Genomic DNA, 115,343 nt, shown 5'->3' with positions numbered 1-115,343 from the left:
GTTCATCGAGGCCGAGTAGACGATCAGTGTCGTCTGCAGCGGCGAGTCGTGCACGGCCGTCTGGATGTTCGACGCGGGTGCGACCGGAGACGGATCTGCCGCGGCGACGCCGCTTGTCGTTGCGGAACCGATGATCACAGCCGCCAACGCGGTCAGAGCCGACGCACACCGAACTCGACGAAGTCGCACCATCAGCCCCTTTAGTCACATAAACACCAACAGCCTCACATGCTAGTGCCGCCTCACGCACAGCACCAAATGCTGCGCGAGGCCGTTAGACAGTTGTGACCACGGGATTTGCAGTGGGGCCGGCAGATCCGCGTCAGGATGGTGACATCTCGCCGCAAACTCTATAGACTATTTTTCATAGACCACATAGAGGAGTTCTCATGACCACACTGAGCGTCGAAGAAGAAGCCATCATCAAAACCGTTCGCGACTTCGTCGACAAGCAGGTCCGCCCGGTCGTGCGCGAGTTGGAGCACACGAACACCTATCCCGAAGACCTCATCGAGCAGATGAAGGAGATGGGCATCTACGGACTCGCAATTCCCGAGCCCTACGGTGTCGCGCAGGTGTCGATGCCCTGCTATGCGCGCGTCACCGAAGAACTCGCTCGCGGCTGGATGAGTCTTGCCGGTGCCATGGGTGGCCACACCGTCGTCGCCAAACTGCTCCTGGCATTCGGCACCGACGAGCAGAAGGAGAAGTATCTCCCGCGCATGGCGACGGGCGAACTCCGCGCGACGATGGCGCTGACCGAGCCCGGTGGCGGTTCGGATCTACAGGCGATGCGCACCGTCGCCACGCGCGAGGGCGACGAATACGTGATCAACGGATCGAAGACGTGGATCTCCAACGCGCGCAAATCCGATCTCGTCGCACTTCTGTGCAAGACCGACCCCAAGGCGCAACCCGCCCACACCGGTGTGTCGATCCTGCTGGTCGAGAAGGTACCCGGGTTCGAGGTGTCCAAGGACCTGCCCAAGCTCGGCTATAAGGGGGTCGAGAGTTGCGAACTGAACTTCGTCGACGCCCATGTGCCAGCCGATGCGGTGCTCGGCGGCGTCGAGGGCAAGGGATTCGCCCAGATGATGAAGGGGCTCGAAACCGGTCGTATCCAGGTCGCTGCGCGCGCAACCGGCGTCGCACGAGCAGCATTCGACGACGCGCTGGCCTACGCACAGGACCGCGAGAGCTTCGGCGTCCCGATCTGGAAGCACCAGGCCGTCGGCAACATGCTCGCCACGATGGGCACCAAGCTCGCGGCAGCGCGCAGCCTGTTGCTCGACGCCGCCGATCGCGTCGGCACCGGACAACGCGCCGACATGGAAGCAGGGATGGCCAAGCTCTTCTGCTCCGAGACCGCGATGGAAATCGCACTCGACGCCGTCCGTATCCACGGAGGGTACGGATACTCCACCGAGTACGACGTCGAGCGGTACTTCCGCGACGCACCACTGATGATCGTCGGTGAAGGCACCAACGAGATTCAGCAGAACGTGATCGCCAAGCAGTTGGTGAAGCGCGGCGGACTCGACATCTGATCACCCGCCCGACACCACTGGAGGTGAGCCCGTGCTTCCCCTGTCCGGAGTGACCGTGCTGTCACTCGAACACGCCGTCGCCGCGCCTTTTGCGACCCGGCAACTCGCCGATCTCGGCGCCCGCGTCATCAAGGTCGAACGTCCGGACACCGGCGATTTCGCGCGCGGCTACGACGAATCCGTTGACGGCCTGGCCAGCTACTTCGTGTGGCTCAACCGCTCCAAGGAGTCGATCGCTCTCGACGTCAAGTCGGAATGCGGCGCAAAGCTGTTGCACCAGTTGGCCGATCGCGCGGACGTGATCGTGCAGAACCTCGGCCCCGGTGCCGCTGAACGACTCGGGCTCGGTGCGCACGACGTCCGCCGCCGCGATCCGAAAAAGATAGTGCTGTCGATCACCGGCTGGGGCAGCACGGGCCCGTGGGCCGACCGCAAGGCGTATGACCTTCTGGTTCAGTGTGAGACGGGCCTTGTGTCGATGACCGGAACGCCGGACGACGTCGCCAAGGTCGGTATCTCCATCGCCGACATCGCCGCCGGGATGTACGGATTCTCCGGGGTGCTTGCCGCGCTCTACCAACGGCAGGTCACCGGCGAGGGCGCAACCCTCGAGGTCTCGCTCTTCGAGGCACTCAGCGAATGGATGGGCCAGCCGGCGCATTTCACCGCTGGAGCGGGCCGGCAACCGGGACGCTTCGGTGCGGCACACGCCACCATTTCCCCCTACGGCCCCTATTCGGCTTCCGACGGACACACCCTCCTCCTCGCCATACAGAACGAGCCGGAGTGGCAGCGTCTCTGCGAGATCGTCTTCGACGACGCCGCACTCGCGGCCGACCCGCGGTTCGCATCGAACACCCTGCGCGTCGCCAACAGGGATGCCGTCGACGCGGCGGTGACTGAGCACTTCGGTCGCAGGACCACCGACCAGCTCACCGAACTGCTGAAACGCGCGAAGATCGCGTTCGGCGGCGTCAACACGGTCTCGGAGTTCCTGGATCATCCGGTTCTCGCCGAACGCGATCGCTGGCGCAGCGTCGAGACCGAACGCGGACCGATCCGAGCGCTGTTGCCGCCCATAGGATTCGGCGACGAACCACGCATGGACCGGGTACCAGCACTCGGCGCCGACAGTGCGGCGATCGCCCGCGAGTTGGGAGTCTCCGACGCCGAGATCGACGACCTCGTCGCGTCGGGAGTTCTCGGCACCCTCGATTCGGAACAGGCGCGAAGCGCGGACGCACACACCACCAGCACAGCCCAGGGAGGCAACCGGTGACCGATACGACGACCACCCCATTGAGCAGCTTCGTCGAGGACTGGACGCCGCAACCGGTCCTAGAGCACGACGAGCTCGATCCGGCGCAGGCGACACGACTGGCGGCGACACTCGATCTGACCGAGACCTTCTCCGCAGGTTCACAGTTGCCTACGACATGGCAGTGGGTGTACTTCTCCGAGTGGCCACGCAGCAGCGAACTCGGTGCAGACGGACACCCCACCGACGGGCACTTCCTCCCGCCGATCCCCCATCGCAGGCGCATGTTCGCGGGATCGTCGATGGTGATGACACAACCGTTACGACTCGGTGTGCCGGCTCAGAAGCGGTCGAGTCTCGAGTCGATCGCCGAAAAGCACGGCCGCAGCGGAGACATGCTCTTCGTGACGGTCCGCAGCGAGTACTCGCAAGGCGGCGAGGTCGTTCTCGTCGAAGATCACGACCTCGTGTATCGCAGCGACGCCGGCTCGTCGCGTCCGTTCGCACGGGAGGTTGATGAGCTCGGACCGACCGATGCGCCGTGGACCGCTGAGCCGACGCCGACGGCTCCACTGCTCTTTCGCTATTCGGCGCTGACGTCCAACGCGCATCGAATCCACTACGACCATCCCTACGTGACCGAGGTCGAGGGTTACCCCGACCTCGTGGTGCACGGCCCGCTGCTGGCCACCTATCTCGCCGAGCTCGCCCGTGCACACAGTGGTGGACGGTCGTTGCGCACCTTCGACTTCCGGCTGCGCAAGCCGCTGTTCCGCGGGGACAGGTTCCGCGCCGAGGGGCGTCCGGACGGCGATGCCGTCGACCTCCGGATCGTCAGCGGCACCGACACCGTGCATGTCAGCGGCCGGGGTGAACTCTCGTGAACGCCGACGTGCTGCGCACCGCTCGCACCCTGCTGTTCGTGCCGGGTAACCGACCGGATCGATTCGCCAAGGCAGACGCCGCCGGTGCCGACATCGTGGTGATCGATCTCGAAGACGCGGTGGCGCCCGCTGACAAGGACTCCGCGCGCGATGCCGTCGCGCAGTGGCTCTCCGACGGCCATGATGCGCTGGTCCGAATCAACAGCGCGGACACGCAGTGGTTCGACGCCGACGTCGCCATGCTCGGCGCGTCCGGCGCACCCGCGATGCTCGCCAAAGCTGAAGAACCCGCGATGGTTTCGACCCTCGCTGCGACGGCGTCGTCTGTCATACCGCTGGTCGAGACTGCCGTCGGCATTGTGCGATCGGCTGAGCTCGCCGCGGTGCCCGGTGTCGCACGCCTGGCGTTCGGCGCCATCGACTTCGCGGCAGAACTCGGCGTCGACCCCGATGATCGCGAGGCACTCCTGCTCGCGCGCTCCACACTCGTCCTGGCGTCCGCCGCTGCACACCTCGGCTCCCCCGTGGATGGGGTCACCACCGCGCTGCGCGACGTCGACAAACTCTCCGATGACGTCGGGTACGCCGCGCGAATCGGACTGCGCGGCAAGCTCTGTATTCATCCGAGTCAGGTATCGACCGTGCACGGGTGCCTCGCGCCGTCCGACGAGGAGGTGGCGTGGGCGCAACGGATCGTCGACGCCGCGCGTGCGGACGGTTCTGCGGTCGCCGTCGACGGCCACATGGTCGATCCGCCGGTGGTCGCCCGTGCGCACCAGATCCTCGCCGCGGCACGCCCGTGACCGCGTCACTCACCGACGGACGGCTCACTGGAAGACTGGTGCCCGTGCAGGAGTACCACGAGATCTCACGAACGTCCGATGGCACGCGCCTGGCCGTGCAGGTCCGCGGCAGCGGCCCGGTACTGTTACTCCTGCCCGGACAGGCCAACAACCATCACTGGTGGGATCGCACCCGCAACGACTTCGCCCGCACCCACACCACCGTCACCTTTGACTACCGCGGCACCGGTGACAGCGACTCCCCCGACGGTGACTACAGCACGCAACTGTTCGCGAGAGATGCTCTCTCTATTCTGGATTCGTTGTCGATCGGTCGATTCGACGTCTACGGAACGTCGATGGGCGGTCGCACGGCGCAATGGATTGCCATAGCCGCACCCCGTCGCGTTCGTCGACTGGTACTCGGCTGCACCACCCCCGGCGGAAGTCATGCGCGCGAACGCGATCCGAGTATCCGCCGCGCACTTGCAGGCCCCGATTCCACGCAGGTCATGACAGATCTGATGTACACGCCCGCATGGCAGGCCGCACACCCGGGCCCGTACACCGTGCTCGGCGATCCGACGATGTCCACGCGGGCACGTCGACAACATCTGCGCGCCAGTGACTCCCACGACGCGTGGGCACGACTACACGAGATCACCGCACCGACACTGATCCTGCACGGCTCCGACGACCGGTTCGCCCCCGTGATCAACGCACAGATTCTCGCCGACGCCATTCCCGATGCGACGACACACGTGTTCGACGGCGCGCGGCATGCCTACTTCGACGAGTGCCGCGCGCAGGCGAGCCCACTCGTTCTCGACTTCCTCGACACCACGCCCGGGGTTCACACGACGGGCTAGGTGTCGCCGAGCCGGTGCGCGAGCGCAGCCACGGCATCTGCGGCCGAGGTCAATTCGGATCTCAGCGCCGGTGGGAGGTCGTCGATTCCCGCCACGAGTTGCGCGATGTGCGCCTCCCTGCGTGCCTCGATGTAGGCCTTCCCCGACTCGGTGAGAGCGACGAGCGATGCGCGTCTGTCGTCGGGATCGACGCGTCGCTCGACAAGCCCGTCGCGCTCGAGAGAGGTGATCAATGCCGTCATCGTCGGCGGGGTGACGCCTTCGATCGCTGCGAGGGTGGTTGCTCGCCGGGGACCACCGCGCCACAGCGTGAACAGCGTGGCCGTACCGCCGATACTCAGCTCACGTGTTCTGCGTTCCAGAGTGTGGGTCAACAGATCGAACAGCGCAGCAGCGAGTTCGACGGTCGGGCGAGCTGCTGACATGAGTCGCATCCTATGCGGATTGCACAGAGTCCGTAAATGGCCGGCGGAGTGCAGCCTGGGTTTCGCGGCTCAGCGCTGCGCGGCGAGGAGGTGCCCGGCGTTCCTGATGTGGGCGACCATTGCCGCACGTGCTTTCTCGGCATCACGCGCGCGCAGCCCGGCGATGATGGCCCGGTGATCGGCGGCCGACGCCTGCGGCCAGCCCTCGACCGAGGCGAAGAATCGCCGCGGCGCGTAGTTGAGTGACCCCTTGATCATCCACGACAACTTCGGCGAGTCCGCTGCGGAATAGATCATTCGATGAAAGACATGGTTGAGCCGCTCGACCTCGTCGTAATCGGCTGTGTCCGCCGCCTTTTCGAGATCGGTCTGGATCCTCACCAGAGCGTCGAGGTCGTCGGAACCCATGCGCGAGGTAGCCCGCGCGGCCAACTCGCCCGCGAGCAACGACTGGCCGGTGAACACGTCTTCGATATCGGCGGCACTCAACGGCGCGACCACAAAACCCCGACGGGGCTCGACGCGCAGCAACCCCTCGCTCTGCAACGTCAACAGTCCCTCACGCATCGGTGTCGCGGAGATGTCGAGTTCGGCGGCCATGATCTCCGGTCGGATGAACTGCCCCGGTTCGAGCTGACCGGACACGATCAGTTCACGCACATGCTCGGCCGCCTCGTCGGACAACCGGGGGCGTCGTCTGCGGGAACGTGCGGGAACCTCGGCACTCATGCCGACAATATAGTCTATTGAGTTCAACGTTCCCGCGACTCAGCGCCGCGCTCTAACGGTTCGCCACCGTATGTGCGAATGATTCGACGCGCACGGTCGAGCAGCGCGTCCCTGATCTTTGCAGGCTCGAGCACCTCGACGTCGAACTCTGCAGACCACAGCACATTGATGGCATGTCGTTCACCGACGAATGTCGCCGTTGCGAGAACCGTACCGTCGCCAGCGACCTCGTGGACGACCGTGCTGTACGCCTTCGCCCGCACCGCGCTCAACGACCTGCCGTCGGCACACATCACCCGGACCGACACCTGCTCGAATGCAGCACGGAAATCGGTGCGTCGACGCTCCCAGATCGCGTCGAGATCGACGTCGTCCTCACGCTCGGCCCGTTCGTCGAGAACCTCGACGTCCGACATTCGGGAAACGCGATACATCCGTTCCGCCCCTGCGGAATTGGCGACCAGATACCAGACATCACCCGCGACGACGAGACCTACCGGGTCGACGGTCCGCTCGGATGCGGCGTCGGCTCCCGGTTTCCGGTAGCGCATGCGGATCCGACGACCGTCGAAGACGGCCTGCTGCACCGGTCCGAGAGCGTCGAGCGATTCGGGCGCGCGCACAAACCCCTCGGGTCGCACGAGCACTCGCGTGGCCGCGCGCATGGCGTCGGGCCGATAGGCGTCGGGGATCGCCGCGGCCACCTTGCGCATCGCACTGGCGAGTTCCGGCGAATGCAATCGACTGCCGCCGGCGAGCAACGACGCCGCCTCGGTGGGAGTCAGCCCGGTCAGATCGGTTCGATAGCCGGGGACGAGTGCGAAACCCCCGTGCCGCCCGCGCTCGGCGTAGACCGGAATACCCGACACCGACAGCGCGTCGATGTCGCGCAACACCGTCCGCTCGGACACGTCGAGTTCGGCAGCGAGTTGCGCCGCGGTCATCCTGCCATGCGTTTTGAGCAGCATCACCACCGCGAGAAGTCGTTCGGCGCGCATGAATACAGATTCTCTACGAAATCATGACAGAAGGTGTCGGGTATTGCCCGTGTACTCGAGATACGACGTCGCGCACGGCGACGATCTCCGAACCGAGAGGCACGACATGAACTCCACCACCGACACCGAGAACACCGGCACCGAGAACACAAGCCCCGCTTCCACGTCGACACCGGCCGACCCCCGGCCCGCCTACGCCGTTGCGACGTCGTGGCTCACCGAGATCCTGCGCGGCATCCACCCCGATCAACTCGACGCCCCGACTCCCTGCACCGAGTTCGACGTGCGCACCCTGTCCGCGCACGTCGTGGGGACCGGGCGTCGAGCCGTCGCTCTCGCAAGCGGCGTCGACGTGACGACGATCCCGAGTGTCGCCGACACCCATGATCCGCAGGCGTATGCCGACGCCGTCGCGCAGGCGGTTGAGCTCTGGCGCGATGATGCGAAACTGGCTGCGCAGGTGAAGGTTCCGTGGGGCGAGGTGCCCGGCGCCGGCGCATTGTGGGGATATGTGAACGAAACCATGGTGCACGCATGGGATCTCGCGGTGGCGACGGGCCAGCCTGCCGAGGGCGATCCGGATGTCGCCGCCGCGGCACTCGTCATCGCCCGGCAATTCATTCCCGCCCAGATCCGCGAACTGTCCGACGTCCCCTTCGGCCCGGTCGTCGAGCCGCGTCCGGACGCGGGCCCCACCGAACAGCTCGCCAACTGGTCGGGCCGCCCTGCGTGGCAGCGGTAACGTCGACGGTGTGCGTCTGACAACACTCCTCACCACCGGCCTGGGCACCGCAGCAGCAGCGACCGTCGGCAGCCTCGCATCGAAGTCGGCACTGCAATCGTGGTACCCGAAGCTGACCAAGCCGTCGTATGTGCCGCCGGATCTCGCGTTCCCGATCGTGTGGACGACGATCTATGCCGACATCGCGGTCACATCGGCGATCAGCATCGACGAACTCCGCGAGAACGATGCCGCCGAGGCGAAGAAGTACGTTGCGGCGCTGGGCGCCAACCTCGCACTCAATGCTGGTTGGAGTTGGCTGTTCTTCGGCGCACACCGCCTCGGCGCCTCGGCGATCACCGCGCTTGCCCTGACATTGAGCAGTGCCGACCTAGCGCGCCGAACCGCGAACGTCAACACCGCTGCGGGTACCGCGCTCGTCCCGTACCCGCTCTGGTGCGCCTTCGCGACCAAGCTGTCGACCGACGTGTGGCGCCTCAACCGCTGACCACACAGGCGACGCTCCTAGACTGATCGTCGATGAGAGACGACGACGCGCCACCGCATAAAAGTACGGGCGCGACGTCGAGCACCGTCACCACGCCGCAGCCGGTGCAATCGACCGGGACGTTCGCGTCGCTGTCCGTGCACAACTACCGCCTGTACTTCGGCGGTCAGGCCGTCTCACTGATCGGGACGTGGATGCAGGCCACGGCCCAGGCCTGGTTGGTGCTCACGCTGAGTGGCTCGTCGTCGATTCTCGGCGTGATCGTCGCGCTGCAGGCGTTGCCGATCCTCATCATCGGCCCCTACGCGGGTGTGGTGGCCGACCGCGTCGACCGCCGCCTGCTGATGATCTTCCTGCAGTCGATCATGGGCGTGCTCGCACTGGTGCTGGCGATCCTCACACTCGGCGGCTGGATACAGGTGTGGCACATCGCCATCCTCGCGCTGCTCCTCGGCCTCAACAACGCCTTCGAGAACCCGGCGCGGCAGGCGTTCATCCACCAGATCGTCGGCGAATCGCTCATCCGGAACGCAGTCACCCTCAACTCGGTCATGGTGAATGCCGCACGGGCGATCGGACCCGCTGTGGCGGGTGTGCTCCTCGCAGCCGTGGGTGCTGGCTGGTGTTTCGTCATCAACGCGACGAGCTTCGTGGCGGTCGTGGTCTCACTGCTGGCGATGCGGACCAGCGAGATCGCGCACGAGATCCCCGTCCCGCGCGCGAAGGGACAACTCCGCGAAGGACTGCGTTACGTCCGCAGCAAGCCGATTCTGTGGGTGCCGCTGGCCATGATGGCGCTCGTCGGCACGCTCGCCTACGAGTTCCAGGTGTCACTACCCGTCGCGGCGCGTGATGTGTTCGACGGCGGTCCACAGGCATTCGGCTTCATGACGTCGTCGATGGGCGTCGGTGCTGTCGTCGGCGGGCTCATCGTGGCCGCACGTGGCACCACGGGACTGCGCACACTGATCCTCACCGCAACGGGCTTCGGCGTCACGATCGCGGTCACCGCGGCGGCCCCCACCCTGTGGCTGGCGATCGTCGCTCTGTTCTTCGTCGGCTGGCTCAGCGTGTCGTTCATGTCGACCGGCAACGCGACGCTCCAACTCAACTCGCGACCCCAGATGCGAGGCCGGGTGATGGCGCTGTGGTCGGTGGCATTCATGGGGTCGACACCGATCGGTGGTCCGCTGATCGGTGCGATCACCGAGGCTGCCGGAGCCAGGACCGGACTGGCCGTGGGCGCTGCGTCGTGCTTCGTGGCGGCAGCGATCGGGCTGGTGGTGTGGCGTCGGACGCGGTGAGCGACAATCGCCGGATACTGCGCAAAACGGGCATCGACGAGCCGGTACAGCGGTCTCACAGGAACAATCACAGGATCAGGGAGTACCGTTCCTGGGTGCAGCACACCTTTTAGGGCGACTCACGAGCTGTGAGCGTCGGGTTAACGGAGGGTTAGCAATCGTAAGCCAGCAGACGACACCTCGACTGCCAGATCCCGACGGCGCTCCCGAAACCGGCAATTCGGACGTCGATGCCGACGCCTCCGTCGAGACGCACTCGCTCCGACCGCACACATCCGAAGCGGCGAGCTCCACCCCGGCGCAGACGACCGCTGCTCCCGACAAGCCACGACGCGACCGCCACCTCTATCAGATCGACCTCGTCAGACTTGTGACGTTCGGCGGCGTGATCCTCGACCACGTCATGATCGGGGTGACCGCAGCCACGAGTGTGGCCGCAGGCTCCGTCGAGGTCTTCCTGCGCTACACCCGCTACGGATTCTTCGCACTGACCGGCTTCGTGCTGACCTATCAGTACCGCAATCGCTCGCTCGAACCGATCGGTTTCTGGCGACGGCGTTTCAAGCTCATCGGGCTGCCGTTTGTGACGTGGACGCTGTTCTACTGGGTCTACGGGCGGTATCGCATCGGCGGCCTTGACACGCTGAAAGCAGTTGTCGCCGATCAGCACTCGATAGTGACCGCGGTGAAGAGCATCGGTTACGACCTCATCACCGGCAACGCCATGTATCACCTGTACTTCTTGTCGGTGAGCATGCAGATCTACCTGTTCTTCCCGCTGATCCTCGCAATCCTCAAGCGCACGTGGGGTTTTCACCGCTACCAGCTAATCGCGAGCTTCGCGATCCAGGTGGGATTGATGTACCTCATGGTCCGTCCGCCGCTCGACTTCTTCGCCCACGGAGCCGCAGGCGTCGTCTGGACGCACCTGGTCATCACGATCTTCCCGTACCAGTTCTTCATCCTCGCCGGTTGTGTGGCCGCCATGCACTACGAGGCGTTCCAGGCGTTCGTGATTCGTTGGCGCTGGCCGCTTCTCGCGGCGTGCATCGCGACCATCGCGGCCACCCTCGTGTACTTCCTGCACATCACGTCGACCGGGACCACGGTGGTGCGTGCCACCAACGTCTTCCTGCCGCACAACGTCTACGCGTTCATCGCGATCATCATGATGCTGTACTGCTTCGGCACGATCTGGCAGCAACGGCGCACACCCGGTTCGATCCCCGACAAGGTGCTCCGCACGGCGTCGGACCGCTCGTTCGGCATCTACCTCGCACATCCCCTGGCACTGAGCGCGCTGCTACCGACCATCGCCCCCGCGTCGTGGCCGGGCTTTCCGCGGGTGGTGTTCGCCTATGCGATGACGGTCGCCGGCACCGTGTTCGTGGTCGAGGTACTGCGCCGCAGCCCGATCAGCCTGATCACCACGGGCCGCAATCGCATCGACTGGCGCTCCCAGAACGCGGGCAGGTCAGTTGTCGTGGCAGTGGTCGCGATGATCGGCGGCACGATCACCTCGGAGGTGTTCGACGTCTGGGGCGGCTATCTGTTCACCGCGACGGGCGCTCTGCTCGCGATCTCCGCGCTGCTCGTCGCTTGGCATCAGTGGCGCAACCGCGACCACGAGTTCACCGAGCAGCCTGTCTGACCCCGCCGCACTCCGCAACACGAAAAGGCCCCGACGATGTCGTCGGGGCCTTTCTACCGTTGTCTGAAAAATCAGAGAGCGGTCACGTTTGTCGCCTGGAGTCCCTTGGCGCCCTGCTCGACGTCGAACTCGACGCGCTGCTGCTCCTCGAGGCTGCGGAAGCCGCTGCCCGTGATGGCGGAGTAGTGGACGAACACATCCTGTCCCTGGTCATCGGGAGCAATGAAGCCGAAGCCCTTCTCGCCGTTGAACCATTTGACGGTGCCCTGTGTCATGCAATTTCTTCTTCCTATTGAAAAGCCGTCAGTTCGACGACCCGCTGTCCAGTGTGTCACACATCGGGCCCGACCACGATCCCGATGTCCACAACGGTGCGGACACGTCTTGGTGAACGGCACTGGCCGCACGTGGCGCCGGTGGAGGACACCCAGAGATGGTGTCTGCGGTCAGGCGACCGGGCCACCCACGGAGTCGACGACGAGGTCGGCGACTCCTGCCTTGCCGAGCGTCGTCGGGTGGTACGGAATCGGAGGCGCGAATCCACGTAACCACGGCTGCGCCGAGCACACGGTGTGGTCGGCGCCTGCGATCGACGCCTGCACCAGGTCGGCTCCGGTCTCGTGCGCCGCCAGCGCTGTGACATCGGCCAGCCTGTCGAAGATGCGCACCGTCTGCGCAGCCTCGTCCGGCGTGAGTGGCAGCACGTCGCAGGGCTGCTCTCCAGCGACCGTCAGCGGCGGATAGTCGACGAGGACCACCTTCGCGCGAGGAGCACGAAGCCTGATCTCGAGGACGGTCTGGATCAACGTCTGCTGCACCTTGGCGTAGTCGGCGTCGGAGGGCTCGGCGGCGACGTGACGTCCTGCATGGCAGCTCCGAGCTGCTGGACCGAGTGCCTTGGCGATGCCGCCTGCGACGTTGTTACAGCTCATCGCGAGCAGCCTGCCGATGTAGTCGATGTCGTTTCCGCCGCTGGTGATCGTCACCAGCGCGGTACTCGGGGTTACGGCGTCGATCTGCCGGTGCTTGAGGAACCGCTGCGGCCTGTCGACGATGTTCTCTGTCGTCGCGCCCGAACACGTCGCATCGACCAATCGCATGCGCAGCGCCGCAGCGACCCGATGAGGATAGTTGTCCGGGCTGCGGAAACAGACGTTCAGGCGTGTGGGTACCGCATCCGGACCTGCGGCGTAGGAGCTGCCGAGCGCCACATAGGTCGACGGCGTTTCCGCGGAGGCGCGTACCGCAGGCCTCATCGTCGGCCCCGAGGCACCACCGTCGACGCCCACACCCGGCACCACCACTGCCGCAGCAGCAATCAGCGCACCTGCGGCTATACCCGCGCGGCGAAGGAGACGTCGAGACACGCCTGTGATCTTCCCACAACCGGCCAGGGCGCCGTCGTCACCACATGCGTGGCCGCGGTGACAGCCGTCACTTCTCGCAGACTGTGTCCACGTCAGCGGTGTCGGAAAACCGGTTTGCGCTTGTCCACGAAGGCCGCCATGCCCTCGGTCTGGTCGTCGGTGGCGAACGTCGAATAGAACAATCCACGTTCTGCGCGCACGCCCTCGGTGAGAGTGGTCTCGAACGCACGGTTGACCGCCTCCTTGGCGAGCCCGGCCGCGATCGACGACGAGGCCGCGATCGTGGCGGCCACCTCGGTGGCGGTCGCGAGGCAGTCCGCAGCGGGTACAACGCGCGATACGAGGCCCGCGCGTTCGGCTTCATCGACGTTCATCTGACGACCGGTGAGGATCAGGTCCATCGCCTTCGCCTTGCCGATCGCGCGCGTGAGTCGCTGCGAGCCACCGATCCCCGGGATCACTCCGAGAGTGATCTCCGGTTGGCCGAAGACCGCGTTGTCGCCCGCGATGAGAATGTCGCAGAGCATCGCGAGCTCACAACCGCCACCGAGCGCGTAACCGGTCACCGCGGCGACGGTCGGCGTGCGCAGTCGCGAGAGTTCGTCCCAGGCACCGAAGAACGATTGGCTGACGACGTCACTGAAGGTCTTGTCGGCCATCTCCTTGATGTCGGCACCCGCGGCGAAAGCCCGCTCGGAACCGGTGATGACGATGGCGCCGATATCGGGGTCGGCGTCGAATTGTTTTGCTGCAGCGACGACCTCGTTCATGAGAACGGTGTTCAGGGCATTGAGCGCCTTGGGCCGATTCAGCGTGATGATCCCGACGCGCCCAGAGCTCTCGACGATGATGGTCTCGTGGTCAGACATTCGAATCCTCCTTGGTGTCGAGCATGAGTTCGGTGTCGGCCGGCAGCGCCGCGAATACGGTGTCGAGCGACGCGAGCGCCGACTCGTGGTCCGAGGTCCACGCCGGGCTGCGATCCTTGTCGATGACCTGCGCACGGATCCCTTCGGCCATGTCGGGGTGTTGCAGGAAGCGCAGTGAGACCCGGAACTCCCGGCGCAGGGCATCGGCGAGGTCAGATGTCTTGTGGCGCAGCGAGTAGAGGGCTGCGGCGAGCGCGAGCGGACTCTTCAACGAGATCCTGTCGGCCGTGCGTTGCGCCGACTCGGTGCCGACAGCGTGACACCTATCGATGATCTCGGTCACCGTGTCCACAGCGAAAGCCTCACGTATCCACTGCCTTTCGGCGTCGAGCTCCGAGCGCGGCGGTTCGACACGATGAGCCTGCAGGGCTGCCTCCACGCCGTCGGAGACGATGGCGTCGACAAACGCGTCGAGCGCATCGGCGCGGACGTAGTGATCAGCGAGGCCCATGGCGATGGCGTCGGCACCCGAGAGCGTTCCGCCGGTCAGCGCGGCGTAGGTACCGAGTTCGTCCGGCACCCGGGCGAGCAGATACGAGCCACCGACGTCCGGCACGAACCCGATACCGACCTCGGGCATGGCCAGACGCGTGCGATCGGTCACCACACGCGTGTTGCCGTGGCCAGAGATGCCGACGCCGCCGCCCATCACGATCCCGTCCATGATCGCGACGTAGGGCTTGGGATAGTTCGAGATGTCCAGATTGAGTCGGTACTCGTCGGCCCAGAACCGGCCGGACGGGGAATCGGCCGCGGCTTCGTCGCTCGCACGTCCCCCTGCAGAGAGCGCCGACGCATCGCGGTGGATGGCCGCGATGTCGCCGCCCGCACAGAGCCCGCGCTCTCCCGCTCCGGAGACGACGACGGCGTCGATCGCGTCATCATCGGCCCACGTCCGCAGGGCGTCGTGCATCACGCGGACCATCTCGTGGTCGAGTGCGTTGATCGCTGTCGGGCGGTTGAGCGTCAGGTGCCCGACCCGCCCCTTCACCTCGCTGAGAACCGTCGGCTCATCCGCCATGAGTGTCACTCCTCCGCTGTCGTCCGCGTTGCATTCCCCAGATACTTGCACATCCTAGTATTGGGTTCCAGTGGCACCCGGGTCAGGGCACCACATGCCCGGCCGCGCGGAACAGTTCGTACCACTCGGGCCGTGTGAGCGGGATGTCGGAGCCTGCCGCGGCAGCCTCGACGCGCGCGGGCGTCGTGGTTCCGAGAACCACCTGCATGCGCGCGGGATGTCGTGTGATCCATGCCGTGGCGATCGCGATCGGCTCCACGTCGTATCTGCGGGCGAGCACATCGATCGCGGCATTGAGTTCCGGATAGTGAACGGAGCCGAGGAAGACGCCGTCGACGAAGCCAGCCTGAAAGGGCGACCACGCCTGGACGGTGATGCCATTGAGTCGGCAGTAGTCGAGGACACCACCGCCATCGAGTGTGTGCGCCTGCGCCTGTGCCGCCATGTTCGACGCAGCGCCCTGCGCGATGATCGGCGCATGCGTCAGTGACAGTTGGAGCTGATTGACGACGATCGGTCGCGTCAGGGACGCGGCGAGCAGTTCGATCTGGCGCGGGGTGTGGTTCGAGACGCCGAAGTGGCGCACCTTGCCCGCCCGCCACAGGTCGTCGAAGGCGCGAGCCACCTCGTCGGGTTCGACGAGTGCGTCTGGCCGGTGGAGCAACAGGATGTCGAGGTAGTCGGTGTCGAGAGCCTGCAGGGAGCCATCCACGGCCTCGACGAGGTGGTCGTAGGAGAAGTCGTAGTACGGGCCGTCTTTCACGATGCCGGCCTTCGACTGGAGGATCACCTGCTCACGCTCCGACGAGGAGAACCGCAGCGCGTCGGCGAACCGCTGCTCACACCCGTGGGCGGGTCCGTCCCCATAGATGTCGGCGTGGTCGAAGAAGTCGATACCCGCATCGCGCGCGCTCCGCACCAGTTCGCGGATCTCGTCATCGGAGCGGCGCTCGATTCGCATCATGCCGAGAACGACAGCGGGCACGGAGACGTCGGTTTCGCCGAGGGGAATTCGTTTCACCCCGCCGATCGTAAGCCCGCTACGAGGTCGCCGATCCGGCTATGCGTGATAGTCCGACTATGCGTGATAGCTGGTGTCGGCGTATCCGTCGCCGTTGGTGTCGGTGTACTGGACATCCACGTAGCCGTCGCCGTCGGTGTCGTAGTTCTCGACGTCGGCGTATCCGTCACCGGTGGTGTCGGCGTACTGCACGTCCACGTAGCCGTCGCCGTTGGTGTCGTTCTCCTGCACGTCGGCGTATCCGTCGCCGTCGGTATCGGTGAGCTGCACATCCGCATAACCGTCGCCGTCGGTGTCCTGCAGCTCGACGTCGGCGTATCCGTCGCCGTCGGTGTCGGTCAGTTGAACGTCCACGTAGCCGTCGCCGTTGGTGTCGTAGCTTGCTGTCGCCATGATCTGGGTCCTTTCGAGGGGGTGAATCTGTGGTTGTCGTCAACGCATTCTGCGTTGTCATTACATTGGATGCACCCGAGCCACCGCAATGTTCCCCGGGATCCAATTTTTTCCTCCCGAGCGGAACACCACCGCCACCGGCGGCGCGATCACTACGCGCGGTCGCCGCTGACACGGTCCATACGAAGAAACCCGGCACCTCGAGGTGCCGGGTTTCTTCGTATTCAGTTCTTCGGTCGGCCTGCGATCAGCTCGCGTCGCCCTGGCCTTCGCCCGCCTTGGTCAGTTCGACCGGAGCGTCGGGCAGTTCGCGGGGCTTGTCGGAGCCGGTGAAGGTGAACTTGGCGTCCTCGCCATCGCCTTCGCCGTCCCAACCTTCGACGTCAACCAGCACGATCTGGCCCGCGGTCAGCTCGTTGAACAGGATCTTCTCGGAGAGCTGATCCTCGATCTCGCGCTGGATGGTGCGACGCAGCGGACGTGCACCGAGGACCGGGTCGAACCCGCGCCTGGCCAGCAACGACTTCGCCCTGTCGGTGAGCTCGATCGCCATGTCCTTGTTCTTCAGCTGCGTCTCGACGCGGGCGATCATCAGATCGACCATCTGGATGATCTCGTCCTGCGTGAGCTGGTGGAACACGATCACGTCGTCGATACGGTTGAGGAACTCGGGCCGGAAGTGCTTCTTGAGCTCGTCGTTGACCTTCAGCTTCATGCGTTCGTAGTTCGACGTCGAGTCGTCGCCCTTCGTGAAGCCGAGTCCCACGGCCTTCGAGATATCGGAGGTACCGAGGTTCGAGGTGAAGATCAGGACGGTGTTCTTGAAGTCGACCGTGCGACCCTGGCCGTCGGTGAGACGTCCGTCCTCGAGAACCTGCAACAGGGTGTTGTAGATCTCCGAGTGGGCCTTCTCGATCTCGTCGAACAAGACCACCGAGAACGGCTTACGACGCACCTTCTCGGTGAGCTGGCCGCCCTCTTCGTATCCGACGTATCCGGGAGGTGCACCGAACAGACGCGACGCGGTGAAGCGGTCGTGGAACTCGCCCATGTCGATCTGGATGAGCGCGTCGTCCTCACCGAACAGGAAGTTCGCGAGCGCCTTGGACAGCTCGGTCTTACCGACACCCGACGGTCCGGCGAAGATGAACGAGCCCGAGGGACGCTTCGGGTCCTTCAACCCGGCACGCGTACGGCGGATCGCCTTGGAGACGGCCTTGACAGCATCCTCCTGGCCGATGATCCGCTTGTGCAGCTCGTCCTCCATGCGGAGCAGACGGGTGGTCTCCTCCTCGGTGAGCTTGAACACGGGGATACCGGTCCAGTTACCGAGTACCTCGGCGATCTGCTCGTCGTCGACCTCGGCCACGACGTCCATGTCGCCACTGCGCCACTGCTTTTCACGCTCGGCACGCTCGTTGACGAGCTGCTTCTCCTTGTCGCGCAGGCTCGCGGCCTTCTCGAAGTCCTGCGCGTCGATCGCGCTCTCCTTCTCCTTGCGCGCGTCGGCGATGCGCTCATCGAACTCGCGCAGGTCCGGCGGAGCGGTCATCCGACGGATGCGCATGCGTGCGCCCGCCTCGTCGATGAGGTCGATCGCCTTGTCGGGCAGGAAGCGGTCGTTGATGTAGCGATCGGCCAGCGTCGCCGCGGCGACGAGTGCGCCGTCGGTGATGGAGACGCGGTGGTGCGTCTCGTACCGATCGCGCAGACCCTTGAGGATCTCGATCGTGTGCTCGACCGACGGCTCGCCGACCTGGACCGGCTGGAACCGACGCTCGAGCGCGGCATCCTTCTCGATGTACTTGCGGTACTCGTCGAGCGTGGTGGCACCGATGGTCTGCAGCTCACCGCGGGCCAGCTTCGGCTTCAGGATGCTGGCGGCATCGATCGCGCCCTCGGCGGCACCTGCGCCGACGAGTGTGTGCAGCTCGTCGATGAACAGGATGATGTCGCCGCGGGTGTTGATCTCCTTGAGCACCTTCTTGAGGCGTTCCTCGAAGTCGCCGCGGTAGCGGCTGCCCGCGACCAGCGAACCGAGGTCGAGGGTGTAGAGCTGCTTGTCCTTGAGCGTCTCGGGCACCTGACCGTTGACGATCGCCTGGGCAAGCCCCTCGACGACGGCGGTCTTACCGACGCCCGGCTCGCCGATCAGAACCGGGTTGTTCTTGGTGCGGCGGCTGAGCACCTGCATGACGCGCTCGATCTCTTTCTCGCGCCCGATGACGGGATCGAGTTTGCCCTCGGCGGCGGCAGCGGTCAGATTTCTGCCGAACTGGTCGAGCACGAGCGAGGTCGACGGGGTGCCGGACTCGCTGGACCGACCTCCTGTGCCGGCCTCCTGCGGCTCCTTGCCCTGGTAGCCGCTCAGCAGCTGGATCACCTGCTGGCGGACCCGGTTGAGGTCGGCGCCGAGCTTGACGAGCACCTGCGCGGCAACACCCTCACCCTCACGGATGAGGCCGAGCAGGATGTGCTCGGTACCGATGTAGTTGTGGCCGAGCTGCAGCGCTTCACGCAGCGACAGCTCGAGGACCTTCTTGGCGCGCGGCGTGAACGGGATGTGTCCCGACGGCGCCTGCTGGCCCTGGCCGATGATCTCCTCGACCTGGCTACGCACGCCCTCGAGAGAAATCCCGAGGGACTCCAGCGCCTTGGCTGCGACGCCCTCACCCTCGTGGATCAGACCCAGGAGGATGTGCTCGGTGCCGATGTAGTTGTGGTTGAGCATCCGCGCCTCTTCTTGGGCCAGAACCACAACCCGGCGTGCGCGGTCGGTGAACCGTTCGAACATTGTTCTCCCTCACATTGCTAGCGCCCCGGCCGTCGATGTCTTCAAGCCTCTTGGCGACAACTGCGGTGGTGCCGATAATCCAACTGGATATGCCAACCGGATATACGACGACCAGCCTGGCTTCCACTGTAGTGGTCAACAGGAGTGCACCTGCACTTAACGTCTGCACAGCGTGCAACGAAAACGGATGTCGGCGGGGATCTGACAGCTACAACTCCGCAGGACACGGGCATGTTCCTGGCAGGGGTGACGTGGGCTACGCCGAGAGCGAACGAGATCCTGCCGACGGGCGTACCGGCTCGTAACGCAGCACGACGATGTCGACGTCGAGTTCGGAACGTTCGACGAGGCGCAGGTCGACGTGGTCCGAAAGCCCCTCGAAGATCCTCGGCCCGTGGCCGACGATCCGCGGATGCACGATGAACTCGTAGGAGTCGATGAGGTCGAGTTCGGCGAGGGCCAGAGGCAGCGTCACTCCTCCGGTGACGATCCCGTTGCCCGGCTGCGCCTTGAGCTCGCGCACCGTCGACTCCAATTCGTCACGACGTATCAGTTCTGCGTTCCAGTCGACACTGGTGAGCGAGTCGGAGACAACGAACTTCGGCGCGCGGTCGATGGTGTGGGCGAAGGGAAGCATCCACTCGGGTCGGCCGTCGAGCAGCTCGTCGTTTCGCGCGACCTCACGCCAGCCGGCCTCCATCATCTCGTAGATCACCCGCCCGAAGAGCAGCGCGTCGGCAGCGGCAAGGAGGTCGGCCGAATGGCGATGCATCGCCTCTGTCGGTGTGACGGCCGTGTGGTCGACGCAGCCGTCGACGGTGATATTGATCGAGTAGCGCAGGGGCCGCACGGCGCGAGGATACGACGAACCCGGCGTCGGGTTCGGGGTTGTCACCGGTCTTGCTCCATGAGTGCGATGACGTTTCCTGAGGGATCGGCGAACCAGGCGATGTCGGGCCCGACGCCGTGACCGTGCGCAATTCCACGCTCGTCCTGATCGAATCCGTCGTAGCGCAGGAATTCGACGCCGCGCGCGGTCAGCTCGTCGATGCGCGTGGGGAGGTCGGGGACCGGGATGTTGAGGATCGTGTACGACGCAGGCTGGTGATCGGGCTTCGGGTAGGCCAGGACCGTCGTGCCACGGTTGATACGGATACCGAGTATGTCGCTGTCACCCATGGGGAAACGCAGGACACGCATGCCGAGGACGCCGCGGTAGAAGTCCTCCGTCGCCGCCGTGTCGCGGACGGCGAAACCCGAGTACGCCGATGTCGGCCGGCTCATCTGCGCCTCGTGCTCATCGGAGAGTCGTACGAGCTGGAGCCAGTTGCCGTCGGGATCCTCGACGGCCGCGAACTGATTGCCGTCGCGTTCCTCGAGCGGGCTGATCCAGGTGGCGCCCAGCGAGTCGAGCCGCGCAGCGGTTGCGGCCGGATCGTCGACCTCGACATTGAGCAGCATCCGCGCGCCCTGCGGGCTGCGTCCGGAGATGTCGTCACGCTTGTCGAACATGAGGTAGAAGCCGTCCAGTTCGACAATGGTGTAGCCGGGACTTCCCGGTGTGGTCATCGGCTCGGCCTCGAACGCCGTCGCGTACCAGTGCGCGAGCCGCTGCGGGTCGCCGGTGGACAGGAGCATGGAGGAAATGGTTGCGGTTGCCATGCAGATATCGACCGTCCGGGAGCGACAAAATCATCGGACGTTACACGTCCCACCGATGAATGACCCATGCTAACGACCTGTCCCGCCTCCTCCGATCACACCTTTAGCGGGCCGATCGCACGGTCTGCGACCAGCATCGACTGGTTCCTCGATCGGAAGGCACCACCATGCACTCTCTCGCCACCCGAATTACCCACCGAACCCGACGTCTCGTGGTCCTCGCCCTAACCCTCACCGGTCTGCTGGCGGGGACACTCGGCGCAACCGCACTTGGAACCGGCGAGGCGTCGGCCGCCCCGCCCTACGGCAGCGGTCACGGCCTCTGCTTCGACATCAATTCCAGGCTGGCGCAGTCGTCGCTGTCCAAGATCGGTCGCGACGCCAACGGCGGCGATTGGACTCCGATCTCCGCGAGCAACAATCCACTCAAGAAGGGGTGCAACCTCGACTGGATGTTGGTCAACGGCAACGGAATCGGCGACGCCACCTATCAGTCACGCGTCCTGCTGTTCAAGCACGGTCGATTCATCGGCACGGTTGACCCCAAGCCGTACTCGTACACCAGTGTCGCGAAGTACACCAAGAACTCGGTGACGGTTCGGTATCGCTGGCTCAAGCCGTCCGACCCGTTCTGCTGCGCAAGTGGCGGCCCGACCTATGTCACGGCGTCCACGGTGGGCACTCACATCGTGCGGGTGGGTCACTTCCCGCCGCACCACTGATCCCCTGACCACCCGGCCCGAGCACCGCCCCGCTGCGTTCGCGCTGCGGGGCGGTGTGCTGTGCGGAGAAAGTTCTCCCAACGGCCGTCGGGTTTCGTCCAGCGCCGACGATGATGACTGTGTGAGCGGCGAACACACCGGCCCCGAGGGCATTCTCGAGGTCTACGACGAGGCGCTACCCGCTGTCTACGGGTACGTCTTTCGACGCTGCTCGGATCGGCGGGTTGCCGAGGATGTCACCTCGGAGACGTTCCTGGCCGCGATGGACACGATGCGCCGCGACCACACCACCTCCCCGAATGTCGGCTGGTTGATCGGCGTCGCCCGGCACAAACTCGCCGACCACTGGCGGCGCGCCCAGCGCACACCCGAACCCGTCGACGAACTCCCCGAGCACGCCGACGACGAGTGGGATGCACATCTCGACCGCATGGTCGCACACGCGACGCTGGCGCAACTGGCACCGATCAACCGCGCGGTGTTGACATTGCGCTACGTCGACGATCTCCCCGTCGCCGACTGTGCGCGCATCCTCGACCGCACGGTCGGCGCCACCGAAGCGTTGCTCACCAGGGCCAAGCGCGCGTTCCGCGAGGCCTATCCGCTCAACCAGTCCGCGAAGGGGTGATCACATGAACGCCGACGACGCGAGCACGCCATCGCATGACCCACTCAGCGTTCTGCGCGCCTCCACGACGCCGGGCTGGAACGAGCCAGTTTCTCCTGCAACCGATTTCGCCGACGCACTGCGAAGTCGACTCGAACATGGGGTGTCTCTACCCGAAGGAGTTGACATGAACACCATCGAACTCGAACACGAACTGACTCAGCAGGACTCGACCGATTCGGGCGGTCCGAGCGCGACGCCATTGCCCGTCGAACGTCCGGGAGCGCTGCCGTATCTCACGGTGCGCGACGCACGGTCGGCGATCGACTGGTATGTCGAGCATCTCGGAGCGACGCTGCGCGGCGACCCGATCCTGATGGACGACAACACCATCGGACACGCCGAGCTCGAGATCGGCGACGGAGCGATCTACCTTGCCGAGGAGTTCCCGAATATGGGACTGCGTGCGCCGGCAGCTGGTGCGGTCTCGGTCAGCTTGATGCTGGCAGTCGCAGACACCGACGAGGCGTTACACCGCGCACAACGAGGCGGTGCAGCCGTCACGCGCGAACCATACGAGGCCTACGGTACGCGCACCGCCACCGTCGTCGATCCCTTCGGACATCGGTGGATGCTGACGGGACCGGTGCCGGCGACTGCGGCACCCCACAGTCGAATCCGACACGGCGACATCGGTTTCATCTCGGTCAATACTCACGACGCCGCCCGCGCCCGTGCGTTCTACAGCGCGGTCCTCGGTTGGGAGTTCGACACCGACGAGCGGCATGTGACCACCGTCGACCGCCCGCTGATCGTCTTCGAGACCGACGGACCCCAGACACTGTTCTGCGGCTACGCCGTCGACGACATCGGCGAGGCGCGAGACCGGATCGTCGCAGCGGGTGGACGGATCACCCGCGACCCCTACGACCACAACGGTCGGATGACCCTCGATGCCGTGGACGATGCGGGCGTCGAGTTCTGTGCGTATGAACCGGCACCGGAAGAGACACGTCCCGACCAACATCCGACCGGCGTCGGCGACATGTCCTACCTGACGATCCACACGCCGAGCAGCCAACGCTTCCGCCGGTTCTACGGCGAAGCCCTCGGCTGGACTTTCACGCCCGGGCGCATCGACGACGGCTGGGAGGTCGACAACGCCCACCCGCAGATCGGTATCGCGGGCGGGTCGGATTCCGCTGTGGCCGTGCCGATGTGGAACGTCGACGACATCGGCACCGCCGTCGGACGCGTACGCGACGCAGGCGGTCGCGTGATCACCGGACCCGATCGGCAGGCGTACGGCAACGTGGCACTGTGTGCCGACGACCAGGGAGCACAGTTCTACCTCGGACAGCTGTTCTGACCGTCCGAACGGAAGATCCGTGGGACCCACGGGGGCAGCATGCTCCTTTGGTCCCACGCATCTTTTCCCTCAGCGGCTGTCGTAGCGCTCGCGAGCCTGCTCGACGTCTGACAGGCGCCCCTCGACCAGTTCGATGACCGCCACCAGGCTCTGGGCCACCTCCCGCCCCAGATCCGTCAGGGAGTACTCAACCTTCGGCGGGATCGATTGCAGCACAGCACGGTTGACGAAGCCGTCGCGCTCCAGTGTCTGCAGTGTCACCGACAGCATTCGCTCGCTGACACCCTGCACCCGACGCCGCAGAGCACTGAACCGCAGGTCACCGTCGTAAAGAGCTCCGAGCGCGAGCAGGCCCCAGCGACTCGTCACGTCTTGCAGCACTTCGCGGGATCCGCAATCCCGCGCGAACACGTCGGCTTCGAGCGCCGGGTCCTCTAATGCGGCATCTATGTCGGAGTCGCGCGTCGAGCGGTCTTCTGCCCTGGTCATGACACCAGTGTACTGCACATTGCAGCCAGCACTTCCGCAATTAGTTGCACCATACGAAAAGTAAGTGCACCATGTGGTGGACAGCTTGGTTCACGCGAACGGCAGGAGATCTGATGACCACCTATGCAATCACCGGAGCAACGGGACAACTCGGCGGACTCGCCGCCGGTAGCCTTCGAGCCGCGGGCGTCGACGCCGCCGACATCGTGGCGATCGTGCGCGACGAGAAGAAGGCGAGCACTCTGTCGAATATGGGCGTGACAGTCCGCGTCGCCGACTACGAATCGCCCGAGACGTTGCGCACGGCGCTCGCAGGCGTCGACCGCCTGCTACTGGTGTCCGGCAGCGAGGTAGGACGTCGAATCCCGCAGCACCGCAACGTGATCGACGCAGCCAAGGATGCCGGGGTCTCGCTGATCGCCTACACCTCCATGCTGCGTGCCGACACCAGCACCCTTGCTCTCGCTCAAGAACATCAGGCAACCGAGAAGCTGCTCGCCGACAGTGGAATCCCCACCGTCCTCCTGCGCAACGGCTGGTACTGGGAGAACTACCTTGCGGGCGCTTCGGCCGCGATCGACTCAGGAAATCTGTACGGTAGCGCGGGTGATGGCAAGGTGGCAGGCGCGTCGCGTTCGGACTACGCAGACGCAGCGGCGTCGGCCCTGATCAACGCCAAGGGCGGCGAAATCTACGAGCTCGCAGGTTCGGAGCATCTGACACTCGCCGACATCGCTGACACGCTGGCGAAGGTGAGCGGTCGACACGTGCACTACCAGGATCTCGCTGAGGCAGATTTCGCGGCAGCCCTGACCAGCACCGGCGTCCCCGAGACTTTTGCGAAGATCCTCGCCGACTCTGACGCGGGCATTGCGCGCGGCGAGCTCGACTCCGACTCCACCGACCTCGAGAGCCTCGCAGGCCATCCGTCGACGCCGCTTGCCGACGTCCTCGGCGGCGCGCTCTCTGCGACTGGTTCCTGACGCGACTGGTTCCTGACCAGACCGGGCGCGACCTCACGCGGAGCCGGTCGGGCGCGTGGCGCAGAACGCGGCCGTGATTGACTGTTGGCCATGTCTGCCCGCTCCGCTGTGAGGCGCGTTGCGCAACGCATGCCGTTTGGTATCGGCACAGTCAGCCTGGTGCTGAGTGCACTGCTCGTCGCGGCCGTCGGGATCGTGCTATCCATCGACACGCCGACAGTGGCACGGACCTACGAGAACGCTCAACTGCGCGGCTATGACCGCGAACCCGAGGTCGCCTGGACGGCGTCGAGCGACACGTTGCCCGGCTATAACCAGACCGGGCACATCGAGATCGCCGATACCCACGACGATCAGTGGTTGCTCTCATATCCGCGCGGTATCGGACATGCGTACCAGCTCGTCGACCGGCACAGCGGCGGTGCGCTGTGGTCGCAACCTGTTGTCGCAGGCCTGGGATCGTGCGCCTTCGACGCCACGGGCAACGTCGGGTGCGCCGTCAAGCTCGGCGATCGACCCGACGGCTTCTATCTCGTCGACGACTCCGGCAACCTGGACTCACCCTCGGCGCTCGACGACACCGCACAGGTCGTCGGGGTCGGAGCGAACTTCGTGCGCATCGATCAGGCGGGCTACGGGGTCTCGATGCACACCGCGACGGGCAAGCGGGTCTGGGGCCGCACGTTCGCAGCGGCGGCGCACGCCACCTATGAACATCAGCTGCTCATCATCTCGACCGCTGACGGCAGCAGATTCGTCGTCGACTCGCAGGGCAGGGACACTCTGCACTGCCGACAGTGCGACATCCTGACGTACTCGACGGGACTTGCCGTCATCCACCGTGACGGCGATCAGGAGTCTGTCGACACCTATGCGGTGGTCGGCGGCGCACCCACCGAGCACTCGACGTCGAGGTCGGCCCAGGCACAGGTCGTCGACGGACCCTCGACCCTTCCGGTGCTGACCACGGTCGGCGACGCCGCGATGCAGGCGACGCAGGGCTTCTACCAGGTCCGCGACCCTGCACGCGCCGACGCGCTGTGGCAGATCTCCGATCCGAACCTCTCGAAATCGAACACCCGCCCCTGCGGCTCGATGGTCGCCTTCGCGCGAATGGACCGCTCCCGCGTCATCTATCGCCTCGACGACGGCGAGCGCGTAGGAACCCTGCCCGTACCGAGTATCGACGATCCGGACACCAACCTCGACCTGGTGGGCTGCGTCGGATCATCCGGCGAGAACCTGGTGTTCGCCAGCAGCGGCCAACTCACTGCATTCGACGTCCCCCGGGGAACAGTGGCCTGGACACGCCCCATCCTCGGTCGCGCCACCGACGTCGACGGCTACATCGTGCTCACCGAGGGCACCTCGCTGTCGGTATTGCGGCCGAGCTGAATCCTTGCATCGACAAGGGCCTAAGGACCCCCTGTGCCCGAGATCACAGTGCACGAAACATTCCCGTAACGACCAGCGATATCGCAGCGCGGGTTCAGCGATCACACAGTTTTCGATAACGCTCAGATAACGGTATGGACACGCCCACATGTACGGTCTTTCTCGGTACATCCACCGAGGTACGTGTGAGGATCAGTTTTGGGCAAGCATTCGAAGCCGCGGCAGACCATTCTGCCGCATGCGTTCACCAGGTCGCGGGGGCCGCTGATCGGGGCAGGCCTGATACCCATCGTCGGAGCCATGACGGTGGCAGCGGGCGCCAACGCAGACGAGGGCGCTCTCGGAGCCGCACAGCCGACGCCGACCCACACCCAGGCCGCCGCCGCCGGTCCAAGCACGGCCACGCAGGCGCCTGCGGACCACACCGCCACCCACGCAGAGCCGGTCGTCGCGACCCACAAGGTCACCTCGACACCCCCTCCGCCTCCGCCCCTGCCGGCGAGCGTCACCGACGGTGCCGTCCCGCAGGTTGCCTTCGAGGCCTACCGGCACGCCGCGGACACCATGGCGCACGATCAGCCGCAGTGCGGCATTCCGTGGACGCTCATCGCGGGCATCGGCAAGGTGGAGTCGCATCACGCCAACGAGGGTGACGCCACACCTGACGGCACACTGAAGTCGCCGATCTACGGGCCTGTCCTCGACGGCTCGCTCGCAGGCAATCAGGTCATCACCGATACCGACGGCGGTCGACTCGACGGCGACTCCGTCCACGACCGCGCCGTCGGACCGATGCAGTTCATCCCCGCGACCTGGGAGAAGTACGGCGCCGACGGCAACGGCGACGGCAAGATCGACCCGCAGAACCTGTTCGACGCCGCACTGACCACCGCCCGCTACCTCTGCGACGGCCACCTCGATCTGCGCAACCAGGCATCGGAAGCGACAGCCGTGCTGCGCTACAACAACTCGATGGACTACGTGAACAACGTCCTCGGCTTCGCGCGCAGCTACTGACAGCTCAGCTCGACGCGGTCACTACCCGCTCAGGAACGCCTGCAGCGCAGCCGAATACATCGACACATCGGCTGCTCCCATGAGTTCGCGTGCGCTGTGCATGGCGAGTTGCGGTGCCCCGACGTCGATGGTGAGCAATCCGGTCCGCGTCGCCGTGATCGGTCCGATGGTCGAGCCGCACGGCAGATCCGCGCGATGGATGTAGCGCTGCATCGGCACCCCGGCGGAGTCGCAGGCGAGCGCAAAGACCGCCTCCCCCACAGCATCCGATGCGTATCGCAGATTCTGGTTGACCTTGAGCACCGGACCACCGTTGATCTCGATCCGATGCGTCGGCTCGTGCCGTTCGGGGTAGTTCGGGTGCGTTGCGTGCGCCATGTCGCCGGACACGCACACGCTCGCCGCCATCGATTGCAGGAAGCCGGCGCGAGAGCCGCCCTGCGACAGAACGATTCGTTCGAGTGTCGTCGCCAGGAAGTCCGACGCCGCGCCGCGCTCGGACCCGCTACCCACCTCTTCGTGGTCGAACAGCGCGAGCACCCTGGTGTGCAGTGTCGGCTCACCGTCGAGTAGTGCGTGCATCCCCGCATAGCAGGTGCCCTGGTTGTCAAGCCTTGGGGCACTGAGTAGTTCGTCGTTCGCACCGATGACCCTCGACGGGGTCACGTCGTGCGTCATCAGTTCCCAGCCGAGCACCGCTTCCGGATCGATACCCGCATACTCGGCCACCCACTGCAGGAGCGGCACCGACGACTCGACTCCCCAGATGGCGTCGACGTGCCGCTGCGGATTGAGCGTCACACCCTTGCGGTCCTCGGAGAGGTGAATTGCCAACTGCGGCACTCGGAGAATCGGCTCGGTGATGTTGACCAGCACACTACTGACGCCACTGTCGGCACGATAGGCGAGTCGACCGGAGAGCCCCAGGTCGCGATCGAGCCACGAGTTGAGCCACGCTCCCCCGTACGGTTCGAGCGCCACCGTGGCCAGCCCTGCCGACTCGCGGTCGGGGTTCTGTTTGACACGGAGGTTGGGACTGTCGGTGTGACCACCGATGATCCGGAAGTCCTCGCCGTCGCCGAGATCCCAGGCGATGATCGACCCGCCTCGGATGACGTAGAAGCGTCGACCGGCGTCGTCGGACAACCCCTCGAACGCCATGTCCTGCTCCGACGACCAGTCCTGGTCCTCGAAAAGCCGTTGAAAACCGGCGGATTCGAGTTCTGCGGCTACCGTCGCACACACGTGAAAAGGCGACGGCGAGGCGTCGATGAACGCACCGAGCCCCTCTGCTGTGGCGGACGTTGCCAGCGACGGGGTTGTCATCGGTCTCAGGCGCTGGCGAGTACGGCGTCGATGGCTGAGTAGAACAGCCCGAGACCGTCGTCACTGGGTCCGGTCAACGCTTCGGTCGCATGCTCGGGGTGCGGCATCAATCCGACGACACGTCCGTTTGGGCTGGAGATGCCCGCGATGTCGAGGACGGACCCGTTGGGATTGCTTCCGGCATAGGTGAATACGACGAGCCCCTCGCCCTCGAGCTCTTCGAGTTTGCGTTCGGGTGCGACGTAGCGGCCTTCGCCGGATTTCAGCGGGATGAGGATCTCGGCACCGGCCTCAAAACGCGACGTCCATGCAGTCGTGTTGTTCTCGACCTTCAGCCACTGGTCCTGGCAGATGAAGTGGAGCCCCTCGTTCCGGGTGAGCGCCCCGGGGAGCAGTCCCGCTTCGCAGAGGATCTGAAATCCGTTGCAGATTCCCAGAACCGGCATACCGCGCTGTGCTGCCTCGATCACCGACCCCATCACGGGCGCGAACCTGGCGATCGCTCCGGCGCGCAGATAATCGCCATAGGAAAAGCCGCCGGGCACGATCACCGCGTCGACACCCTTGAGGTCGGCGTCGCCGTGCCAGAGTTCGACGGCCTCTGCGCCGGCGATGCGCACCGCGCGCGACGCGTCGACGTCGTCGAGAGTGCCGGGAAAGGTGATGACACCGATACGTGCAGTCATGTGGTCCTACTCGACTCGATCTCGGGCCGTCAGTCGGCGACGCGGGAGACGGTGAAGTTCTCGATCACCGTGTTGGTCAGCAGTTCTTCTGCAATGCGGCCGAGCGCCACGTCGTCGACCGAATCGTCGACCTCGAGCTCGAACCGTTTACCCTGCCGAACCTGCGAGACGCCGTCGAAGCCGAGCCGACCGAGGGCTCCGACGATGGCCTGACCCTGCGGATCGAGGATTTCGGCCTTGGGCATCACGTCGACCACCACTCGTGCCATCGGCTAGTGCTCCTCTTCTCACGTGACATCCGCGGGTCGCGCGGACCAGCGGATTTTCGACGGCTCTCAGCTTACCGGTCAATCTGCACCGTGCCGCCACAGGCCGCAGATTGCATCAGAGGACGGCTTCGACGGCCTCGATGACGACAGGGTCGGTCGGCTCGGTGCGCGGTCGGATGCGCGCGGTCACATGGCCATCGGCATCGACGACGAACTTCTCGAAGTTCCACTGGACGTCGCCCGCTTCACCGTCGGCGTCTGCCGTCTTGGTGAGTTCGGCATAGAGCGGATGCCGGTCGTCGCCGTTGACGTCTGTCTTCTCCAACAGCGGGAACGTCACGCCGTAGGTCGTCGAACAGAAGGTCGCGATCTCCTCGGCGGTGCCGGGTTCCTGTCCCATGAACTGGTTGCAGGGGACCCCGACGACGGTGAGACCGCGGTCGGCGTACTTCTCGGCGAGTTCTTCCAGACCCGCGTACTGCGGTGTGAGTCCGCACTTGCTGGCGACGTTCACCACCAGCATCGGTCCGGAGAAATCGGCCAGGCTCAGCGGTGAGCCGTCGAGCGCGTTCACAGGGATGTTCTTGATGTTTGTTTCCGCCATGACCTCGACCCTAGTCACCCCGCGATTCGCGGTCGCAGTGGTGTAGATCACGCACATGCGCGCGGTGTTGCATCTCACAGACAGTTGCATTGGCGAGAAGGTTGCATGGTCGTTAGCATTTCACGGTGTCCGCAGTTGCTCCTGTCCAGAATGAGGTCGCGTACGACGCGCTCAGTTCTTTCCTGGAACGCCTCTCCTGCATCGGGACCGCCGAGGCGATGGACACCCTCGCAGCCTCGGAACTGACATTCACGCAGTTCCGTGCCCTGTTCGTCGTCGCCATGCACGACGCTCCCATACCCGTGCACGAGATCGCTCACCGTGTTGACCTGTCGATCGCCACGGCCGGGCGGACCGTCGACCGACTGGTCCAGGCGGGTCTTGTCGACCGTCGTGAGGATCCCGGCGACCGCCGGGTCAAACTGGTCACGATGACCGACGCGGGCCGCGTGGCCGTCGAAAAACAGTTGGACATCAAGCGCGAACTCGTCGGACGATTCATCGACGGGTTGCCCGATGAGTTCCGGGCCGCGTTGACGTCTGCATTACGGGACATCGTCGACGCCGACGTCGACTATTTCGATCTCGGCCGCAGAACAACCTCTGCGGCACCGTCCACCACCGATCTGAAAGCGAAAGCATCCTCATGACGAGTTCTTCCGCAGGGGCGCCACCACACGCACCGGATACCAAGCTCGATCGCCATGTGCTGGTCATCGCCGGCGTGGTCGTGCTCGGCGCCATCATGTCGATCCTCGACGTCACCGTGGTGTCGGTCGCGCAGAACACCTTCCAGAACGAGTTCAACACCGATGCCGCAGGCGCCGCATGGACCATGACCGGGTACACGCTGGCGCTGGCCGCGGTGATCCCGTTGTCGAGTTGGGCTGCAGCACGTTTCGGTACCAAGAACGTCTACATGATGTCGCTGATCCTGTTCACCATCGGATCCGCACTCTGCGCGCTGGCGTGGAACATCGGTTCACTCGTGGCGTTCCGCGTCGTCCAGGGCCTCGGCGGTGGTCTGCTCATGCCGATCGGCATGATGATCCTGACCAAGGCTGCCGGACCTGAGCGTGTCGGCTCGGTGATGGCCGTTCTCGGTATTCCGATGCTGCTCGGCCCCATCGCAGGCCCGATCCTCGGTGGGCTGCTCATCGAGAAGGCCAGCTGGCACTGGGTGTTCCTCATCAACGTGCCGATCGGCATTGTCGCGCTGGTCTATTCGTGGTTCGCGCTGGGCAACGACGACGAAAAGTCCAAGCCGAAGATCGACATCGTGGGCCTGCTGCTGTTGTCCCCGGGCCTCGCACTGTTCCTCTACGGGATCTCGTCGAGTACCGAGGCGGGCACGTTCATCGATACCAAGGTGTTGACGACGTCGATCATCGGCCTGATCCTGATCATCGGATTCGTCTGGCACGCACTGCACACCAACCATCCGTTGCTCGACCTGCGTCTGTTCAAGAACAAGACACTCGCGATCGCGGTCATCACGATGACGTTCTTCATGATCGCCTTCTTCGGAGCCGCGCTGCTCTACCCGCAGTACTTCATCGGCATTCGCGGTGAAAGCACCCTCGCGGCCGGATTGCTGTTGGCTCCGCAGGGAATCGGCGCCATGATCACCATGCCCGTGGCGGGCAAGATGACCGACAAGATCGGCCCCGGCAAGTTCGTGCTCGTCGGCATCGTGCTGATGGCACTCGGTATGGGAACGTTCATGTTCCTCGGCTCCGACACGCCCTACTGGCTGCTCTGCGGCGCCCTGTTCGTCCAGGGACTCGGTATGGGCATGACGATGATGCCGATCATGTCGGCCGCGCTGGCAACCCTGAGCAACAAGCAGGTTCCCGACGGTTCGACGCTGATGAACGTCGTCCAGCAGACCGCGTCGTCGATCGGTACCGCGGTGATCTCGGTGATCCTCGCGACCAACCTCAAGGCGCACGCGGAATCGCAACTGGCGATCGCGTCGAATGCCGCTCCCGAGAAGTACGACCTCCTGGTCAAGGCCGGGCAGGCCCCGCAGAACCCGCCGGGCCAGTGGTTCAGCTGGGCCGCCGAGGCTTTCGGCGCCACATTCATCGTGGCGGTCGCGCTGATCGTGGTGACGATCATCCCGGCATTCTTCCTGCCGCGGAAGAAGATCGCCTCGACGCTCGTCGAAGAGGACGTCGACCGCGCCCCGATCGTCATGCACTGATCGGACGCTCCGCCACACGCCGGTGCCCCTGGCCGCGACGACTGCGGCCGGGGGCACCGGCGTCTCACGACCGAGTACAGCGACCGCGTTTCCCAGGTGTCACCCGATCGAACGAACTTCACTCCGGCGCCCCGACGGTACAGCTCGTCAGCGAGCACTCCAGATGCCGACGATGCTATGAATCTCGCCATGACATCTGCTCCATCCCCTATCCGAGGCCAGCGCTCGACTCGAATGCGATGCGTACTCCCTGCGATGGCCATCGTGGCGCTCGCGGGTGCAGCGGCATGTTCGACACACGGGTCGTCGTCCTCGTCGCCCGCGGCCCCCGCAGGATCCGGCTACGCGGCCGCCAATGGAACCGACAGCTACACATCAACATCCAGCAGCGCTGCATCGACCCCGACGATCCCACTGTCGAGCCTCAAGCCGATCGGCACGACACAACCACCAGAGGTCGGCACCGCGCAGATCGACGGTACGTCCGAACCCGATGCGATCTACCTGGGCTGCGTGGAGGGCTCAGACTCCGAGAAGATCTACACATACAACGTTCCGACTTCGGCAGGGTCCTTCACTGCGGATGTGGCGGTCGGCGACCGCAGTAGCGCCAAGCAGAAGAGTCACGTGGAGTTTGAGGTCGACTCGGCACGCGTGGTTGTGGCGAATCCTGAATTAGGTAAACCCGTTTCAGTGAAAGTGGATGCAACCGGAGTCAAGCAGATTACGATTCGTGAACTCGGTACCGACGTCACGGGTTGCTCCGACAGCAACGGGATCGTTTTGCGCGACGCCGAATTCACCGGGTCGAACGCCCAAGCGTCCCGGCCCACCGACGGACGAAGCAAGTACTTGACCGATCTCGACCCGGTGTCAGAGAAATGCGACACCTTCTACAACCACGATGGCGCCGGCGTTGCAGCACTCGACGGTACGAACGTCTTTCACTCGGTGTATGCCGGGCGAGACGACTTCATCAAGGACCATCAAGACACGTGCACCTTTGAATACGACCTCGGCCGGTCGGCCGTCGCATTGAAGGCCATCGGCGGTGTGGCTGACAACAGCGCGTCGTCATTCACGTGCACCGCGCAGATTGAGGCGGATGGCAAACGGGTCTACAACGGACCCTTTGCATTCGGCAGGACCAACCCGCTAGATGTTCCGCTCACCAATGCACTCCGACTCAAGATAATCCTGTCCTGGGGTGGTCCTGGTGAGGGGGACTGTGTCATCGGCGACGCACGGCTGATCCAGAAGAGTTAGGTGGCCGGCGCACCGGTCTGCTGCAGGATCCAGGCCAGCTCGAAAGCCACTTCTTCCCACTGCTTGTAGCGCCCGCTGACGCCACCGTGGCCTGCCGACATCTCCGTCTTGAGCAGGATCGGAGCGTCGGAGGTGCTCAGCGCCTGAAGTTTGGCAACCCATTTCGCCGCCTCGGTGTACATCACGCGGGTGTCGTTGAGCGACGTCTCGGCCAGGATCGACGGATACGGCTGCGCGGTGACGTTCTCGTAGGGTGAGTACGACTTCATGTACTCGTAGACCTCGGGATCGTGCAGCGGATCTCCCCACTCGTCCCACTCGATCACCGTCAGTGGCAACGACGGGTCCAGGATCGAGTTCAGTGCATCGACGAACGGCACCGACGCCAGGATGCCGTTGAACAACTCAGGCGCGAGATTCGCCACCGCACCCATCAGCAGACCGCCGGCCGAACCACCTTCTGCCACCATCTGTTGCGGCGTCGTCCAGCCACGCTCGACCAGGTATCGCGCCGAGTCGACGAAGTCGGTGAAGGTGTTCTTCTTGGTGAGCGTCTTGCCGTTCTCGTACCAGTGGCGGCCCATTTCGCCGCCACCACGCACGTGCGCGAGAACGAAGACGACGCCGCGGTCGAGCATCGACAACCGCGATACCGAGAAGCCCGGATCGAAACTCGCCTCGTACGAGCCGTATCCGTAGATCAGCAGCGGTGCAGGAGTGGGCTGACCGTCGTCTGTGACCCCGACCCCTTTACGTCGCACGATCGACAGCGGAATCCGCGTTCCGTCTGCTGCCGTTGCCCACTCGCGGGACTGCTCGTACTCGTCGGGGTCGTATCCGCCGAGCACCGGCTGACGCTTGAGCAGGGTGCGTTCACCGGTGTCGACGTCGAGTTCGAACAACTCGGCGGGCTCGATGAAGCTGCCGTAACCGAAGCGCAGGCGCGGCGTCGTCCATTCGCGGTTACCCGCGAGCCCGAGGGAGAACAGCTCCTGCGCGACAGCGACTTCGATGAAGTCTTCGGCCACCGGCACTCCGTCGATCCGACGCAGGTCTGCGATCGAGACCCGCGGAAGCGCATCGGCACGGTAGGACAGGACGAGATAGTCGCGGAAGGCGTCGATGTCCTCGATGCGTACACCGCGTCGATGGCCGATGAACTCGGTTCGGGCAGAGGGATCGTCGACGGGGGCGATGTCGATCGCGAAGTCCTCCGCCTTCTCCCCGTCGCGAATGTCGTTGTGCACGATCAGGAAGTAATCGCGGCCGGAGATCTCGGCGTGCTCCACCGAATATTCGACGCCCTCGACGCGCGGTGCGACGCTGCGGAACTCACCCGTCGGGTCGTCGGCGGCGAGCACGAAGCACTCGGAGGTGATCTTCGAGCCGGTGACGATCATCAGGTACTTGTCGCTGCGCGTGGAGCCCATGCCGACCCAGTAGCGCTCATCGGGCTCGTGGAAGACCTTGACGTCCTCGGTTCCGGCGCCGATGTCGTGGCGCCACACCGTATCCGGGCGCCATGCGGCGTCGACCGTCTGGTAGAACACGTGCTTGGCGTCGAGCGACCATGACGCCCCTCCCGCTGTGTCGGTGATGACATCGGGAAGCAGCTCGCCGGTCTCGAGGTTCTTGAAGCGCAACGTGTATCGCTCGTCTCCGACGACGTCGGTGCTGTACGCGAGCCACTTGCCGTCATGGCTGACAGCCAACGTTCCGAGGCTGAAGAACTCATGCCCCTGCGCTTCGACGTTGGCGTCGAGCAGGATCTCTTCACCAGGCAGCGGGGCGTCGTCGGACACCTCCGGCGGTGTCCAGTCGTCGATATCGCCGATGGGGCAACGACATTGGATGCCGTACTGCTTGCCCTCCTGCGTCCGGCCGTAGTACCAGTAGCCGCCACGCCTACTCGGCACCGACATGTCGGTTTCCTTGGTGCGCGACTTGATCTCCCCGAAGATCGTGGCCCGCAGGCCCGCCAGGTGCGCAGTATGCGCCTCTGTGTACGCGTTCTCGGCTTCGAGGAAGGCGATCACCTCGGCGTCGTCCTTGTCGCGCAACCACTCGTACTCGTCGACGAAGGTGTCACCGTGGTGCGTGCGCTCGGTGCGAACCTTCTTGGCGGCGGGCGCGGTGGGGGCGGCGGCGTTGCCGGGGGTGGTGTCGGTCACGGGTCTCCTATGCGTGGTCGGGCCAGTCGGCGAACGACTTCTGCGAAATCAGTTCGTAGGCTTCGATGTAACGGGCACGTGTGCGTTCGACGACGTCAGCGGGCAGACCCGGCGGCGGGGTATCCGACGAGCGGTCCCAACCCGATGCCGGTGACGTCAGCCAATTGCGGACGATCTGTTTGTCGAAACTCGGCTGCACGTGTCCCGGTGTGTATGAGTCGGCATCCCAGTACCGCGACGAGTCGGGGGTCAGCACCTCGTCGGCGAGCACAAGCGAACCGTCGGGTGTCTGGCCGAACTCGAACTTGGTGTCGGCGAGGATGATTCCACGCCCGGCAGCGAGGTCGGCGCCCCTGCTGTAGATGTCGAGGGTCGCGGTGCGCAGAGCGTCGGCGAGGTCGGTGCCGACGAGGTCCGCGGCCTGCTCGAAGGTGATGTTCTCGTCGTGGTCGCCCTGCTCGGCCTTGGTCGCGGGCGTGAAAATCGGCTGCGGCAGTTTGTCGGCCTCGTGCAGTCCCGACGGCAGCACCACCCCGCAGACCGCGCCGGTCGTGTTGTAGTCGATGAGTCCCGACCCTGTCAGGTATCCGCGTGCGACACATTCGACGGGCACCATCGGCAGCTTGTGCACGACCATCGACCGCCCGACGAGTTCGGCCGGGATGCGCTCATCGTCGGGGCCACCCGCGAGGTGGTTGGGCACACCCAGCGCGTCGAACCAGAAGAAGCTCATCGCGGTCAGGATGCGACCCTTGTCGGGAATCTCGGGCGACAACACGAAGTCATACGCCGAGATCCGGTCGCTGGCGACCATGAGCAGGGTGTCGGAGTCGATCTGGTAGATCTCGCGCACCTTGCCCGAGGCCACGAAGGTGTACGAGTCGAGAGCTGGACGCATGGTTCGACCTTAGATGCTCCGGTGTGGCGACGGCGCATGTGGGACCGTAGAGCGATGGCCCCTCCCGCGATCACCATCACGTACTGCACGCAATGCAACTGGCTGCTCCGTGCCGGCTGGATGGCCTCGGAAGTCCTCAACACCTTCGGCACCGACCTCGGGTCGGTCACCCTGGTTCCGGGGACGGGCGGAGTCTTCCGGATCGACGTCGACGGAACGCAGCTCTGGGAACGCAAGGCCGACGGCGGTTTCCCCGACGCCGCAGAACTCAAGCGACGCCTGCGCGACACCGCACTGCCCGACTGGCAGCTCGGACACTCCGAGAAGAAGTGAAGGGTGTCAGGCGAACCCGACGGCCGAACTGTCTGTTCCGGACGCGGGGCTACAGGATCGGGGCGGGCACGTAGTTCGCGGCCTCCGGGTTGGCGGCGATGAGTTTCTCGGCAGCCGCGATGACGTCGGCGACCTGACGGCCCGCGGCACCGACAAACACCTCTTTGTCGTCGAGCAGCGCATTGAGCTGCTCGCGGTCGAGGGGGATGCGCTCGTCAGCGGCGAGGCGATCGATCAGGTCGGGCTCGCGTCCCTCCTCACGCATCGCGAGCGCGACGGCCACGGCGTTCTCCTTGATGGCCTCGTGCGCGGTCTCGCGCCCAACACCCGCCTGCACCGACGCCATCAACACCTTGGTCGTGGCCAGGAACGGCAGATACCGGTCGAGTTCGTTCGCGATCACGGCAGGGTACGCACCGAACTCGGCCAGCACGGTCAGGAAGGTCTCCAGCATGCCGTCGATCGCGAAGAATGCGTCGGGCAGTGCGACGCGTCGAACGACCGAGCAGAAGACGTCGCCCTCGTTCCACTGCGCGCCCGCGAGTTCAGCCGCCATCGATCCGTAGCCGCGCAACACCACCTGCAGGCCGTTGACCCGCTCGCAACTGCGGGTGTTCATCTTGTGCGGCATCGCCGACGACCCGACCTGGCCGGGCTGGAAACCCTCGGTGACCAGCTCGTGGCCGGCCATCAGTCGGATCGTGTGCGCCAGCGACGACGGTCCGGCACCCACCTGGACCAACGCGGACACCACATCGTGGTCGAGTGAGCGCGGGTAGATCTGGCCGACCGAGGTCAGCGACCGGGCGAAGCCCAGGTGACCGGCGACGCGGGTCTCGAGTTCGGCGAGCTTCGACGCGTCGCCGCCCAACAGATCGAGCATGTCCTGACTTGTGCCCATCGGCCCCTTGATGCCGCGGAGCGGATACCGGTCGATCAGTTCGTCGACGCGCTGCAGCGCGATCATCAGTTCGTCGGCCGCGGAGGCGAATCTCTTGCCGAGGGTGGTCGCCTGCGCGGCGACGTTGTGGCTGCGTCCGGCCATCACCGTCGAGCTGTACTGCGCGGCATGCTCGACGAGACGGGCGAGCACCGCGATCCCATGTGCGTATACGTGACGCAGCGACTGCAGGATCTGCAACTGCTCGACGTTCTCCGTGAGATCGCGGCTCGTCATGCCCTTGTGGATCTGCTCGTGTCCGGCGAGCGCGTTGAACTCCTCGATGCGTGCCTTCACATCGTGGCGGGTGACACGCTCACGCTCGGCGATCGAGGCGAGGTCGATCTGATCGATCACGGCCTCGTAATCGGCGACCGCACCGTCGGGAACGTCGATCCCCAGATCCTGCTGTGCCTTCAGAACAGCCAGCCACAGGCGGCGTTCGAGTGCGATCTTGTTGGTCGCCGACCAGATCTCTGCGAGGTCGGCAGACGCATATCGGCTGGCCAGAACATTGGTGATGGCAGGTTTCGACACGTCGACAGTCTAGTCGTGCAGTAGACAGTGGACAGTTACGGGACCTCGAGCCCCCGCCGGTGTCGACTCAGAGCGCGATGCACATCCCGCCGGAGCCGTAACCCTGATGCACTCGTGCCACCGTCATCGCCGACCGCACGCCGTTCTGCTTGGTGTAGAGGTATCTGTCGCCGATCCGCCGTGGAATCCACCTGATCGTGGCCTGTCCGCCCGAGGGCTCCGCGCTACCGATGAGCCGCGGCGTATAGCCCTTCCTGCCCTCCCAGAACGTCACAGTCCCGCGTGAGTTCACCAAACCCGTCAGCCAATACGTGCATCCGGTCCCGTAGACGACCGACGAGAACGGCACTCCCGGATCCGGGGCCTGCACTGGTTCGGCCGACGCCGCGCCCTGCGCGGACAATGCGCCGAGGAGCACGCCGACTGCAACGACGACGGTCGCGACCGTCCGGCCCGGGAAGCGTTCCACGACGATCCTCCGCTTCGTCAGCGCTTCAGGCACATCGACTCCCTCCCGTGTGTACTGGCATTCCCGTGTGGTCCGACACCGACGCGCCTGTGCCATCCGGTTGGTCATTGCGCATCATCCGCGCGCGGAGCCAGAACGTCGACGACCTCCTCGAGCGCCTCGCGCACAGCGGCGATCGGCGGCGATCCGCGGCCGAGCGCCCCGAGAACGGCGCCGTCCTCGACCGCGATCAGATTCGCGATGTGTTCGGGCCGTGCAGCTCTCCCCGACCTGTCGAGCACCACGAGATGCGTGGCGGCGAGAGTCGCCTGCCGCGCAGCCACGACGTCGTAGAGCCGCGGATATCTCGGGGTGAGCGCGATCATCTCGTATCGAGCAGCCAGTTCGTCCCTCGGCGTGCCCTCGCCGACGAAGACCTCGGCGAGGATCTCGGCGGTCGCATGCCCTGCTCGACGACGTCGCGCAACGGCTTCGCCACGATCGACGATGGCCTGCTCATCGGCCCGAGAGACGAACCCCGCAGCCTCGGCCATGAGATCTTCGAGTGAGCCGAAGTAGTAGGTCGTCGACGCCAGTGGCAATTGGGCGCGGTCGGCGACCGCTCGGTGACGCACGGCGTCGAAGCCACCTTCCAGCAACAACTCTCCGGCAGCCGCAATCAGACGCGACCGCCGACGCTCTCCCTTGGGAGTGGTCGCCGCCGTCATGGCCCCCATGCTGCCAAGCGACACCGATACGCGGTTGGCTTTCGCAAATCTCGGCCTCGCGATCCGCACTCGGGCGCCGTCACCGCAACCCCGAGCTCCTATACCCCCTGGGGTATAGTCGAGTGCGCACCTTCCATCAGCCCGAGGAGAGTCACATGGTCGGCGACGACGAGGCCATCACCGTCGTACTGAACAGATTGCGCCGCGCCCACGGTCAGCTCGCGGGCGTGATCTCGATGATCGAGCAGGGTCGCGACTGCAAGGACGTGGTCACCCAACTGGCCGCGGTCTCGCGTGCACTCGACCGCGCCGGCTTCAAGATCGTCGCCACGGGCCTGCGCGAATGCCTCTCCGGCGACGAGCCGACCACCGAACCGATGACCGAGGAACAACTCGAGAAGCTGTTTCTCGCGTTGGCCTGACGCCACGGCGCCTGCACACCGACCCGCCAGAGACAGGAACCATCATGCAACTCGGCTATTCCACCACCCTCACCACCGACTTCGACGACGCCGTCGCGCGCACCCGCGCGGCTCTGTCCGAGCAGGGGTTCGGAGTCCTCACCGAGATCGACGTGGCCGCGACCTTGAAGAAGAAGCTCGACGAGGACATCGAGCCGTACCTGATTCTCGGCGCATGTAATCCGACGCTCGCCCACCGAGCGCTCGGCGTCGACCGCCAGATCGGCCTGCTGCTGCCGTGCAACGTGGTCGTCCGCGCGAACCGCGAGGTCAGCGGTGAGGTGGTCGTCGAAGCGATGAACCCCGACATCATGGTCGCCGTGACCGACGCACCGGGACTCCCCGACGTCGCAGCCGAGGCGTCGACCAGGCTGAAGGCCGCGATCGCTGCGATCTGACCGGTGCCCACTATCCTGTGAACTCGATGAGCACCGATCACCCCCTCTCCGACGCAACCGCACAGGCTGACACGGACTCCGACGCATCGGCGGCGCAGCCGACCCGTCGGACCCTTCTGGCGTCCGCACTCGGTGTCGGGTCGATAGGCGCCCTGTCCGCATTCTCGCTGTCGGCATGTTCACGATCGGATGCGGTAGCCGTGGAGGAGCGCCGGGCAGCTCCCCGGTCCGCCGACGACGAGCTGCCCGTCGAGACATCCCCTGCCCCGATCCCCGAGGGACCGAAACTTCTGACGGGGAGCTTCGTGTCGGCCAAAATGGGCGGCCGGCCGACACGGTGGGCGGTTGCGCGTCCGTCGGGCGTGACGGGCACGCTCCCCGTCGTGGTGGTCCTCCACGCCCTGAACACCAACGAGCAGTCGATCTTCACCAGCAAGCTCAGCATCCAGACCGTGTTGCAGGATCACGTCGACGCGGGTAACGCGCCTTTCGCCATCGCGGCGGTCGACGGAGCCCGCAACTATTGGCATGCACGTGCTGATGGAACAGACGGCGGCGCAATGGTTCTCGACGAGTTCATCCCGATGCTGGCGAGCAATCGTGAGCTCGATCTGTCCACCGAACGGCTCGGCCTGTTCGGGTGGTCGATGGGCGGGTACGGCGCGCTGCGCCTCGGGGCACTGCTCGGAGCACCACGCGTGGCCGCAATCGCCGTGAGTTCGCCCGCACTGTGGGCGGATCCGCGCAATTACCCGGCTCGCGCCTTCGACAGTTTCGAGGACTACCAACGCAATTCGCTGTTCGGGCAGCAGCGCGCCTTCGACAAGATCCCGCTGCTGATCACCATCGGGTCGAGCGATCAGTTCTACACCTACACCCGCCAGTGGGCGGCGGGACTACATCCGCCCGCGGCGTTCGGTACGGCTGCGGGCGGGCACACCAACCGCTACTGGCGCAGCGTACTTCCCGACCAGGTCGCGTTCCTCGGTCGCGAACTGGCACGCTGAGTCCTCCCCCAGTGGTCAGATGCTGATCTCTCCGTCGAGAGCGGCCTTGCCGATGTCGGAGCGGTGATGTGAGCCGGGCAGTTTGATCGCATCGATCCGCTCGTATGCCTGCACTCGCGCCTCGGCGAGGTCGGCACCGACACCGAGAACCCCGAGCACACGACCACCCGACGACACGACCTGACCGTCTGAGCCAAGGGCCGTTCCCGCGTGCAGCACGCCCTCGCCGCCCGCACCGGTGATGACATCGCCCGTGCGAGGCTTGCCCGGGTAGTTCTCCGCCGCGATCACCACGACGACAGCGGCGCCGTCGGCCCATTCCAGCGGAGGGAGGTCGGCGAGGGTTCCGGTTGCCGTCGCGTTGAGTGCTTGCCCGAGCGGCGATCTCAACAGTGCGAGTACCGCCTGCGTCTCCGGATCGCCGAAGCGACAATTGAATTCGACGACGGCAGGCCCGTCCTTGCCGATCGCGAGTCCGGCGTAGAGCAGTCCGGAAAAGGGGGTACCGCGTCGAACCAGCTCGGCGGCAACAGGTTTCACCACATCGTCGACGATCTGCCGCGTGACGTCGTCTGGCAGCCACGGCAGCGGGGCGTACGCGCCCATGCCGCCGGTGTTGGGGCCGGCGTCGTTGTCGCCCACACGCTTGTGATCCTGGGCTGGGATGAGCGGTACGACGGTCTCGCCATCGACAAGACAGAACAGCGACACCTCTGGGCCGTCGAGAAAACTCTCGAGCAGCACGGGATGGCCCATCTCGAGACACTCGGCGGCGTGACTGCGCGCGGCAGCACGATCGGTGGTGACCACAACGCCCTTGCCCGCGGCCAGGCCGTCGTCCTTGACGACCCAGGTCGGCCCGAAGCGATCGAGCGCGGCGTCGAGTCTGGCCGGGTTGTCGACGACCTCGCTGCGCGCGGTGCGCACGCCCGCTGCGGCCATGACGTCTTTGGCGAAGGCTTTCGATCCCTCGATCTGCGCGGCCTGCGCACCCGGGCCGAACGTCGCGAATCCCGCCTCACGTAGCGCATCGGCGACGCCGAGGACCAGGGGCACCTCGGGACCGATGACCACGAGATCGGCAGCGATCTCCCTCGCCAACGCGACAACAGCGTCGGCCGATGCGACGTCGACCGCGTGAGTGGTGGCGATCGCCGCTGTGCCCGCGTTACCAGGCGCGACATGCAGATCGGTGACCGACGGGTCGCGGGACAAGCCGAGGAGAAGGGCGTGTTCACGGCCGCCCGAGCCGATGACTAGTACGCGCACGCCCATGACTCTAGTGGGTGGATACCGCGGCGAGCAGCACAGGTTGCGCAGGTCCTAGACCGCGGCGTCGACCCCCATCTCCAGCAGCACGCGCGCCCGCCGCGGCACGCGGAACACCTCGTCGACGATCACGACGAACACCGGCGCCAGCGTGACCACCACGATGGCCGCGGTCAGCGACACCCCGCGAAAGCCATCCACACCCCGGCGACGAGAAGGACGACGGCTCCCACCGCGCACAACATCGAGGTCGGGTCAAACTTGACGAGATAGTCGTACATGCCGATCACGGACAGGCAGTAGATTCCCAGCGGTACCGCGACACAGGCGACGACCGCCCCGGCGCTGATGGTCGCCTCGTGTTCGGTCCACAACGCAGCAACCTCGAGTCCTGCCCCGGTCGCCGCGGCCGCCATGAAGATGACCGTGTGTCCGTATCCCCACTGGAAGCACTTGGCCTTGTTGGTGTGCAGGGCGTCGCCGACGGGAACCGTGAAGTAGATCCACCACATCGCAAAGGTCATGACCATGGCAGAGAGACCGAACACCGCCGACGACGTCGTCCAGCCCTCTTCCTCGACGACGGCTTGCAGGACGGCCACGGTTCCGACCACGCCTTCGCCGAGGGTGACGATCGTCAGCAGCGAATACCGCTCGGCGATGTGGTGCGGATGCCACGGCGTGGGTTCCATCTTGTTCTCGGCGATCCACGGACCGAGCATCTCGACGAACGCACACACCAGGATCGCGACGATGGTCGGCCACAGCGCAAGGTCGACAATCGCGACGATCACCCACATGACCTGGGCGATGAAGATCATCAACGCATAGGTCAGACACGTCCTGCGGTACTTTCTGCTCTGCGAAGCGGCTCGCAGCCACTGGGTCAGCAACCCCAGTCGCATCACCACGTATCCGGTCACCAGCACGCGGATGTCGACGTGCTCGTTGTGCTCGATCGACGAGAACACAGGCGCGACGCCCAACGCCAGGATCGCAACGCCGACCATCTGTACCAACACCATGACGCGGAAGAACCAGTCATCGGTGTCGAATGCCGACGAGAACCAGCTGAAGTTGATCCACGCCCAGATCGCCGCGAAGGTACACAGCACATATCCGAAGACGGCTGTACGCCAATGCCCTTCAGCCAGGTAGTGGGCGACCTGGGTCCCGGAGACCGAGAAGTCCACCACGAAGACGAGGTCGAAGAACAATTCCAGGTTGGTCGCCGCGCGTTGCTCCTCGTGCGGGTCGCGGCCCGTCATCCGGCTCAACCGATGTCCGATCGTCACTGCCACGGTGAAGAACCTTAACGTCACCGGACGCCGATGGCAGTTCGCACAACTGACACTGGACCGATCCCAATCTGCGGTTGTCGATCGACGTCTGTGTTACCGCTGAGCTGTCAGGTCGTACACGGAGACTCCGTCAACCGTCGTCGCGGTGAAGTTCTGCTCAACCCACTGTGTGATCTGACTCGACGGCCTGGTGCTGTCAGAACCTCCGCCAGGGAAACCACCACCGCCGATGAAGTAGTGGATCTTCTTGTCCTCCACGAGTTTCTGGAACTGCGCAAGCGTCGGCGACGGATCCGTTCCGTTGAATCCGCCGATCGGCATCACCGAGTGCCCGGATTCGAGTTGGTAGCCCGAGGCCGTGTTCGACCCGACCGCCGCGGCCACCCAGGTGAAGTTCTCGGCATCGGCGTTCACCATCGCCAACATCTGCGCGCTGGGCTTGGAACCGTTGAGTAGTCCGCCCCCGGGGCCTCCTATCCCGCCACGCGCAGATCGCGAGCCCGTACCGTTCTGGGATTGCCCGGGCTGCCACATCTGCCCCTGCTGGCCCGGCTGCCCGGGTTGTTGGCCCACCTGACCCGGCTGACCGGGTTGCTGGGCCGCCTGACCAGGCTGGCCGGGACCGCCCGCCATGGGAGACATACCGCGAGCCCCGCCGAAGCCTGCGCGACCCATGCGCATTCCGCCGCCCGGGCCGAACCCGCCCTCGACGCGGGGTCCCGCACTGATGATCGATCCCTGCTTGGCCGTCGAGATCGTGTCGACGGTGTAGGCGAACGGACCTGCCAGCGCCGCGATCACCGACATCGTGATGGCGAGCGCACCGATGTAGGCGCGCTGCGCGAACAGCATGGCGGCCCCGCCCACGATCCCGAGGAACAACACCACATAGCGCAGCCACGGCACGAAGTCCGACGACCTCGCGAGCAGTGCGAACCCCCAGATCGCGGCGATCCACACAGCTGCGGCCAGCGCACACCGCACCCAGACGTTCTCTCGCGCACGCCAGGCGACTGCGGCCCCGCCCGCGAGGACTGCTGCGACGGCCGGGGCGAGCGCCGCCGTGTAGTAACTGTGGAAGATCCCAGCCATGAAGCTGAAAACACCCATCGTGACCAGCAGCCACAGTCCCCATACCACGAGGTATGCACGACGGGTGTCGGTACGCCTTGCGCGACCGATGATGATCAGCGCGGCGATGCCGAGCAGCAGTGCGGATGGGATGAGCCAGGCGATCTGGCCGCCCTGCTCGGGTTGGAACATACGCAGCACACCGGGTTGTCCCCACATGCCGCCGCGCCCACCCGGGCCACCGGGGCCACCGCCGCCTGCCATCTCGGCTCCCATACCACCCGGCCCGAATGCACCGCCGCCGTAGCTGCTGCCGCGTCCCATTCCTGGTCCGACACTTCCGGTCTCGTTGCCGCTGAGGCGTCCGAAGCCGTTGTAGCCCAGCGTCAATTCCATCACGGAGTTGTGCTGTGAGCCGCCGATCCAGGGACGGGATGACACCGGCCAGAGCGCGACGGCAAGCAGCCACCACCCCGCGCTGATGATCATCGCGCCGAGCGCGGCGAAGCAGTATGCGAGGCGTCGACCCCAGCCACCCGGCCCGAACGCGAAGTAGGTGATCGCGAGGCCGGGCACGATCAGCATCACCTGCAACTGCTTGGTGAGGAAGCCGAAGCCGACAAACACTCCGACGAGGATCATCCACCGAAGCCGTCCTGTCTCAACGGCTTTGAGGCAAGCCCAGACCGCGGCGATCATCAACAGGATGAGCAGTGCCTCCGGGTTGTTGAACCGGAACATCATCGCCGCGACGGGGGTCAGCGCCAGCGTCGCGCCTGCGAGGATTCCCGCCCAATGTCCGAAGTACTTGCGTGTCATCGAGTAGAGGAGCGCCACCGCCGCAACGCCCATCAGCGCGTTGGGTACGAGGATCGCCCACGAGTTGAGCCCGAAGAGCCGCACCGAGAGCGCCGGAATCCACAGCGACGCAGGCGGTTTGTCGACGGTGATCGAGTTCGCCATGTCCGACGACCCGAAGAACCATGCCTTCCACGATTGCGAGCCGGCCTGGATGGCGGCGGAGTAGAACGAATTGGCCCAGCCGTTGGCCGAGAGATTCACGAGGTTGATGATCGTCGTCACGATCAGCAGCGCGCCCAGCGACAGTCGCTGCCACAGGCGGGCGCGGGCCGGTGTCGACGCCTGGTCGTCGACGCGGGTTCGGCCCCGGGAATCCGGGGCCGTCGCCGATGCAGTTGTGGTGGTTGTCATCGTCTCGATTCTGGTTCGGTCGTACTCGTGGGTGTGGGCTGATCTGTCGTGTGTTGCGGTGTCACTCCGGGGCCTGCGCTGTGCGCCGGAGATGCGCGCGGAACACCCAGCGCAGACCGACGAACCGGGTTGTCGTGGCCACGAGGTTTGCGATGATCAACACCAGCAACTCGATGTGCTTGGACGCCCCTGGGGCCAGCGAGTGCAATCCCGCCAACGCGCCCGCGGTGACCGCCCAACCGAACAGGAAGACGCCGAACCCGAACAGTTGGTGTTTGAGTGCGTCCTCACGGCCCTGCACCCCGAAGCTGAACTTGCGGTTGGCCGCGGTGTTGAGGACCGCGGTCACCGCCAGGGCGACAAAGTTGGACACCTGCGAGCCGAGCATCGAATGCAGGAGCAGATAAAGCACCGCGTACGCGGCGGTCGACGCGACGCCGACGACGCAGAACCGGACGAGCTGGCCGACCATACCGTGCGGCACACCCGCGATGTCGGGACCTGCGGCCCGCGCACGACCGACCGTCGAGCGCAGTTCTGTGATCGGTACGCGGCCACGGGCAAGCGCGTAGCCGACGCGTGCGCACCCCTTGAGATCGTCGACGGCCGTGGAGACGATGTCGACGGTGCTGTTCGGGTCGTCGACCCAGTCGACCGGGACCTCGGCGATGCGCAGGCCGATGCGCTCACCGAGTACCAGCAATTCGGTGTCGAAGAACCATCCGGTGTCCTCGACGTACGGCAGGACCTGACGCGCGATGTCGGTGCGCATGGCCTTGAACCCGCACTGAGCGTCGGAGAACTTGGCGCGCATCGTCGTACGGAGGATGAGATTGTATGAGCGCGAGATGAATTCACGTTTCGGTCCGCGCACCACCCGTGAGCCGCGGGAGAGTCGTGAACCGATCGCGATGTCGGAGTGACCTGATTCGAGCGGCGCGATGAGCGGCATCAGTGCGTTGAGATCGGTGGACAGGTCGACGTCGCAGTAGGCGACGATGCGCGCGTCGCTGCGCGTCCACACCGCCTTGAGTGCCCGACCACGCCCCTTCTGGTCGAGATGTGCGACACGGATGCCGCCGAGTTCGCCTGCGAGTTCTGCGGCGATGGCGACGGTGTTGTCGACACTGGCGTTGTCGGCGACGGTGATGCGAGCGGAGAACGGGACGTGCGCGCGAAGGTGGTCGTGCAACCGCCGCAAGCACCGTGCGATGTCGGCCTCTTCGTTGTAGACCGGCACCACGATGTCGAGTACCGGAGCGTCGGGTGAGGTGTCGGCGACGATCGTCACGGGTGCCGCGGCCTGCGGGAGGGCTTCTGTCGTCATGGGTACTAGATTCGGCGGGCAAACTTCATCCACTCTGCGTCAACCCTGCCAGCTTGCTGTGAACGTCTGGCCTGGTGAAAGGCTGTCGTCGGTATGCGCCACTAGATTGGCGGACATGACGAGTACATCCGTAGCACTCTCCGACGACGACCAGGCGGTCGCCGACGCGGTGATCACGAGCATCGCGGGCGATGGCGCCCGCCTGCGTGAGGACCAGCTCCGTGCGGTGGCGGGTTTGCTGGGACCGGCGGCCAGGGTGCCCGGCGCCGGGAGCGGAGCGAGCGGGCCGAATCAACCCGGCGCCGGGAGCGGAGCGAGCGGGCCTCGCGTTCTGGTGGTGCAGGCGACGGGGTGGGGAAAGTCGGCGGTGTATTGGACGGCGACGGCGATCCTGCGGTCGCATCGACGCGGTCCGACGCTGATCGTGTCGCCACTGTTGTCCCTCATGCGTGATCAGGTGTCCGCAGCTCAGCGGGCGGGCTTGCGCGCAGCGACGCTCAACTCGTCGAACGTCGATGACTGGTCGGAGATCGAGGCATCATTGCGGTCGGGCGACCTCGACGTTCTGCTCGTCTCGCCGGAACGTCTCGCCAATCCGGGATTTGGCAGGCGAGTACTCGACGCGTTGTCGGGCGAGTTGGGACTGCTCGTCATCGACGAGGCTCACGCGATCTCCGACTGGGGCCATGACTTCCGCCCCGACTACCGTCGAGTGTCCGACGTCCTGCAGTCACTCAATCCCCAGACGCCTGTTCTGGCGACCACCGCCACGGCCAACAGTCGGGTCACCGACGACGTCGCGGCGCAGCTGAGCGGGGGCGGCCAGCAATCGGAGACGCTGGTACTGCGCGGTCCGCTTGCACGAAGGTCGTTGCACCTGAACGTCATCGATGGGTTGTCACCGATCGACCGATACGGGTGGGTCGCACAGCACCTTCCCGAGCTTCCCGGCTCGGGGATCGTGTACGTGCTCACCGTCGCCGACGCCGAGCGGCTCGTCGACGCCATCCGTGCGGTCCACGGTGACTCGATCGCTGTCGAGGCGTACACCGGGCAGCTCGACGCCGATCGTCGTCACCACCTCGAAGACGCGCTGCTACGCAACGAGGTCAAAGCTCTCGTCGCCACCTCGGCGCTCGGAATGGGTTACGACAAACCAGATCTCGGGTTCGTGGTGCACGTCGGATCGCCGCCGTCACCGGTGTCGTACTACCAGCAGGTCGGGCGTGCCGGGCGCGCGCTCGACGACGCCGTCGTGATGTTGCTGGCGTCGGCCACCGACAGTTCGGTGTGGGAGTACTTCGCGACCGCCACCATCCCCGATCCCGCGAAGATGGACTCGGTACTCTCCGCGCTGCGCACCGCCGGCGAACCGATGTCGGTGCCATCCCTGGAGGCCGCGACCGGTCAGCGGCGCGGACGGATCGAGCTGATGCTCAAACAGCTTGCGGTCGACGGTGCCACTGAACGCGGCCCCGACGGCTGGTCGGCGACGGGTGTGCCGTGGACGTTCGACGCCGCACACTACGACGGGGTGGTCGGGGTCCGGCGCCGGGAGGCCGACATCATGCGCAGCTACATCGCGGGCCGCCGGTGTCTCATGCAGTTGCTCACCGAATCGCTCGACGATCCGCAGGCTGCGCCGTGCGGGCGCTGCTCGGTGTGCACCGGTGCTCTGACCCCGCCGCTGACCGCCGACGTCGATCCCGCGATCGTGCGGACGATCACCGGCAACCTTCGACGCTCCGCCCAGATTCTCGAACCACGCAAGATGTGGCCCGGCGGCGAGTTCGGACGTCGCGGACGCATCGCCGCCGATCTCGCGGCCGAACCCGGCAGGGTTCTGGCGCATGCGGATGCTCCCGAGTGGGCTGAGCTGCTGACGGCAGCCCGCAACAACGACCGGCAGGCGCTCGCCGACCTGGGCGATGCTGCGGTGGCAACGCTGTCGGCGTGGGTACGGCAGTCGGGGCTGCGGCCCGACATCATCATGTCGCTGCGGCTGACCGGCAGCACCCTTGCCGACCAGCTGGCTGAACATCTGCGGGTCGTCGGAAAACGGCCAGGCGGCCATCTGCCTGTGCGGCAAGGTGATCCGCCCGACCGGGACGCGCCGGGCGGCGTCGAGGCCGCATACTGGCGCGATCATCTGGGTGAGCCGCCTGCCGAAGCAGCAGGGCAGAATGTGTTGCTCGTCGTCGACGAGTCGCGGTCAGGATGGGCGATCACCCTGGCCGCCGCGACACTGCGCGAGGCAGGGGCCACCGCCGTCATGCCGCTGCTGATCCACCGGAGCGTCTGATCCGCCCATAACGCGAAGTATGTGGGCGAGTGTGCCGACAGCTACTGCTGTGGCGCGCAAATACACGTGTTCCTGACAGATGCGCGGAGAACTTCACTCGCGCCTGTCGACGACACGTGTATCTGCAATGCACAGGGTCGATGCCGCTTGTGGATAACCGAATTCGACGCTCCGAAAGTGTCGTAGGAGATCGCTACAATTGGCTGCAGGGCACCTGTGTGTGATCGAATCATGTTGCCGGGCAGTGTGTTTCGCTGACATTTCTTACTCCGATCCCTTGACTCGAACACCCGTTCTGCACATAATGGACATATGCCCCCGCTCCCCGCCCTCCTTGAGCAACTCCGCGAGATTCGCCTCGACGAAGACGCCTCCGGCCGCGAGATCTACGATGCGACAAAGACATTGATGACGATGCGCAATGTCATCGACTTCCTGATATCGACGCATGCTGCAGCGATGGACAGACTCAAGGTCGCGGGCCCAGGTGGCAAGACGCGCGTTCTGCTCATGGAGATGGGCGCGGCGCCTGCAACCGCCACCCGCTGGTTGCAAATCGGCATGGCGATGGCAACGTTGGAGCGACTGCCCGGTTACGTTGAAGACGGCGTGTTCTCCAGCGAGCACACGTCGGCGATGGTGTCCGGACTCGCCCACATCGAGAAGCGCTCTGCGGAACGGCTTTCGAATGACGAGCGACTCGACCACGAACGCGCACTCATCGCACAGGGTTTGTCGGGAGCCACACCTCGAGAGATCGCGGTGGTCGCACGCGGTCGAGCGAACGAGCACGTGCGAGAGAATGGTGGCATCCCGGCAGCCGAAGACCGCACCATCAACACTCTCTCGATCACACAGAACAGTGAGGGGCGCACCGAGATTCGTGGCGACGTGGATGTGGTGATCGCCGAAAAGCTGAACACCGCACTCGATTCACTCTCAGCCGAACGCACCGAACCCGACGGCTCACCCGACAGACGTTCGGTCGGACAGCGACGCACCGAAGCCCTCGAGCAGATCCTCGACCTCGCCGCAGCGATCGACACACCCTTCGTCACCGCACCCCGAACCAACCTCGCACTGCTCGTCCACGCCGACACCCCAGAACCGGCCCGCCTGCCCTGGGTAGGACCGATCACCGAACTGACCGCTCGAGCACTCGGATGCGACGCCTCACTCACCGAGGTCGTCATCAACGGCGAGACAGTGCCGCTCGAGATGGGCCACACCAAACGACTGTTCCCACACCACCTACGCAAGGCCATCGTCATCCGTGACGAATGCTGCGTGAAGTGCGGAGGCCCCGCCTCGTGGTCTCACGTGCACCACATCCACCATTGGATCGACGGCGGCGCAACCGATCTCGACAACGGCTGCCTACTCTGCCCCTCCTGCCACGCACACATCCACGCCAGCGACTGGGACGTCGTGATGGGCCACGACCGCCACCCTTGGCTCATCCCACCCGCCAGCGTCGACCCCCACCGCACACCACTACCCGCCTACAACCGACGAACCATGCGACTCGACGACGTCGCCGCCTGAACCCGCCGCCGGGCAGCACACAGCGACCTCCGCCGCCTCACCTCATCGACCCTCACCCACTTGTCCGGCGTGCACGTCGGAGCCGGACACACGACCCTTGAGAACTCCATACATCGCCTCGGATGCAGCGACACGACGGCACGCCTCAGCACGAGCGAGACCTTCAGGTCGACCCGCACTGACACGTGTGCGCTGTCACGCATCCACCGGCCTCGAGTCCACGACCCTGCAAACTTGCAGAGCATCACGTGACGAGCGTCGTCGAGGAGATGCGTGCTGGGTCAGCCAGGGCGACTCGTGTTCTATCACGGGCCGATCGGTGCAGTTGTGGGCGGATCAGTCGGCGACGTACTCCCCGTACCCGGTCGCTCGCAATGCGGCGCGGATCTTCTCGGCGTCGGCGTCGAGTTCCTCGGGGGTGATGTCTTTGCGGGCATTGCTGAGGTCGAACGTCTCCATGCTCTTGGCCGGGAAGACGTGGAGGTGCACGTGCGGGATCTCGAGGCCCGCGATGAGCAGACCCATCCGCGGTGCGTCGAATGCCGCCTTGACGGCCCTGCCCACCTGCTGCGCGACGTCGGCGAGATGGGTGAACGACGCCGTGTCCATCTGCTCCCAGTGATCGACCTCTTTACGCGGTACGACCAGAACATGGCCTTCGGTCACCGGTTCGATGGTGAGGAATGCGACGGCCTGCCCGTCTTTCCACACGAAACGACCGGGTAGTTCTCCGTTGATGATCTTGGTGAATACCGATGCCATGGAGACAGTCTAGGTCTGATCGACGCCGGCCCCGACGTGTTGGCTGCGATCTTGTCGGTGCGGCGTGACATTCTTTTCCTGTGAGTCGTCGAGAGTTCACCGACGCCGCGCCCGCGACGCAGTCTGCACCCTCGGCTGCAGAGTCGTTCGGGGCCCGGCCGATCGGTTCCGCAGAGGTGGTGGCACGCGCCCAACGCTTCCCCCGGTTGCGGTACATGGGCTCCAAGTACCGGCTGCTGCCCCATCTCGAGCGCACATTCGCCGAGATCGGCGGGACCACCGCCGTCGACGCGTTCTCGGGCTCCGGAGTGGTCTCGTATCTCCTCAAGGCGCAAGGGTTTTCCGTCGCGAGCAACGACTTTCTGAACTTCCCGCACATCATCGCCCGTGCGACGGTGGCCAACTCCTCGGTGCGCCTCGAGTCCGATCTGATCGACGAGATCTGCGGCCCCCCTGCCGACGACCGCGATTTCATCCGTTCCACCTTCGACGGCCTCTACTTCGACGCCGCCGACCGCGCCTTCCTCGACTCGGCGTGGTCGCACATCGCCCGGCTGCGCGGATACCGACGCGACCTCGCCATCTCGGCACTCGTGCTGTCTGCTGCCCGCAAACAGCCGCGTGGTGTCTTCACGTTCACCGACGCCACCCGCTATGCCGACGGCAGGCGCGACCTACGCATGTCGCTGCGCGACCACTTCAGACTGCGCGCGGCGTCTGAATACAACTCGACGGTCTTCAGTAACGGGTCCAAGCATCGCAGCACGTGTGGCGACATCTTCGACCTCGACGTCACACCACTGTTCGACGCCGCGCCCGACCTCGTCTACCTCGACCCCCCGTACGCACCGCCCACCGACGACAACGACTACATCAAGCGCTACCACTTCCTCGAGGGCCTGTCGGTCTACTGGGAGGGTATGACCATCATGGAGAACACCAAGACCAAGAAGCTACCGAAGCGGTTCACGCCGTTCGCCTACAAGCGGACCATCGACGACGCACTGGTGCGCACGTTCGAGCACTTCGAGGATGCGGGCGCGATCGTACTGTCGTACTCGTCGAACGCACTACCCGGCGCCGACCGCATCGTCGATCTCCTGGGCAAGGTGAAACCATCGGTGGAGGTCATCGCCATCGACCACAAGTACAGCTTCGGCACGCACGCTGCCGCCACCCGGCGCGACGTGAGCGAGTACCTCTTCATCGGACGAGATTGAGCGACGACCTCTCGATGAGCGACGCACCCGACTTCGACGAGTACCTTGACTCGCTGGGCCAACTGACCCCTCACGTCGATCCCACTGTGGCCACCGAGGAATCGGCCCGGATCGTCGACGCCGTTGCGTCGCTCGGCGAGATGCTCGACACCGACCTCACCGGCTTGGCCGTGTGGGCACGGGAACACCCCGACGAGGACAGCATCCTGCGGCTCTCGGTCGGGCTGTCACAGGAGAAGTTGAACAACCTCCTGCGCCATCGGTTCGGCACGTCGTCGTGGCGCAAACTCGCGCGAACGCAGCCAGTCGCGCTGGTCACGTGGATGGACGAGGAGTTCGACGTCGTTCGGGCATTGCACGCGCAGCTGAACCGCACCTACACGTTCGCCGACATCCTCGTTGCCCGCTCGGGTACCCGGCAGACCGCCACGCGAGCGGGGGCATCTGGTCGTCGAATCGAAGACGAGATCGAGGCCATTGCCGAGCAGCTCGGCTTGACCTACACGGTTCGGGGACGCTTCGTGGGCCGTAACGGTCGCGATGCACCCGCCGACCTCATCGTCGGCGATCCTCACGCCCCCGATATCGTCGTCGCCGCAAAGGGTTTCGACTCCACCGGATCCAAACTGACCGACGCGGTGCGGGAGATCGAGGAGATGGCGGAGGTGCGTCTGCCGAGACAGCTGGTGCTCGCAGTGATCGACGGGATCGGGTGGAAGTCACGTCAGGCAGATCTGCGCCGAATCCATCAGCTGTGGGTCAATCGTCAGATCGACGGCATGTACACGCTGGGTACCCTCGACCACTTCCGCGACGACGTCACCGAGTTCGCTCGGCTGCGTCGACTCGTATGACGCCCAGTCGACGCCCGACAGCGCACGGTCGACCTCTGCAGCGCCCCGCAGTTTCGGCTCAGGACGCGAGTCGGGGTAGCCGCACCCAGAAGCGCGCGCCCTCGCCGGGCGTCGACTCGACGCCGACCGTCCCACCGTGCGCGTCGACGAGCGCCGACACGATCGACAAACCGAGTCCGCTCCCGCCGCCCTCGCCTCGATAGCGCGAGCTGTCGCCGCGGTAGAACCGCTCGAAGACGTGATCGAGGTCGGCGGGTTCGAGGCCCTTCCCCGTGTCGGCGACGGTGATCACCACGTCGTCGTGGCTGCCGACGGCGTCACCGCTGTCGACGTCGACACCGACAGTGATCGACGCATCATCGGGGGTGTGCACCACCGCGTTGTTCACCAGATTGCGGATGACCTGCATCAGTCGTGCGGAATCGCCCAGTACGATCGGCGGCTCGTCGGAATCGCCGTACTGTAGCCGAATACTCCGCTCCGGGGCCGCGACACGGGCGGCCTGCACGGCGTCGGCGGCCAGCGACAGGACATCGACCGGCTCGGAGTTGAGGGGACGGTGGGCGTCGAGGCGCGCGAGAGTCAGCAGATCCTCGACGAGCAGCGCCATTCGGCCTGCCTCGTCGTCGATACGTCGGAGGGCATCCCCGGTGTCGGGTAGCGCTCCGCTGCGCGACAGTTCGGCGAATCCCTTGATCGACGTCAGCGGGGTGCGCAGTTCGTGCGACGCGTCGGCGATGAAGCGTCGCATCTTCTCTTCCGACGCCCTCGCCTGCTGTTCGGAGGCCGCAGTGGTGGCGAACGCATGCTGGATCTGCCCCAGCATGGTGTTCAGCGACGACGAGAGACTGCCGACCTCGGTGTTGGGCGCGGCTGCCGGCACCCGCATGTTGAGATTCCCGGCGGCGATCGCGTGCGCCGTCTCCTCGACTCGGCGCAGCGGCCGCAATGACGAGCGAACGAGCAGGTAGCTGAGCACACCGATCACCAGAACGATAGCGGCGCCGATACCGAACTCCAGCCACTGCAGACGCGAGATGGTCTTGTTCACGTCGGTCAGCGGAATCGCGACCACGGCCTGCCCCTCTGGGCTCGATCGTTTGATCACACGCCACTGCGGGCCGTCGCCGTCCGCCGAGTTCACGGTGAGCGGACCGTAGTCACCCGATGGCAGAGCGGAGATCGCGGGCTGGTCGTCGAAGTCATTGCTGGAGATCACCGTCCCGTCGAACAACGTGCTCTGCACGAAGTACGGCGACGGCGGCCTGCGCGGTCCAGGCGGAGGGCCCGGCGACTCGCTGATCCGCATCTTGGGCTTCGCCCAGGTGTCGACGGCGGTGACCAGGCCGGCATCTGTGCGCGACATCAGATCACTCTTCATCGCCGACGTCACCGCGACCCCGGACACCAACAGCCCGACGGCCACGAGGAGAACCGTCAGCGCCACCAACGAAACGCGTAGCGGCACTCCGCGCTTGGCCCTGGCAACCGCAGAACCCGCCACCGGTTCGGACTTCTGGGCAGTGACGGCTCCGGCGGCGCCGGACTGCGCCCCGACGGCAACCATCAGGTGCGTGGCTCTCGCATCACGTATCCGACGCCGCGAAGGGTGTGGATGAGCGGCTTCTCGCCGAAGTCGAGCTTGCGACGCAAATACGACACATACGATTCGACGACGTTGACCTCTCCCCCGAAGTCGTAGTTCCAGACGTGATCGAGGATGCGGGGTTTGGACAACACAGTGCCCGCATTCACCATGAAATACCGGAGCAGGGTGAACTCGGTCGGCGACAGCGAGACGAGCTTGCCCGCCTTCCACACCTCGTGGGTCTCGTCGTCGAGTTCGATGTCGGCGAAGGTGACCCGCGACGCCTCTTTTGCCTGTGCGTCGAATCCGCTGCGACGCAACAACACCTGTAGGCGGGCGACGACCTCTTCGAGGCTGAACGGTTTGGTGACGTAGTCGTCGCCGCCGATGGTCAAGCCGTTGATCTTGTCCTCGACGGTGTCGCGGGCCGACAGGAACAATGCGGGCGCATCGATGCCGTCGGCACGCAGCCGACGCAGCAGCCCGAATCCGTCCATCCCCGGCATCATCACGTCGAGGATCAGGACGTCGGGTTTGTATGTGCGGCACCTGTCGATGGCCTCGGGGCCGCCCGCCGCCACCTCGACGTCGTAACCCTGGAATTTCAACGACACCGAGAGCAACTCACGGATGTTGGTCTCGTCGTCGACGACGAGTACCCGCGGCCCGGCTCCGGCACCCTTGCTGATCAACTGACTTGTTCCCTGACCCATCTCGTTCACAGATACACTTTCTCCCCCCAGCCTGCCACCAGACTGGAGAACAGCTGGCAGCTCCCTGTGAGCGATGACCTGCACGTTCGGTGTGCGGTCGGCAGCTTTCAGCGAGGCGCACCACGCATGAACGGCGCAGGAAAGGCCGGCCGCGGAGTCACGTCGCCCAGCCAGGCGGCGAGTTCGTCTGCACGTGACGAGAGAGCTTTCGTCGCGGCGCGCGGAAGTCGCTCGAAGGGATGGATCTGCACCGATCCGTCGTCGCAACGCGACCAGCCCCCGACGATCCGGCCGTCCCACCACGCGGTTTGCCCGCCGTTGCCGTTCGAATCGAAGACGTGCGCGCCGTGCTCACGGAGATAGAAGCCGCGCTGCTTGTGACCCATCGTCGTCGGGTCGAGTTCGGGAAGCAGGACCGCCTGGGGTTCGACGTCACCGTCCTGCTCGACGTCATCGGCGTGTACGTAGCCCACCGACCCGTCAGCCAGGTCCACCTCGACGACGTCGAGGTGAGTAAGTGCCGTTCGTACAGCGGTTTTGGTACTTCCGAGCCACCAGACGAGGTCGGTCTCGGTACCCGGCCCGAAGGCGCGCAGCCACCTGCCGATCATGTGCGCGTGCCCGGTCTCGACGTCCGGTGGATCGAGCGGTTCGCCGAGCCACCGCTGCATCGCCACCCAGAGCGGCTTGGACCGGTGCCACGCCGCAGCATTGGGGCCCCGCACGATCTCACCCGCTGCGCTCATCATGCTGAGCAGTCGGGGTGCCATGGAAATGGTTCCGCCCCAAGACCTCCCGACACCGACCGTGACCTTGCCCGCCAGTTCGGGCACCTCGTCGCGCAATTGCGTCGTACTGCGCGGGGTCCCATCGGACAGGAGAGCGGCAACCGCCTGCGCGGCCGCGTCGATCCACCCGTCCGGATCAGGAAACTCTTTGCTACGTCGTAGGTCCCGGAGCATGTTGGTCCGCTCGGAGGCTGCGACGCGCGGCCCGACTGCACCGACGGCGTCGCGCAACGTCGGCCGCGGCATCACGAACATGGTGCGCCGCATGGCAAGTTGGCGGACCAGACTGCGGTCGTCGTAGAGCGCGCGGTCCATGTCAACGGGCACAAAGCCGGGCACGCGTGCCCAGGTCGACAGATACACCGTCGAGGGGGTGGTCGCGTGCAGTCCCACCATGGCGTCGGCCGCGTCGAGCGGTGATCCCGCGTGCGCCCCGTCGATCAGCCGATGGCGCATCATCAGTCGCGCGCGGCGCTGATCGTCGGTGATGCGCGGTCGCGCCGAAGCGTTCATCTGACGGACATCACGTCGCCGGTGCGGCAATCGCCTCGATCTCGACAACTTGCTGGTCGTAGGGCAACACCGTCACCCCAGCCATCATCGCCGGCGGAACGGATTCGCCGAGTTCTGCCACGATGGCCTCCCACGCCACCGCGAGATCTGCCTGCAGGTGCTCGGCCACGTACACGGTCAGCTTGACCAGGTCGGACACGGTTGCGCCCTGCTCGGCGAGAAGTGCTCTCAGGTTCTCGAGGCAACGTCGGGTCTGGCCGACCACGTCGTCGGCGGCGACGATCGCTCCCTGTGTGTCGAGTGGCGCGATGCCCGCGGTGAACAGCAGCGGCCCCGCCGTGACGGTCGCGCTGTAGGGAAACCCGCCGTCGTGCAGCACCGACGAGCCGTTGAGCGTGATTCGGGTCATGAACCGATCGTATGCGTCGCCGCACACGCGCAGCTACCTCATCTGTGTGTAGCCACCTTCGGCACTGCCGTCGGGTAGTCGGGATCGACGATCAGCTCCGCAGCCGCGCGTCGAGCCAGTCGATCGTCTGCATGCCGAACAGGTCGGTGCCCCAGCCGTACATGTTGGTCAGGAAGCGCACCATGCTGCAGTCCGTCGGCTGGTAGTCGACGCGGGTGCCGCCTGCGCGGTACGTGGCGGCCAGCTTGCGTGAGTCGGCGGCGGGCACCAGCGACATCGGCGAGTCGTCTTTGGCGCAGGAGGCGATCAGCACCGGCGCCGACGGCGACCGCGTCCCGAGTTCGTTGTCGCGGTAGACGTGCTGGAACTCGGGGATGTCTGCGGGGCTCTTGCCGCCCTTGAACAGCGTGTTCAACGGCACGAACGGCGTACCGAAGTACGCGGGCGTCTGGCACTGCGTGCGGAACACGTCGGCCAGCGCCTTACCCGCGGGGGTCAGCTTGTCGTCGATCTTCATCTCCGGGTAGCGCGGTTCGAGTCCGAGCAGCGTCGCGAACGCGAAGCCCGACCCCACCGAGCCGTCCGAGGTACGGATGAAGTTGCGCTGGTTGACCACCATGCCCTCGAGCACAGTGCCCTTGATGTGCAGTTCGGGTGCATAGGCAGCGGCCTTCTCGGCACCGAATGCCGCTCCGACGCCGCCGCCTGCGATACCGAAGATCGCCTTCGGCGCGTCCTTCGACAGCTTCGCCGGACGATGCGCGAGTGCAGCGCGCATTCCGTCGAGCAGGGCGTTGCCCCCGAACTTGCCCGCAAAGACACCGTGCGGGTTGGGGTCTCCGTCATTGCCGACGTCGCTGATCATCACCGCGTAGCCCTTGCCGAACATCTGCGCGAGCGGACCGAGCGCCGACCACGACGCACCGTCGAGCGGATCACCACCGGTCCACATCGTCGACGGGTGGCAATACGCTCCGACGCTGTCATTGGCGAACTGATAGCCGACGAGCGGCCGGGTGGCGTTGTCGCGGCCGTCGACCGGCACCATCAGGATCCCGGTGCTGATCTCGGGCTCGTCGTGCAGGCCGCGCGTGACGTACATCAGCTTGTAGGCGTCGAGGTTGCCTGGTCGGAAGCCGGTGAACTGGACGTCGACCTTCTTGGCCTTGAGTACCGTGCCGGGCTTCTCGTCGCCGCGCAGGCGTGGTTCGGCGTAGAACGGGTCCCCGGAGGTGAGGGGCTTGATCACCTCGTCGGGGCTCGCGAGCCTGCCGTTGGTGAACGTGCCGACGACATACCCGTTGAAGACCTCGTTCAGTCCCGGCGTGCGGTTGGGCGGTGCGGCGTGCGCGGCGGGCGCGGACACCAGGGCGGCCCCCAGCGCAGCGACGGCGAGCACCGCTGCGAGCACACCGCGGCGTCGGTTGTGGCGCAGCGTCTTTCGTACGGATATCTGCGAACTCACTGGTATGTCACCTTCGTCGTCTCCAGGGCTGACTGCAGCATGGGCGCGATGTTCCACATCGGCCGGTGGCTTTCGAGTTGCTGATCGTAGGGCTTGCGCAGCGTCGCTTCGAGCTCCGGCCAGTGGTTGTTCACCTGGTCCTTGTACTTGGGCAACAGCTGATCGGTGATGTAGGCCCAGCGCTCGGGGTACACCGACCAGTTCCAATCCGGAAGCGGCACAGTCAGTGTCGCGCGCCGTCCATCCGGGGCAGTGCCGTGGACTTCGATGGAACGAAACGATCGAGGCGGAATGACCCCGGCCACCGATGGCGAGCCCGCGACCGTGCTCGCATACGTCATCGCCTCGCCGACATCGCCCTTGTAGGCGCGGGTCGCGTCCCACTGGTCCTTGATGACCTCACCCTGTTCACGCCGCAGCAGACGCGCGTTGCCTGCCGCGATCGCGTCGGGCTGCTTGGAAGCGATTTGCGTCCAGGCGTTCATGATCTCACCGTTGAACAGGCCTGCGCGGTTCATCTCCTCGAGTGCGGGCAGTCCACCGACCACATAGGCACGGTGCATGGGCATCAGGTCGGAGAAGATGTTCTTCTGCATCACCAGGATGTCACCCTGGATCGTGCGGAGATCGGCTGCCGAGATGGTCGCTCCGACTCGGGCCAGTGCGCGCAGGCCACGCGGAAGCTTGTCGACGAAGACCGGACCGAGAGCCTTGTTGGTCTGTCCGACAATGGCATTCGCGATCGGCTGCAGTCTGGCGAAATCGTAGACGTTGGTCGCGAGCTCGAAATCGAGCAGGCCACCACCGAAGTCGGCTCCGACGAGTCCACCCATACCCGCCCACTGCAGTTCGCGATGCGAGAGTTGCAGGTTCTCATAGAAGCGGTACGAGCGAACCAGATTCTGACGGTTGGCACTTACTCCCGCTCGCGGGTTCCACGAGGCGAGGTCGATACCCGCGGCCTTGGTGGTGTCGGCCAGCCAGTACTGGAAGAGCAACGCCTGATACGACGAGGGGTCGAGTGAGCGTTGACGCGCCTCGTCGAGCAATGTGCGCAGCACAGTCGGATCGGTGGGCAGAGCGGGATTCACGCCACCCGGCCCCTTCGAGGCGTCGCGATTGACGAGCGGCAGGTTGAGGTAGCGGTCGAGACGATCGCTTGCCGACGCCTGCGGCGTCGTCACGAGCATTCCGACAAGGCCGAGTGTGATGACCACTGCGGCGAGCAGCGAGGTCCCCCAGAATCTACGCATTGTTCCCCTCCACGACACGGTCCCCTTACCTGCGAGTAAGAAGTGTCTGAGACGGGAGGTTAATGCCGTCTCAGGCAGGTATGCAAATCCGTTACATGCCCGTTAACGATCGTTGACCTACTGCGGCGGTGGACTCTGTCAGCGGAATCCGAGGACCTCGTCGCCCCAGGCCGCGCGCAGGTCAGCGTCGAGATCGTCGACCACCCGGTCCTTCGCATCGATCACGAGCGTTGCTCGACGGTCCGCGGTGAACGCGGGCCAGACCGGCGCCGCGGCGTCGAGACCGGAGTTCGGGTCACCGTCGCGGATGAACGCTCCCCATCGCGCCTGCATGTCGGCAGACACCCGTTCGCCGGTGCGTCGGCCCCCGAGCCAGAACTGGAAGCCGGCTTTACCGCTCGGGAAATAGCCGAACAGATACGCCAGTTCGGTGGCGTGCGAGGCGCCGAGTCCGATGACCTTCAGAAGCCTTGTCGCCCAGTCGAATCGATACAGGTGCACCGGGGCAACTGTGGCGTGCCCCTCGGCCGCCCACACCGTCGGCATCCGGAATGCCACGTCGCGTGCAACGTCGAGTCCTATGGATTTGGGCTTGCTGCCGGGATACGCGGCGGCGACACGCTCAGGGGTCGGTAGCGAGACCTCGGGGTATTCGGCCGCTATCGCCGTGAACATCTGCAAGATCGCGGGTTCGGTGATCGGCATGAGCGGCGACTTCATGAACTTGAAGAGTGCGGCTTCGTCGCGATTGGTCCCGATGAGCAGCGGCACCTGCAACGATTCACCGTAGCGGAACACGTCGATCGGATGCCGCGGCACCAGGTCGCCGTCGACGACCGGCGCGAACGCGATGGTGCCGGGGCGCGAGTCGGGGATACCCGCGAACGCCTTCATCGTCGCTGCGACGACCTTCTGCGTACTCGATCCCGCGAACGACTCGATGTCGCCGCGGGTGCCGCCGATTGCTGCGGGCAGGCGCTCGGCGACGAACGCCGCGCGCGCTCTGTTGTAGACCGAGGTCACCGGCGAGCTCTGCGCGATGGCCCGGTGGAACAGGCCTCGGGCCGCAGGCGTCGCGAGCAACGTCGTGACGATCCCGCCGCCCGCGGACTCACCTGCCACCGTGACGTTGGCCGGATCGCCGCCGAACGCGTCGATGGTGTCGGCGACCCAGCGCAGCGCGACGAGTACGTCGCTGAGCGCGGCGTTCGACTCGTAGGGTCCGCCGACCACCGCCCCCGTCCGGCGCTCCGAGGTCGGCGAATCCGAGCGCGCCGAGTCGGTAGTTCACGGTCACCACCACGATGTCCTCGGCGACTGCGAGTTGCGTGCCGTCGTAGATGGGCTGGCTGCCGGCGCCGAACACGTACGCGCCGCCGTGGATCCACACCATCACCGGAAGCGCACGGCCCTCGCCCGCCGCGCCCGCTGGAGCCCAGATGTTGAGGAACAGGCAGTCCTCACTCCTGTCGACGTCGCGCGGCATCGGGACACCCGGATTCGGCTCCTGCGGCGACACCGCGCCGAAGCGCACCGCCGAGACCCGTCCCGGCTGGGGCGTGAGGGGCTGTGCACGCCGCCACCGCAGCCCTCCCGTCGGTGACTGCGCGTAGCGGATACCGCGCCACACATCGACGCGATCTGCTGTGTGACCCTGATAGATCGTGTGTCCCGCCACGGCGTCTACGGCACTGTTCACGCGGCAATCATAGGAGCCGACGACGGCTCCGCCTGCCGGTTTGTGCCAGAGGATGATCCGACCCCACACTTACGCGGGAAGTCGGACACGGGGGCCCGGCGCCGAGGAATCGGCCGGGCGTCAGAGCCCCCTGTCGGGATTGAACCGACGACCGCTCGCTTACAAGGCGAGTGCTCTACCACTGAGCTAAGGAGGCATGCGTGCGTGAGTATATCGGGCGCGCTGTCCGCCGCCTCACCGGGACGAGGCAGGCGACGATCGACACGATCGAACCGGGCAGCATCATGGTGGCACCGCGCCGCCCGATCGACCGGTTCGACGTGGGCGCGATCACCGAGGTGCTCGACCTCGCGACGAAGATCGGTGCGGTACTGCTCGACTCGGGGACCGGCGCGATAGACACCTCGTCCCAGATCCGCTTCGTGGCGAGTATCTACGGCGTCGAGGATGTCGACGTCGACGTCACGTACAACACCATCGTCGTCGTCGCACGACGCGGTGCAACACTCCCACCGATCACGACGATGCAGACGGTCCATTACCGGTCCCTGGACTTCACCCGCCTGGCGGCGGTCGACCGGTTGGTGCGCCGCATCCGCGATTCGGCCATCACACCGTCGACGGCCCACCGGATCGTCGACCAGATCATCGCGGCCAAGCACCCCTACCCCTATTCGGTGTCGACGTTCGCGTGGGGCCTGATGGCCTCGGGCATCTCCGTGCTCCTCGGCGGTGACGTCGTCGTGGCGCTCCTCGCCTGGGTGACCACGGTGGTCACGGTCACGTTCAACCGACGCCTCAACAGAATCGGCACGCCGATCTTCTTTCAGCAGGTGGCAGGCGGATTCATCGCCGTTGTCCCCGCAGCCCTGGTCTACGAGCTCGGTCAGAAAACCGGCCTGGAGGCACTGTCGATCACCCCGTCCCAGGTCATCGCGGCGGGGATCGTCGTGCTGTTGTCCGGATTGTCGCTGGTCGGCTCGGTCCAGGACGCGATCACCGGTGCCCCGATCACCGGGGTCGCGCGCTTCTTCGAGTTGCTGCTCATGACCGGCGGCATCATCGCGGGCGTCGGCATCGGGTTGCGCCTGATGAGCTCGGTGGGCATCTATCTACCGACAATCACCACCTCGACGGAGTTCGCTCCGGTCGACGTCCCCATCCGCGTCGCGGCTGGTGCCGTCGCCGCTTTCGCGTTCGCGTTGGCGAGCTACGCCGAGCGTCGAGCCCTGCCGATCGCGTTCCTCGGTGGCCTGATCGGTGCGGGCGTCGCCTCTATCACGGTCTTCCTGCCGGTCGGCGACGTGATCGCCGGCGGTCTCGCCGCCACCTGTGTCGGCCTGGTCGGCGGCCTGCTCGCCCGACGCGCACTGGTCCCGCCTCTGGTCGTCGCGATCGCGGGTATCACCCCGCTGCTACCCGGTCTGGCGGTCTACCGCGCGCTCTACGGCGTGCTCAACGACCAGACGCTCACCGGCCTGACCTGGATGGCTGCAGCACTCGGCGTCGGCTGTGCCCTCGCCGCAGGTGTCACGCTCGGCGAGTTCGTGGCACGCACCCTGCGGCGGCCCCGACTGCCCGTGGCGCCCGACTGGGCGCGGCGTCGTCGTGAGGCGCGGGCAGCTCGACGACGCTGGTGAGGTGTCGGGGTGCGACCCGCTGTGAGCGGGTAAGATCGGGTGTCGCGCAAGACACAACCTCGCGCCACCCCCAGACGAGAGGACGAGATGCCCCCCAAGACCACTGACATCGCCGACGAAGAGCTGGAGCCGGTGGCCGACGAGACCGCCAACTCCGCACGACGCGTTGTCGCCGCATACGCCACCGACGCCGACGAGTGCCGGATGCTGCTGTCCATGCTGGGGATCGCTCCGGGCGAGAACGCCTGAGTCGTGAACCCGGGATCCGACGAGGTATCCGACCGCCCTGGCACCGACGCATCCACCACCGACGCATCTGCCACCGGCGTGCACAACTCGGAGGCCACCTTCGGTGCACGCCACCCCGAGGCGCCAGGCAGGTCCGACCCCGCTGACGGCTCCGACTTCGTCGTCGTCGCCAACCGACTGCCCGTCGACAAGGTCACCGACGCCGACGGCAACGTTTCCTGGAAGCGCAGTCCCGGCGGACTGGTCACCGCGCTTGAGCCCATCCTGCGCAAGCACAAGGGCGCATGGGTCGGATGGTCCGGCTCGGCCGAATCCGACTCCGAAGAAGCCGAGGTCGACGGCATCAGCATCCGGTCGGTTCCCCTGTCCGCCGAGGAGATCGCCGAGTACTACGAGGGTTTCTCCAACGCGACACTGTGGCCGCTGTATCACGATGTGATCGTCAAGCCCGAGTACCACCGCGAGTGGTGGAACGCCTACGTCGAGATCAACCGACGATTCGCCGAAGCGGCGTCGAAGGTCGCCGCGCGCGGCGCCATCGTGTGGGTCCAGGACTATCAACTGCAGCTCGTCCCGAAGATGCTGCGCATGCTGCGTCCGGACCTGCGCATCGGATTCTTTCTCCACATCCCTTTCCCGCCGGTCGAGCTGTTCATGCAGTTGCCGTGGCGGACCGAGATCATCGAGGGCCTCCTCGGCGCCGACCTCATCGGGTTCCATCTACCGGGCGGCGCGCAGAACTTCCTCTATCTCGCCCGACGTCTTGCCGGGCAGGCCACCAGCAAGGGCACCGTCGGTGTGCGGTCCCGCTTCGGCGTGGTGCAGGTCGGATTCCGGACGGTGCGCGTCGGGGCGTTCCCGATCTCGATCGACTCCGGCGACCTCGACACCCAGTCCAAGTCCAAGGACATCCGCACCAGGGCCCGTGAGATCCGCAAAGAACTCGGCAACCCGAAAACCATCCTGCTCGGCGTCGACCGCCTCGATTACACCAAGGGCATCGATGTGCGCCTGCGCGCGCTGTCGGAGCTGCTCGACGAGGGGCGTATCGACCCGCATGAGACGGTGATGATCCAGCTCGCGACGCCGAGCCGTGAACGCGTGGAGAGCTACGTCCGCATGCGCGCGGGCATCGAGCAGCTCGTCGGAAACATTAACGGGCAGTACGGCGAGGTCGGCCACCCGGTGGTGGAGTACCTGAACCGGTCGGTGCCACGCAACGACCTGCTCGCCTACTACGTCGTGGCCGACGTGATGCTGGTGACACCGTTGCGCGATGGAATGAACCTCGTCGCCAAGGAGTACGTCGCCTGCCGCAGCGATCTCGGCGGCTCCCTGGTGTTGAGCGAGTTCACCGGGGCGGCAGCGGAACTGCGCACCGCCTATCAGGCCAACCCGTACGACCTCGACGGCGTCAAGGACGCCATCGTCGCAGCTGTCGAACAGGGACAGTCCGAGGGCAAACGCCGGATGCGCGCACTACGCAGACAGGTGCTCACACACGACGTCGAGAAGTGGGCGAAAAGCTTCCTCGATACCTTGTCGTCGACGACCGAGACCACGTCGTCGGCGAACCGCGGAGTGCGGCTCGTGTCCGGCGGTGCCGCCGAGGACACCGACATCGGAGACGAGAACTCGTGAGCGACACGGGGATTCCCGACAATCTGCGTGCGGCAGTCGCCCGCACAGCATCCGTGCAACGGCTGCTGGTGTCCAGCGACTACGACGGCTGTCTCGCACCCATCGTGTCGCGTCCGGAGGATGCCAAGCCCAATGGCACGTCGATCTCGGCGATCCGTGCCGCAGGCTCACTGCGCGACACCGAGGCGGCAGTCATCTCGGGTCGCTCGCTCCACGACCTGCGCGCGCTGTCCGGACTCGACGACGACTCTGTCACCATGGTCGGCAGCCACGGCAGTGAGTTCACCAGCGGATTCGGCGAGCAGGTCACCGACGACGAGCGCGCACTGCTCGATCGAATCGTCAAGGCGTTCACTCACATCGCCGATACCCACCCCGGGACGACGGTCGAGGTGAAGCCGATCAGCGCCGCACTGCACGTCCGCAACGCCGCCCCCGATGTCGCCGACGATGCTCTGGCCCAGGCGCGGTCGGGGCCTGCGTCGTGGCCGGGAGTGCAGATCACCGAGGGCAAGAAAGTCATCGAGCTCGCCGTGATCGAGACGAGCAAGGGTCACGCACTCGAGGTACTCGAGACCGAGTTCGGTTCGGACGCAACGGTCTACATCGGTGATGATGTCACGGACGAAAAGGCGTTCGCTCATCTCACCGGCGAGTACGACGTGAGCGTCAAGGTCGGCGACGGCCACACCGGCGCTCGCTACCGGATTGCTGACACCGACGACGTCGCAACACTTCTCGAACTCGTCGTCGACTTGCGGCGCAAGGCTCTCTGACGCCGTCTCACGCAGGCGCGGCGACCTGATCGACCAGCGGGTCGTCGTGCGCGGAGCGCTTGTCGGTCTCGCGGATCACCTTGTGGATGAAACCGAGTTTGCCGACGACGGGCTGCGGGATGACGAATGGGTAGAGCGGTCGCGCGCCCATCGACTGATTGACGCGATTGAACATGGTGCCCAACCACTTCCAGTCGTAGAGCAGGCGTTCGATCGGCTGGTCGGCGTAGGACTCCAGCGGGATGATGTCGCGGTCCATCGCGAAGCGCACCTGGTCGTTGACCAGCCGGACGCCGGATTCACGTGCGGTGTCGATGGTTCCGGTGATGTGCAGGTAGTGCGCGAAGCACTCCGCGAAATCCTCCCACGGGTGCATCGTCGCGTACTCGGAGATGTACGAGTCCGCCCAGTCCGCGGGCGCCCCGAATTTGTAGTGACGATCGATGGCGTCGCTGTAGCTCGCGCGTTCGTCTCCGAAGAGCTGTCGGCACCTGTCGAGATAGCGGTCGACGCCGTCGCCGTTCTCCACGAGAATGCTCTCGTAGTAGTGCCCCACCTCGTGCCGGAAGTGCCCGAGCATCGTCCGATACGCCTCACCCAGATCGACGCGCAGTCGTTCACGGTAGGCGTCCATCGTCTCCGAGATGTCGATGGTGACGACCCCGTTGGCATGTCCGATCGTGACCGGCCTGCCCAGTGTCTGGCTCGAGAGCAGATCGAATGCCAGACCACCGTCGCTGCGCCAGAAGGGCTCAACGGGCAGACCGAGGTCGACGAGCTGGTAGATGAGCATTCGTAGGTCCGACAGTGCCGATGGCAGCTTTCCACGTCCGATCGGATCATCGGCGTCGGGCAACTGCCGCAGCAACGAATCAGGGAAGCACCGACCGCGCATGCCCGCGTTCTCCTCCGAGAACTCGGCCGGGGTCATCCAGTTGCAGCCGGAGTCCCAGTTGATGCAGCGCACCCACCTGGTGCCGTCGATCTCGACGCCGTCCTCAGACGCGACGACGAGCGACCTGCTCGGCAGGTGGATGCCGACCGTCGTACCGCAGTTGGGGCATTGCTGTCCGAGAAAACCTGACAGCGCATTGCAGATGGGACATGTCAGCGCATGCATGCGTTCATCGTATGCTGATGCGCTCCTTGCCATCGTCGATGGGCAGATCGCCGCGCACCGTCGCCAACACCTGGTAGTTGTCCAGCGAGATCGAGCCACCGTGATTGTCGAGGAATGCGGTGTCGGCGGCATCACGACCGGTCGCGATGCGGACAAGGCTCTGCCGCGGCGAGAGTCTCGTCGCATCGACGACGACCCACTCTCCTTCGATGAGTGCCTCGGCAACCGCGTGGAAGTCCATCGGGTCGCATCCGGGCGCGTACACGGCCACCAGGCGCGCGGGAATGTTCAACGCGCGCAACAACGCGACGACGAGGTGCGCGTAGTCGCGACAGACTCCTGCACCGGCGAGCAGTGTGTCGACGGCACCGTCGATCGGATCACTGGCGCCGGGGATGTAGTCGAGGCGGTCTTCGACGAAGGCCGTGACCTGATCGAGGAGTTCACCCGCAGGCAACGAGGCGTCGAACTGCCCGGCGGCGAACCCGAAGAACTTGTCGCACTCGGCATATCGACTGGGGCGCAGGTACATCGAGCGGTCGGTGGACTCCACTGCCACGGGATTCGCCGGTGCGGTGACGGCGGCGGAGTAATTGACCGCGACCACGCCGGATTCCACCTTCATCCGATGGATGCGGCCGCCGTGCGGATCAATGATCTCCTCCGGCGTGATCTCGTCGCCGTTGACTGCGACCACGAGTTTCTCGTCGAGTTCGAGTCCCGGCATCCGGGCGACAGCTATCTGCATCTCGAGTTCTGTGGGTGCCGAGACGGAGATCGTCATGGCGGCGGAGACGTCACGCGGAAGAGTCAAGGGGGAAGTCGACATATCGCTCACTGTAAGGGGGATTTGCCTTCGGCGCGCAATCGGCGGTCAGGTGGAGGCCGACGTCTTGCGCGCGGCCCGCCGTCGACGGGTGGTACGCAACCGGAACTGCCAGGTGCTCAGACCCGTCAGGAAGAGCAGTAGTGGCGCCATTCCGAGAACGAACCAGAACAACCGCCACCACGCGTTCACCGACACCCCGTAGTGCAGGGTGGGTTGAGCCCAGTCATCGATGATGGTGTTGGACAACGTTCGCGACTCACCGTTGAACACCGCGATCTTCGTCGGATCGTGGCTGTCGACGCCGACCTCACGATTGGCGTGATAGGTGGCACTGTGCGCCCAGAGGTCGGGGCCGTCGGCCAACACGTCGACCGAGTAGAAGCCGGTGGCATCCGACGGCATGCCCACCCACGTGGCCTTCGACCCCGGGTAGCGCGCGGTCGCCGCGTCGATCGCCTGGTCCACCGACATCATCGGACCGGTACCCGTCGACGGCGGCATCGAGTAGTTGTCCTCCGGCGGCGCAATCCCTCCCGTCGCGCTGTACCAGGTCTTCGCGAGGCCAGGCGTCTCGAAGTTCATGCCGGTGAGTCCCCAGATCAGCAGGGGAATCGCGGCGACGATGCCGATGATGTTGTGCAGGTCGTAGTCCCGAGCGAAGCGCCCCTTGCCGATTCGCACCCGAAAGCGGCTGCGCAGCCGACGCAGTCCGGGCCACCAGATGATCACCCCGGAGATCGCGAGGAACACCAAGAGCAGACCCGAGAGCGCCAGAATGACTGCACCCCAGGTCATTCCGGAGACATACCAGCCCCAGTCGGCGATCGGCGACGGGCTCGCGAGCCACGCGATGTAGCCCGGATAGTCCTCGCAGGTGAGTCCGCAATCATGCAGGTTGACGAGAAAACCGAGCACACCGCCATTGAGGTCGCCGTGTGCGTTGACCTTGCCGCTACCCGCGTCGACGAACCAGGTGCCTGCCCCCGGCTGCGCCGAGGACACGAAGTACACGCCATCCTTGAGGGAGATGTATGCGGCATCGAAGTCGGGATCGGCTTTCTTGACACTCGCAATCGCAGTACCGAAGGTCACCGGGTTGTCGGTCGGTGTCGATGTGAGTTTGTCCGCGTTGGTCATTCTCGTCAGCTCCGGCGCGTAGACGAGTATGGCCCCCGAGGTGCAGACCACGACCAAGACCGCCCCCAACACGATCGACAGCCACCGGTGGGTGACGATGAGAGAGGTGGTGATCGGCTTGCGCCGCCGCTTCCGCCTGGCCGTCTTCCTGCGTACCGCCGGTCTCGTCGTCGGGACATCGGGATCGGCATCGACACGCGGTGAACTGTCCGTTTCGGGCGTTTCTGTTGCTGGACTGTCGGATTCGCGGATTTCCGTAGTAGGCGATTCGTCGGCCGCATCCGTCGTGAGCGGGGTGCCACTGTCCATCAGCGAAGGCTAGCATGGCCTAACTTCGCGCCGGGGCTGGTTGGGTCCGCTACGCGAGCGAGGCCACCGGGTCCGCGTAGATCACGCTGAGCGCCACCACGATTGCCGCACCCTCGGGCACGGTGACGCCGAAGAGCGACGGCATCAGTTCCATCGGCCAGCGGGTCTTCGACGCCGCATCGAACGCCGCCTGCACGGGAGCCAGACCGCGCGGGTGTGCGGCGAAAGCGTCTCCCGCGACGACCACCGAATCCGGGTTCAGCGCATCGCGGAACGTCGCGACGACCTCGCCGAGGATACGAGCGCGCTCGTCGACGATGGGCGACGCGTCCAGCGGTATCCCGAGTCGCCTGGCCGCACGCAACGTCGGTTCGCTGCCGATCACGTCGGAGAGTGTGGCGCCTCTGCCCGGACACAGCACCGGGGCGTCGACCCTCACGTGCGCGATGCTGCCCGCACCCCGGGCCGGTATGTGGACACGGCCATTGAGCGTCATGGCCATGCCGGTGGTCTCGCGCGCGTAGAAGAACAGCCCCGACGCAGCGTCGACGATCGTCTGGCCGAGGAGCAGTTCTGCGGCGGCCATGGCCTCGACGTGCTCGCAGACCGAAACCGGCACTCCGAGGGCATCGGCCAACATCGGCCCGAGCGGCGCGCGGTGCCAACCGAGAATCGGATGGTCGACAGAGCCGGATACGGCATCGACCGACCCGCCGATCGCCGCGCCACCCCAGAGCAGACGACGTCCGGAGAAGCGGCCGGCCAATTCGCTCAGCTGTCCGCAGAGTTCTGCGAGCGCAACGTCGGCGTCGCCCTGCGGGGTCAGGACCGCGTGGCTGTAGAGAGGCCGACCTCCCAGGTCCACGATGGTCAGCAGTGTGCGACGCGCACCGATGTGCATACCCGCCGCACACAGTGCGTCGCGGTCAAGGGTGAGCGGGTTCTTCGGGCGGCCGATGCTGCCGGGACTCACGAGGTCTGGTCTCTCGGTGATCAGCCCCTGGCCAGTGAGCGCCGTGACCTGGCGATTGATGGTTGCCGGAGACAGGCCCGTGACGTCTGCCAGGCGATCACGGGTGATGGGTGCGCCGACCCGAATCGCGTGCAGCACGGCTGCAGCGGGCGTCGAGCCGATCTGCAATGTCGCCGGGACGACTCCATGCAGCATGCGCTGAATGTAGCAGCGCGGCTGTGATCCACCCCAGCCTCCCGACCAGCGACATCTTCCGAGGTGGTCGAACTCGTTAAGGTGAAGACCATGACCACGACTCCCAGCGACCCGACATCCACACGGAATCCCGACGCCGCGTTCAACACCGACGCGAAGATCGCCGTGGTGACCGGGGCGAGTTCAGGTATCGGCGAAGCGATCGCGCGCACACTCGCGGCCCAGGGTTACCACGTTGTCGTCGGCGCGCGTCGGATCGACCGCATCACCGAACTCGCGACCGAAATCGGTGGCACCGGAAGGCAACTCGACATCACCGACGACGAGTCGGTAACCCGATTCGTCGAGGGCCTCGACCGCGTCGACCTGCTGGTGAACAACGCGGGCGGCGCGAAAGGGCTCGACCCGGTGGCCACCGCCGACCTCGACGACTGGCGGTGGATGTGGGAGACCAACGTGCTCGGTACGTTGCGGGTCACCAAGGCGCTGCTGCCCGCGCTGGAAGCCTCCGGCGACGGCCTGATCGTCACGATCACCTCGACCGCCGCGCTCGAGGTCTACGACAACGGTTCGGGGTACACGTCGGCCAAGCACGCCGAGGGGGTTCTGCACCGCACCCTGCGCTTCGAGCTGCTGGGAAAGCCGATCCGACTCACCGAGATCTGCCCCGGAATGGTCGAAACCGACTTCTCACTGGTGCGCTTCGACGGCGACAAGGAACGCGCGGACGCCGTCTACGCCGGGCTGACACCGCTGACCGCCGACGACATCGCCGAGGTCGTCGGATTCGTCGCCTCGCGGCCCGCGCACGTCGATCTCGACCAGATCGTGATCCGGCCCCGCGACCAGGCGTCCGCGCGCCGTAACGTCAAGACCGGCTAGACCTGCAAGGCGGGAGGTGGCGTCAGTTCGGCGCGCCGACCGACGTCGGGGCGCCCTTCGGTGTCGCGGGAGCCGACGCGGTCCTCGGCTCGCCCTTGACGGCCGACATCGACTTCCACGTCGGCCAGTCGTAGGTCCAGTCGAAGATGTCGCCGTCGGCCTCCGACAGGTCGATCCTGGTGCCCGTCACTTCCACCGGGTCGCCGTAGATCGCGGTGTTGAAGTACTGCTGCGCGTTGTCGAGCGAGAGGTTGATGCACCCGTTGGTGACATTCGACGCGCCCTGCACGCCGACGGTTTCCGGATTGGCGTGGATGAACTCGCCGTTGTTGGAGATACGCACAGCCCAGCGCTCGTGGATGTTGAAGTATCCCGCGGCGGGGTTGCTCATGTAGAAGTCTTCGTGCTTCTCGCTCACCACATGAATGCCCGATCGCGTGACGTTACGGTCGACGTCGCCCTGTCCGTAGCTGCACGGCAGCGTCATCAGCGTCGCGCCGTCGCGGACCACGACGATCTGGTGGCTTCCCGCGTCGGCCTTCACTATCTGCGACCGTCCGACGACGTAGTCACTCGTGACGTCTGCGGCCCCATAGGCGCCGTCGCCGTGATCGAGCCCGTAGAGCTTCGCCGACATGTGGATCTTGGTGCCCGGAGCCATGTACTCCTTGGACCGCCAGTGCACCCGCGAACCGTTGTCCTCACCGAGCCACGCCCAGGCGCCCTCGGTCGGCGGCTCGGTGGTCAGCGTCAACGCTCGTTCGACGGCCTCCTTGTCGTCGACGGTGCCGTCGAACTTGAGGATCAACGGTGCGGCGATACCGACTTCCTGACCGTCGGCGATGTTGACGACGACGTTGAGCTGGGTCTTCGGATCGAGCGTGGTGAACTTGCCCTCGACCGGGGTGCTGACTCGGTCATAGCCGGTCGCGCTGCCCTGCCAGGTGTACGTGGTGCCGTATCCGAGTGCTTCGGTGATGGTGAAGGTCGTCCGGTCGTCCGAGATCTTGCCCGCAACAGCCTTGCCTGCCGGGTTGAGAAGCTTCACGTCCGGGTTGAGCACACCGTTGGTCACCTTGACCTCGACCTTCTCGGTCGGATTCGGCGCCTTCTCGTCGGTCAGCGACGGCGTGTACTCGACGCCCACCGTCGGCTTCTTGGGGCCGTCGGCCATCGGGGTGTCGTTCGACCGGCCGCAAGCGGCGACGACGAGTCCCGCAACCGTGGCGAGACCGCCGGTGACGAGCACCGTGCGACGAGTGGGCATTGTGTTCTCGGACATCGAGTACACAATAGCGATTGCATATGTGGCCTCGCCGTCGAAGACCTGTGATCTGCCTCAGAGACGAGCCGGATACCTGGACCTAACGACCGCGACGAGTCAACCGGGCCGGGCCGAGGTGGGCGCGCTCGCCGTCGTGGTCGAAGATCGAGACGATCTCGGCGGGTCCTCCCCGAGCACCGATCGCGTGCGGGATCATCGTCGCGAACTCGGCAGCCTGGCCTGCGGGGATCAGGATCACCCGGTCGCCCAACCAGAGTTCGACCGTGCCCGACAAGACCGTGAACCACTCCCGGCCGGGATGCACACCGAGCGCCTTCGGATCGATGGCGCGGCCGGGATCGATGCGCATCTTCGCGACCGACACGCCGCCGGGAGTATCCGACCCCGACAGCGGCCACACGATCACGCCGTCCGCCGCCGAGTGGGGTTCGGGGCGGATCACGACATCCTCGTCGGCCGCCGGTTCCACCAGCTGGTCGACGGTGGTCCCGAGTGCGCGGGAGATCGCGACGATCTGATCGAGCGCCACACGTCGACCACCAGTCTCGATCCTGCTCAGCGTCGACGGGCTCATGTCGCAGCGCGACGCCAGCGAGTCCAGGGTCCACCCCTTCGCCAGTCGCAGGCCGCGAATGCGCTGCCGGACGACGTCGTCGAGGTCTTGCTCCATACGCAAGAGTGTATGCCGCTACAGCACCGACGCTCCTCGGTCGGCCGGGGATCCCACCGCGGCGGCGTGTGCCCGGCGGCGCGAACGCATCGCCGTCAGCAACCTCGGCAACCTCATGATGGGTAGGCGACGCGGCCAGTCGTCGCGGAGCAACGCCTCCGTCCCGCCGTCGACGGTCAGAACGGCTCCGGCGATGAAGTCGGCGTGTGGCGACAGCAGGAACTCGACCAGCGCTGCGAACTGCTCGGGATCGCCGAAGCCACCGACGGGTACCGGAAAGGCGCGGACTCGTTGCCCTTCCGGGCCATCGAGTTGAGCACGAAGCATGGGCGTCAGCACCGGCCCCGGGGCCACTACGTTGATGCGGACTCCGCACCCGGCCCATGCAGCACTCGCCGCTTGCTTCCGCGCCCAGCGCGTCACCGCCAGTTTCGACGCCGCATACGCGATGGCCGCCGAGAGCCCCTTGCGTCTGCGGATCTGTGCCACCGCGGCGTCGATCTCCCCACGCATGAGCCGTCGCACGGCGCGTTCGGGAACCAATGGCGTCGTCGTCGACGAATTCGAGCCGAAGACAACGACCTTGCCTCCTCCGTCGGCACACAGTTCGGTGCGCCAGCCACCCAACAACTCGGTGACACCGAGGACGTTGACCGTCGCGATCACATCCTCGGCACCCGGCCGCGGTCCGACACCGGCCACCATCACGGCGCCGTCGAGGTGGCCGCCACACAGCGCCAGAACGCCGTCGATCGCAGCTCTGCGTCCCGACTGCGTCGCGAGGTCGGCGACGACGTCGGCATCGTGGAGGTCAACGCCGATCACACGGTGGCCGCGGCCACGCAATCGCGCCGCGACAGCCGCCCCGATTCCCGACGCGGAGCCCGTCACGACGAATGTCGCACCCGGATTCACCAATCAGCCTCGGTGTAGCGGATGACACCACGGATGTTGCGGCCGTCCAACATGTCGTCGAAAGCGTCGTTGATCTGTTCGAGCGCGTACGTCCTGGTGACCATGCCCTCCAGGTCGAGTTGTTGGTTTTGGTAGAGCGACAACAGCATGGGGATGTCGACCTGGGGGTTGGCTCCCCCGAAAATCGATCCGCGAAGACTCTTCTGCATGAGCGTGAGCATCGACAACGTCAGTGTCACATCCGAATCGAGTAGATTTCCGACGCCGGTGAGCACGCAGTCGCCTGCCTTGGCGGTGATCGACATCCACGAATCGAGTTCTGCACCCTTCACGTCACCCGCGGTGACGATGACCTTGCGCAGCATCCTGCCGTGGGTCAGCTCGACGACGGGTCCCATCGCCTCGGCCACGGAAGCGAAGGTGTGGGTTGCGCCGAACTTCTTGGCCTGCTCCAACTTCCAGGGCACAGGATCGATCGCGACGATGTTGCGTGCGCCCGCTCGAACCGCACCCTGGATTGCGGCGGCACCGACACCTCCGATACCGACGACGCCGACATCGTGGCCGGGCTGGATGTCGGCGGTGTGCACCGCGGAGCCGAAACCCGTTGTGACGCCGCATCCGACGAGACAGGCATACTCGAAGGGGATGGTCGGGTCGATCTTGACCACCGAATCCTGGTGCACCACCGCGTACGGCGAGAAGGTTCCCAGCAGCGACATCGGGTAGGCGTCTGCGCCGCGAGCCCGGATACGGAAGGAGCCGTCGGAGATCGACGCTCCCATGAGTAGCCCGGCGCCGAGATCACAGAGGTTGCGGTATCCCTCCTGACACGCCGGGCAGTGTCCACATGCCGGGATGAACGAGAACACGATGTGGTCTCCGGGCACATAGCGGTCGACTCCCTCACCGACCTCGGTGACCACGCCTGCACCCTCGTGTCCACCGAGAATCGGGAACGCGGGCATCGGTGACGCACCGGTCACCAGGTGGTGATCGGAGTGGCAGATGCCGGCGGCTTCCACGCGTACCTTGACCTCACCCTTGCGCGGGTCGCCGATCTCGATCTCCTCGATCGACCACGGTTCGTTCAGGCCCCACAGGAGGGCGCCTTTGGTCTTCACTTGTCGTGCCTTTCTTCGTCTTTCGTCATACCCCGGTGAGTTCTCGAGGCGTGGTGTCGCGTCGGTGCCGCCTCAGCGGGTCGGAGCGAGATTGACTCCCGTCAGGAGCAGATGTCCCGCCTCGACCGGAATGGTCACCCCGGTCACCGAGGCGGCGAGATCCGAATTGAGATAGAGGGCGGTATCGGCGATGGCCTCCGGAGGCAGGAAGGTGGTCGCCTTCAACGCGCCGTAGTGGTGACCGCCCTCCATCATCTGTTCGTGGGTTCCGCCCGATCCGCCCGCGAAGATGTTCCAGGTGTCGGGCTGGTCGACCATCGGTGTCAGCACGGCACCGGGACACACCGCGTTGCACCGCACTCCGTGCGGAGCCAACTCGAGCGCGATGTTCTTCATCAGCCCCAGGACACCGTGCTTCGCCGACGTGTAGTGCGCATAGGTCGGCCCCGGCTCGATTCCGTTGACGGACGACGTGATGACGATGGACCCTGTCTGCCGTTCGATCATGTGCGGCGCAACGGCTTTCGCCGACCGCCACACTCCGCTGAGATTGACGTCGATCATGTCTCGCCACATCTGCTCAGTCATTTCGTAGAACAGTTCCCTGGTCCAGATGCCCGCATTGGCGATGAGGATGTCGATGTGGCCGAGCTCCGTGATCGCCGTGGCGACGGCGGCATCGAGTTGAGACTGCTCGCGGACGTCCGCCGTGATCGCGACGGCCTTGCGCCCCAACGCCTCGACCATCTGCACGGTCTCGGCCATGTCGTCGGCGTCGGCTAGTGGGTAGCTCACTGTCGAGATCTGCGTGTCGATGTCGACGAGGACGACATCAGCACCTTCCCGCGCCGAGGTCACAGCATGCGCTCGTCCTTGCCCGCGAGCCGCTCCGGTGATCAGTGCTACGCGATCGTCGAGGAGTCCCATACGTCTTCTCTCATTCGTGATGTGTGCTTCCGAGGAGTGGCCATGAGCGAAACGCGCTGTACTCAGGAGGGTTTGGGACCCAGGCAGTTGTCGGGGCCCCAGTCGTTGAGCATGCGTACGCCGTGATTGACCTCGACGAAGTGCGGTGCGATGAATGTCTTCGTCACGGCCATGATGCAGATGAGGATGCCGATGGTCGCGAAGCCGCTGAGCATCACGATCGACAGTGGGGTGCGTAGCCCCGGTTGAGTGTCGAATTTCGTGTAGAAGATCAGCGACGAAAAATGCCACGCGCCGTAGACGAGGACGTTGAGTCCCCACATCCCTATCCCGTTGTCGAAGCAGTAGTTGTGCGGCACCGCCGAGGTGTAGGCGAAGGTCTCCACGAGGGGCATCAGAGGCGCGAGAACCAGGCACACCAACCCATGACGGAGAATGCTGTCACGGGCGAGGTAGCCGGACGTGCGGTCCAGTAGCTGAGTGATCACCCGGTACAACGTGCCGAGGATGACCGAATAGAACCCGAAGACCGAGATGGTCATGAACAGCATGAACAGCGGGACGCCATTGGGGTTGACCGCGGTGTTGAATGCGAAGTGCCCGTGGAGCACCTCGTACCAGGGATCGGTTCCAACGAATCCACCGAGCACCGCCCAGATGACGAGGAACACGCCCATCCGGAATCCATAGAGTTCGGTGAGTGGAACCCCCCTGTCCTGCGGTGCGCGAAAGATCAAGGGCAACAGTAGCGTTCCCAGGCCCATGACGAGCGATTGCGCGATCAACGCGACGTCGTTGTAACTGTCGTAGCTCAAGGTCATCACGATGGCGCCCTGGATCGGCACCGTCACGAGAAACCAGATCAGGTAGATGATCTCGGTTCGTCGTTTACCGGGATTGGCCGACAGCCAATGAAAGTCGCGCGAAGCGGACTCAGCCACCTCGGCACGCTCCCCGTGGGCAGGCGCCTGGGTCATGAATGCTCTCTTTCACGCGGTCCCGATTCGACGACAGACCGCCGTCCCGTCCAGATGCGAGGGCCCGAAACGGCCATCAACTTTTGTATAGTTCTTAACAAAGAGTGGTCACGCACGCAAGAGGATCACCCGAACGAATCCAAGAACAGCAGGCGACCGAGTGACTCGCATTTCTAGTTAATCGTCTCTAACTGCATAAACGGCCCGCCCAATAGGAGCGCAAACCTATTGACACCCCGCGATCAATAGCACTAGCGTCCTCGATTAAGTCACTTAACTATCTAGTCGATTCACCCCCGCCGACGTATCTGCCTCGTCGACATCCGACGACCCGTCACCGGCTCCCATCACCGCCGAGAGGACCCCCATGGCCGACAGCATCGAGACCCTCACCGCCCTGGCAACCGCCGACGACCCGTTCGCCACGCCGCATGCAGAACTCGAGGAGTTCTGGGTGGACGCAATCAACCAGCGTTTTCAGCAGTGTCGGCCGCGAATCAAGATTCTCGACCAACTCGCGGAACGGGCGGGAATCGAAACGATCACCTCGCTCGAGGATGTCGTGCCGCTCCTGTTCGCGCACACCGCCTACAAGAGCTATCCCGAGTCCTTCATCGACAACGGACGTTGGGACAGAATGAATCTCTGGCTCGACACCCTCTCGGTCAATCCGGTCGAAGACGTCGACACCGCTGGCATCGAGAATGCAGATGACTGGATCGAGAGGTGTCATGCCGCCGGTCATCACGTGTTCGCCACGAGCGGCACCAGCGGCAAGAACTCGTTCCTCAATCAGAGCGCACATGACGTCGAATTTGCCAATGCCGCAACGATTCCGCCCGGTCTACCGACGGACAACTCACTCCCCATCTTCGTGCTCGGGCCGCGTCGAGCACCCAATCGCGCCTCGGCTACCTTCACCAATCTCGTCTCGGTGTGTGGCCGGCCAGATGCGGTGCATTTCCTGACCGACGCCGAGCTGAAGATCACCGACCTCTCGCAGATGGCCAGAATGCGTCGACGGATCGGTGACGGCACCGCGACGCCATCAGAGATCGCGGAGTTCGAGGCAAATGTGAAGGTGCGCCAGGAGTTCGCCGACGCCATGACGGTCGACCTCGTCGACAAGGTACTGAGTTACCGGAACGAGCCCATGCTCCTCGTGGGCCTGACACCGCAGCTCTATCGCATCGTCGAGACCGCGCGTGAACGTGGTGTTCCCGACGGTACCTTCCACCCAGACACGCAGGTGATCAGCGGTGGTGGAGCCAAGGGTGTGAACCTGCCTGCCGACCACGTACAGCAGATCATGACGTTCCTCGGCATCGATCTGAAGAATTTCACCCAGGGCTACGGCATGCAGGAGGCGAGCAGTGGTGCCCGGATGAACGAGTGGGGCCGCTACGAATTCCCCGGATGGATCGTGCCGCTGCTGCTCGACGACTCCGGGGAGAGACTCCAGCGCGCGTCGAGCGGCACCTCGACCGGACGCATGGCGCTCTTCGACGTCTCGATCGACGGTCGTTGGGGCGGCATCATCAGCGGTGACCGCGTCACCATCGACTACGACGCCAGCCCAACCGGACGCGTCGTACCCGCGGTGACCGAGATCGCCCGCTACTCCGAACTCGAGGGCGGCGACGACAAGCTCACCTGTGCGGGCACCATCGATTCCTTCGTCCGCGGGGCGGTGGGCGAATGAGTTCCGTCAGCGAGTCGTCAACAGACTCCTCATCAGGAGCTACCCGCCCGTTGCGCGTCATCCAATGGGCGACGGGCAACGTCGGACAGGCGTCGCTGCGTGCACTGATCGGCAATCCGGCGTTCGACCTCGTCGGCGTCTACGTGTACTCCGACGACAAGGAGGGCCGCGACGTCGGTGAGTTGGCGGGCCTCGAGCCTGCCGCACTGCGGGCCACACACGATCGAGAGGCCATCCTGGCGCTCGACGCCGACGCCGTTGTCTACAACGCTCTCGGCGACACCGGCGACGCCGAACAATGCGTCGACGACATCTGCGCGCTCCTCGCGTCGGGCAAGAACGTGGTGTCGACCGCGGTGAGCACCCACATCCACCCCGCGTCGATGTCGCCGGGTGTCGCCGATCGGATCTCGTCCGCCTGCGCTGCCGGGAAAACCACATTTCACAGCTCAGGCGTCAACCCGGGATTCGCCTTCGACATCCTGCCGGTCGTGGTGTCGACGATCGGAGACCGAATCGACTCGATCGACATCACCGAACTCGTCGACATGTCGGCTTACGACTCCGCCTCGGTGGTGAGAGACATGATCGGCATGGGCCTCTCCCCCGACGATCTCGCACCGATGGACTTCCTCACCGATGTCACGTGGAGTCCCTACTACGCGTGTATCGCGCTACTCCAGCAAGCCTTTTCGGTCACATTCGAGGACTTCGCCATCACGTGCGAGAAGGCGACGACACCCGTCCCGGTCACCCTGCCGTGGGGCACCATCGACGCAGGCACCGTGGCTGCGCGACGTATCGACATCGAGGGAATCGTCGACGGTACACGACGCCTCGGCTATCACATGGTATGGCGCGTATCGAACGACGTGGCACCTGAATGGCCCTCCGGGGCAGCTCATTACGAGCTATCCCTACTGGGAGACCCCCGCATCGACGTGCGCCTCGACATCACGTCGCCGTCCGGTCGCGGCACATCGATCGCCACCGCGATGCACGCGGTGAATGCCATCGAACCGGTCTGCGCCGCGCGGCCGGGAATCGTCACACGGCTCGATCTCGGGCTGCACGCCGGCGGGTACCTCCGGGGGAGCCACAGTGCAACGCGGGTCACCGAACGAGCGCAAGCAGGCATCTCATGAACGCACCCGCCCACCCCGGAGCCGCAACCGCGGTTCCACACATCATCAAGGGGCGCACGGTACTCGGTGCCGACGTCGAGCACGGCGGGTTCACCACACCCGCGCTCGACATCGATGCGCTGGTGTGGCCGCGCCGCGAGCCGGGGCCGGCGTTCGACACCCCTGTCGCCGACGTCATCGACTTCCTCGTGGAGGTCGGGACACGGCTGCAGTTCGATTCCAACCCCTATCTTCAGGAGGCGCTTGAGCATTCGCTCGCCTTCAACACTCTCGAACGCCGGATCCTGGAGAACACCTATCGGGCGATGCCCCTGTTCTTCGACCGCACGAACCTGGAATTCCAGGTCGCCGCCGACGTCGGCTGGGGCCCGATCGACGGGTGGGCGCCCATCGAGCGGCCACATGGACTGCCGGCTGCCCACGTCCGGGCATTCCCGCCGCGATTGGCCCACATCACCGCAGGCAACACCCCCGCCGTTGCGGTCACCACGATCGTTCGCGGTGCTCTGAGCAAGGGTGTGCACCTGCTGAAGGTTCCCGCGAACGACCTCTTCACCGCAGGCGCGGTACTGCGCACCATGGCCGACGTCGACCCCGATCACCCCACCACCCGATCATTCTCCGCCGTGTACTGGCGTGGCGGCGAGACGACGGTCGAGAGCGCGATCTTCCGCCCGCAGTTCTTCGACAAACTCGTCGTCTGGGTGCGGACTCGGCCATTCGCAGTGCCCATCGTTACGCCGGGCCCGGGTTCGAGATCGTGTCGTTCGATCCGAAGGTGTCGATGTCATTCGTCGGACGCGAAGCCCACGAGTCCGACGAATCCCGCACGGCCGCGGCCGCTGCTGCGGCGACCGACGTGTCGCTGTTCAATCAGGATGCCTGCGCGGCAAGTCGTTTCGTCTACGTAGAGGGAGATGATGTTCAGGTCGATGCATTCTGCGGTGCTCTCGCCGACGAACTCCGTGCCGAACGGCCGCTCTCTTCGGCATACGCGACGCCGCTGGGCAATGAGATCCGCAACGAGATCGACGTGCTGCGCGGGCTCGAACCCGTCTATCGGGTCTGGGGAGACTACGACGGCTCAGGACTCGTGGTGCGCTCGGATGAACCTGTCGACTTCTATCCCACGTCGAAGACCGTGAATGTGGTCACCGTACCCAGCCTGGCCGACGCCGTCCGGCACGCGAACGTGGCAACTCAGACGGTCGGCGTCTATCCCGCATCCCGCATCACAGGTCTGCGCGACGCGCTCGCCTCGATGGGCGTGCAGCGGGTGGTCGGACTCGGGGCCGTCGCGGCCAACATCGAGGGGTTGCCACACGACGGCTTCTATCCGCTACGTCGGGTGATGCGGTGGGTCCTCGATGACTCACAGGCAACACCCGACCGCTGACACTGCGACACAACACCATTCATCACTACGTCAGTGATCTGACACACGAAGAGGAGTACACACATGAAGTTCGGACTGTTCTACGAGATGGCGGTATCGCCAGACGATCCGCAGGCCGAGGCGCGCATCGTCCGGCAGACCGTCGACCAGATCGTGCACGCCGATCGGCATGGTTTCGACTACGTCTGGCTTTCGGAACATCATTTCCTGCAGGGCTTCTCACACATGTCGGCTCCCGAGGTCATCTTCGGTGCCGCCGCCTATCAGACGCAGCACATCCGTTTCGGTTTCGGGCTCGCACTGACCCCGCCCGCCTACAACCACCCGGTCAGGGTTGCCGAGAAGGTGGCGATGCTCGACTGCCTCAGCAACGGTCGTGTCGACCTCGGCTCGGGACGCTCGACGACGCCTGCCGAACTGTACGGTTTCGGCCTCGATCCCGAGCAGTCGCGCGCACAGTGGGACGAGGGCCTCGAGGCCGTCGTCCACTGCCTCGCCGACGATCCGGTCACCTTCGACGGTGAGTACGTCAACATCCCCAGCCGGACGGTCGTGCCTCGACCGGTACAGACTCCGCACCCACCGCTGTGGGTCGGCGGTGTCGGTCCGGGTAACGCCGAACGCGCGGCCGCGAAGGGCCTGGGAATGCTGTTCTTCGCCCAGTCGGTGGACTACGAACTGCTCAAGGCGTCGACAGAGGCGTACTACGCGAACATCGACAATGCCCAACCCATCGCTGGTGTGGTGAACAAGCAGACCGCCGGCTTCATCAACGGACTGTGCAGCCACGACCGCGAAGCCATTCGACAACTGGCCGTACAGAAGGTCGTCGACCACACACTGCACGGGTCGGAACACATGCTCAACGGATGGCCCGACGGGAAGCCGAGCCCGAGCTTCGAACATCTCAACTCCGGCGTCACCAAAATGGTCAATGACCTCATCAAGACCGACCGGCACGCGCTCGAGACCATGATGACCGAGGGTGGTTTCGTCATGGCGGGCAATCCCGACGACTGCGCGACGGTGTTCGATGCGTTCGCGAAGAGCGATGTCGATCAGGTGATCATCCACATGCAGATGGGCGATACCCCGCACGACCGCATCATGGAGTCGATCGAACTGATCGGCAACGAGCTCATCCCGAGCTATCGGTAGGTAGACGTGGCAGACGAGAACGCCGGCCACGACGGCGACGCGACCGGGGCGGGGGTTGCAGTCGTCACCGGCGGCGCAAGCGGTATCGGATTCGCACTCGCCGCGGCGCTGGGGGCGCGTGGTCAACACGTTCTCATCGCTGATCGCGATGAGCAGGCGTTGGCCACCGCGGCCACCCAACTCCGAGATCTGAGCGTTCGGGTGCAGACGCAGGCCGTCGATGTGCGCGATCGGTCATCCCTTGCAGAACTCGCGGATTCAGCGCGTGCACTGGGACCGATCGACACCGTGTGCATGAACGCGGGTGTCACGAGTACCGGGTCCACGCTCTGGGAAACCACCGACGAGACGTTCGACTTCGTGATATCGGTGAACCTCGGCGGCCTGCAGAATTCCATCCGCGCACTCGTACCACCGCTCGTCGACCAGGGGACGCCCGCCGACATCGTCATCACGGCATCGATGGCCGGCATCGTGGCATCGGGTTACAGCGGCGCCTACGGCGCCAGCAAGGCGGGCGCCGTCGCACTGGCCAAAGCACTGCGCGCCGAGGTTGCCGTCGCGGCACCCTTCATCCATGTCGCTCTGTTGAACCCTGGGATGGTGCGCACCAACCTGATCCGCACCTCCGCGACCTCTGCTCCCGAATCCGCGGCCCTGTCCGACGAACTCGTGGAAGGTGGCCATCGGGTGCTCAACGAGGCGGGTGTCGCGCCCGCGACCGTCGCAACGGATGTACTCGACGCTCTCGCACACAAGCGCTTCTGGGTGTTGCCCCACGAGGGCGATCCGTTCGTCACGATGCTCGACAGTGAGATGACGGAGCTCTCGGAGGCTGTGGCGGCCGACCGGGACGGATGAGCGCTTTCCACGACGAGGTCGGCCTTCTCACAGTCGTTTGCGCTGGCTGATCTCGTCGTGGAAGGATTCGAGATTCCGCATCACTTTCAGGTATGCCGTGATCTCCGCGCTGCTCACACCCTCGAAAAGCCTGCTGACCAACAACTCTGAATACTGGTCGGCGACGTCTGCGGCCATCTTGCCCTGGTCGGTGAGGTACAGACGCCGACGCTTCGCGTCACCCGGGTGAGTCATGTCGACGACGAACCCGCGAGCCTTGAGCTTCGAGATGACTTGTGACGTCGCTGATCTGGTGACGCCGAGGAGCGTCGACAGTTCACCTCCGGTGATGCCCTGGTTACGGTTGATCAGCGCGCACATCTCAGCCTCGACGAGCGTCATCGGAATGCCGTTCTCACCGTAGGAATGTGTGGTGCGGCGGCCGAGCTGGATCTTGTTGATGACGCGCAGCAGTGAAACGAGGACCTCTTCGGTGACATCGGGGGTCAGCTCTGCATCCACCGCCGGACGTTCGGAATCGTCGTCGTTCGAAACACTCTGCGCCACCACGAGTTACAACTATACCCGCGCGTATGCAGGCAGGCGCACGTCCGGGACGTCGCTGAGGCGACAGGCCTCGCTCAGATGGGTTTGAGACTGTCGACGAGCCACGTGTCACCACTGCGCACCGCTGTCACGAGGACACGACTGCCTGTGGTCGACGGGTCGGGTGCCGCGGCAGACGTGGTCAACTGGTTGAGCATCATCAGCAGCTCCGCGCGATCACGCCCGAGTGAGACGATCGAACTTCCCGCGACGATCACCTTGGTGTTGACCTGCTTCTCGCGCGCGCCTGGGATGACCGCATCGGCGACCAGTCTCGAGAACTCCGGCCGGAACTGCGGTGTGAGCCCGCTACCCGCGGCATCGAGTTGTTTCTCCACGGTGGCATGGTCATAGGACAGCATCGCCGTGACCTGGCGATCGACTGTGGACGTCACCTCGCCCGCTGCCCTGTTGACATCGGTCCGGCGCTGGTTCGCGACGGCGAGCACGGTGCCGATCGCCAGAGCGGCGATCACGACGACTCCCGTCACGGCCAGCAGCATCACCCCTACCGATTTCCGACGTCTCGAGCCGACCACGCCGCCGGACACGTCCGCTGGTTCGTGACCGGATTCGGCTGGATTCTGTTCTGCGGTGCTCTCGACTGCACGCTCCACGTCGGTGCTGATGTCGTCGCGCTCGACTGAGGGGGTCGCGTCTTCGGTGGGCGCCTCCTCCGTGGCAGCGTCGCCGTCGGTGTCGCGATTGGTGTCGGTGTTGTCGCGACTGATGGTGATACGGCCGAATCGACCGAGATTCACTGAGCTCATGGGACGAAATCCACCTTCGCGATGGTCATGGGATCGCCATTGGACACGACGACGCGGAAGCGGTAGTCGCGCGGTTCCGGCGTCTTGGTTCCCTCGTTGGTCACCTCGGCGTGTGCTGCGACGAGCATCGTCGCCGACGTGTCGCTCATCTTCTCGACACCCACCGCGATGATGGTGCCCTTGGACGCGACCTGTGCTTCCTTGACGATCTGCGTGTACGACCCCGAGCGGCTCGTGAAGTCCGTCTTGAACGAGCCGCTCGACAGATTCGCGAGGCGCTTCACGTCGGCCTCGGCTGACGCCGAGCTGATGGTCGTCAGCGCGACCACCCCCGTGCGTGCTGTGTCGATGTACTGGCCGCGCAGCGCGTCGGCGCTGTCGAGTTCGCGGTGCTGCCAGAACTCGTACGACGCGAAGGCCAGGCTGCCCGCGACGAGGAGCACGGCGACGATGGGAATCCAGCGTGCGCGCACGGCGAGCACAGACCGCCGCGCCAGGCCGCGGCGCTTGTCGGCGGTGGCCTCGATCCCGTCGGCCGCTGCGGAAGAATCTTCGACCTCGGACCGGTCGACGGGACCGGACGAATCGCCGGGATCGGGTGCATCCACCAGATCATCTGGGTCGCCCGGCTCGGGTGGGTCGATGACACCCACGGCGCCGCGATCGCGTGCAACGACGGTCGCGTCCTCAGAATCTCGCCCGGCCGGCACGCGTGCCTCATCGGCACCCGTCACCCTTGTGGGGTGTTCAGCAGGCTTTGCCATCCGGAGCCTCCTTTGATCGTCTTGTACTGGTAAACATTCGCGTCGGGAGCGACGTAGTTGCCGCTCGACGAGTCATAGGCGGACGGCGAGATAGCGCCCGCCAGACCCTGCCTGTCGGGTCGACCGGAGCCGTCGACACTCGACGGCATGTCGCCCTTCGGTTGGTATGGCCGCGGATCGCGGCACGCCTCCGGGGTCGGCGCACGTTTCCCGGGAACCTCCATACACGGCAGATTCCGCGCACCGCGGACCACGACAGGGGAGTTCTGCGGCACAGAGCAATACATGCTGGCCAGCAGCGGAGCGTACGAGGTGTCGCCTGGATCCCGTCGCTGATCGGCTGGGAGGTAGCCGGTGGTGCAGAGCGGGACCGCCATGGTGTGGAACTGCGCTGTGACCGCCTGGTCGGACAGCCCCCGGTTGACCATCGTCCGCACCGCCGCGACCAACGGAGGAGTCAGCACGAGCATCTGTTCGATGCCCGCGTTGTAGGTGACCGCCACCTGACCCAGGCTCACGAGATCTCGCAGCAGGATCGGCATCGTGGGTGCGAGATCGTCGAACAGCTTCTGCGCCTGGGAGAGTGCCGCCGGTGACCTGTCGATGATCGAACGCACATGCCCGTCGGACTTCTCGAGTTCGACGACGAAGTCGGACAATCCCTTGGTCCACTGTTGGATCGCCTCCCGCGACTGTCCCTGAGGCCGCAGGAACGGACCCAGCCTGGTGACGAGATCGACGGTCTCGTCGGAGTTCTGGTTGGCCGCGTCGGCGATCCGGCGTGCGGAGGACACCAGCTTCACGAGGTCATCCCTGGTTCCCACGAACGCGCGAAACGCACCATCGAGTGCTGTGCGCAACCGGTCCTGGGGAATGGACGCCAGGAGCGCATTGGCCTGGTCGAGTACCGGCCCGATCTGGGCGGGGATGGTGGCATTCGACTCGGGAAGCACAGTGCCATCAGAGACAAGCGGCCCGGAATCGCGGGTGGGCACCAGGTCGAGAAACTGCTCACCGATCGCGGACATGCTGTGCACGTTGACCTTCAGACCGTCCCGGGGAATCTCGACGTCGTCATTGATCTCCATGCGCGCCGAAACGCGATCACCGTCGAGGCCGATGCTCGTGACCAGACCGATGGTGACGCCGCGGTAGGTCACGTTGGACCGCTCGTAGAGTCCGCCGCCGTTGGGTAGGAGTGCGGTCACGGTCATCTTCCCCACTCCGACGACGGACTGCACCTGGATGTAGGAGAACGTCATGATCGATACCGCGACCACCGCAACCACTGAGAGAACGGCGAGTTGGAACCTGACCAACGGCCTCATGTCACCGACCTCCCGAGGGAACAGCAGAGGGCGCGGGCGTCTTCAACGGCCCCGTGATGGGATCTGACGCCTCTCCCCCGTTACCGGCGTTGCCTCCGAGCGCACCGGACGGGCCCGACACGGTGATTCCGAGCGGAGTACCGCGCAGGAGATCGGATCGCATGCGCGGGACCGTGAAGTCGAGGAGCGCGAAGAGATTCGCGTAGTCGCCTCGCACGATCCGGTCGAGGCGGGACACCGGGAACGGCAGGGTGAATGCCATGTCGAGCGACTTCGTGATCGAATCACCCGAGTCCGCCAGAGATTTCAGAAACGGAGCCACGTCGGACACGACGCTCTTGACGTTGGAAGCGCTCGCACTGATGACATGTTCTGCACTGTCGGAGAACCGGTCGAGCGCGGTGAGTGCGTCGCTGAGACGCTGACGACGGGAGACCAGTTCTGTCAACGCGGGAGAGATCCGCGAGATCGCGTCGTCGAGCGTCGGCGCGTCGTCGGCGAATACGGATGCGAGATGGTCGAGCCCGTTGAGTGCGGTGCTGATCTGACCGCGCCGCGCCTCGATCGTCGTGGAGGTCTTGGTCAGTTGTGCGACGAGATCTTTCACCGTGTCGGTGCGACCGGCCAGTGCATCGTTCGCACCGTCGACGATATCACCCAGTTGGGCGAGCCCACCGCCGTTGACGACCACCGACAGCGCCGAAAGCGTCTGCTCGGTGGTCGGATACGCCCCTGCTCGCTCGATGGGGATCACCGCGTTCGGCTCCAGATGGCCGACCGGAGCGGTATCCGATGGTGGTGCGAGTTCGATGTGCTGGGAACCCAACAGACTAGTCTGGCCGATCGAGGCCACCGCATTCGCGGGCAGACTCACCTCACCATTGAGCGAAAGGTGCAGCCGGGCATGCCAATCCACCAGCGAGATGGACGTGATCCGGCCGACTTCGACATTGTTGACCAGCACGGGAGAGTTGGCGGTGATGTTGGTGACATCCGGCATGTCCACTGTGATGGCATACGCCTCGGCTCCCGTCCCCTGGCCACCCGGCAACCGGACGGATTCGACGCCGTGCCATCCACAACCGGACGCCACACACACCACCAACGCCGCCGACGCGGTGGCCATTCGTGCACGCCGCCGGACCGCCTGACCGAGGGGTACACACCGTGTGATCGTTCTCATCGTGCCCCACCTCCCGGCAACAACAGGGCCGACAGCGACCGCGGCACGCTGCGGGTCTGCGGTGGCGGGCCCGTGAGACCGGGCACAGACGTCAAAACCCCTGGCTCACTGGCGATCTGCTGACCCGGGTCGGCGAAACCTGCCGAGGTCGGCGAGGTCAGGAAGTTGGGATACGACGTCTTGAGGGTTGTGAGGTAGGCACCGAGATACTGTGTGCACAGATCCGCACCTCGCTGACTGTTCTGCGTCCCGATGGATGCGAACCCTCCGCAGACGGCCTGCACCGGATTCTCGAAGTTGGCTGCGGTGAACACACCTGTCATGCCTCCGACGGACGGCTTGTAGATGTTGTAGAAGTTGGCGAGTTGGGTGGGTGCCTGGTGGAGTATTCCCTCCACTGCCGCCTTCTGCGACTGGATCACGCTGGTCAGGTCCGCCGCTTGACGCAGATCCGACGACACCGCATCCCGGTTCTGCGAGATGAACGTCGTGACGTCGTCCATGGTGGCGTCGAGAGATCGGAGCGCCCCGGCGACGTCGGTCCGGCTGCTGCCGAGCACCTGCGAGATGGTCGCGAGTCGCTGATGGAGCACGGCCACCTGGTCGTTGCTGCCCGACATCGCGCTGACGAAGACCTGAAGGTTGCGGACGACGGCGAACAGGTCGTCGCGCCCATCGGCGACGACCGTCATGGCCTGCGAGAGTTTGGTGATCGTGTTGTTGACGTCGTCGGCGTGCGGGGCGAGGTCGTCTGCTGCTGCGTCGACGAGTTTCTTCGCCGAGCCCGGATCTGTGGGCCCCTTACTCGAGACCTCGGTGGTGATGTCGCGCAGGGAGTTCTTGATGTCGTCCCATTCCATGGGCACCACCGTCCGCTGCAGCGGGATGGTCCCGGAACCCAGCGTGGGACCACTGGTGTACGCGGGTGTCAACTGGATCGTGCGACCGGCCACGAGGCTCTGCGAGACGAGCGCAGCCCGCGCATCCCGGGGAATCCTGACCGAATCGTCGACCGACATCCGCACCTCGACGAAACCAGCTGCTGGATGCAGTGATTCGACGTTTCCCACCGGGACACCGAGTACCGTCACCTGATCACCGGGGTAGATGCCGGTGGCCGACGTGAAGCGTGCGGTCACGATGTTCGGTCCGTCCTCACGCGCGCCGTGGACGATGCCCGCCCAGACCAGGGCTGCCACCACCACGATCACAGCGATCACGAACATGCCCTTCTTCATCGGTGACCACCGCCCTCGGGACCTGTGGGGCCGGCACTCGGTGGCGAGTTGGCGACGATCGCGTCGACGAGTGGTTGCAGGTAGGCAACGGGAGCCAGATTTCCGACGAGTGCGGTGAAGAAGGGGCCCGTTCCGACACTCTCACCGAGTGCCATGGCGAAACTGCGCAGTCCCGGAATCGATTTGCTGATATTGTCGCGATTCTTCTCCAACACCCCGAGTACGGTGCGTAATTGATTCAGAGCCGGACCGACCTGCTGCTGATTCTCGGCGATCGTTCCGGACAGCTGGTCGGCCAGATAACGCGTCCCGATGATCAGCCGCTGGAGTTCGTCTCTGCGGGAATGTAGTTCACCGAGGAGTGCGGTTGCGTCCCGGACCAGCGTGGTGAGCTGCGCACTCCGATCCGCGAGTACCCCGGACAGTGAATGGGTGCGACGCAACAACTCACGCAGCTGTTGGTCGCGGGAACCGATGGTCTGCGAGAGTCCCGACACCCCTGCCATCGCATCGGCCAGCGAGGGGGATGCCGCGTCGAGGGTCGAAGTCGCCGCCCTGATCGCCGTGTCGAGCTGGGCGCCACTGGTTTCCGACAGTGTCGAGCCCGCGTCGTCGAGTGCATCGGTCAACGAATACGGCGGGGTCGTCCGACCGAGCGGGATCGGTGTGTCGTGCGACAGCTCGCCGACGCCTGCGGAGGTCACCTTCAGTCCCCTCTTGCCGAGGACCGACGTGGTGACGATCGCGGCCCGCGTCGCATCGCGCAGCGCGACCGGACCGTCCACTCCGAACGTGACGAGGACGCGATTGCCGTCGAGCGCGATGCTCGACACCTTGCCGACCTCGACACCCGATATCGTGACCGCGTCGCCGGGCCGCAGGTTGCCGACCTCCGCGAAGTAGGCGCGATACCGGTTGTCGGAGAACATCCCCGGGATCTTGTCGTACGTCAACGACCCGACCACCAGGATCGCGACGAGCAGGAGTCCGATCGCGGCAACCCGCCGGCGCGACATCTCGCGGAACGTCGGGATGTCGAGCCGCCTCATTTGGCGCACCGCCCCGTGGTCTGGTCGAGAAGTGGGATGTCGACGTTCTTGCCGTCCGTACCGGTGAGCCGCAGGATTCCCTGGCAGGCGTACATCTGGAAGGCCGCGCCACTGCCGCCCATGCGTCCGAGACGCCGATACGCTTCCGGCAGCTTCGATAGCGTGCTGTCGAGCATCTCCTGCCCGTTCACGAGATTCGCGGTGGTGGTGTCCAGGTGGATCACCGACTCGCGGATATCCGGCCGGATGTTCGCCAGCAATCCACCACCGGCCAGCGTCGCCCCCTCCAGATGATCGATGATCTGGTCCATCGGATCGGCCTGATTCGCGAACTGACTCACTATCGCCTGGAGGTCGCCAACGGACTGCGAGAGTTCGTTGCGGCGCTTGTCCGCCACTGTCAACACGGTGTTGAGGTTGTCGATCAACTCCCCGATGACGGAGTCCTGCTCGGCCAGCATCGACGTCGACGATCCGACCGTGTCGAGCAGTGTGCGCACCTCGCCGCCCTGCCCCTGCAGTGTCCCGATGAGGGCAGCGGTCAGCTTGTTGAGTTCGTCGCCGGTCACCGAGCGGAACAACGGCTTGAAGCCACCGACGAGAGAATCGATGTCGAGCGCCGGTGACGTGCTCGCCTCCGGGATCACACCGCCGGGTGCGAGCGCCGAGACCTGTTGCGTGTCAGCTCCCTTGCTGATGTCGAGATAGCGGTCGCCGGTGAGGTTCTCGTAGCGGACCTGCGCGCGAGTCGCGGTGTCGAGAGGCCGTGTCGACGCGACCGTGAAGTCGACAAGGACCGAGGCGTCCGACTGTAATTCGACGTCGGAGACCTTTCCGACCTCGACCCCCGCGACGCGCACCTTCTGACCCTTCTTCAGCCCCGACGCGTCGGCGAACACGGCCGAGTACGACTCGGTTGTGCCGGAACGGAAGTCACCGAACACGACGATCAGACCTCCGAGAATCATCAGCATGACCACCGTGTAACAACCGACCTTGAGGTAGGGCGCGCGGCCGGCGGCGTAGCTCATCGCTGACCTCCGTCGGTCTGGCCGAGCAGACTCGTCAGCAGGTTCTCCGGGTGCACCGTCTGCGATTTCGGCTCGTCCCGGTAAGGGTTCACCCCGGTGTTGGTGACCAGGTAGGGCGCGTTGGTGCCCATCGGGACGTCGGGGAGCCCGAAGCAGCGTGGACCACCTGAGGCGCCGACCACGGGAAGATTGTCGGGATAGCCGTAGAGTCGGACCCCGGGCAGGAACCCGATGTCGAGGTGGATGCCTGGGTACTCCTTGGACCCCAATGCCGGCAGCCCCGTCTGCAGAACGTGATCCATTCCGATGATCGTGCAGGTGAACGCCGGCGCATAGACGCGGAGCAGGTCGGTGGTCGGATTCAGTACTCGTAGGGCTTCGATTGTCTTGTCCCCGTTACTCTTCAGGAAGTCGGTTCCCGTGCGCGTGAACCCCATGACACCGGCGAGCATGAGGTCGATCTGCGGGTTCTTGTCGGTGATCGTCGACGCCGTCGAGCGGACATGGCTGACGAGCGACTCCAGTTCGGGCGCGCTCGGTGCATACGCCATGATCGCGTCCGCCGCGGCGTCGAGCGTCGGGCCGAGTCGGGTGCGCGGGGAGTTCAGCCGCTCCAGGAGTGCGGTGACCTCGTCGATGGTCGTGCCCAGGCTCGCACCGCCACCGTTACCGAGTGCTCCCGACAGTGCACCGAGTATCTCGTTCAGCTTCTCGGGCTCCACCTGTCGCAGGACGCCGGTGAGGTTCTGGAACACCGTGTTGATCTCGACCATCACATCGTCGGTGTTGATCGTCGCTCCTGGCCGTAGAGCAGAATACGACTGCTGTTGCGGAGCAATGAAATTGACGTACTTCGCACCGAATACCGTGGACGACGAGATGTCGACGCGGGCGTTGTCCGGGATCTCGTCGAGTTCGTTGGCGTCGACGGCGAGGATGATGTCGGCACCGTCGTCGTGGGATTCGACCGCCGCCACCCGTCCGACCTGCAGACCCCGGAATGTGACCTTGGCACCGGGATTCATCAGCAGCCCCGAACGCGGTGCGACGACGGTCACCGTCGACGAATCGGTGAAGCCACCGGAGAAGGAGATGGCGGTGATCATCACCGCAAGCGCGAGCACGACCACGAGGCCCAGCGCATAGAACTTCAACCGGAAACGTCCCATCCACTTCACCCGGCGAGATGGAAGTTGCCACTCGCACCGTAGACGGCGAGCGAGATCATCAGGGTCACACTGACGACCACGATCAGCGAGGTGCGCACCGCGCGGCCGACCGCGCGGCCGACGCCGTCGGGTCCGCCACTTGCCGTGTACCCGTAGTACGTGTGCACCAGCATCACCGCCATCCCCATCGCGAGCGCTTGCAGGAACGACCACAGGATGTCGACGGGCTGGAGAAACGTGCGGAAGTAGTGATCATAGAGACCGCCGGATTGGCCGTACACCGTCACGGTGGCGAACCGACACGCGTAGAAAGAGGCGATCATCGCTGCCGAGTACAGCGGCACGACAACGAGGGTGCCCGCAATGATCCTGGTGCTCACCAGATATGGGAGCGGGCGAATACCCATCGAGTCGAGGGCGTCGATCTCCTCGCTGATACGCATGGCCCCGAGTTGCGCGGTAGAGCCTGCACCGATTGTGGCGGACAGACCAATGCCTGCGACAACAGGGGCGGCCACCCGCACGTTGATGAACGCCGCCAGGAAGCCGGTCAGCGACTCGATACCGATGTCACCGAGAGAACTGTATCCCTGAATTGCGATGGTGCCACCGGTGAACAACGTCAGCGATGCGACGATCACCACGGTTCCCCCGATGACCGCCAAAGTCCCTGTGCCCATGCCGATCTCGGCGATCAGGCGGAGCACATCCCTACGGTAGTGACGCAACGCCATCGGTACCTTGCGCAACGCGTCGACAAAGAACTCGACCTCCGCTCCGACCCGGTCGACCGAGTGCGACGCCGCGGCGGCCCGTCGTCGAGTGCGAATCGTCAGATCGGCTCCGGCCACCATCATGAGCCCGCCACCTTCACGCCGACCGCGGTGACGAGGATGTTCACCACGAACAAACCGATGAACGCATACACGACCGTCTCGTTGACCGCTTCGCCCACGCCTTTCGCACCGCCTCTGGCCGTCAGGCCCCGATAGCAACCGACCAACCCGGCCAGCAGGCCGAACAGACCGGCCTTGACGACTGCGATCAGCAGTTGAGACAGCCCGGTCAACAGCGTCAGATTCCCGACGAAGGCGCCGGGATTGACGTCCTGGAACAGAACGGAGAAGGCGAAGCCCCCGAGGATGCCGATCGTGCACACCAATCCGTTGAGGAGGACACCAACGAACGCCGACGCCCATACCCTCGGCACGACAAGTCTTTTGACCGGATCCACTCCCATCACCTCGAGCGCGGAGATCTCGTCGTGAATCGTTCTCGATCCGAGGTCGGCACACAGTGCGGTTGCGCCTGCACCCGCGACGATCAGCACGGTGACCATGGGGCCGATCTGCGTGATCGTGCCGAACGCAGCACTTGCACCGCTCAGGTCGGCAGCACCCAACTCACGCAGCAGGATGTTGAGGATGAACGTGACCAGCACGGTGAACGGGATGGCCACGACCACGGTCGGGAAGGTCGACACCCGCGCGATGAACCACACCTGGTCGACGAACTCCCGGTACTGGACCGGCCGCGCAAACGTGTAGCGGAAGGTGTCCAGAGTCATCGCGAAGAAGCCACCCACACCGTCCACACCACCGGATACCCTGCGTTGCAAAGAATTCCATCCGGATCGCGCTGTCGACGCGGCAGTACGGCCGCCACCGTCGCGAACGCCCCGAGCGCCCGCAGCGCCTGAGACGGCTTCTTTGATCGCCATCAGCAACTCCACCCTCGATTGGTCCAGAGCATACAGTTAGCGTCACACTGTGTGTTCAGATCGAGCAGAATTATTAGAACGTGTTCTCACTCGGAACGCAATGGGCCCAGCGGACCGGTTGCGCAGGGACCCAACCCACTCCGGTGATCGATGGCGTCTGTCAAGGTGGTGACGTGGCACGAAGAAGCGGTTGGGGCGGTGCACTGCCCGCTGACGACGATGAGGCGGCGCAGCGCATCGTCGCCGCGGCGCGTCGCATCGTCGAGGAAACGGGCCGCGCGGCCTCCGTCAGCGAAGTGACGCGCGAACTGCAGATCACTCGTCAAACCGTCTACCGCTACTTCCCGGGTGTCGAGGCGCTCACGAATGCCGTCGCCATCGACATCGGCACCGAGATCGGGGAGATGCTCACATCCCAGTTGGCGGGAATCACCGACCCCGTCGACGCGATCGTCGAACTCCTCGCATCCGCGATCGAGACGGTGCGGGCGAATCCGGTTGTCGCGGACGGTCTGACACGTTCGGCTCCAGCCAATCCCGTGGTCGCGGTCACGGGCTCCGCATCTCGTGAGTTCACCGTGGACGTCCTCCGGCATCTCGACGTCGACTGGGCAGCCAATGGCATCGACGACGATCGTCTCGACGAGTTGGCGGCGTGGCTTCTACTGATCTTCGAGGGGTTCGCCAGTCGGCAACAGGGCGAATTCCCGGGCGGATCGGAGATCCGAGCGTTCCTGCGAACCTGGCTCGCCCCCTCGATCACGGCGATGAGTAGCGGCACAGCGCAGCCACCTGCCTAGGATGGATATTTAGGTATTGCGTCAGACGCAAGAGTAAATGCGTAAGGTGCACAGGGCCGCTAGCCTGTCGTTCATGCAGCACTCCCCGCACCATTCGCACCTGCACGAGCACGAGCACGGTCCGGACGACTCGGCTGTCGGCGACATGCTGGAACTCGACGCCGCGGTGATGGGTGCTTACCTCGACACCGCCATCCCAGGCGACGACCCACTCGACGTGCACATCGTGGCCGCAATGGACATTCACCGGTGGAATTCATTCCCCGACTGGACCGGCGCCATCGAGAAGGCCGGACTCGACGTCGTCGACCGTGTGGACCTGACCCTCGAGGTGGATATGTTGTCCGACAACGTGTTCCGGTATGGGGAGGCATGGTTCTCACATGTACGGCTGGGGCTTGCCGCCGAACTCTCCGAGGACGACCGTGCGACGCTCGACGCACTGGTCTCCGCCGAGCCGCAGATCATCACCGAGTACACCGACGACAGATCGGAGATCTTGTCATGAGTTTCGCTTCCACACCGTGCATCGACACCCTTGTGATCGGTGGCGGCCCAGCCGGACTTGCCGCAGCCATCGCACTGGCGCGGTCACTGCGCTCGGTGACCGTGATCGATTCGGGACACCAACGTAATGCCTCTGCGCAAGGTGCGCACAATGTCCTCGGTCGAGAGGGCATCGCGCCGCTCGAACTGCTCCGAGCTGGCCGTCGAGAGGCGGAATCCTATGGCGCACAGCTCATATCGGGCGAGGTGAAGTCCGTGACCCGTGTCGTGTCCGGCACCGACGTCGCGTTCGACGCGATTCTGGCCGACGAATCGACCGTGCGCGCCCGCCGCCTGCTGCTGGCCAGCGGCGTCGTCGACGAACTACCGGACGTCGATGGCCTCGCGCCGCTGTGGGGACGAGATGTCTTGCACTGTCCGTACTGCCATGGCTACGAAGTGCGCGGCGCGCGCATCGGCATCCTGGGCACGGGTTCCTCGGCGATGCATCAGACCCTGCTGTTTCGCCAACTCAGCCCGCACGTGGCGCTGATCGATCAGGGTATGCCGCCACTCTCCGACGACGAGCGCGCACAACTCGGCGCACTCGGCGTGGATCTCGTCGCTGGTCGCGTCAGGCAACTGGCGACCACCACGTCGGGACGTCTGCGTGCCGCGAAATTCGACGACGGGCGCGAACTCGAGCTCGACACACTTGTGGTCGCACCGCGTTTCGTGGCGAGAACAGCGCTGTACGAATCATTGGGCGGCGATCCGACCACGACGTCGGCGGGTGTGTACATCCCGACGAAGATGGGCGGTCAGACCCCACTCACAGGCGTGTGGGCCGCGGGAAACTGCGCCGATCCGATGGCTATGGTCGGCGCATCGGCCGCAGCGGGCACGCAGGCCGGCGCAATGATCAACGCCGACCTCGCCATGACCGATGCACGCAGGGCGGTCCACAGCGCGGCCGCGTTGTCGTCGATCGGGCCACAGTAGGGTGCTGCACGCCTCCGTTCAGCGGAGAGCGGCTACTCGGGGAAACCGTCGAGCACCGCACGAGTGCCGGACAGTCCGAGCCGGTTGGCACCAGCCGCGATGAGTTCGGCCGCGAAGCGCGCCGACCGGATGCCACCGCTGGCCTTCACCCCGACCGTCGGCCCGACGGTGTCGCGCATGATCCGCACGGCTTCGATCGACGCACCACCGGCCGGATGGAAGCCCGTCGAGGTCTTGACGTAGGCCGCGCCGGCGGCGACAGCCCGACGACACACCTCGGCAAGGGTCTCGGGACCCGCGACGTCGAGAAGTACCGCTGATTCGACGATCACCTTCAGCACGGCGGAGTCGCCGATCGCCTCGTGCACCGTGAGCACGTCGGTGAACACCTCGTCGAAGTCACCGGCGAGCGCGGCTCCGACGTCGATGACCATGTCGACCTCGTCGGCACCGGAGTCGACGGCCAGCCGTGCCTCCGCGGCCTTCACCAATGAATGGTGTTTGCCGGAGGGAAAGCCTGCGACGACGCACGACTTCTGTTCTCCCGTAGAGATCGGCAGCATCGACGGCGACAGACAGACCGCGTACACGCCGAGGTCGGCGGCCTCGGCGACCGTCGCCTCGGCGTCGGCACGGGTGGCTTCTGGCTTGAGCAGGGTGTGGTCGACGATCGCGGCGACGTCGGCTCGTCTCAGGTCGGTGTTGGTCACATAGGCGAGCTTGGCACACTGAGTGACGTGACCCTCGCAGACACCTCTGGCCGTCGTTATGTCCTGACCCTTGGCTGCCCCGACCGGACCGGCATCGTCGCACGGATCTCGACCTTCCTCGCCGACGTCGGCGGCTGGATCACCGAGGCGGCGTATCACTCCGACCCCGACACCGGGTGGTTCTTCACCCGACAGGCGGTGCGCGCCGACTCCATTTCGAGCGACATCGACGAGTTGCGCGAGCAGTTCGCCGCGGCCATCGCCGATTTCGGACCGGACACCGTGTGGAAGCTCACCGACAGCGGCGCCCAGAAATCAGTGGTGCTGCTCGTCAGCAAAGAGGGGCACTGCCTGACCGATCTACTCGGCCGCGCCGACCGTGGTGAGTTGCCCGCCCGTGTCGACGCCGTCATCGGCAACCACCGTGACCTCGAACAGCTCACCACACGCTTCGGGGTGCCGTTCCACCACGTGCCCTTTCCCGCAGGCGACAAGCAGACGTCCTTCGAGAAGGTCGCTTCGATCGTCGACGACCTCGACCCCGACGCCGTCGTCCTCGCCAGGTTCATGCAGATCGTGCCGCCCCAGTTGTGCGACCGCTGGGCGGGCAAGGCCATCAACATCCATCACAGCTTCTTGCCGAGCTTCATCGGAGCGCGCCCCTATCACCAGGCCTTCGCGCGCGGCGTGAAGCTGATCGGCGCGACGTGCCACTACGTCACAGCCGACCTCGACGCCGGTCCGATCATCGAGCAGGACGTCACCCGTATCGATCACGGCGACACCGTCAACGACATGGTGCGACAGGGACGCGACATCGAGACGCTTGTCCTCTCGCGTGGACTGCGCTGGCACCTCGAGGACCGCGTCCTGGTGCACGGCCGAAAGACCGTCGTGTTCAACTGAACTCGCGGACGGTCGACAGCAGGGAGTGCACAGTCGACGCCAGGGAGTGCACAGTCGGCTACAGGGAGTGCACAGTCGGCTACAGGGAGTGCACGGTCGACGGTCAGAAGTCGAAGCCGCCGAAGTCCCCGCCCCCGAAGTCCCCGCCCCCGAAATCTCCGCCGCCGAAATCCCCGCCACCCGAGTCGCCGCCGCCCCAGTCGCCGCCATCACCACCGGAATCGCCGCCGAAGTCACCGCCGCCATCGCCGCCGTCGATGCCTGCCATGTCGGAGCCGTCGCCGGCACCGCTCTCGAATGCCGCCGCGTCATAGGGGACGCCGTGCATTCCCGAGAACAGCGTCGAGAACAGCAGCATCGAGCCGACGCCCCAGGCGCCCGCGACGAGCGCGGGCTTCCACCACGGCTCGGAGTACCAGCCCGCGGGCACGGGACGTCCCGCCACGCGGCCGCCCGGGTAGTAGTTCGGTGTCCTCGACGACGGGCTGGGTGAGGCCTCGACCCTGCGGCCGTCGAAGTCGACCGTGCGGTCCTCGGTGACGGCCCCCGCGCTGCGCTGACCGTCGAGTTCCGGGATGGCAGGACCTGGGTCCATGTTCATGGCGGTCCGAGCCGCGCGGATGTAGTAGAGCCCCTCGATCGCGGTCTGCTTCGCGAGGCGGGCCTGCGCGGGCGAGTTGGCCTGATCGATCTGCGACCCGGCGGCGGTGTATCGCTCGCCTGCATCTGCGAGCGCCTGCTTGGATGCAGGCGAATCGCCGACGAGCATGTACACCTGCCCGCCGAGGCGTTCGATGACCTGGCGTGCGTCGGCCTTGGCGTCGTCGAGACTGCGGGCCTTGGAGGCGCCCGACCGCTGCTGCGACACCACCACCACCCCCACGACCAGGACGACGACGATGATGATCAGGAGCAGCGCGCTCATGTTTCCCTCCAACACGTGGGCGGCGGGCGCCCCGGAGAAATCGGACATTGCTCTTCTGAGGGTACCGACGTCACATGAGTCGGGCCTGTGACAACCGCAGCCGCACCGACCGGTCGGCGCCGCTCGCTCAGATGACGCTGCAGGTGTCCGCGTTCTGATCGGCGCCGGTGGCGGAGTTGGTCAGTGCGAGATCCTTGCCGTCGACGGCGAAGTCGACGCCGTCGTTGGTCACCTTGAGGTTCTTGACGTTCACCTGGTCGAAGAACGGGCCGAACATCGTCTTGGACACTCCGTCGACGATCTGCTGCGCGTAGTCGGAGGGGATGCCGAAGATGAAGGCACTGGCTTTCACGACCTCGAACCTGATGTGCCCGTTCTCGGTCGTCGGTTTGATCGTGGCGCTCACCGGAACCGGGATGAATCCCAGGTTGAACGAGGTACTGACGTCGACGGTGCCATCGGTTGCATTGCCCGTGATGGACTCGATGCTCGCGCCCTGGACGATCCCACCCGCACCGTTCTGGTCGGTGCCGCCACCACCCGACGTTCCGCTGCCGCCGTTGCCGCTCATCTCCTGCTTACCGAGGTCGACGACGTGCGAGAACGGGATGTAACCGCTTCCGTCGAGCGAACCGACCGTGGTCTTGTCACCCTCGGCGTCGATGCGGTCCGCGCGGATGTGCAGTCGGGTGCCGCCCGAACCATCGGTGGTGTCGACCTGCACCCACGGGATCTCGCTCCCGGTCGCCTGGAGCAGCATCGGCTTCTTGCTGAGGGAGACACTCGTCGGCACCCCGGTGAGGCTGCTGAACTGCTGACCGAGGCAGTCGGTGACCCGTTTACGCAAGATCAGTTCCGATGCCACCGCGCCGATGACGAGCACCAGAACCAGAGCTGCGGCAGTGATCCCGATGATCTTGGCCGTACGACGCCGACGAACGGGAGAAGTCCGGACGGGTTCGTCGGAGGGGTCGGGCTGGTCGATGACCGTCGTCGTCGGCCCGTGCTCGAATGCCTGGGTACCCCAGGTGGTCGCCGAATACGCGCGCGGACCGGGCTCAGTGGGCGCGGCGTCGAAGCGCTCGGTCGGCGGGTGATTGTCCGTCGGCGAGTGATTGTCGGTCGGCGCCTGGTCATTCGGGACACCGGCAGGCGGCGCCTGTGTCGGTTCGGCAACCGGGACCCACTCGGCTGCCTTCTCCGGTGAGTTCTGGCCGTCGGCCGACCGCGCGTGCGGTTCCTTCGCGTTCTCGTTCTCGTCGGTCATGGTGAGAGCACCTTCAGTCCGTGGTCGTCGATCTGCGGCTCGTCGGGTTCTGTGCCGAGACCGGTCGGATGGATTTCCGGTTGGCGAGGACGGCGATGCGCTCCCGTGCCGTCGTCACCGCCGTCAGGTCGATGTCGTGAGCCCGGACACATTTTCCGGACCCGTATGCGGCGACCACCGTACCCAAGGGATCTGTGATTTGGCTGTGGCCTACACCGGTCGGAGCACTCCCCTCGCGAAGAGCCGGATCGTCGGGTTCTGCCTGTCCGACGGCGACGACGTAGGCCGAGCAGTCGAGTGCCCGCGCGGTCGCAAGGACCTCCCACTGCGCGACCTTGCCTGGGCCCGCCCCCCAGGAGGCGGGCACGGCGATCACCTGTGCGCCCTGTTCGGCGAGTGCGATGAACAGATCGGGAAAGCGGATGTCATAGCAGGTCGCCACGCCCACGACGGTTCCTGCGACGTCGACGACCACCGGTTTGTCGCCCGCTGCCACCGTCCGCGACTCGCGGAATCCGAACGCGTCGTACAGATGGATCTTGTCGTAGGACACGGTGCTGCCATCCGGGTGAGCGATCAGCAGGGTGTTGAACACCCGACCGTCGTCGGCAGGCCTGAACATTCCGGCGATGATCGTGATGCGACGTTCGACCGCGATCTGCGAGACGTGCGTGGCCCACGGACCGTCGAGTGGTTCGGCGACCGGGCCGAGCGGAACCCCGAATCGGCACATCGTCGCCTCCGGGAATACGACGAGATCGGCGCCATCGGCGGCGGCCTGGGCCGCGACGTCTGCGACGACGACGAGATTGGCGGTCGGGTCATCGCTGGAGTTGATCTGTGCCATTGCGATGCGCATGGTGGCAAGACTAGTGGGCGGTCACCGGCCGAAACCACAGTCTCGCCACACCGTCGGCGCAACGACGGACCACGGAACCGTCAAGACGTTGTCGACGCTGCGCCCTCGAACCGGCGCGATGGGAACTCCCGCCGCGGTAAGCAGTCGTCGCGTTTCACGCCACCTCGCCCTGGGTCCGAATGCGGCCTGCGGGGCCGCGACGTCCCAGCATCGATCGGCGGCGACGAGGAGATCGTGCACGGGTTCGCCGGGCACGTTGCGATGGATCAGCGCCTTGGGCAGGCGCTCGGCGAGCTCCGATGGTCGGCCCGTGTGGGCGGGTGCCCAGCTCAGCGTGAGGCTGCGGGGGCCGTCGGCGTCGAGCAGCACCCATGTGCAGCGTCGACCGAGTTCATCGCACGTGCCCTCGACGATCACACCGCCGGGGGCTATCTCACCCGCCAGCTGACGCCACACCGGCCACACCTCGTGCTCGTCGTACTGGCGGAGTACGTTGAACGCTCGCACCACGTGCGGACGCAGACCTGCGAGTTCGAATCCGCCGAGGCCGAATCGAACACCGTCGCGGGGTGAAACCACGCGCTCGGGATCGATCTCGAGCCCCACCATCTCCAGGCCGGGCGCCACGACCCGCAATCGCTGAGCCATCTCCACGGTGGTGTCGGGTCGGGCTCCGTAGCCGAGGTCGACGACGAGGGGCGTGTCGGACGCTCCCAACGCCGACTGCACGGTCGGTTCATTCGCCATCCAACGGTCGACTCGACGCAGCCGGTTGATGTTCGTCGTACCGCGAGTGATTCGGCCTGCTGGTGTGTGTCGGCCGGGCCCGCTCACGTCGGACTAGAGGTTCTTCGCGACCCAGTCCGCCGCGTACTCCGCCTCCGCACGGAAGAGGTCGACGAGGTTGACCAGCATCAATTGCTCCAGCTTGCCATTGACGAACGGGATGAACACCTTGACCTCGGTGGTCTTCCGGATCGTGCAGCCGGTGTCGGTGGGAAACAGCTCCTGCCACCCGTTGAGACTGCCGGGCCCCGCGGGGATCGACGCGTTGTAGTCGCCCTTGGTGTTGTCGGGGTCGAACGGGCCGAACGACTCCTCGCGGGTGATGACCATGTCCTTCATGAGGACCGTCTGCGCCAACGGCGGGAGCTGGTTGCGTCCGATCGTCTGCTTGAGGACAACACGCATGCCGGTCTCGTCGGATCGAAAATCCTCGACCTCGCAGTGCGGCGAGATCATCTGAAAGCCGGCCATCATGTCGTCCCAGTACTGCTTGGTGCTCTGCGCTTCGTACAGCTTCTCCACGGGATGGGTGTAGCGCGCTGAGTAACTGAGCCGTCGTGCCATGGGTTTCAGGCTAACCGAGCAGGGTTCGGCCACCAAAAACCGGAGCGGGCGGCCCACCTGCACCGCAACGGGACACGCAGGCGCGGCGTCGGGCTCAGTGGCCGGACTTCTCCCAGGTGACGGTTTCGTCGTGCTCGGCGTCGAGCAGCTTGGTCAGCTCGTCGATGACCGCCTTCTCGATCTTGCCGCCGACGAACGGTATCGACACATTCGCGCTGCCGCTGTACTGCATCGAGGCGGGATCGCCGGTCACCGACACCGTGGCCTCGACCGTCGCAGGCGCGCCGCTGACCGACGCGGTCATCGTTCCGCTGATGGTCTCGCCGTTGCGCGTGAACACATTGCGTCGCGGGATCTCCAGATCGCCGGGGCGGACCTTGGTGATCATCGACGGCAGCTTGTCCTCGGGGATACCCTGCTTCATCTCGACGGTCACGGTGTCGCCGTCGAGGGAGAACGACTCGAGCACACCGTGACTCGAGTTGATGATCTGGAGCAGATCACGCCAATACTGCTCGGTGGTGATGATCTCCCAGTATCGCGCGGTGGAGAACGGGTAGGACACGGTGTGGTTCAGCGTGCTCGCCATGACTGAGGAGACTACCCGAGGGAGACTGCCCGAGCCGCCGCGCACCATCGGCCCGACGGCGCGCGCTCGGTTACCGTTACACGGTGATCGACAACCCCTCCGCCCTGCAGTCCGCGCCACTCGCCGACCTCACCACCCTGCGGGTCGGTGGCCCGGCGCACGCGATCGTGCACTGCCCGGACACGCGCAGCGTCGTCGAGGAGATCACCGCACTCGATGCCGACTCCGAACCGGTGCTTGTCATCGGTGGCGGCTCGAACCTGTTGATCTCCGACGACGGATTCGGGGGCACCGCCGTCGTCATCGAGAGCGCACGGATCGACTTCGGCACCGGCCGCGAATCCGGCCGCCCGCATGTGACGGCCGACGCAGGCGTTGTGTGGGACACCCTCGTCGCCGCAACGATCGACGCCGGATTCGGTGGGCTGGAGTGCCTTTCAGGGATTCCGGGTGCCGCCGGCGCCACTCCGGTGCAGAACGTAGGAGCGTACGGGGTGGAGGTCGCCGACGTGCTGCGCAGCGTTCAGGTACTCGACAGGCGAGCGGGAACATTGCGCTGGGTGTCACCGGGTGAGCTCGGATTGGGTTACCGGACAAGCACTCTGAAGTACCGCGATGACTTCGTCGTCGTCGCGGTCTCCTTCTGGCTCAACGACGATCGACTCAGCCAGCCGTTGCGCTATCGCGATCTCGCCGACCGGCTCGACGTCGCACGCGATTCGCGCGTCGATGCGTCACTCGTCCGCGAGACGGTGCTGACCCTGCGCCGCAGCAAGGGCATGGTGCTCGACGCCGACGACCACGACACCTGGAGCGCCGGTTCGTTCTTCACCAATCCGATCATCGGATCCGACGACGCGCCCGCGATCATGTCACGTATCCGCGAGCGCGTTGGTTCCGACATCTCGACGCCCGCGTTCCCGGTGGCCGATGGCGTCAAACTCTCGGCAGGCTGGTTGATCGAGCGGGCGGGGTACGCCAAGGGCTACCCTGGGCCGTCCTCACCTGTGCGGCTGTCGACCAAACACACTCTCGCACTGACCAATCGGGGCGGGGCGAGCGCCGACGAAGTCCTCGACCTCGCACGTGACGTCCGCGACGGTGTGCGCCAGGCGTTCGGTGTCACGCTGCATCCCGAGCCGGTGCTGGTCAACTGCTCCCTGTGACGAATGCCGTGCGCGGCCCGTCAGGAGCGGGCGGTGCGCACGTCGGTGTGCGATACCTCGCCGAGGATGTCGTCGAGGATCTCGTTGACACGCTCGGCCGCCTCGATCGTCGACATGTGACCCACCCCATCGAAGACGACCTCATCACGCAGGGAACCGTTACGGCGCAGGATCTCTGCCATCTCGTCGGCATGCCTGCGCGGGGTGAGCCGATCGTCGGTGCCCACGAGCACCGTCGTCGGCACCGGCAGCGCCTCGAGGCCCGCGGCGACGTCGAGACGGCCCATCGCCGCACCCCACCGCCCGCGCGCACGCGGCGGACACGACATGATCATCTTGTCCACGAACTCGACGTGTGAGGCGCGCGCCGACGATCCGAGTGCGACGTACTGCGACACCCGCGAGGTGAACGGCCCGTGCGGTAGCGGGGTCGACGCACTGGTCACGATCCGGCTGACCGCCGGAACGAACGGTTTGCTGTAGCGCGGCAGCCCCTCGGGGATGAGTAGATGATTCTGGATGACCGCCTGCGCCGCTGTGGACGCGAGCACCACCGCCGATACCGTCGTCGAGACCTTCTCGGGATGCTGTTTGGCCCACGACATGATCGTCATACCGCCCATGCTGTGTCCGACGAGAACAGCCCGACGGCCGGGCGGCACCACGGCACCGAGCACAGCGTCGAGATCCTGGCCAAGGGTGTCGATCGTCGGCCTACGTCGACCGAGTTCGCTGAGCCCATGCCCACGCTGGTCGTAGGCGACGACGGTTCGCGTGTCCGCGAAATAGTTGATCTGCGGGTTCCAGTAGTGGGTGTTGCACGTCCAGCCGTGCACCGCGACGATCACGTCGCCGGTATCGGCGGCATCCGGCTCGGGGCCGTAGATCTCGACATTGAGTTTCGTGGAATCGACGCTGGTGACGCTCCGCTGGACACGGGGCGCCGTCGGGTCGGCCAGGAGGTCGTCGGGCCCGTCGTCGACGGCAGGCGCAGACGACAGCACGCCACGCGCGATTCCGGCGACGTTCGTGCCTGCCCCGATCGCAACACCGCCGAGTCCGAGCGCTGCAGCGCCGAGCGCCAGGTTCCGCGTCTTCATACCCCTCACATCCCGTCAGCGTGTGTCCACCGTGTGGTGTGTCGCCCTGGTGCCTCGCACACCGGTGTCGATGAGGCCGGTCGCCTACGTGCCTGATCGGTCCTGATCGGCGAGGCCCTCACGGACACCGGATGGCGAGGATTCATCACGAACAACACCATTCGATGTAACACTACTCGTTGTCACATTAGGCGGGCTATCGCCCACCGCTGTCTCGGCGGGCGGTGTGCCCTCCGATGTGGTGTCCTCCGATGTGGCGGCGTCGAAGTAGGTCGACGCCTCACCGATGGCCTTCGAGATCTCGTCGTCGAGCGCTTTGCGGAACGTGGTCTCGACGATGTCGTGGGCCATCGGCCGCACCGTCTGGATCAGTTCGGCCATCTTGCTGACATTCGCCTCGCCGAGTTCGGGCAGCTTCTCGTCGAAGTACTTGTCGGTGATGATCGACACGAAGCTGCGTGCGGCGTCCTCCAGGTCGTCCTGGACGCGGACGAACCGGTCGAGCAGGACATCGATGTCGATGCCGCTCTTGACCAGCACCTCAGCACCCTCGAGGACCTCGGGGTTCTTGATCGCGTAGTGCGCCCCGTCTTTGACGAGAAGACCGAGTTTCTGCCCGAGCGCGATCGACTTGTCGGACGCGTTGAGCGTCTTGCGGAGCTCGGTGATGGTGATCGTGGCCGCGCGTTTGAAGTTGCGGAACCGCCCGCCCTTGGGTTCGCCCCGCAGAACGTGCTCGACCTTCATCCCGTAGTGCGCTGCATGCAGCAACTCGCTGATCGTCGCAAAGGTGTACCCGCGTTCGAGCATGCGGGAGATCAGATTGAGTCGGACCAGATGTTCGTCGGAGTACCACCCCGTGCGGCCACGGATCGTCGGAGCCGGAAGCAGTCCGCGGTCCTGATAGACGCGGATGTTGCGGACACTGACCCCTGACGCCTCCGCGAGGTCGTTGATCCGATACTCAGCCACGGATCACAGTGTATTCGCCGCGCCGCGGTGTTCCGACGCCCTGCTCCCCTGACTCGACGCAGCCGCTCCCGTGCGCAATAACTCGGGGCCGAATGTCTCAAAGTGAATTCGACTCTCCGGCACGTCCCGCTCGAGGAGTTGCGTGCGCATCGAGTCGAGGAAGCCGGTGGGGCCGCACAACATCGCATGCACACCGTCGACCAGGTCGATTCCGTCGAGCGACATGCGTCCGCGACGCACCGTGTCCGACCACAAGCCGTCGACGCCCTCTCTGTACCACTGATAGAGCCGAGCCGTGTCGATCGAGTCGACGAGCGTCCCGAGTTGGCCGCGGTGGGGTTGCCCGGCGCGCGAGTGGTCGGCGTGCAGCACGGTGACCTGCCTGTGGGTTCCCGACTCGGACAGCGCTGTGAGCAGACCGATGACCGGGGTGCATCCGATACCCGCTGACGCAAGCAGCAGTGGTGAATCATCTTCCGGCAGAATGAGATCTCCGAAGGGCATCGACACGTGCAGCATGTCACCCTCGAAGAGATTCTCGTGAATGTGAGTCGAGACCTCGCCTGCAGACTTCACGCTGATGCGCCACTCCGCACGTACGGATGGTGATCCGACGAGACTGTACTGACGGATCTGGCGCGCGCCGTCGGCAAGCGGAACCTGCACCGAGATGTACTGGCCCGGCGTGAAGCGAGGGAGATCACCGCCGTCTCCTCGCGCGAGAGTGAACGACACGGCATCCGGCGACACCTGTTCGCGTCGGAGCACCACGAGATCGCGCCACACCCGCCCCGGCGAGACCCCGGCCTCCGCATAAAGCCCGTTCTCCTCACGCACGAGCACATCGGCCATCTCCCAATACAATTCGTCCCACGCATTGGCAACCTCCGGCGTCACCGCATCACCGAGGACTTCGACGATGGCGCCGAAGAGATGCTCGTGCACGACGGCGTATTGGTCAGCGGTCACTCCCAATGACGCATGCTTGTGGGCAATGCGATCGATGATGAACCGCTGCCTGCGCAGGTCGGGCTCGAGTTGCAGGTGCGCGAACGCCGCTATGGAACCCGCGAGCGCCATGGGCTGCTCACCAGTGCGCTGATGAGTGCGATTGAACAGGTCGTCCAACAGGTCCGGGTGGGCGGCGAACATCCGCCGATAGAAATTGGGGGTGATTTCTCCGAGCGCTCCCTCGACTGCGGGCAGGGTGGCCGCAATGACGTCGCGAGTGGATGCAGTGAGCACGGATGACTCCGATCCTAGGGTTTCGCCGATCAGCGAAAACTGTTGCTGCCGAGAGTGTTCGGCACTATCTCCGACGACGCTCCTGCGCGTCGTCGGTCGTCGAGGGTGAGCAGTACCGCTCCGGTGGGGTCGGCGACGAGATCGCCGACCGTATGGTCGTCGAGAGCATCGAAGAATGCGCGCTGCGCCTTGGCGAGTGCGCCGCGCAGACGACAGGCCCGGCGCAGCGGGCAGGGCGTGTCGCCGTCACATTCGACGACTTCCTCGTTGCCCTCGAGGCTCGAGGCGAGCCAGCCGATCCGCGCGGTGCGGCCCAACTCCGTGATGATCAGACCTCCCGCGCGCCCTCGGCGCGAATGGACGACCCCGAGTTCGGCAAGACGCCCGGTCACCTTGCTGACGTGGGTGTACGGCACAGCCATCTCGTCGGCGAGTTCCCGCGTCGTCATCGACCCACTCGACACGGCCAGGCGCATCACCACGCGTAAGCCGATGTCGGTGAACCGCGTCATGTGCATGGGACCATCAGATCATAATTTGCATCTCAAATGCAGATTAAGCCGACGTGGCGATCGTCACGCCGCCGACGTCCGGACATACACAGCAACGCCCGCGAACCTCGCGGGCGTTGCTGTGTATGGGTTCGGGGTGCGCGGATCAGCGCGCGGCAAAGACGGTCAGGATCGCCCGACCTTACGGAACCACGACTTGCCCTGGATGGAATCCACGCGGGGCCGCACGTCGACGATGTAGACCAGCACGGCCACGACGCCGATGAGATAGAACAGCGACGGCGCCTGGAAGAACCAGATGAAGAGCGTTGCGGCCGCCAGGATGAGCACCCAGATCAACTTGCTCTGCCGGTCGACCGCAGGAAACGCGTCCGAGCGCTGGATCGACGCATGGACGAGTGACACCACGGCCGCGACACCCGCGACGATGGTCAGCACCCACAGGATCAGGTTTTGGCCCGCGGCCATAAAGCTCACGAAGTTCACGAATCACACTCTAGCCGCGCCCGCCAACGGCCGGGTCGGCGTCGTTCTCGCGGTTCTCCCGCTGGAAGGATTCGTAGATCTCCAGCAGCATCTGCTTCTGTCGTTCGCTGATCGACGTGTCGATCAGGAGAGCGTCGCGCACCGGGCTCGCCGGACGCTCCTCGAGGATGCCCGCTCGCACGTAGAGCACCTCGGCGGACACCCGCAGCCCCTTCGCGATCTGCGCCAGAACGTCGGCCGACGGTTTACGCAGCCCTCGCTCGATCTGGCTCAGGTACGGGTTCGACACGCCGGCGCGGTCGGCGAGCTGACGAAGCGAGACCTCGGCAGCCACACGCTGCGAGCGGATGAAGGAGCCGATGTCCTGCGCGGCCGTGGCCACCACGTCCTGCGCGGCATTGGCGACCGTCTCGACCGGGTTGCTCGAGCCGTCGCTGCCGGTGCCCTCTCCCCCTGTGGCTGCGCCGCCGGCATCCACGCCCTGCGCGTGTGCGTCGACTCCACTCGTGGCGACGCGCGTGTCGTCGGACCCGGTGTTCGTGCCGGTATTGGTGCCATGGTCCGACGGGCTTGCATTGCTCTGTGCTGACATTTCACTCCCGATACTCGCTGCCTCTGCCAGTATCGGCGCGAGTGCTAGCTCGTGCAAGCAGTCAGCTCACCCGAAGATGAGCACCGACACGGTATAGATCGCGAGACCTGCGAGCGAACCGACGACGGTTCCGTTGATCCGGATGAACTGCAGATCGCGGCCCACCTGCAGTTCGATCTTGCGACTCGTGTCGTCGGCATCCCAACTGCGCACCGTCTCGGTGATCACCGAGATGATCTCGCGGGAGTAGTTCGTCGCGACGTGATTGGCGACGCGGGCCACCCACCCGTTCATCTTCTCCTGGAGTGGGCGGTCGTCGCGGATGCGCGTACCGAGCCGGATCACCGCGTCGGTCAGGGTGTTACGAAGGGTGCTGTTGGGATCTTCGAGCATCTGCTCGATGACGGCCTTGCCCGTGTTCCAGGCCGTCGACGCGGCGTCGGCGACCTCGGCGCTACCGACGAGATCATGCTTGATGCCCTCGAAGCGCTCGATCATCGCGGGATCGTGCTGGAGGTCGTGGGAAAACTGTTCGACGAACTGGTGCATCGACCGCCGCATCTCGTGCTCGGGGTCGGTCTTGACCTTGTAGGTGAAGTCGACGAGTTCGCGATAGATCTTGTCGCCGACGAGGTTGGTCACGAATTTCGGCTTCCACGACGGCCCCACATCCTGGTCGACGACTCGCTCGATGAGGTCCTGGCTGCCGACCGCCCAGTCGTAGGCACGGTCACACAGCAACTGGAAGACCGGGTCGAGCCGGTCCTCGTCGACGAGCTGCTCGAGGATGCGGCCGATCGGCGGCGCCCACTCGGGTTCGGCCGCCCACTTCAACACGGCCTGGATGAACTGCTCGATGTCTTCGTCGCCGAGCATCTCCGAGGCCAGCTTGATCGCGCGGGCGGCCTCGTCGGAGATGCGCGGAGCGTTCGCGGGATCGGCCAGCCACGTCGACACGCGACGGGGCATGTCGAGTTGTTCGGCACGTTCGACGACCACGGCCGGCGTCATGAAGTTCTCTTCGATGAACTCGCCGAGCTGATCTCCGATCTCGTCCTTCTTCTTCCGGATCAGAGCCGTGTGCGGCACCGGAATGCCCAGCGGATGCTTGAACAAGGCGGTCACAGCGAACCAGTCGGCGAGCCCGCCGACCATTCCCGCTTCCGACGCCGCGCGCACGTATCCCACCCACGCGGCGACGTCGGCACCGTCGCGATGCTCGAGATAGCGCATGCAGAGGTAGACCACGGCGGCCACGACGAGAAAACCTGTCGAGACCACCTTCATCTTGCGGAGATCGCGGCGACGTCGCTGGTCACCTGTGGCATCGGAGGCACCGAATCCCGGCGACGAGTGCCGCGCCCGCGCGGACGGCTGCCCCGGTTGGCCGGAAACGTCCGGAATCACTGTCGACACTCAATAAGTTCTACCCTCTTCCGGGGATTAGGCTGGCCAGGTGATACCCAACCGCCCGAGCCCTGCGGCCGCGGCACGTACTGCGCTTTCGGCTGCTGCACACGTGACGCGCGGGGTTGAACAGGCGCTGCTCGGCGCGGTCACCGACGACACGGTCAAACCCGACGGGCGCAGGCAGCGGTGGGAGAAGCACAAACAGGATCGTCGGAGTGAGTTGACCGATGGCACGATCGACGCCGTGCGCGCGCTCGGAGCCGACGCGGGGATGGACGAGATCGCCACACACATCGGTGTCTCGAAGACCGTCCTCTACCGGTACTTCAGCGACAAGAACGACCTCGGAACCGCAGTGACCGTGCGCTTCTTCGAGACAACGCTGCTCCCCCGGCTGGCCGAAGCCATCTCCGACGACGCCGACGAGTACACGCTGACCAGAACGGTGATCGGAGTGTATGTGCGGGCTGTGGCCGACGACCCGGCGCTGTACCGGTTCGCACTGACCAACTCACCGACGTCATCGGTCGGGACTGTCGAATCGGAGCGACTCGTCGCCCAGTTGCTGACGGCAGCGATTGTCCTGCGGATGGAAGAGCGCTCCGCAGACACCTCCGGGGCCAAGGTGTGGTCCCACGTACTCGTGGGCGGCATCCAGCGCGCTGTCGACTGGTGGATGACCGACCGCGACGTCTCCGTCGACGAGCTGATCGACTACCTGACGATGATGGTGTGGAGTTCGGTCATCGGGATCGCCGGGGTCGACGGGTCGCGCGAGCAGTTCATCTCCGACCCTCCCCCGCTGACGCAACCGACGAGACCGGAGGAGGCTCACGTCGATGGGTAAGAACGACAAGAACGCGGGATGGACGCGACCCGCGACCGAGGCACTCCGGGCCTCGGCACTCGGTCCGATCGCCGAGTTCGACGCCGCGTCCACCCCCGGCTTCGAGGGCGATCACGGGTACGGCACCCAGTTGCTCGCCGAACGCGGCGAGGTGCTCGCCGATCTGCAGGAGTTGTTGTACGCCAACGGCCGATCCGGTGATCACCGCTCGGTGCTACTCGTGCTGCAGGGGATGGACACGGCGGGCAAGGGCGGGATCGTCCGACACGTCGGTGGCCTCGTCGATCCACAGGGCTTGTCCATCAAGGGTTTCGGTAAGCCCACGCCAGAAGAGCTCGAGCACGATTTCCTGTGGCGCATCCGCAAGGCCGTACCTCCCGCAGGACATATCGGCATCTTCGATCGTTCGCACTACGAGGACGTACTTCCCGTGCGGGTGCACAATCTCGTGCCGCAATCCGAATGGGACGGACGCTACGAGACCATCAACGAGTTCGAGATCGATCTCGTCGAGACCGGAACGACCATCGTGAAGTGTGCACTGGTCGTCTCCAAAGACGAACAGCGTAAACGCCTTGCCGAGCGACTCGACCGACCGGACAAGTACTGGAAGTTCAATCCGGACGACATCGACGAGCGGCCCTTCTGGAACGACTATCTCGACGCCTACCAGGCGATCTTCGATCGATGCGATTCCGATACCGCGCCTTGGTATCTCATTCCCGCGAACAAGAAGTGGTTTTCGCGGCTCGCGGTGTGCGAACTACTGATCTCGTCGCTCGAGAAGCTCGATCTGCAGTGGCCGGAGGCCGACTTCGACGTCGAGGTCCAGAAGAAAAGGCTCGCGGCCTCCGACTGAGTTCGCGGTGGGCAGCCGATCAGGTCGACGGATCGCGTCGTCGTAGCACCGTGTGCGCGATGAGGCCGACGACCAGCGCCCAGAAGGCTCCCCCGATGCCCCAGAACGAGATTCCCGCAGCAGCGGTGACGAACGTGAGCGCGGCGGGAATCCGGAACTCGTCCCGGTTCAGTGCGCCGACGAGCGCGTTGGCAAAAGTGCCGAGCAGCGCCAACCCGGCGACAGTCTCGAGCAGGCCGTTCGGCGCGATCGCCGTGATCGTCACCAACACTCCCGACAACGCCGCCAACACCAGGTAGGAGATGCCCGCGGATACACCGGCGATCCACCGCCGCGAACGGTCGGGACCTGCCTCGTCGCCCGCTGCCAGCGCCGCCGACAACGCGGCGAGATTGATTGCGTGTCCGCCGAAAGGCGCACCCACGGCTGTCCCTGTTCCTGTGACGAGCATCGACGCCCGCCACGGGGTGTGATAGCCGAACGACGACAACACCGCGACACCCGGGACGTTCTGCGAGGCCATCGTCACCACGTAGAGGGGTATCGCGATGCCGACGATCGCGGAGGCGTCGAAATGCGGCGTGGTCCAGGCGATCTGCGGCCACCACTCGGTATGTGCGGCGCTGTCGACACCGTGCACCGCGAGATAGATTCCGATCACGACGAGCGCGGCGACCAGAGCGAGCGGTAGAGCCCAGCGCGACAACCAACGCGTGGCCACCACCCACACCACAAGAATCGGGATGGTCAACAACGGCTGCACCGCAAGGGATTTGATTGGTGCCAGGCACAACGTCAGCAACACCCCCGCGAGCATCGCCTGGGCGATGGGGGTCGGAATCCGAGCGATGAGATCGCCGAGCGCTGGAATCAACCCGGTTGCGAGAATGAGTACGCCGACGACGAGAAACGCGCCGACCGCAGCGGGCCAGCCCGCGTGGTACCCCGCGCCCATCGCCGCCAACAGTGCCGCACCGGGCGTCGACCACGCGAGCGTGATCGGCATGCGATACCGCACACACAGCACGATGATCCCGAGCCCGAACGTGACAGTCAGCGCCAGCAGACCCGACGCCGCCTGCGTCGACGTCGCACCGACAGCGCGAAGGCCCGAGACAACGACGACGAACGACGACGTGAAGCCGACGAGCGCGGTCACGACCCCCGCGACGATCGGCTCGGTGTTCGACGCATGCTCAGTGGTCACGCGGCCAGCATAACGGTATCGTTCCGTAAACAGAACACTCGGCTGTCTGACGACGTCAGGTGCCCTACCGGGGCGCGTGTGGGAAGGGAGTGGCGACATGACCGGAGAAGCCGGTGGCGGAGAGCCCACAGGCGGACGTTCGGCCGCGGGACGCGATCGGCGCAGAGAGGTCGGTGAGCGGATCTCTACGTTGCGCACCGAACGCGGCATGAGCCTGTCCGCACTGGCCCGCGCCGCCGGTATCGGCAAGGGCTCACTCTCCGAACTCGAAACGGGACAACGCAACCCCAC

The 115,343-nt window shown here is 65.3% G+C and carries 115 protein-coding genes, 1 tRNA gene and 2 pseudogenes (2 of these 118 cut by a window edge); 45 read left to right on the top strand and 73 right to left on the bottom strand.

All coding sequences use genetic code 11. The annotated features are described in order from the left end of the window. On the bottom strand, positions 1–192 hold the 5' portion of the coding sequence (locus GOACH_RS06525; protein WP_052003924.1) for an alpha/beta hydrolase. Its footprint begins 879 nt before the window's first position; the window shows 192 of its 1,071 coding nt (coding positions 1–192); the start codon lies at positions 190–192; its stop codon lies beyond the left edge, outside the window. A gap of 197 nt (positions 193–389) precedes the next feature. On the opposite strand from GOACH_RS06525, the gene GOACH_RS06520 reads away from it, so the two are divergent. Genes GOACH_RS06520 through GOACH_RS06500 form a run of 5 tightly spaced genes read left to right on the top strand, consistent with a single transcriptional unit; the run spans position 390 to position 5,340 of the window. Then, complete coding sequence (locus GOACH_RS06520) at positions 390–1,547, top strand: acyl-CoA dehydrogenase family protein (protein WP_005172373.1); 1,158 nt, start codon at positions 390–392, stop codon at positions 1,545–1,547. A 31-nt stretch (positions 1,548–1,578) separates the two neighbouring features. Next, positions 1,579–2,826, top strand: a complete 1,248-nt coding sequence (locus tag GOACH_RS06515; protein ID WP_005172370.1) for a CaiB/BaiF CoA transferase family protein — start codon at positions 1,579–1,581, stop codon at positions 2,824–2,826. Beyond that, the gene (locus tag GOACH_RS06510; RefSeq protein ID WP_005172362.1) at positions 2,823–3,689 is read left to right on the top strand and encodes an HTD2 family dehydratase; all 867 of its coding nucleotides are present in this window, start codon (positions 2,823–2,825) and stop codon (positions 3,687–3,689) included. The genes GOACH_RS06515 and GOACH_RS06510 overlap by 4 nt, the downstream gene beginning before the upstream one ends. Further along, entirely contained in the window at positions 3,686–4,492 is an 807-nt protein-coding gene (locus tag GOACH_RS06505; RefSeq protein WP_005172360.1) for an HpcH/HpaI aldolase/citrate lyase family protein, read from the top strand. The genes GOACH_RS06510 and GOACH_RS06505 overlap by 4 nt, the downstream gene beginning before the upstream one ends. A 38-nt stretch (positions 4,493–4,530) precedes the next feature. Beyond that, positions 4,531–5,340, top strand: a complete 810-nt coding sequence (locus GOACH_RS06500; RefSeq protein WP_245551832.1) for an alpha/beta fold hydrolase — start codon at positions 4,531–4,533, stop codon at positions 5,338–5,340. Here the strand turns inward: GOACH_RS06500 and GOACH_RS06495 are convergent. From GOACH_RS06495 to GOACH_RS06485, 3 genes are all read right to left on the bottom strand, one after another. Beyond that, positions 5,337–5,765, bottom strand: coding sequence for a MarR family winged helix-turn-helix transcriptional regulator (locus GOACH_RS06495; RefSeq protein ID WP_005172355.1), 429 nt, complete (start codon positions 5,763–5,765; stop codon positions 5,337–5,339). The genes GOACH_RS06500 and GOACH_RS06495 overlap by 4 nt on opposite strands. Positions 5,766–5,834: 69 nt before the next feature. Beyond that, positions 5,835–6,494 carry a GntR family transcriptional regulator gene (locus GOACH_RS06490; RefSeq protein ID WP_005172352.1) on the bottom strand — a complete coding sequence of 220 codons (660 nt, stop codon included), beginning with the start codon at positions 6,492–6,494 and terminating at the stop codon, positions 5,835–5,837. Positions 6,495–6,517: 23 nt separating this feature from the next. Next, complete coding sequence (locus GOACH_RS06485) at positions 6,518–7,492, bottom strand: helix-turn-helix transcriptional regulator (protein ID WP_005172350.1); 975 nt, start codon at positions 7,490–7,492, stop codon at positions 6,518–6,520. A 106-nt stretch (positions 7,493–7,598) separates the two neighbouring features. Here GOACH_RS06485 and GOACH_RS06480 point away from each other — a divergent pair, with 106 nt between their 5' ends. From GOACH_RS06480 to GOACH_RS06460, 4 genes are all read left to right on the top strand, one after another. After that, positions 7,599–8,234 carry a TIGR03086 family metal-binding protein gene (locus GOACH_RS06480; RefSeq protein WP_005172347.1) on the top strand — a complete coding sequence of 212 codons (636 nt, stop codon included), beginning with the start codon at positions 7,599–7,601 and terminating at the stop codon, positions 8,232–8,234. A gap of 10 nt (positions 8,235–8,244) precedes the next feature. Beyond that, positions 8,245–8,721 (top strand): TspO/MBR family protein, encoded by a 477-nt coding sequence (locus GOACH_RS06475; protein ID WP_005172346.1) that lies wholly within the window; start codon positions 8,245–8,247, stop codon positions 8,719–8,721. Positions 8,722–8,753: 32 nt separating this feature from the next. Next, on the top strand, positions 8,754–10,025 hold the full coding sequence (locus GOACH_RS06470) for an MFS transporter (RefSeq protein WP_005172343.1): 1,272 nt from the start codon (positions 8,754–8,756) through the stop codon (positions 10,023–10,025). 184 nt (positions 10,026–10,209) lie between these two features. Further along, the gene (locus tag GOACH_RS06460; RefSeq protein WP_373279077.1) at positions 10,210–11,676 is read left to right on the top strand and encodes an acyltransferase; all 1,467 of its coding nucleotides are present in this window, start codon (positions 10,210–10,212) and stop codon (positions 11,674–11,676) included. Between the two features lie 71 nt (positions 11,677–11,747). On the opposite strand, the gene GOACH_RS06455 is transcribed toward GOACH_RS06460, so the two are convergent. The 9 genes from GOACH_RS06455 to GOACH_RS06415 all read right to left on the bottom strand — a co-directional run bounded on the left by GOACH_RS06455 (position 11,748) and on the right by GOACH_RS06415 (position 20,863). Then, complete coding sequence (locus GOACH_RS06455; protein WP_005172335.1) at positions 11,748–11,951, bottom strand: cold-shock protein; 204 nt, start codon at positions 11,949–11,951, stop codon at positions 11,748–11,750. Positions 11,952–12,122: 171 nt separating this feature from the next. Further along, entirely contained in the window at positions 12,123–13,043 is a 921-nt protein-coding gene (locus GOACH_RS06450) for an SGNH/GDSL hydrolase family protein (protein ID WP_040517816.1), read from the bottom strand. Between the two features lie 92 nt (positions 13,044–13,135). Then, complete coding sequence (locus tag GOACH_RS06445) at positions 13,136–13,912, bottom strand: enoyl-CoA hydratase (protein ID WP_005172330.1); 777 nt, start codon at positions 13,910–13,912, stop codon at positions 13,136–13,138. Then, entirely contained in the window at positions 13,905–14,993 is a 1,089-nt protein-coding gene (locus GOACH_RS06440) for a 3-hydroxyisobutyryl-CoA hydrolase (protein WP_005172327.1), read from the bottom strand. The genes GOACH_RS06445 and GOACH_RS06440 overlap by 8 nt, the downstream gene beginning before the upstream one ends. Positions 14,994–15,075: 82 nt before the next feature. After that, entirely contained in the window at positions 15,076–16,014 is a 939-nt protein-coding gene (locus GOACH_RS06435; protein WP_005172324.1) for an aldo/keto reductase, read from the bottom strand. Positions 16,015–16,071: 57 nt separating this feature from the next. Further along, positions 16,072–16,407, bottom strand: coding sequence for a hypothetical protein (locus tag GOACH_RS06430; protein ID WP_005172321.1), 336 nt, complete (start codon positions 16,405–16,407; stop codon positions 16,072–16,074). Between the two features lie 247 nt (positions 16,408–16,654). Then, entirely contained in the window at positions 16,655–19,201 is a 2,547-nt protein-coding gene (locus GOACH_RS06425; RefSeq protein ID WP_005172318.1) for an ATP-dependent Clp protease ATP-binding subunit, read from the bottom strand. Positions 19,202–19,457: 256 nt separating this feature from the next. Continuing rightward, positions 19,458–20,096 (bottom strand): dihydrofolate reductase family protein, encoded by a 639-nt coding sequence (locus GOACH_RS06420; RefSeq protein WP_005172315.1) that lies wholly within the window; start codon positions 20,094–20,096, stop codon positions 19,458–19,460. After that, positions 20,093–20,863 carry a VOC family protein gene (locus GOACH_RS06415; protein WP_005172313.1) on the bottom strand — a complete coding sequence of 257 codons (771 nt, stop codon included), beginning with the start codon at positions 20,861–20,863 and terminating at the stop codon, positions 20,093–20,095. Before GOACH_RS06415 ends, GOACH_RS06420 begins: the two co-directional genes overlap by 4 nt. Positions 20,864–21,030: 167 nt before the next feature. On the opposite strand from GOACH_RS06415, the gene GOACH_RS06410 reads away from it, so the two are divergent. The 3 genes from GOACH_RS06410 (at position 21,031) to GOACH_RS06400 (ending at position 23,561) form a co-directional block, all read left to right on the top strand. Beyond that, the gene (locus GOACH_RS06410; protein ID WP_005172310.1) at positions 21,031–21,585 is read left to right on the top strand and encodes an LppP/LprE family lipoprotein; all 555 of its coding nucleotides are present in this window, start codon (positions 21,031–21,033) and stop codon (positions 21,583–21,585) included. A 121-nt stretch (positions 21,586–21,706) separates the two neighbouring features. Continuing rightward, positions 21,707–22,213, top strand: coding sequence for an RNA polymerase sigma factor (locus tag GOACH_RS06405; RefSeq protein ID WP_005172307.1), 507 nt, complete (start codon positions 21,707–21,709; stop codon positions 22,211–22,213). A 4-nt stretch (positions 22,214–22,217) separates the two neighbouring features. Then, a complete protein-coding gene (locus GOACH_RS06400; protein ID WP_040517814.1) occupies positions 22,218–23,561 on the top strand; it encodes a VOC family protein in 1,344 nt (447 codons plus the stop codon). 69 nt (positions 23,562–23,630) lie between these two features. On the opposite strand, the gene GOACH_RS06395 is transcribed toward GOACH_RS06400, so the two are convergent. Next, positions 23,631–24,050, bottom strand: coding sequence for a winged helix-turn-helix transcriptional regulator (locus GOACH_RS06395; RefSeq protein ID WP_040517956.1), 420 nt, complete (start codon positions 24,048–24,050; stop codon positions 23,631–23,633). 113 nt (positions 24,051–24,163) lie between these two features. Between GOACH_RS06395 and GOACH_RS06390 the strand changes: the two genes are divergently transcribed. From GOACH_RS06390 to GOACH_RS06380, 3 genes are all read left to right on the top strand, one after another. Further along, complete coding sequence (locus tag GOACH_RS06390; RefSeq protein ID WP_005172299.1) at positions 24,164–25,033, top strand: SDR family oxidoreductase; 870 nt, start codon at positions 24,164–24,166, stop codon at positions 25,031–25,033. 129 nt (positions 25,034–25,162) lie between these two features. Next, positions 25,163–26,428, top strand: coding sequence for a hypothetical protein (locus GOACH_RS06385; RefSeq protein ID WP_005172295.1), 1,266 nt, complete (start codon positions 25,163–25,165; stop codon positions 26,426–26,428). 198 nt (positions 26,429–26,626) lie between these two features. Then, the gene (locus GOACH_RS06380) at positions 26,627–27,445 is read left to right on the top strand and encodes a lytic transglycosylase domain-containing protein (protein ID WP_005172293.1); all 819 of its coding nucleotides are present in this window, start codon (positions 26,627–26,629) and stop codon (positions 27,443–27,445) included. A 21-nt stretch (positions 27,446–27,466) separates the two neighbouring features. Here the strand turns inward: GOACH_RS06380 and GOACH_RS06375 are convergent, their stop codons facing one another. From GOACH_RS06375 to GOACH_RS06360, 4 genes are all read right to left on the bottom strand, one after another. Next, a complete protein-coding gene (locus tag GOACH_RS06375) occupies positions 27,467–28,771 on the bottom strand; it encodes a M18 family aminopeptidase (protein ID WP_005172290.1) in 1,305 nt (434 codons plus the stop codon). Between the two features lie 5 nt (positions 28,772–28,776). Beyond that, positions 28,777–29,457, bottom strand: coding sequence for a phosphoribosylformylglycinamidine synthase subunit PurQ (gene purQ, locus GOACH_RS06370; RefSeq protein ID WP_005172288.1), 681 nt, complete (start codon positions 29,455–29,457; stop codon positions 28,777–28,779). A 29-nt stretch (positions 29,458–29,486) separates the two neighbouring features. Continuing rightward, entirely contained in the window at positions 29,487–29,726 is a 240-nt protein-coding gene (gene purS, locus GOACH_RS06365; RefSeq protein WP_005172285.1) for a phosphoribosylformylglycinamidine synthase subunit PurS, read from the bottom strand. A 115-nt stretch (positions 29,727–29,841) separates the two neighbouring features. After that, the gene (locus GOACH_RS06360) at positions 29,842–30,330 is read right to left on the bottom strand and encodes a glutathione peroxidase (protein WP_040517954.1); all 489 of its coding nucleotides are present in this window, start codon (positions 30,328–30,330) and stop codon (positions 29,842–29,844) included. Positions 30,331–30,455: 125 nt separating this feature from the next. On the opposite strand from GOACH_RS06360, the gene GOACH_RS06355 reads away from it, so the two are divergent. The 3 genes from GOACH_RS06355 to GOACH_RS06345 all read left to right on the top strand — a co-directional run bounded on the left by GOACH_RS06355 (position 30,456) and on the right by GOACH_RS06345 (position 33,802). Beyond that, a complete protein-coding gene (locus GOACH_RS06355; RefSeq protein ID WP_005172279.1) occupies positions 30,456–30,980 on the top strand; it encodes a MarR family winged helix-turn-helix transcriptional regulator in 525 nt (174 codons plus the stop codon). Then, entirely contained in the window at positions 30,977–32,536 is a 1,560-nt protein-coding gene (locus GOACH_RS06350; RefSeq protein ID WP_005172277.1) for a DHA2 family efflux MFS transporter permease subunit, read from the top strand. Before GOACH_RS06355 ends, GOACH_RS06350 begins: the two co-directional genes overlap by 4 nt. 585 nt (positions 32,537–33,121) lie before the next feature. Further along, positions 33,122–33,802 (top strand): NPCBM/NEW2 domain-containing protein, encoded by a 681-nt coding sequence (locus GOACH_RS06345; protein ID WP_157227557.1) that lies wholly within the window; start codon positions 33,122–33,124, stop codon positions 33,800–33,802. Here the strand turns inward: GOACH_RS06345 and GOACH_RS06340 are convergent. Both GOACH_RS06340 and GOACH_RS06335 read right to left on the bottom strand, forming a co-directional pair. Further along, positions 33,799–35,973, bottom strand: a complete 2,175-nt coding sequence (locus GOACH_RS06340; protein WP_005172272.1) for a S9 family peptidase — start codon at positions 35,971–35,973, stop codon at positions 33,799–33,801. The two genes, GOACH_RS06345 and GOACH_RS06340, sit on opposite strands and share 4 nt — an antisense overlap. A gap of 7 nt (positions 35,974–35,980) precedes the next feature. After that, complete coding sequence (locus GOACH_RS06335; protein ID WP_005172269.1) at positions 35,981–36,871, bottom strand: phosphoribosylaminoimidazolesuccinocarboxamide synthase; 891 nt, start codon at positions 36,869–36,871, stop codon at positions 35,981–35,983. A gap of 54 nt (positions 36,872–36,925) precedes the next feature. Between GOACH_RS06335 and GOACH_RS06330 the strand changes: the two genes are divergently transcribed. Then, on the top strand, positions 36,926–37,204 hold the full coding sequence (locus tag GOACH_RS06330) for an Rdx family protein (protein ID WP_005172268.1): 279 nt from the start codon (positions 36,926–36,928) through the stop codon (positions 37,202–37,204). Between the two features lie 49 nt (positions 37,205–37,253). On the opposite strand, the gene purB is transcribed toward GOACH_RS06330, so the two are convergent. The 3 genes from purB to GOACH_RS06315 form a co-directional block, all read right to left on the bottom strand. Further along, positions 37,254–38,681, bottom strand: coding sequence for an adenylosuccinate lyase (gene purB, locus GOACH_RS06325; protein ID WP_005172267.1), 1,428 nt, complete (start codon positions 38,679–38,681; stop codon positions 37,254–37,256). 67 nt (positions 38,682–38,748) lie between these two features. Continuing rightward, positions 38,749–39,183: a hypothetical protein gene (locus tag GOACH_RS06320; protein WP_373279072.1), complete on the bottom strand. Its 435-nt coding sequence runs from the start codon at positions 39,181–39,183 to the stop codon at positions 38,749–38,751. A 71-nt stretch (positions 39,184–39,254) separates the two neighbouring features. Next, positions 39,255–39,866, bottom strand: a complete 612-nt coding sequence (locus GOACH_RS06315; RefSeq protein WP_040517810.1) for a TetR/AcrR family transcriptional regulator — start codon at positions 39,864–39,866, stop codon at positions 39,255–39,257. Between the two features lie 146 nt (positions 39,867–40,012). On the opposite strand from GOACH_RS06315, the gene GOACH_RS06310 reads away from it, so the two are divergent. Genes GOACH_RS06310 through GOACH_RS06300 form a run of 3 tightly spaced genes read left to right on the top strand, consistent with a single transcriptional unit; the run spans position 40,013 to position 41,723 of the window. Continuing rightward, positions 40,013–40,279, top strand: a complete 267-nt coding sequence (locus GOACH_RS06310) for a metal-sensitive transcriptional regulator (RefSeq protein WP_005172264.1) — start codon at positions 40,013–40,015, stop codon at positions 40,277–40,279. Between the two features lie 44 nt (positions 40,280–40,323). Beyond that, complete coding sequence (locus GOACH_RS06305) at positions 40,324–40,716, top strand: DUF302 domain-containing protein (RefSeq protein ID WP_005172261.1); 393 nt, start codon at positions 40,324–40,326, stop codon at positions 40,714–40,716. 26 nt (positions 40,717–40,742) lie between these two features. Then, positions 40,743–41,723 (top strand): alpha/beta hydrolase, encoded by a 981-nt coding sequence (locus GOACH_RS06300; RefSeq protein ID WP_005172259.1) that lies wholly within the window; start codon positions 40,743–40,745, stop codon positions 41,721–41,723. Positions 41,724–41,738: 15 nt separating this feature from the next. On the opposite strand, the gene purD is transcribed toward GOACH_RS06300, so the two are convergent. From purD to GOACH_RS06280, 4 genes and pseudogenes are all read right to left on the bottom strand, one after another. Next, positions 41,739–42,992 carry a phosphoribosylamine--glycine ligase gene (gene purD / locus GOACH_RS06295; protein ID WP_174320807.1) on the bottom strand — a complete coding sequence of 418 codons (1,254 nt, stop codon included), beginning with the start codon at positions 42,990–42,992 and terminating at the stop codon, positions 41,739–41,741. Positions 42,993–43,046: 54 nt separating this feature from the next. Beyond that, a pseudogene (locus tag GOACH_RS06290) lies at positions 43,047–44,260 on the bottom strand (low temperature requirement protein A). 126 nt (positions 44,261–44,386) lie between these two features. After that, positions 44,387–46,576, bottom strand: a complete 2,190-nt coding sequence (locus tag GOACH_RS06285) for an ArnT family glycosyltransferase (protein ID WP_005172250.1) — start codon at positions 46,574–46,576, stop codon at positions 44,387–44,389. A gap of 61 nt (positions 46,577–46,637) precedes the next feature. Continuing rightward, positions 46,638–47,903, bottom strand: a complete 1,266-nt coding sequence (locus GOACH_RS06280) for a bifunctional glycosyltransferase family 2/GtrA family protein (protein WP_005172247.1) — start codon at positions 47,901–47,903, stop codon at positions 46,638–46,640. Positions 47,904–48,018: 115 nt separating this feature from the next. Here GOACH_RS06280 and GOACH_RS06275 point away from each other — a divergent pair, with 115 nt between their 5' ends. Next, the gene (locus tag GOACH_RS06275) at positions 48,019–50,205 is read left to right on the top strand and encodes a RecQ family ATP-dependent DNA helicase (protein WP_005172245.1); all 2,187 of its coding nucleotides are present in this window, start codon (positions 48,019–48,021) and stop codon (positions 50,203–50,205) included. Between the two features lie 312 nt (positions 50,206–50,517). Beyond that, positions 50,518–51,750 (top strand): HNH endonuclease, encoded by a 1,233-nt coding sequence (locus GOACH_RS06270; RefSeq protein ID WP_005172243.1) that lies wholly within the window; start codon positions 50,518–50,520, stop codon positions 51,748–51,750. A gap of 336 nt (positions 51,751–52,086) precedes the next feature. On the opposite strand, the gene GOACH_RS06265 is transcribed toward GOACH_RS06270, so the two are convergent. Beyond that, complete coding sequence (locus tag GOACH_RS06265) at positions 52,087–52,512, bottom strand: HIT family protein (RefSeq protein WP_005172241.1); 426 nt, start codon at positions 52,510–52,512, stop codon at positions 52,087–52,089. 80 nt (positions 52,513–52,592) lie between these two features. Between GOACH_RS06265 and GOACH_RS06260 the strand changes: the two genes are divergently transcribed. Next, positions 52,593–53,732, top strand: coding sequence for a DNA adenine methylase (locus GOACH_RS06260; RefSeq protein WP_005172240.1), 1,140 nt, complete (start codon positions 52,593–52,595; stop codon positions 53,730–53,732). A 14-nt stretch (positions 53,733–53,746) separates the two neighbouring features. Next, on the top strand, positions 53,747–54,586 hold the full coding sequence (locus GOACH_RS06255; RefSeq protein ID WP_005172238.1) for a hypothetical protein: 840 nt from the start codon (positions 53,747–53,749) through the stop codon (positions 54,584–54,586). A gap of 58 nt (positions 54,587–54,644) precedes the next feature. On the opposite strand, the gene GOACH_RS06250 is transcribed toward GOACH_RS06255, so the two are convergent. The 9 genes from GOACH_RS06250 to GOACH_RS06215 all read right to left on the bottom strand — a co-directional run bounded on the left by GOACH_RS06250 (position 54,645) and on the right by GOACH_RS06215 (position 63,210). Then, positions 54,645–56,153, bottom strand: a complete 1,509-nt coding sequence (locus GOACH_RS06250; RefSeq protein WP_005172237.1) for a sensor histidine kinase — start codon at positions 56,151–56,153, stop codon at positions 54,645–54,647. Continuing rightward, positions 56,153–56,887, bottom strand: a complete 735-nt coding sequence (locus GOACH_RS06245) for a response regulator transcription factor (RefSeq protein ID WP_052003923.1) — start codon at positions 56,885–56,887, stop codon at positions 56,153–56,155. Before GOACH_RS06245 ends, GOACH_RS06250 begins: the two co-directional genes overlap by 1 nt. Before the next feature lie 107 nt (positions 56,888–56,994). Beyond that, positions 56,995–58,188 (bottom strand): winged helix DNA-binding domain-containing protein, encoded by a 1,194-nt coding sequence (locus tag GOACH_RS06240; RefSeq protein WP_005172231.1) that lies wholly within the window; start codon positions 58,186–58,188, stop codon positions 56,995–56,997. Between the two features lie 10 nt (positions 58,189–58,198). Next, the gene (locus GOACH_RS06235; protein WP_040517947.1) at positions 58,199–58,597 is read right to left on the bottom strand and encodes a RidA family protein; all 399 of its coding nucleotides are present in this window, start codon (positions 58,595–58,597) and stop codon (positions 58,199–58,201) included. Between the two features lie 91 nt (positions 58,598–58,688). Then, positions 58,689–60,062, bottom strand: a complete 1,374-nt coding sequence (locus GOACH_RS06230; protein ID WP_005172226.1) for a lipase family protein — start codon at positions 60,060–60,062, stop codon at positions 58,689–58,691. Next, a complete protein-coding gene (locus GOACH_RS06225) occupies positions 60,059–61,315 on the bottom strand; it encodes a hypothetical protein (protein ID WP_005172222.1) in 1,257 nt (418 codons plus the stop codon). The genes GOACH_RS06230 and GOACH_RS06225 overlap by 4 nt, the downstream gene beginning before the upstream one ends. A 138-nt stretch (positions 61,316–61,453) precedes the next feature. Further along, positions 61,454–62,494, bottom strand: coding sequence for a carboxylesterase family protein (locus GOACH_RS06220; protein ID WP_373279076.1), 1,041 nt, complete (start codon positions 62,492–62,494; stop codon positions 61,454–61,456). Continuing rightward, positions 62,427–63,014 (bottom strand): carboxylesterase family protein, encoded by a 588-nt coding sequence (locus tag GOACH_RS24485; RefSeq protein WP_281168885.1) that lies wholly within the window; start codon positions 63,012–63,014, stop codon positions 62,427–62,429. The genes GOACH_RS06220 and GOACH_RS24485 overlap by 68 nt, the downstream gene beginning before the upstream one ends. 124 nt (positions 63,015–63,138) lie before the next feature. Further along, positions 63,139–63,210: transfer RNA gene (locus GOACH_RS06215), tRNA-Thr, on the bottom strand. A gap of 4 nt (positions 63,211–63,214) precedes the next feature. On the opposite strand from GOACH_RS06215, the gene GOACH_RS06210 reads away from it, so the two are divergent. From GOACH_RS06210 to otsB, 4 genes are all read left to right on the top strand, one after another. Next, positions 63,215–64,654, top strand: a complete 1,440-nt coding sequence (locus tag GOACH_RS06210; protein ID WP_005172212.1) for a threonine/serine exporter family protein — start codon at positions 63,215–63,217, stop codon at positions 64,652–64,654. 87 nt (positions 64,655–64,741) lie between these two features. Continuing rightward, entirely contained in the window at positions 64,742–64,903 is a 162-nt protein-coding gene (locus GOACH_RS23950; protein WP_005172211.1) for a hypothetical protein, read from the top strand. A 78-nt stretch (positions 64,904–64,981) separates the two neighbouring features. Beyond that, positions 64,982–66,544 carry an alpha,alpha-trehalose-phosphate synthase (UDP-forming) gene (locus GOACH_RS06205; RefSeq protein ID WP_052003937.1) on the top strand — a complete coding sequence of 521 codons (1,563 nt, stop codon included), beginning with the start codon at positions 64,982–64,984 and terminating at the stop codon, positions 66,542–66,544. Continuing rightward, positions 66,541–67,320, top strand: a complete 780-nt coding sequence (gene otsB / locus GOACH_RS06200; RefSeq protein WP_005172208.1) for a trehalose-phosphatase — start codon at positions 66,541–66,543, stop codon at positions 67,318–67,320. The genes GOACH_RS06205 and otsB overlap by 4 nt, the downstream gene beginning before the upstream one ends. Before the next feature lie 7 nt (positions 67,321–67,327). Here otsB and GOACH_RS06195 read toward each other — a convergent pair whose 3' ends face one another. Genes GOACH_RS06195 through GOACH_RS06180 form a run of 4 tightly spaced genes read right to left on the bottom strand, consistent with a single transcriptional unit; the run spans position 67,328 to position 71,883 of the window. Next, positions 67,328–68,440, bottom strand: coding sequence for a zinc-binding metallopeptidase family protein (locus tag GOACH_RS06195; RefSeq protein WP_005172196.1), 1,113 nt, complete (start codon positions 68,438–68,440; stop codon positions 67,328–67,330). Between the two features lie 4 nt (positions 68,441–68,444). Next, positions 68,445–69,269, bottom strand: coding sequence for a transglutaminase-like domain-containing protein (locus GOACH_RS06190; protein ID WP_174320806.1), 825 nt, complete (start codon positions 69,267–69,269; stop codon positions 68,445–68,447). A gap of 45 nt (positions 69,270–69,314) precedes the next feature. Then, a complete protein-coding gene (locus tag GOACH_RS06185; protein WP_245551831.1) occupies positions 69,315–70,715 on the bottom strand; it encodes a PepSY-associated TM helix domain-containing protein in 1,401 nt (466 codons plus the stop codon). Between the two features lie 49 nt (positions 70,716–70,764). Next, on the bottom strand, positions 70,765–71,883 hold the full coding sequence (locus tag GOACH_RS06180) for an ROK family transcriptional regulator (protein ID WP_040517806.1): 1,119 nt from the start codon (positions 71,881–71,883) through the stop codon (positions 70,765–70,767). A gap of 90 nt (positions 71,884–71,973) precedes the next feature. Between GOACH_RS06180 and GOACH_RS06175 the strand changes: the two genes are divergently transcribed. Further along, positions 71,974–72,765, top strand: coding sequence for an SDR family NAD(P)-dependent oxidoreductase (locus GOACH_RS06175; protein ID WP_005172186.1), 792 nt, complete (start codon positions 71,974–71,976; stop codon positions 72,763–72,765). 22 nt (positions 72,766–72,787) lie between these two features. On the opposite strand, the gene GOACH_RS06170 is transcribed toward GOACH_RS06175, so the two are convergent. From GOACH_RS06170 to GOACH_RS06145, 6 genes are all read right to left on the bottom strand, one after another. Next, positions 72,788–74,032, bottom strand: coding sequence for a L,D-transpeptidase (locus GOACH_RS06170; RefSeq protein ID WP_005172183.1), 1,245 nt, complete (start codon positions 74,030–74,032; stop codon positions 72,788–72,790). A 97-nt stretch (positions 74,033–74,129) separates the two neighbouring features. Further along, entirely contained in the window at positions 74,130–74,720 is a 591-nt protein-coding gene (locus GOACH_RS06165) for a helix-turn-helix domain-containing protein (RefSeq protein WP_040517805.1), read from the bottom strand. A gap of 18 nt (positions 74,721–74,738) precedes the next feature. Further along, positions 74,739–75,635 (bottom strand): SDR family oxidoreductase, encoded by an 897-nt coding sequence (locus GOACH_RS06160; protein ID WP_005172177.1) that lies wholly within the window; start codon positions 75,633–75,635, stop codon positions 74,739–74,741. Continuing rightward, positions 75,632–76,759: an NDMA-dependent alcohol dehydrogenase gene (locus GOACH_RS06155; RefSeq protein WP_005172174.1), complete on the bottom strand. Its 1,128-nt coding sequence runs from the start codon at positions 76,757–76,759 to the stop codon at positions 75,632–75,634. The genes GOACH_RS06160 and GOACH_RS06155 overlap by 4 nt, the downstream gene beginning before the upstream one ends. A gap of 72 nt (positions 76,760–76,831) precedes the next feature. After that, positions 76,832–77,686, bottom strand: a complete 855-nt coding sequence (locus tag GOACH_RS06150) for a mycofactocin-coupled SDR family oxidoreductase (RefSeq protein ID WP_005172171.1) — start codon at positions 77,684–77,686, stop codon at positions 76,832–76,834. A gap of 62 nt (positions 77,687–77,748) precedes the next feature. After that, positions 77,749–78,663 carry a CbtA family protein gene (locus GOACH_RS06145; protein ID WP_005172169.1) on the bottom strand — a complete coding sequence of 305 codons (915 nt, stop codon included), beginning with the start codon at positions 78,661–78,663 and terminating at the stop codon, positions 77,749–77,751. 367 nt (positions 78,664–79,030) lie between these two features. Between GOACH_RS06145 and GOACH_RS06140 the strand changes: the two genes are divergently transcribed. The 6 genes and pseudogenes from GOACH_RS06140 (at position 79,031) to GOACH_RS06120 (ending at position 84,925) form a co-directional block, all read left to right on the top strand. Then, positions 79,031–80,365 (top strand): hypothetical protein, encoded by a 1,335-nt coding sequence (locus GOACH_RS06140; RefSeq protein WP_005172167.1) that lies wholly within the window; start codon positions 79,031–79,033, stop codon positions 80,363–80,365. Beyond that, complete coding sequence (locus GOACH_RS06135; RefSeq protein WP_052003922.1) at positions 80,362–81,510, top strand: NAD(P)H-dependent amine dehydrogenase family protein; 1,149 nt, start codon at positions 80,362–80,364, stop codon at positions 81,508–81,510. Before GOACH_RS06140 ends, GOACH_RS06135 begins: the two co-directional genes overlap by 4 nt. Further along, positions 81,507–82,121 (top strand): annotated as a pseudogene (locus tag GOACH_RS24600) (acyl-CoA reductase); the annotation flags it as partial. The gene GOACH_RS06135 and the pseudogene GOACH_RS24600, both read left to right, overlap by 4 nt. 149 nt (positions 82,122–82,270) lie before the next feature. Continuing rightward, positions 82,271–82,906: an acyl-CoA reductase gene (locus GOACH_RS24595; RefSeq protein ID WP_005172158.1), complete on the top strand. Its 636-nt coding sequence runs from the start codon at positions 82,271–82,273 to the stop codon at positions 82,904–82,906. Positions 82,907–82,969: 63 nt separating this feature from the next. Next, the gene (locus tag GOACH_RS06125; RefSeq protein ID WP_005172155.1) at positions 82,970–84,064 is read left to right on the top strand and encodes an LLM class flavin-dependent oxidoreductase; all 1,095 of its coding nucleotides are present in this window, start codon (positions 82,970–82,972) and stop codon (positions 84,062–84,064) included. A gap of 6 nt (positions 84,065–84,070) precedes the next feature. After that, positions 84,071–84,925, top strand: a complete 855-nt coding sequence (locus tag GOACH_RS06120) for an SDR family NAD(P)-dependent oxidoreductase (RefSeq protein WP_005172153.1) — start codon at positions 84,071–84,073, stop codon at positions 84,923–84,925. 27 nt (positions 84,926–84,952) lie between these two features. Here the strand turns inward: GOACH_RS06120 and GOACH_RS06115 are convergent, their stop codons facing one another. The 11 genes from GOACH_RS06115 to GOACH_RS06065 form a co-directional block, all read right to left on the bottom strand. Continuing rightward, positions 84,953–85,471, bottom strand: a complete 519-nt coding sequence (locus GOACH_RS06115; RefSeq protein ID WP_245551830.1) for a MarR family winged helix-turn-helix transcriptional regulator — start codon at positions 85,469–85,471, stop codon at positions 84,953–84,955. A 74-nt stretch (positions 85,472–85,545) separates the two neighbouring features. Then, positions 85,546–86,280 carry a hypothetical protein gene (locus tag GOACH_RS06110; protein WP_005172149.1) on the bottom strand — a complete coding sequence of 245 codons (735 nt, stop codon included), beginning with the start codon at positions 86,278–86,280 and terminating at the stop codon, positions 85,546–85,548. Continuing rightward, positions 86,277–87,044, bottom strand: coding sequence for an Rv1363c family protein (locus GOACH_RS06105; protein WP_005172147.1), 768 nt, complete (start codon positions 87,042–87,044; stop codon positions 86,277–86,279). Before GOACH_RS06105 ends, GOACH_RS06110 begins: the two co-directional genes overlap by 4 nt. Continuing rightward, positions 87,011–88,372, bottom strand: a complete 1,362-nt coding sequence (locus GOACH_RS06100; protein WP_005172142.1) for an MCE family protein — start codon at positions 88,370–88,372, stop codon at positions 87,011–87,013. The genes GOACH_RS06105 and GOACH_RS06100 overlap by 34 nt, the downstream gene beginning before the upstream one ends. A gap of 1 nt (position 88,373) precedes the next feature. Next, positions 88,374–89,555: an MCE family protein gene (locus GOACH_RS06095; RefSeq protein ID WP_005172140.1), complete on the bottom strand. Its 1,182-nt coding sequence runs from the start codon at positions 89,553–89,555 to the stop codon at positions 88,374–88,376. Beyond that, entirely contained in the window at positions 89,552–90,793 is a 1,242-nt protein-coding gene (locus GOACH_RS06090) for an MCE family protein (RefSeq protein WP_005172137.1), read from the bottom strand. Before GOACH_RS06090 ends, GOACH_RS06095 begins: the two co-directional genes overlap by 4 nt. After that, a complete protein-coding gene (locus tag GOACH_RS06085) occupies positions 90,790–91,842 on the bottom strand; it encodes an MCE family protein (protein WP_005172135.1) in 1,053 nt (350 codons plus the stop codon). The genes GOACH_RS06090 and GOACH_RS06085 overlap by 4 nt, the downstream gene beginning before the upstream one ends. After that, a complete protein-coding gene (locus tag GOACH_RS06080) occupies positions 91,839–92,873 on the bottom strand; it encodes an MCE family protein (RefSeq protein WP_005172132.1) in 1,035 nt (344 codons plus the stop codon). The genes GOACH_RS06085 and GOACH_RS06080 overlap by 4 nt, the downstream gene beginning before the upstream one ends. Next, positions 92,870–94,042: an MCE family protein gene (locus GOACH_RS06075; protein WP_005172129.1), complete on the bottom strand. Its 1,173-nt coding sequence runs from the start codon at positions 94,040–94,042 to the stop codon at positions 92,870–92,872. The genes GOACH_RS06080 and GOACH_RS06075 overlap by 4 nt, the downstream gene beginning before the upstream one ends. 5 nt (positions 94,043–94,047) lie before the next feature. Continuing rightward, on the bottom strand, positions 94,048–94,899 hold the full coding sequence (locus GOACH_RS06070; RefSeq protein WP_005172126.1) for an ABC transporter permease: 852 nt from the start codon (positions 94,897–94,899) through the stop codon (positions 94,048–94,050). Continuing rightward, on the bottom strand, positions 94,896–95,609 hold the full coding sequence (locus tag GOACH_RS06065) for an MlaE family ABC transporter permease (RefSeq protein ID WP_052003936.1): 714 nt from the start codon (positions 95,607–95,609) through the stop codon (positions 94,896–94,898). The genes GOACH_RS06070 and GOACH_RS06065 overlap by 4 nt, the downstream gene beginning before the upstream one ends. A 326-nt stretch (positions 95,610–95,935) precedes the next feature. Between GOACH_RS06065 and GOACH_RS06060 the strand changes: the two genes are divergently transcribed. The 3 genes from GOACH_RS06060 (at position 95,936) to GOACH_RS06050 (ending at position 98,050) form a co-directional block, all read left to right on the top strand. After that, entirely contained in the window at positions 95,936–96,562 is a 627-nt protein-coding gene (locus GOACH_RS06060; protein ID WP_005172116.1) for a TetR/AcrR family transcriptional regulator, read from the top strand. A gap of 73 nt (positions 96,563–96,635) precedes the next feature. Next, entirely contained in the window at positions 96,636–97,070 is a 435-nt protein-coding gene (locus GOACH_RS06055) for a hypothetical protein (protein WP_052003921.1), read from the top strand. Continuing rightward, a complete protein-coding gene (locus GOACH_RS06050) occupies positions 97,067–98,050 on the top strand; it encodes an NAD(P)/FAD-dependent oxidoreductase (RefSeq protein ID WP_005172112.1) in 984 nt (327 codons plus the stop codon). Before GOACH_RS06055 ends, GOACH_RS06050 begins: the two co-directional genes overlap by 4 nt. A 32-nt stretch (positions 98,051–98,082) precedes the next feature. Here GOACH_RS06050 and deoC read toward each other — a convergent pair whose 3' ends face one another. After that, positions 98,083–98,760 carry a deoxyribose-phosphate aldolase gene (deoC, locus tag GOACH_RS06045; RefSeq protein ID WP_005172108.1) on the bottom strand — a complete coding sequence of 226 codons (678 nt, stop codon included), beginning with the start codon at positions 98,758–98,760 and terminating at the stop codon, positions 98,083–98,085. A gap of 27 nt (positions 98,761–98,787) precedes the next feature. Here deoC and purU point away from each other — a divergent pair, with 27 nt between their 5' ends. Then, positions 98,788–99,666 carry a formyltetrahydrofolate deformylase gene (gene purU / locus GOACH_RS06040; RefSeq protein ID WP_005172105.1) on the top strand — a complete coding sequence of 293 codons (879 nt, stop codon included), beginning with the start codon at positions 98,788–98,790 and terminating at the stop codon, positions 99,664–99,666. A 103-nt stretch (positions 99,667–99,769) separates the two neighbouring features. Here the strand turns inward: purU and GOACH_RS06035 are convergent, their stop codons facing one another. The 6 genes from GOACH_RS06035 to GOACH_RS06010 form a co-directional block, all read right to left on the bottom strand. Beyond that, positions 99,770–100,591: a hypothetical protein gene (locus tag GOACH_RS06035; RefSeq protein WP_040517939.1), complete on the bottom strand. Its 822-nt coding sequence runs from the start codon at positions 100,589–100,591 to the stop codon at positions 99,770–99,772. Between the two features lie 127 nt (positions 100,592–100,718). Further along, positions 100,719–101,858, bottom strand: a complete 1,140-nt coding sequence (locus tag GOACH_RS06030) for an LmeA family phospholipid-binding protein (protein WP_005172100.1) — start codon at positions 101,856–101,858, stop codon at positions 100,719–100,721. 13 nt (positions 101,859–101,871) lie between these two features. Beyond that, the gene (locus tag GOACH_RS06025; protein WP_005172098.1) at positions 101,872–102,717 is read right to left on the bottom strand and encodes a carbon-nitrogen hydrolase family protein; all 846 of its coding nucleotides are present in this window, start codon (positions 102,715–102,717) and stop codon (positions 101,872–101,874) included. A 21-nt stretch (positions 102,718–102,738) separates the two neighbouring features. Next, on the bottom strand, positions 102,739–103,464 hold the full coding sequence (locus GOACH_RS06020) for a hypothetical protein (protein WP_005172095.1): 726 nt from the start codon (positions 103,462–103,464) through the stop codon (positions 102,739–102,741). Positions 103,465–103,557: 93 nt separating this feature from the next. Continuing rightward, positions 103,558–104,067 carry a DUF2505 domain-containing protein gene (locus GOACH_RS06015; RefSeq protein WP_005172092.1) on the bottom strand — a complete coding sequence of 170 codons (510 nt, stop codon included), beginning with the start codon at positions 104,065–104,067 and terminating at the stop codon, positions 103,558–103,560. Between the two features lie 94 nt (positions 104,068–104,161). Further along, positions 104,162–104,656, bottom strand: coding sequence for a DUF2505 domain-containing protein (locus GOACH_RS06010; RefSeq protein ID WP_005172090.1), 495 nt, complete (start codon positions 104,654–104,656; stop codon positions 104,162–104,164). An 83-nt stretch (positions 104,657–104,739) separates the two neighbouring features. Between GOACH_RS06010 and GOACH_RS06005 the strand changes: the two genes are divergently transcribed. Next, positions 104,740–105,822 (top strand): UDP-N-acetylmuramate dehydrogenase, encoded by a 1,083-nt coding sequence (locus GOACH_RS06005; RefSeq protein WP_005172088.1) that lies wholly within the window; start codon positions 104,740–104,742, stop codon positions 105,820–105,822. A gap of 20 nt (positions 105,823–105,842) precedes the next feature. On the opposite strand, the gene GOACH_RS06000 is transcribed toward GOACH_RS06005, so the two are convergent. The 7 genes from GOACH_RS06000 to GOACH_RS05970 all read right to left on the bottom strand — a co-directional run bounded on the left by GOACH_RS06000 (position 105,843) and on the right by GOACH_RS05970 (position 112,136). Further along, positions 105,843–106,922 carry an alpha/beta fold hydrolase gene (locus tag GOACH_RS06000; protein ID WP_005172086.1) on the bottom strand — a complete coding sequence of 360 codons (1,080 nt, stop codon included), beginning with the start codon at positions 106,920–106,922 and terminating at the stop codon, positions 105,843–105,845. An 84-nt stretch (positions 106,923–107,006) separates the two neighbouring features. Next, positions 107,007–107,894 (bottom strand): MerR family transcriptional regulator, encoded by an 888-nt coding sequence (locus GOACH_RS05995; RefSeq protein ID WP_005172084.1) that lies wholly within the window; start codon positions 107,892–107,894, stop codon positions 107,007–107,009. A gap of 3 nt (positions 107,895–107,897) precedes the next feature. Next, on the bottom strand, positions 107,898–109,139 hold the full coding sequence (locus tag GOACH_RS05990) for a globin domain-containing protein (RefSeq protein ID WP_005172083.1): 1,242 nt from the start codon (positions 109,137–109,139) through the stop codon (positions 107,898–107,900). Between the two features lie 29 nt (positions 109,140–109,168). Continuing rightward, on the bottom strand, positions 109,169–109,657 hold the full coding sequence (locus GOACH_RS05985) for an RrF2 family transcriptional regulator (RefSeq protein ID WP_005172081.1): 489 nt from the start codon (positions 109,655–109,657) through the stop codon (positions 109,169–109,171). Between the two features lie 159 nt (positions 109,658–109,816). After that, positions 109,817–110,137 (bottom strand): DUF2516 family protein, encoded by a 321-nt coding sequence (locus GOACH_RS05980; RefSeq protein WP_005172079.1) that lies wholly within the window; start codon positions 110,135–110,137, stop codon positions 109,817–109,819. Between the two features lie 10 nt (positions 110,138–110,147). Next, entirely contained in the window at positions 110,148–110,729 is a 582-nt protein-coding gene (locus GOACH_RS24480; RefSeq protein WP_281168884.1) for a helix-turn-helix domain-containing protein, read from the bottom strand. Between the two features lie 66 nt (positions 110,730–110,795). Continuing rightward, positions 110,796–112,136: a DUF445 domain-containing protein gene (locus GOACH_RS05970; protein ID WP_005172075.1), complete on the bottom strand. Its 1,341-nt coding sequence runs from the start codon at positions 112,134–112,136 to the stop codon at positions 110,796–110,798. A gap of 52 nt (positions 112,137–112,188) precedes the next feature. On the opposite strand from GOACH_RS05970, the gene GOACH_RS05965 reads away from it, so the two are divergent. Then, positions 112,189–112,986: a TetR/AcrR family transcriptional regulator gene (locus GOACH_RS05965; RefSeq protein WP_231894522.1), complete on the top strand. Its 798-nt coding sequence runs from the start codon at positions 112,189–112,191 to the stop codon at positions 112,984–112,986. After that, positions 112,979–113,845 carry a PPK2 family polyphosphate kinase gene (locus tag GOACH_RS05960; protein WP_005172069.1) on the top strand — a complete coding sequence of 289 codons (867 nt, stop codon included), beginning with the start codon at positions 112,979–112,981 and terminating at the stop codon, positions 113,843–113,845. The genes GOACH_RS05965 and GOACH_RS05960 overlap by 8 nt, the downstream gene beginning before the upstream one ends. A gap of 19 nt (positions 113,846–113,864) precedes the next feature. On the opposite strand, the gene GOACH_RS05955 is transcribed toward GOACH_RS05960, so the two are convergent. Beyond that, positions 113,865–115,052, bottom strand: coding sequence for a benzoate/H(+) symporter BenE family transporter (locus GOACH_RS05955; RefSeq protein WP_005172067.1), 1,188 nt, complete (start codon positions 115,050–115,052; stop codon positions 113,865–113,867). Between the two features lie 97 nt (positions 115,053–115,149). On the opposite strand from GOACH_RS05955, the gene GOACH_RS05950 reads away from it, so the two are divergent. Continuing rightward, on the top strand, positions 115,150–115,343 hold the 5' end (the start) of the coding sequence (locus GOACH_RS05950; RefSeq protein ID WP_040517798.1) for a helix-turn-helix domain-containing protein. 376 nt of this gene lie beyond the right edge of the window; only the first 194 of its 570 coding nucleotides appear in the window; its start codon is at positions 115,150–115,152; its stop codon lies off the right edge, out of view.

The sequence above is a fragment of the Gordonia aichiensis NBRC 108223 genome, from assembly GCF_000332975.1.
Taxonomy (GTDB): domain Bacteria; phylum Actinomycetota; class Actinomycetes; order Mycobacteriales; family Mycobacteriaceae; genus Gordonia; species Gordonia aichiensis.
This window is presented reverse-complemented; position numbering and strand designations above follow the sequence as displayed.

Coding starts and splice junctions, on each gene's coding strand:
- GOACH_RS06520 (WP_005172373.1), top strand. CDS start 390: ATGACCACACTGAGCGTCGAAGAAGAAGCCATCATCAAAACCGTTCGC.
- GOACH_RS06495 (WP_005172355.1), bottom strand. CDS start 5,765: ATGTCAGCAGCTCGCCCGACCGTCGAACTCGCTGCTGCGCTGTTCGAT.
- GOACH_RS06490 (WP_005172352.1), bottom strand. CDS start 6,494: ATGAGTGCCGAGGTTCCCGCACGTTCCCGCAGACGACGCCCCCGGTTG.
- GOACH_RS06485 (WP_005172350.1), bottom strand. CDS start 7,492: ATGCGCGCCGAACGACTTCTCGCGGTGGTGATGCTGCTCAAAACGCAT.
- GOACH_RS06480 (WP_005172347.1), top strand. CDS start 7,599: ATGAACTCCACCACCGACACCGAGAACACCGGCACCGAGAACACAAGC.
- GOACH_RS06470 (WP_005172343.1), top strand. CDS start 8,754: ATGAGAGACGACGACGCGCCACCGCATAAAAGTACGGGCGCGACGTCG.
- GOACH_RS06455 (WP_005172335.1), bottom strand. CDS start 11,951: ATGACACAGGGCACCGTCAAATGGTTCAACGGCGAGAAGGGCTTCGGC.
- GOACH_RS06445 (WP_005172330.1), bottom strand. CDS start 13,912: ATGTCTGACCACGAGACCATCATCGTCGAGAGCTCTGGGCGCGTCGGG.
- GOACH_RS06440 (WP_005172327.1), bottom strand. CDS start 14,993: ATGGCGGATGAGCCGACGGTTCTCAGCGAGGTGAAGGGGCGGGTCGGG.
- GOACH_RS06430 (WP_005172321.1), bottom strand. CDS start 16,407: ATGGCGACAGCAAGCTACGACACCAACGGCGACGGCTACGTGGACGTT.
- GOACH_RS06425 (WP_005172318.1), bottom strand. CDS start 19,201: ATGTTCGAACGGTTCACCGACCGCGCACGCCGGGTTGTGGTTCTGGCC.
- GOACH_RS06415 (WP_005172313.1), bottom strand. CDS start 20,863: ATGGCAACCGCAACCATTTCCTCCATGCTCCTGTCCACCGGCGACCCG.
- GOACH_RS06410 (WP_005172310.1), top strand. CDS start 21,031: ATGCACTCTCTCGCCACCCGAATTACCCACCGAACCCGACGTCTCGTG.
- GOACH_RS06400 (WP_040517814.1), top strand. CDS start 22,218: ATGAACGCCGACGACGCGAGCACGCCATCGCATGACCCACTCAGCGTT.
- GOACH_RS06395 (WP_040517956.1), bottom strand. CDS start 24,050: ATGACCAGGGCAGAAGACCGCTCGACGCGCGACTCCGACATAGATGCC.
- GOACH_RS06390 (WP_005172299.1), top strand. CDS start 24,164: ATGACCACCTATGCAATCACCGGAGCAACGGGACAACTCGGCGGACTC.
- GOACH_RS06385 (WP_005172295.1), top strand. CDS start 25,163: ATGCCGTTTGGTATCGGCACAGTCAGCCTGGTGCTGAGTGCACTGCTC.
- GOACH_RS06375 (WP_005172290.1), bottom strand. CDS start 28,771: ATGACAACCCCGTCGCTGGCAACGTCCGCCACAGCAGAGGGGCTCGGT.
- purQ (WP_005172288.1), bottom strand. CDS start 29,457: ATGACTGCACGTATCGGTGTCATCACCTTTCCCGGCACTCTCGACGAC.
- purS (WP_005172285.1), bottom strand. CDS start 29,726: ATGGCACGAGTGGTGGTCGACGTGATGCCCAAGGCCGAAATCCTCGAT.
- GOACH_RS06360 (WP_040517954.1), bottom strand. CDS start 30,330: ATGGCGGAAACAAACATCAAGAACATCCCTGTGAACGCGCTCGACGGC.
- GOACH_RS06350 (WP_005172277.1), top strand. CDS start 30,977: ATGACGAGTTCTTCCGCAGGGGCGCCACCACACGCACCGGATACCAAG.
- GOACH_RS06335 (WP_005172269.1), bottom strand. CDS start 36,871: ATGCGTCCAGCTCTCGACTCGTACACCTTCGTGGCCTCGGGCAAGGTG.
- GOACH_RS06330 (WP_005172268.1), top strand. CDS start 36,926: ATGGCCCCTCCCGCGATCACCATCACGTACTGCACGCAATGCAACTGG.
- GOACH_RS06315 (WP_040517810.1), bottom strand. CDS start 39,866: ATGGGGGCCATGACGGCGGCGACCACTCCCAAGGGAGAGCGTCGGCGG.
- GOACH_RS06310 (WP_005172264.1), top strand. CDS start 40,013: ATGGTCGGCGACGACGAGGCCATCACCGTCGTACTGAACAGATTGCGC.
- GOACH_RS06305 (WP_005172261.1), top strand. CDS start 40,324: ATGCAACTCGGCTATTCCACCACCCTCACCACCGACTTCGACGACGCC.
- GOACH_RS06300 (WP_005172259.1), top strand. CDS start 40,743: ATGAGCACCGATCACCCCCTCTCCGACGCAACCGCACAGGCTGACACG.
- GOACH_RS06285 (WP_005172250.1), bottom strand. CDS start 46,576: ATGACAACCACCACAACTGCATCGGCGACGGCCCCGGATTCCCGGGGC.
- GOACH_RS06280 (WP_005172247.1), bottom strand. CDS start 47,903: ATGACGACAGAAGCCCTCCCGCAGGCCGCGGCACCCGTGACGATCGTC.
- GOACH_RS06275 (WP_005172245.1), top strand. CDS start 48,019: ATGACGAGTACATCCGTAGCACTCTCCGACGACGACCAGGCGGTCGCC.
- GOACH_RS06270 (WP_005172243.1), top strand. CDS start 50,518: ATGCCCCCGCTCCCCGCCCTCCTTGAGCAACTCCGCGAGATTCGCCTC.
- GOACH_RS06265 (WP_005172241.1), bottom strand. CDS start 52,512: ATGGCATCGGTATTCACCAAGATCATCAACGGAGAACTACCCGGTCGT.
- GOACH_RS06255 (WP_005172238.1), top strand. CDS start 53,747: ATGAGCGACGCACCCGACTTCGACGAGTACCTTGACTCGCTGGGCCAA.
- GOACH_RS06250 (WP_005172237.1), bottom strand. CDS start 56,153: ATGGTTGCCGTCGGGGCGCAGTCCGGCGCCGCCGGAGCCGTCACTGCC.
- GOACH_RS06245 (WP_052003923.1), bottom strand. CDS start 56,887: ATGGGTCAGGGAACAAGTCAGTTGATCAGCAAGGGTGCCGGAGCCGGG.
- GOACH_RS06240 (WP_005172231.1), bottom strand. CDS start 58,188: ATGAACGCTTCGGCGCGACCGCGCATCACCGACGATCAGCGCCGCGCG.
- GOACH_RS06235 (WP_040517947.1), bottom strand. CDS start 58,597: ATGACCCGAATCACGCTCAACGGCTCGTCGGTGCTGCACGACGGCGGG.
- GOACH_RS06225 (WP_005172222.1), bottom strand. CDS start 61,315: ATGCGTAGATTCTGGGGGACCTCGCTGCTCGCCGCAGTGGTCATCACA.
- GOACH_RS23950 (WP_005172211.1), top strand. CDS start 64,742: ATGCCCCCCAAGACCACTGACATCGCCGACGAAGAGCTGGAGCCGGTG.
- GOACH_RS06195 (WP_005172196.1), bottom strand. CDS start 68,440: ATGCATGCGCTGACATGTCCCATCTGCAATGCGCTGTCAGGTTTTCTC.
- GOACH_RS06190 (WP_174320806.1), bottom strand. CDS start 69,269: ATGTCGACTTCCCCCTTGACTCTTCCGCGTGACGTCTCCGCCGCCATG.
- GOACH_RS06185 (WP_245551831.1), bottom strand. CDS start 70,715: ATGGACAGTGGCACCCCGCTCACGACGGATGCGGCCGACGAATCGCCT.
- GOACH_RS06180 (WP_040517806.1), bottom strand. CDS start 71,883: ATGCTGCATGGAGTCGTCCCGGCGACATTGCAGATCGGCTCGACGCCC.
- GOACH_RS06175 (WP_005172186.1), top strand. CDS start 71,974: ATGACCACGACTCCCAGCGACCCGACATCCACACGGAATCCCGACGCC.
- GOACH_RS06170 (WP_005172183.1), bottom strand. CDS start 74,032: ATGCCCACTCGTCGCACGGTGCTCGTCACCGGCGGTCTCGCCACGGTT.
- GOACH_RS06165 (WP_040517805.1), bottom strand. CDS start 74,720: ATGGAGCAAGACCTCGACGACGTCGTCCGGCAGCGCATTCGCGGCCTG.
- GOACH_RS06150 (WP_005172171.1), bottom strand. CDS start 77,686: ATGGGACTCCTCGACGATCGCGTAGCACTGATCACCGGAGCGGCTCGC.
- GOACH_RS06145 (WP_005172169.1), bottom strand. CDS start 78,663: ATGACCCAGGCGCCTGCCCACGGGGAGCGTGCCGAGGTGGCTGAGTCC.
- GOACH_RS06140 (WP_005172167.1), top strand. CDS start 79,031: ATGGCCGACAGCATCGAGACCCTCACCGCCCTGGCAACCGCCGACGAC.
- GOACH_RS06135 (WP_052003922.1), top strand. CDS start 80,362: ATGAGTTCCGTCAGCGAGTCGTCAACAGACTCCTCATCAGGAGCTACC.
- GOACH_RS06125 (WP_005172155.1), top strand. CDS start 82,970: ATGAAGTTCGGACTGTTCTACGAGATGGCGGTATCGCCAGACGATCCG.
- GOACH_RS06110 (WP_005172149.1), bottom strand. CDS start 86,280: ATGAGCTCAGTGAATCTCGGTCGATTCGGCCGTATCACCATCAGTCGC.
- GOACH_RS06105 (WP_005172147.1), bottom strand. CDS start 87,044: ATGGCAAAGCCTGCTGAACACCCCACAAGGGTGACGGGTGCCGATGAG.
- GOACH_RS06100 (WP_005172142.1), bottom strand. CDS start 88,372: ATGAGGCCGTTGGTCAGGTTCCAACTCGCCGTTCTCTCAGTGGTTGCG.
- GOACH_RS06095 (WP_005172140.1), bottom strand. CDS start 89,555: ATGAGAACGATCACACGGTGTGTACCCCTCGGTCAGGCGGTCCGGCGG.
- GOACH_RS06090 (WP_005172137.1), bottom strand. CDS start 90,793: ATGAAGAAGGGCATGTTCGTGATCGCTGTGATCGTGGTGGTGGCAGCC.
- GOACH_RS06085 (WP_005172135.1), bottom strand. CDS start 91,842: ATGAGGCGGCTCGACATCCCGACGTTCCGCGAGATGTCGCGCCGGCGG.
- GOACH_RS06080 (WP_005172132.1), bottom strand. CDS start 92,873: ATGAGCTACGCCGCCGGCCGCGCGCCCTACCTCAAGGTCGGTTGTTAC.
- GOACH_RS06075 (WP_005172129.1), bottom strand. CDS start 94,042: ATGGGACGTTTCCGGTTGAAGTTCTATGCGCTGGGCCTCGTGGTCGTG.
- GOACH_RS06070 (WP_005172126.1), bottom strand. CDS start 94,899: ATGATGGTGGCCGGAGCCGATCTGACGATTCGCACTCGACGACGGGCC.
- GOACH_RS06065 (WP_052003936.1), bottom strand. CDS start 95,609: ATGACTCTGGACACCTTCCGCTACACGTTTGCGCGGCCGGTCCAGTAC.
- GOACH_RS06055 (WP_052003921.1), top strand. CDS start 96,636: ATGCAGCACTCCCCGCACCATTCGCACCTGCACGAGCACGAGCACGGT.
- GOACH_RS06050 (WP_005172112.1), top strand. CDS start 97,067: ATGAGTTTCGCTTCCACACCGTGCATCGACACCCTTGTGATCGGTGGC.
- GOACH_RS06035 (WP_040517939.1), bottom strand. CDS start 100,591: ATGAGCGCGCTGCTCCTGATCATCATCGTCGTCGTCCTGGTCGTGGGG.
- GOACH_RS06030 (WP_005172100.1), bottom strand. CDS start 101,858: ATGACCGACGAGAACGAGAACGCGAAGGAACCGCACGCGCGGTCGGCC.
- GOACH_RS06025 (WP_005172098.1), bottom strand. CDS start 102,717: ATGCGCATCGCAATGGCACAGATCAACTCCAGCGATGACCCGACCGCC.
- GOACH_RS06020 (WP_005172095.1), bottom strand. CDS start 103,464: ATGGCGAATGAACCGACCGTGCAGTCGGCGTTGGGAGCGTCCGACACG.
- GOACH_RS06015 (WP_005172092.1), bottom strand. CDS start 104,067: ATGGCACGACGGCTCAGTTACTCAGCGCGCTACACCCATCCCGTGGAG.
- GOACH_RS06010 (WP_005172090.1), bottom strand. CDS start 104,656: ATGGCGAGCACGCTGAACCACACCGTGTCCTACCCGTTCTCCACCGCG.
- GOACH_RS06000 (WP_005172086.1), bottom strand. CDS start 106,922: ATGAAGACGCGGAACCTGGCGCTCGGCGCTGCAGCGCTCGGACTCGGC.
- GOACH_RS05985 (WP_005172081.1), bottom strand. CDS start 109,657: ATGCACATGACGCGGTTCACCGACATCGGCTTACGCGTGGTGATGCGC.
- GOACH_RS24480 (WP_281168884.1), bottom strand. CDS start 110,729: ATGTCAGCACAGAGCAATGCAAGCCCGTCGGACCATGGCACCAATACC.
- GOACH_RS05960 (WP_005172069.1), top strand. CDS start 112,979: ATGGGTAAGAACGACAAGAACGCGGGATGGACGCGACCCGCGACCGAG.